This is a genomic window from Geomesophilobacter sediminis (assembly GCF_016458275.1).
In the GTDB taxonomy this organism is placed as follows: Bacteria; Desulfobacterota; Desulfuromonadia; order Geobacterales; family Geobacteraceae; genus Geomesophilobacter; species Geomesophilobacter sediminis.
The window spans coordinates 346,030-441,823 of the sequence record NZ_JAEMHM010000001.1; the positions used below are offsets into that span (position 1 = coordinate 346,030).

The 95,794-nt window shown below is 63.2% G+C and carries 72 protein-coding genes, 1 pseudogene and 1 riboswitch (1 of these 74 cut by a window edge); of the genes and pseudogenes, 51 read left to right on the top strand and 22 right to left on the bottom strand.

Annotation, left to right across the window (positions count from 1 at the left end; all coding sequences use genetic code 11):
• Window positions 1-349, bottom strand: the beginning of a protein-coding gene (locus JFN93_RS01440) for an NAD(P)-dependent alcohol dehydrogenase (RefSeq protein WP_199382192.1). The gene continues 701 nt to the left of window position 1, outside the view; only the first 349 of its 1,050 coding nucleotides appear in the window; it begins with the start codon at window positions 347-349; its stop codon lies beyond the left edge, outside the window.
• Window positions 350-625: 276 nt separating this feature from the next.
• Here JFN93_RS01440 and JFN93_RS01445 point away from each other — a divergent pair, with 276 nt between their 5' ends.
• From JFN93_RS01445 to JFN93_RS01465, 5 genes are all read left to right on the top strand, one after another.
• On the top strand, window positions 626-2,461 hold the full coding sequence (locus JFN93_RS01445; RefSeq protein ID WP_199382193.1) for a sensor histidine kinase: 1,836 nt from the start codon (window positions 626-628) through the stop codon (window positions 2,459-2,461).
• A gap of 473 nt (window positions 2,462-2,934) precedes the next feature.
• Window positions 2,935-5,547, top strand: a complete 2,613-nt coding sequence (locus JFN93_RS01450) for a PAS domain-containing protein (protein ID WP_199382194.1) — start codon at window positions 2,935-2,937, stop codon at window positions 5,545-5,547.
• A gap of 244 nt (window positions 5,548-5,791) precedes the next feature.
• Entirely contained in the window at window positions 5,792-5,968 is a 177-nt protein-coding gene (locus JFN93_RS01455; protein ID WP_199382195.1) for a hypothetical protein, read from the top strand.
• A gap of 277 nt (window positions 5,969-6,245) precedes the next feature.
• Window positions 6,246-8,123, top strand: a complete 1,878-nt coding sequence (locus tag JFN93_RS01460; protein WP_199382196.1) for an aldehyde ferredoxin oxidoreductase N-terminal domain-containing protein — start codon at window positions 6,246-6,248, stop codon at window positions 8,121-8,123.
• Between the two features lie 448 nt (window positions 8,124-8,571).
• Entirely contained in the window at window positions 8,572-9,006 is a 435-nt protein-coding gene (locus tag JFN93_RS01465) for an FKBP-type peptidyl-prolyl cis-trans isomerase (protein WP_199382197.1), read from the top strand.
• Here JFN93_RS01465 and JFN93_RS01470 read toward each other — a convergent pair whose 3' ends face one another.
• Both JFN93_RS01470 and JFN93_RS01475 read right to left on the bottom strand, forming a co-directional pair.
• Window positions 9,007-9,540, bottom strand: a complete 534-nt coding sequence (locus JFN93_RS01470; RefSeq protein WP_236021475.1) for a MerR family transcriptional regulator — start codon at window positions 9,538-9,540, stop codon at window positions 9,007-9,009.
• A 149-nt stretch (window positions 9,541-9,689) separates the two neighbouring features.
• Entirely contained in the window at window positions 9,690-9,872 is a 183-nt protein-coding gene (locus JFN93_RS01475) for a MerR family transcriptional regulator (RefSeq protein ID WP_199382198.1), read from the bottom strand.
• Window positions 9,873-10,095: 223 nt separating this feature from the next.
• Between JFN93_RS01475 and JFN93_RS01480 the strand changes: the two genes are divergently transcribed.
• A complete protein-coding gene (locus JFN93_RS01480; RefSeq protein WP_199382199.1) occupies window positions 10,096-10,566 on the top strand; it encodes an SRPBCC family protein in 471 nt (156 codons plus the stop codon).
• Window positions 10,567-10,579: 13 nt separating this feature from the next.
• Here JFN93_RS01480 and JFN93_RS01485 read toward each other — a convergent pair whose 3' ends face one another.
• From JFN93_RS01485 to JFN93_RS01510, 6 genes are all read right to left on the bottom strand, one after another.
• Window positions 10,580-11,008, bottom strand: coding sequence for a response regulator (locus JFN93_RS01485; RefSeq protein ID WP_199382200.1), 429 nt, complete (start codon window positions 11,006-11,008; stop codon window positions 10,580-10,582).
• A 20-nt stretch (window positions 11,009-11,028) separates the two neighbouring features.
• Window positions 11,029-13,431: a sensor histidine kinase gene (locus JFN93_RS25885; protein ID WP_199382201.1), complete on the bottom strand. Its 2,403-nt coding sequence runs from the start codon at window positions 13,429-13,431 to the stop codon at window positions 11,029-11,031.
• Between the two features lie 492 nt (window positions 13,432-13,923).
• A complete protein-coding gene (cydB, locus tag JFN93_RS01495) occupies window positions 13,924-15,051 on the bottom strand; it encodes a cytochrome d ubiquinol oxidase subunit II (protein WP_199382202.1) in 1,128 nt (375 codons plus the stop codon).
• Between the two features lie 4 nt (window positions 15,052-15,055).
• Complete coding sequence (locus JFN93_RS01500; RefSeq protein WP_328753327.1) at window positions 15,056-16,585, bottom strand: cytochrome ubiquinol oxidase subunit I; 1,530 nt, start codon at window positions 16,583-16,585, stop codon at window positions 15,056-15,058.
• Between the two features lie 94 nt (window positions 16,586-16,679).
• Complete coding sequence (locus tag JFN93_RS01505) at window positions 16,680-16,895, bottom strand: DUF4492 domain-containing protein (protein WP_199382203.1); 216 nt, start codon at window positions 16,893-16,895, stop codon at window positions 16,680-16,682.
• Window positions 16,896-17,356: 461 nt separating this feature from the next.
• The gene (locus JFN93_RS01510; protein WP_199382204.1) at window positions 17,357-18,526 is read right to left on the bottom strand and encodes a diguanylate cyclase domain-containing protein; all 1,170 of its coding nucleotides are present in this window, start codon (window positions 18,524-18,526) and stop codon (window positions 17,357-17,359) included.
• A gap of 334 nt (window positions 18,527-18,860) precedes the next feature.
• On the opposite strand from JFN93_RS01510, the gene JFN93_RS01515 reads away from it, so the two are divergent.
• Window positions 18,861-19,154 (top strand): NIPSNAP family protein, encoded by a 294-nt coding sequence (locus JFN93_RS01515; protein WP_199382205.1) that lies wholly within the window; start codon window positions 18,861-18,863, stop codon window positions 19,152-19,154.
• A gap of 218 nt (window positions 19,155-19,372) precedes the next feature.
• Here the strand turns inward: JFN93_RS01515 and JFN93_RS01520 are convergent, their stop codons facing one another.
• A complete protein-coding gene (locus tag JFN93_RS01520; RefSeq protein ID WP_199382206.1) occupies window positions 19,373-20,383 on the bottom strand; it encodes a glycosyltransferase family 2 protein in 1,011 nt (336 codons plus the stop codon).
• 310 nt (window positions 20,384-20,693) lie between these two features.
• Between JFN93_RS01520 and JFN93_RS01525 the strand changes: the two genes are divergently transcribed.
• The 4 genes from JFN93_RS01525 to JFN93_RS01540 all read left to right on the top strand — a co-directional run bounded on the left by JFN93_RS01525 (window position 20,694) and on the right by JFN93_RS01540 (window position 23,479).
• The gene (locus JFN93_RS01525; RefSeq protein ID WP_236021476.1) at window positions 20,694-21,161 is read left to right on the top strand and encodes a hypothetical protein; all 468 of its coding nucleotides are present in this window, start codon (window positions 20,694-20,696) and stop codon (window positions 21,159-21,161) included.
• Window positions 21,162-21,320: 159 nt separating this feature from the next.
• The gene (locus tag JFN93_RS01530) at window positions 21,321-21,491 is read left to right on the top strand and encodes a hypothetical protein (RefSeq protein ID WP_199382208.1); all 171 of its coding nucleotides are present in this window, start codon (window positions 21,321-21,323) and stop codon (window positions 21,489-21,491) included.
• A 4-nt stretch (window positions 21,492-21,495) separates the two neighbouring features.
• Window positions 21,496-23,193: a response regulator gene (locus tag JFN93_RS01535; protein WP_199382209.1), complete on the top strand. Its 1,698-nt coding sequence runs from the start codon at window positions 21,496-21,498 to the stop codon at window positions 23,191-23,193.
• Window positions 23,183-23,479 (top strand): hypothetical protein, encoded by a 297-nt coding sequence (locus JFN93_RS01540; protein ID WP_199382210.1) that lies wholly within the window; start codon window positions 23,183-23,185, stop codon window positions 23,477-23,479. The genes JFN93_RS01535 and JFN93_RS01540 overlap by 11 nt, the downstream gene beginning before the upstream one ends.
• 234 nt (window positions 23,480-23,713) lie before the next feature.
• Here the strand turns inward: JFN93_RS01540 and JFN93_RS01545 are convergent, their stop codons facing one another.
• Window positions 23,714-25,081, bottom strand: coding sequence for an MATE family efflux transporter (locus JFN93_RS01545; RefSeq protein WP_199382211.1), 1,368 nt, complete (start codon window positions 25,079-25,081; stop codon window positions 23,714-23,716).
• 413 nt (window positions 25,082-25,494) lie between these two features.
• On the opposite strand from JFN93_RS01545, the gene JFN93_RS01550 reads away from it, so the two are divergent.
• Window positions 25,495-26,892 (top strand): TAXI family TRAP transporter solute-binding subunit, encoded by a 1,398-nt coding sequence (locus tag JFN93_RS01550; protein WP_236021477.1) that lies wholly within the window; start codon window positions 25,495-25,497, stop codon window positions 26,890-26,892.
• A gap of 137 nt (window positions 26,893-27,029) precedes the next feature.
• Window positions 27,030-28,094 carry an NADH:flavin oxidoreductase/NADH oxidase gene (locus tag JFN93_RS01555; RefSeq protein ID WP_199382212.1) on the top strand — a complete coding sequence of 355 codons (1,065 nt, stop codon included), beginning with the start codon at window positions 27,030-27,032 and terminating at the stop codon, window positions 28,092-28,094.
• A 218-nt stretch (window positions 28,095-28,312) separates the two neighbouring features.
• Here JFN93_RS01555 and JFN93_RS01560 read toward each other — a convergent pair whose 3' ends face one another.
• Together JFN93_RS01560 and JFN93_RS01565 are read right to left on the bottom strand one after the other, a co-directional pair.
• The gene (locus tag JFN93_RS01560) at window positions 28,313-31,384 is read right to left on the bottom strand and encodes a PAS domain S-box protein (protein ID WP_199382213.1); all 3,072 of its coding nucleotides are present in this window, start codon (window positions 31,382-31,384) and stop codon (window positions 28,313-28,315) included.
• Window positions 31,385-31,927: 543 nt separating this feature from the next.
• A complete protein-coding gene (locus JFN93_RS01565; protein WP_199382214.1) occupies window positions 31,928-32,833 on the bottom strand; it encodes an NmrA family NAD(P)-binding protein in 906 nt (301 codons plus the stop codon).
• Window positions 32,834-33,128: 295 nt separating this feature from the next.
• On the opposite strand from JFN93_RS01565, the gene JFN93_RS01570 reads away from it, so the two are divergent.
• The 7 genes from JFN93_RS01570 (at window position 33,129) to JFN93_RS01600 (ending at window position 44,733) form a co-directional block, all read left to right on the top strand.
• The gene (locus JFN93_RS01570; protein ID WP_199382215.1) at window positions 33,129-34,691 is read left to right on the top strand and encodes a sensor histidine kinase; all 1,563 of its coding nucleotides are present in this window, start codon (window positions 33,129-33,131) and stop codon (window positions 34,689-34,691) included.
• Between the two features lie 372 nt (window positions 34,692-35,063).
• Window positions 35,064-36,458 (top strand): serine hydrolase domain-containing protein, encoded by a 1,395-nt coding sequence (locus JFN93_RS01575; protein WP_328753337.1) that lies wholly within the window; start codon window positions 35,064-35,066, stop codon window positions 36,456-36,458.
• A gap of 97 nt (window positions 36,459-36,555) precedes the next feature.
• Window positions 36,556-38,730, top strand: a complete 2,175-nt coding sequence (locus JFN93_RS01580) for an EAL domain-containing response regulator (protein WP_199382216.1) — start codon at window positions 36,556-36,558, stop codon at window positions 38,728-38,730.
• Window positions 38,731-38,974: 244 nt separating this feature from the next.
• A complete protein-coding gene (locus JFN93_RS01585; protein WP_199382217.1) occupies window positions 38,975-39,469 on the top strand; it encodes a MucR family transcriptional regulator in 495 nt (164 codons plus the stop codon).
• Window positions 39,470-39,609: 140 nt separating this feature from the next.
• Window positions 39,610-40,470, top strand: coding sequence for a sensor histidine kinase (locus JFN93_RS01590; protein WP_199382218.1), 861 nt, complete (start codon window positions 39,610-39,612; stop codon window positions 40,468-40,470).
• A 37-nt stretch (window positions 40,471-40,507) separates the two neighbouring features.
• A complete protein-coding gene (locus tag JFN93_RS01595) occupies window positions 40,508-42,550 on the top strand; it encodes a PilZ domain-containing protein (protein ID WP_199382219.1) in 2,043 nt (680 codons plus the stop codon).
• Window positions 42,532-44,733 carry an ATP-binding protein gene (locus JFN93_RS01600; RefSeq protein ID WP_199382220.1) on the top strand — a complete coding sequence of 734 codons (2,202 nt, stop codon included), beginning with the start codon at window positions 42,532-42,534 and terminating at the stop codon, window positions 44,731-44,733. The genes JFN93_RS01595 and JFN93_RS01600 overlap by 19 nt, the downstream gene beginning before the upstream one ends.
• A gap of 3 nt (window positions 44,734-44,736) precedes the next feature.
• Here JFN93_RS01600 and JFN93_RS01605 read toward each other — a convergent pair whose 3' ends face one another.
• On the bottom strand, window positions 44,737-45,540 hold the full coding sequence (locus JFN93_RS01605; protein ID WP_328753343.1) for a class I SAM-dependent methyltransferase: 804 nt from the start codon (window positions 45,538-45,540) through the stop codon (window positions 44,737-44,739).
• 269 nt (window positions 45,541-45,809) lie between these two features.
• Between JFN93_RS01605 and JFN93_RS01610 the strand changes: the two genes are divergently transcribed.
• The 11 genes from JFN93_RS01610 to JFN93_RS01660 all read left to right on the top strand — a co-directional run bounded on the left by JFN93_RS01610 (window position 45,810) and on the right by JFN93_RS01660 (window position 60,543).
• Window positions 45,810-47,027, top strand: coding sequence for an OmpP1/FadL family transporter (locus JFN93_RS01610; protein ID WP_199382221.1), 1,218 nt, complete (start codon window positions 45,810-45,812; stop codon window positions 47,025-47,027).
• Window positions 47,028-47,071: 44 nt separating this feature from the next.
• Complete coding sequence (locus tag JFN93_RS01615) at window positions 47,072-47,473, top strand: response regulator (protein ID WP_199382222.1); 402 nt, start codon at window positions 47,072-47,074, stop codon at window positions 47,471-47,473.
• A 5-nt stretch (window positions 47,474-47,478) separates the two neighbouring features.
• On the top strand, window positions 47,479-49,050 hold the full coding sequence (locus tag JFN93_RS01620) for a sensor histidine kinase (protein WP_199382223.1): 1,572 nt from the start codon (window positions 47,479-47,481) through the stop codon (window positions 49,048-49,050).
• 57 nt (window positions 49,051-49,107) lie between these two features.
• Window positions 49,108-51,771 (top strand): sensor histidine kinase, encoded by a 2,664-nt coding sequence (locus JFN93_RS01625; RefSeq protein ID WP_199382224.1) that lies wholly within the window; start codon window positions 49,108-49,110, stop codon window positions 51,769-51,771.
• 313 nt (window positions 51,772-52,084) lie between these two features.
• Window positions 52,085-53,386, top strand: coding sequence for an L-lactate MFS transporter (locus JFN93_RS01630; RefSeq protein ID WP_199382225.1), 1,302 nt, complete (start codon window positions 52,085-52,087; stop codon window positions 53,384-53,386).
• A 123-nt stretch (window positions 53,387-53,509) separates the two neighbouring features.
• Window positions 53,510-54,661 (top strand): pilus assembly protein TadG-related protein, encoded by a 1,152-nt coding sequence (locus tag JFN93_RS01635; RefSeq protein ID WP_236021478.1) that lies wholly within the window; start codon window positions 53,510-53,512, stop codon window positions 54,659-54,661.
• A 168-nt stretch (window positions 54,662-54,829) separates the two neighbouring features.
• Window positions 54,830-55,375 (top strand): helix-turn-helix domain-containing protein, encoded by a 546-nt coding sequence (locus tag JFN93_RS01640; protein WP_199382226.1) that lies wholly within the window; start codon window positions 54,830-54,832, stop codon window positions 55,373-55,375.
• Window positions 55,376-55,594: 219 nt separating this feature from the next.
• Entirely contained in the window at window positions 55,595-56,797 is a 1,203-nt protein-coding gene (locus tag JFN93_RS01645) for a saccharopine dehydrogenase family protein (RefSeq protein ID WP_199382227.1), read from the top strand.
• 20 nt (window positions 56,798-56,817) lie between these two features.
• The gene (gene nspC / locus JFN93_RS01650; protein WP_215907655.1) at window positions 56,818-57,948 is read left to right on the top strand and encodes a carboxynorspermidine decarboxylase; all 1,131 of its coding nucleotides are present in this window, start codon (window positions 56,818-56,820) and stop codon (window positions 57,946-57,948) included.
• Window positions 57,949-58,123: 175 nt separating this feature from the next.
• Complete coding sequence (speA, locus tag JFN93_RS01655) at window positions 58,124-60,031, top strand: biosynthetic arginine decarboxylase (RefSeq protein WP_199382229.1); 1,908 nt, start codon at window positions 58,124-58,126, stop codon at window positions 60,029-60,031.
• A gap of 311 nt (window positions 60,032-60,342) precedes the next feature.
• A complete protein-coding gene (locus tag JFN93_RS01660) occupies window positions 60,343-60,543 on the top strand; it encodes a GSU3473 family protein (protein ID WP_199382230.1) in 201 nt (66 codons plus the stop codon).
• Window positions 60,544-60,724: 181 nt separating this feature from the next.
• On the opposite strand, the gene JFN93_RS01665 is transcribed toward JFN93_RS01660, so the two are convergent.
• Window positions 60,725-61,642, bottom strand: coding sequence for an MBL fold metallo-hydrolase (locus JFN93_RS01665; protein ID WP_199382231.1), 918 nt, complete (start codon window positions 61,640-61,642; stop codon window positions 60,725-60,727).
• A 244-nt stretch (window positions 61,643-61,886) separates the two neighbouring features.
• Here JFN93_RS01665 and JFN93_RS01670 point away from each other — a divergent pair, with 244 nt between their 5' ends.
• From JFN93_RS01670 to JFN93_RS01685, 4 genes are all read left to right on the top strand, one after another.
• Window positions 61,887-62,042, top strand: a complete 156-nt coding sequence (locus JFN93_RS01670; protein WP_199382232.1) for a hypothetical protein — start codon at window positions 61,887-61,889, stop codon at window positions 62,040-62,042.
• A 28-nt stretch (window positions 62,043-62,070) separates the two neighbouring features.
• On the top strand, window positions 62,071-62,667 hold the full coding sequence (locus tag JFN93_RS01675) for a YceI family protein (RefSeq protein ID WP_199382233.1): 597 nt from the start codon (window positions 62,071-62,073) through the stop codon (window positions 62,665-62,667).
• A gap of 306 nt (window positions 62,668-62,973) precedes the next feature.
• Window positions 62,974-63,411 carry an EamA family transporter gene (locus tag JFN93_RS01680; RefSeq protein ID WP_199382234.1) on the top strand — a complete coding sequence of 146 codons (438 nt, stop codon included), beginning with the start codon at window positions 62,974-62,976 and terminating at the stop codon, window positions 63,409-63,411.
• Window positions 63,412-63,448: 37 nt separating this feature from the next.
• Window positions 63,449-64,072: a LysE family translocator gene (locus JFN93_RS01685; RefSeq protein ID WP_236021479.1), complete on the top strand. Its 624-nt coding sequence runs from the start codon at window positions 63,449-63,451 to the stop codon at window positions 64,070-64,072.
• A gap of 303 nt (window positions 64,073-64,375) precedes the next feature.
• On the opposite strand, the gene ldhH is transcribed toward JFN93_RS01685, so the two are convergent.
• Together ldhH and JFN93_RS01695 are read right to left on the bottom strand one after the other, a co-directional pair.
• On the bottom strand, window positions 64,376-66,511 hold the full coding sequence (gene ldhH / locus JFN93_RS01690) for an L-lactate dehydrogenase (quinone) large subunit LdhH (protein ID WP_199382235.1): 2,136 nt from the start codon (window positions 66,509-66,511) through the stop codon (window positions 64,376-64,378).
• Window positions 66,508-67,053 (bottom strand): LutC/YkgG family protein, encoded by a 546-nt coding sequence (locus JFN93_RS01695; protein WP_199382236.1) that lies wholly within the window; start codon window positions 67,051-67,053, stop codon window positions 66,508-66,510. The genes ldhH and JFN93_RS01695 overlap by 4 nt, the downstream gene beginning before the upstream one ends.
• A 454-nt stretch (window positions 67,054-67,507) precedes the next feature.
• Here JFN93_RS01695 and JFN93_RS01700 point away from each other — a divergent pair, with 454 nt between their 5' ends.
• The 15 genes from JFN93_RS01700 (at window position 67,508) to lhgO (ending at window position 87,249) form a co-directional block, all read left to right on the top strand.
• Entirely contained in the window at window positions 67,508-69,547 is a 2,040-nt protein-coding gene (locus tag JFN93_RS01700; protein ID WP_199382237.1) for an L-lactate permease, read from the top strand.
• 66 nt (window positions 69,548-69,613) lie between these two features.
• Window positions 69,614-70,987 carry an FAD-linked oxidase C-terminal domain-containing protein gene (locus JFN93_RS01705; protein WP_199382238.1) on the top strand — a complete coding sequence of 458 codons (1,374 nt, stop codon included), beginning with the start codon at window positions 69,614-69,616 and terminating at the stop codon, window positions 70,985-70,987.
• Between the two features lie 284 nt (window positions 70,988-71,271).
• The gene (locus JFN93_RS01710) at window positions 71,272-72,519 is read left to right on the top strand and encodes a (Fe-S)-binding protein (RefSeq protein ID WP_199382239.1); all 1,248 of its coding nucleotides are present in this window, start codon (window positions 71,272-71,274) and stop codon (window positions 72,517-72,519) included.
• Window positions 72,520-72,574: 55 nt separating this feature from the next.
• Window positions 72,575-73,315 (top strand): FadR/GntR family transcriptional regulator, encoded by a 741-nt coding sequence (locus tag JFN93_RS01715; RefSeq protein ID WP_199382240.1) that lies wholly within the window; start codon window positions 72,575-72,577, stop codon window positions 73,313-73,315.
• Window positions 73,316-73,765: 450 nt separating this feature from the next.
• Entirely contained in the window at window positions 73,766-75,547 is a 1,782-nt protein-coding gene (gene aspS, locus JFN93_RS01720; RefSeq protein WP_199382241.1) for an aspartate--tRNA ligase, read from the top strand.
• 9 nt (window positions 75,548-75,556) lie between these two features.
• Window positions 75,557-76,249, top strand: a complete 693-nt coding sequence (locus tag JFN93_RS01725) for a LysM peptidoglycan-binding domain-containing protein (protein ID WP_199382242.1) — start codon at window positions 75,557-75,559, stop codon at window positions 76,247-76,249.
• A 753-nt stretch (window positions 76,250-77,002) separates the two neighbouring features.
• Complete coding sequence (locus JFN93_RS01730) at window positions 77,003-79,228, top strand: NADP-dependent isocitrate dehydrogenase (RefSeq protein ID WP_199382243.1); 2,226 nt, start codon at window positions 77,003-77,005, stop codon at window positions 79,226-79,228.
• Window positions 79,229-79,278: 50 nt separating this feature from the next.
• Window positions 79,279-80,232: a malate dehydrogenase gene (gene mdh / locus JFN93_RS01735; protein WP_199382244.1), complete on the top strand. Its 954-nt coding sequence runs from the start codon at window positions 79,279-79,281 to the stop codon at window positions 80,230-80,232.
• 180 nt (window positions 80,233-80,412) lie between these two features.
• Window positions 80,413-80,607 (top strand): 4Fe-4S binding protein, encoded by a 195-nt coding sequence (locus tag JFN93_RS01740; protein ID WP_012531327.1) that lies wholly within the window; start codon window positions 80,413-80,415, stop codon window positions 80,605-80,607.
• A 21-nt stretch (window positions 80,608-80,628) separates the two neighbouring features.
• A complete protein-coding gene (locus JFN93_RS01745; RefSeq protein WP_199382245.1) occupies window positions 80,629-81,762 on the top strand; it encodes a 2-oxoacid:acceptor oxidoreductase subunit alpha in 1,134 nt (377 codons plus the stop codon).
• 1 nt (window position 81,763) lies between these two features.
• Window positions 81,764-82,576: a 2-oxoacid:ferredoxin oxidoreductase subunit beta gene (locus JFN93_RS01750; RefSeq protein ID WP_199382246.1), complete on the top strand. Its 813-nt coding sequence runs from the start codon at window positions 81,764-81,766 to the stop codon at window positions 82,574-82,576.
• 20 nt (window positions 82,577-82,596) lie between these two features.
• Window positions 82,597-83,145 (top strand): 2-oxoacid:acceptor oxidoreductase family protein, encoded by a 549-nt coding sequence (locus tag JFN93_RS01755; RefSeq protein WP_199382247.1) that lies wholly within the window; start codon window positions 82,597-82,599, stop codon window positions 83,143-83,145.
• A gap of 853 nt (window positions 83,146-83,998) precedes the next feature.
• The gene (locus JFN93_RS01760; protein ID WP_199382248.1) at window positions 83,999-85,243 is read left to right on the top strand and encodes an HD-GYP domain-containing protein; all 1,245 of its coding nucleotides are present in this window, start codon (window positions 83,999-84,001) and stop codon (window positions 85,241-85,243) included.
• Window positions 85,244-85,380: 137 nt separating this feature from the next.
• Complete coding sequence (locus JFN93_RS01765; RefSeq protein WP_199382249.1) at window positions 85,381-85,770, top strand: DUF309 domain-containing protein; 390 nt, start codon at window positions 85,381-85,383, stop codon at window positions 85,768-85,770.
• Between the two features lie 279 nt (window positions 85,771-86,049).
• Window positions 86,050-87,249, top strand: a complete 1,200-nt coding sequence (gene lhgO / locus JFN93_RS01770) for an L-2-hydroxyglutarate oxidase (RefSeq protein ID WP_199382250.1) — start codon at window positions 86,050-86,052, stop codon at window positions 87,247-87,249.
• A 311-nt stretch (window positions 87,250-87,560) separates the two neighbouring features.
• Here lhgO and JFN93_RS01775 read toward each other — a convergent pair whose 3' ends face one another.
• From JFN93_RS01775 to JFN93_RS01785, 3 genes are read right to left on the bottom strand one after another with little or no spacing between them, the layout of a single operon-like run.
• Window positions 87,561-88,655, bottom strand: coding sequence for an ABC transporter ATP-binding protein (locus JFN93_RS01775; RefSeq protein ID WP_199382251.1), 1,095 nt, complete (start codon window positions 88,653-88,655; stop codon window positions 87,561-87,563).
• The gene (locus tag JFN93_RS01780; RefSeq protein WP_199382252.1) at window positions 88,652-89,350 is read right to left on the bottom strand and encodes an ABC transporter permease; all 699 of its coding nucleotides are present in this window, start codon (window positions 89,348-89,350) and stop codon (window positions 88,652-88,654) included. Before JFN93_RS01780 ends, JFN93_RS01775 begins: the two co-directional genes overlap by 4 nt.
• A complete protein-coding gene (locus JFN93_RS01785; RefSeq protein WP_199382253.1) occupies window positions 89,350-90,204 on the bottom strand; it encodes a substrate-binding domain-containing protein in 855 nt (284 codons plus the stop codon). The genes JFN93_RS01780 and JFN93_RS01785 overlap by 1 nt, the downstream gene beginning before the upstream one ends.
• Before the next feature lie 99 nt (window positions 90,205-90,303).
• A riboswitch (molybdenum cofactor riboswitch) is annotated at window positions 90,304-90,424 on the bottom strand.
• A gap of 207 nt (window positions 90,425-90,631) precedes the next feature.
• Between JFN93_RS01785 and JFN93_RS01790 the strand changes: the two genes are divergently transcribed.
• Window positions 90,632-92,257, top strand: coding sequence for a methyl-accepting chemotaxis protein (locus JFN93_RS01790; protein ID WP_199382254.1), 1,626 nt, complete (start codon window positions 90,632-90,634; stop codon window positions 92,255-92,257).
• A gap of 429 nt (window positions 92,258-92,686) precedes the next feature.
• Here the strand turns inward: JFN93_RS01790 and JFN93_RS01795 are convergent.
• A pseudogene (locus JFN93_RS01795) lies at window positions 92,687-93,724 on the bottom strand (HD domain-containing protein); the annotation flags it as partial.
• Window positions 93,725-95,794 (bottom strand): 23S rRNA (uracil(1939)-C(5))-methyltransferase RlmD (rlmD, locus tag JFN93_RS01800; RefSeq protein ID WP_236021480.1); only part of this gene is annotated, 2,070 nt, incomplete at its 5' end.

The following is a 95,794-nucleotide window of genomic DNA, read 5'->3' on the forward strand; positions in this document are numbered from 1 at the left end:
TGTAGGTGGCGTTCATGCCGCGCTCGCAGAACTGCTCCTCCCCTTCGCGGCAGGCGGCGCATTCCCGGCAGGAGTCGATGAAACAGCCGATCCCGACCGTATCGCCGACTTTCCAGCGGGAGACCCCGGCGCCGGCCCGGGCCACCGTGCCGACGATCTCGTGACCCGGGACCATCGGGAAGAGCGAGCCGCCCCATTCGTCGCGGACCTGGTGGATGTCGGAATGGCAGATTCCGCAGTAGAGAATATCGATGAGCACGTCGTGCGGTCCCGGTTCCCTCCGTTCGATCCGGTACGGGGCAAGGGGAGCGTTGGGCGACGCAGCGGCATAGGCAGCGGTTTTCAACATGGGTGTCTCCTCCTTTGGCAAAACGTTTCGGAGCCCGCTCCTCCAGGCTCCTTTGCTTCATCTTAGACTGGATGCGGCCGATTCCGGAACATTTTTTGTGAGAGATTGTCGTAGACAGGCGCGTAACTGTCAAAGGAACAGGCACGTCATGGGTACGGAAATAAATACGCCTTTATTCGTGCTGCTTAACTGTGATATAAGTCGCTGACTTTACGTTCCCGCACATGACAATGGAGCGGCTGTTACTGTCATTCCCGTCGGAGTAGCCCCACGAAAATGTTTACGCGAGGACTCCCTTCCATTCGTTCCCAGTTGATCTGGCTGGTGGCCGCCTGCGTGCTGCCGGTCTGGCTGGTCTCGCTCTATCTGGTCCACTTCGCCTATGTCGAGAAACGGGAGCGGGTGGAGGATGACATCCTCGCCGACGCCCGTGCCACTTCCGTGATCATCGATCGCGAGCTTTCCAGCGTGCAGGGAGCCCTGGCCGCCCTGGCCACCTCGCCCGCACTGGATCAGGGTGATTTCAAGGCCTTCCATCGGCAAAGCCGGGCCCTCCTGAAGGTATTCCCCGAAGCGGACATCGTTTTGGCCGATGCCTCCGGGCAGCAGCTGGTCAACTCCTTCCGCCCCTGGGGAACGCCTCTGCCCAAGCGCAACAATCTGGAGGCGGTCGGTGCCGTCTTTGCCGGGGCAAAGCCGGTCATCGGGGATCTTTTTTTCGGAGCGCTCACCGGCCGCCCGCTCGTCTCCGTGGACGTCCCGGTCATCCGGGGCGGGGTGGTCCGCTACGACCTTTCCATGACGCTTACCGCACACCGCTTCCTGACCCTGCTCCCCAGCCGCAACGTCCCTCGCGGCGGCTACGTTTCCGTCCTGGACAGCCGCGACATCACCGTCGCCCGTACCCTCGACCCCGAGCGCAGCGTCGGGAAATCGGCACTTCCTCCCCTCAAACGCGCCATTGCCAGCAAGTCTTCCGGCATCACCGAGCGGACCAATTACGAGGGAAAGGTGGTCCTCTCCACGTTCTGCCGCTCCTCGCTTTGCGGCTGGACGGTGATTGTGGGGGTCCCGAAGTCCGAGGTGATGTCGGTTGTCTACCGGTGGATGGCGGTGGCTTTTTTGGGGGCAACCACCCTCTCCCTGTTGGGCCTTGCCCTGGCGCTGGATATCGGGCGCCGGATCGTCCAGTCGATCCAGTCGCTGGTGGAACCGGCGGTGACCATCGGGCGCGGGGAAACCGTCCTTGCCATCACGTCCCAGACGGTGCGCGAGACCGCGGAGGTTTCGGAGGCGCTGCTCGAGGCCTCCAAGCTGATCCAGAACCACATCGCTACCGAGCGGGAACAGCAGCGGAGCCTGCAGCAGGCCAACGAGCTTTTGGAGCGAAGGGTGCTGGAGCGGACCGCCGACCTGGAGGCGGCACTTTTGGAGCACGAGGCCTTCAGCTACTCGGTCTCGCACGACCTCAGGGCGCCGCTGCGCCACATGAACGGTTACTGCGCGCTGCTTTTGGAAGAATTTGCCGACCTCCTCCCCGAGGAGGGGCACCACTACCTGAACCGGATCGCCGCGGCTTCGAACCGGCTCGGGCTTCTCATCGACAACCTGCTGGAACTCTCCCGCATCAACCGCACCGAATTGCTGCCGATCCGGGTCGACTTGAGCGCGGAGGCTGCCGCGATCGTCGATATGTTCCGGGAAACCGAACCGGACCGGGTCGTGGAGGTGGAGATTGCACCGGGACTGGCCGCCTGGGGCGACGCCTCGCTTTTGAAGCAGCTTTTGCAGAACCTGCTCGGCAATGCCTGGAAATACACCGCACGGCGTGACGTCGCCCGCATCGAGTTCGGGAGCCGGTTCGAAGCGGGCAGCACGGTCTACTTCATCAAGGACAACGGCACCGGCTTCGAGATGGCGTATGCCGATCGGCTCTTCAAGGCGTTCGAACGGCTGCACGGTACCGATTTCGAAGGAGTGGGGATCGGCCTGGCGACCGCGCAGCGGGTGGTGCAGCGCCACGGCGGAAAGATCTGGGCCTACGGGAAGGAAGGGGAGGGGGCGACCTTTTATTTCACCCTTCCCTTCACCCTGCCCGACGCGCCCCTCTGACGTCCCGGCGAAAAAACCGCCCCGCTTCCTCGGCAACCGCTGGCCGGTGCCGAGACCACGACGCGATGCAGCACGGGTGGGCCGGCCGATGCCACCTGCCCCGCCCCCTGTCTATCCCCTGCCCACCGTCCGCTTTTACTCATTCTGAAGAACATAACATCTGAATAAGATGAATCCTTTCCTCTTTTTAACCCTTCTTCGATGCCCGTTCCACTCATAGTCAACCTATCTTGGGTAACAAAACCAGTATCTGTTGCAAATTGTAGGAAACGGACTACAACTTGGCAATGAAATAGTAATATTATTGTGAGAACTATTGCACGCTGTTATTCTGTTTGATAGTATCCGAAAAAGATTAGAGTACGTTTTTGAATTTTGCTACACTTTTGTGTCGTCGCAGTTGGAGCGTGCTCGATCTGGAATCGAAACATAAAGCATCGACCTCCTCCTTATGCCAGTAGATGGGTGAGCCTATGGCCGAAAAAGAACGTATCTTCTGCGAGGAGTGTCATTTCCGGAAAGTGGCCTGTCCGGCCGGCGAGGGACCGCAGGGCGAGCCCCTGACGTCGCGTCGGCACGTTGCGCGGGAGGCGGCGCTTCGGGGGCGGGTGGATTATCGCCGGCTGGAACGTGACATCCTTTTGGTCATGGCGACCGGCGATGACCAGAAGGAAGCCAACCGCGAGGTGGTCGGGCTGATCAAGTCGGCGACCGGGGTGGATGCGGTGGGGCTGCGCCTGCAGGACGGCGACGACTTCCCGTACTTCTGCCAGGAGGGGTTCTCCCATGACTTTTTGGAGAAAGAGAATTCGCTCCTGATCAAGACCGCCGACGGCGGTATCTGCCGGAACGATGACGGCAGCATCTGCCTTGAGTGCACCTGCGGGCTGGTGATCACCGGCAAGACCGACCCCGAAGACCCCAACAGCACCCGGGGGGGGAGCCTTTGGACCAACGACTCCTGCCCGTTCCTCGATATCCCTCCCGAAGAGGATGCCCGGATCCACCCCCGCAACCAGTGCATCCACGAAGGTTACGCCTCGGTGGCGCTGATCCCGGTCCGCGCCAAGGAGCGCATCATCGGCCTGCTCCAGCTCAATCACCGCGCGCCGGGGGCGTTCACCCTGGACGACGTCGAGTCGCTCGAACTGGTGGCCGACAGCATCGGCGAGATGATGCTGCGCAAGGTCGAACACGAGAAACTGCTGGCCAGCGAACGTTTTTTGCGGATGGTCACCGAAAACCTGCCGGTGATGATCGGCTACTGGACCGACGAGTTCCGCTGCAGCTTCGCCAACCGCGGCTACCTCGAGTGGTACGGGAAGAGTTCGGAGCAGATGGTCGGGATCTCGCTGCCGGATCTCCTCGGTGGGGAAGGGTTCCGCCGCGTGCAGAAGCAGGCGTGTGCGGCGTTGCGGGGCGAGCCGCAACAGTTCGAGGGACGGTTGCTGAAAGCCACCGGGGAGACGGCGTATACCTGGACCCATTACATTCCGGACCGGGTGGACGGCAAGGTGCGTGGCTTTTTCGCCCTCATCACCGACCTGTCGGAACTCAAGCGGGCGGAGGCAGGGCTCCAGGCGTCCCAGGCGCTCAACCGCCGGATCATCGAGTGCGTCCAGGAAGGGATCGTGGTGCATGACCGGGAACTCCGCTACCTGGCCTGGAACCCATTTCTCGAGCAGCTTACCGGCATCACCGAGGACCACGTGCTGGGGCGCCGCCCCCAGGACCTCTTTCCCACCTTGAAGGCCGGGTCGCTGGAGCAGGTCGAGAAGGCCCTGCGCGGCGAGGTGGCGCCGGGCGAGGAATTCTTTTACAACATCGAGGAGACCGGGCATTCCGGATGGACCTACAACACCGCGGCGCCTCTGCGCAGCGACGATGGGAGCATCATCGGGGTGATCCGGACCATCAGCGACGTCACCGCCCGCAAGAAGCTGGAGGAACAGCTGCGCCACGCGCAGCGGATGGAGGCCCTAGGCCAACTCGCCGGCGGGGTGGCCCACGATTTCAACAACGTGCTCCAGGTCATCATGGGGTACGCCGCGCTCGCGGAGATCAAGGCCGGAGCGGAACTAAAAGAGCCGTTGCGGGAGATCGTCGCGGCTGCCGAGCGGGCCTCCGAACTGACCAGCGGGCTTCTCTCCTACAGCAGAAAGCAGGTCTTCAAGCTCGAGCCGGTGGACCTGAACAAGCTGGTCGCCATGGTGGAAAAGTTCCTGATCCGGGTTTTGGGCGATGATGTGCTCTTCGAGCTCAAGCGCTCGGCGGACCCCCTGGTGGTCACCGTGGACAAGGCCCACCTGCAGCAGGTTTTCGTAAACCTCGCCGCCAACGCCCGCGACGCCATGCCCAACGGGGGGGAGCTCAGCGTGCAGTTGGAGGGGCTCCACCTCGACCAGGGCTTCGTCGCGACCCATGGTTTCGGCACCCCCGGCCCCCATGCCCTGATCACCGTCTCCGACACCGGCGAGGGGATCCCGAAGGAGCACCTGCAGAGAATATTCGAACCCTTTTTCACCACCAAAGGGGAGGGGAAAGGGACCGGGCTGGGGCTGTCCATCGTCTACGGCATCGTCACCCAGCTCCATGGTCACATTACCTGCTACAGCGAGTCCGGGATCGGCACGACCTTCCGCATCTATCTGCCGCTGACGGGCGGGGCGGAAGAGTTTGCGGAACCGGAGCCGGTAGCGCCGCAGGTGATCGAAGAGGAGGTGACCATTCTCCTTGTCGAGGATGACCCGGGGGTCCGCCGGGTAACCCGGGAACTCCTGGAAGCGTTCGGCTACCAGGTGGTCGAGGCTGCTGACGGGGCGGAGGCGGTGGCGCTCTTCGCCAAGGAGCACGCAAGGATCCGGCTCGCGGTGGTGGATGCACTGATGCCGGGGATGAACGGGGTGGAGACGCTGGTGGCGCTGCGTGAGATCGTGCCCGAGGTGAAGGCGCTGATCTTGAGCGGCTACGCGCAGCACATCATCAGCGGGAAGATGGGTATTCCCGAAGGGGTGGTGTTCGTCGACAAGCCGGTCGTGCCGGCCCGGCTTTTGGAGGGGGTGACGCGGGCGCTCGTCGGGAATTAGATCGGGGGATAGAAGCGCACCGCGGAGGGCGCGGAGGGGCGCCGAGGAAACTACTGCCGGAAGAAAGGATTACCTCCCACAGGGTTGGCGGCAGCCTTGCTGATTCAAGCAACATTGCTTATTGAAACGGACTCGATCGCGCCAGGAATGTCGCTCCTACATCCAAATCGAGGGAGAAAAGGGGTACCGTTGTCGGTCCCCTTTCTATATAATGGCGCCTCCATTTAATGCCTCGGAGGTGGAAGTGAAAGTACTTGAGTTCCTGGTCGCTTTTGTGTTTCTCGGCATCGTCCCCCCGGTCCTGCTTCTGAAGCTCGCCACACCCTGGCCGTTGGGGTCCATCCTCATGTACTGGACCCCGGTCGCGGCGGCCGCCGTCCCGCTCGGCGTGCTGGTCCTCAAGAAAAAACGGGTGCTCTGAAAGCCTTGCGATCGCGTTTGGCCCTTCAACGCTGCCTACCAACCTTCGGCCCCCTTTCTCACCGGCGCCCGGCGCAGTCATGACTGCCCGGGCGTTTTCCTTTCCTGTGCCCGCACAAAAAGTCGCGTTTCGTTCCTCAACGCGTCCTACACTATCTGGCGTTTCTATGGCAAAATAGTGGCTTCTTCTTTCCTGGAGTTAAGCGCCTCAGTCTCTCTCGCGATACTCTTTGTCTCTGATTTCGGAAAAACACATACATTCAGGGAGATCCTCATCCATGGCCACCCATCAGAAGGTTCTGCTCGTCGATCCGTCCACCGGGTTTTACAAAACGGTGAAGTACGGCTTTGACCGCTACTTCGGCCCCGTCGACCTGGGCATTCACCTGGCCGACAAGAAAAACAGCCTCAACTTCGGCGTCGGCATCTTTGCCGGTTCCATCTTCCCGGGTTCCAACCGCCTCGTGGTCACCGGCCATTCCCCCTGCTGGCAGGGGCTTTACGTGAGCTCGATGGGTGGGGCGGGGCTCGTCTTCAACAACCTCGGCATCAACATGTTGAGCCTGGTCGGCAAGGCCCCGGCACCTTCCGTGCTCTACCTGAACCGCAACCACGGTGAGGTGATCGAAGTGGAGGTGGTCCCGATTCCGGTCGAGGAGATCTGGGCCGGCGGCCGCACCGGGGTCTACGCTCTCACCGACTACGTCCACGAACGGTTCGGCTCCCGGTTCGAGAAGGACCCGCGCATCCTGGTCTGCGGTCCCGCGGCGTTGAGGACCGACATGGGGGCGATCATGTCGGTCCCGATCGCACGCGGGAAGGTGGGGCTCGTCGATACCTGGGCGGGGCGGGGGGGCTTCGGCAGCGCCATGCTCCAGCAGCACGGCATCGCCGCCATCATCTACGGAGGCACGGTGGTGGAGGATGACTTCCGGGACCGCACCGTTGCCGACCAGTGGTTTCAGGACAAGTACAACCTGAAGCTGGCGCAGAAGGATCTGGAGGCGACCAGCAAGTACCGCTTCGACGAGAAGCTCGGCACCGGCGGGACGCTCGGGGTGAACTTCACCACCATGGGGGGCAAGATCATGGCCTTCAACTACCGGACCATCTTCGACTCGGAAGACCAGCGGCTCCAGATGCACCGGCGGTTCATCGTAGACCACTACCTGAAGCAGTTCAACGAGGAGACCATCGCCGGCAGACAGCAGGCGAACTGCGGCGAGCCGTGCGTGGCGGCCTGCAAGAAGATGAACGGGCCCTACAAGAAGGATTACGAGCCGTACCAGACCATGGGGCCTCTGTGCGGCATTTTCGATCAGCGCGCCGCCGAGCTTTTGAACCACCACTGCGACGCAATGGGATTCGACGCCATCTCCTGCGGAGGCGTGTTGGCGTGGCTCATGGACCTCCTGGATACCGGGAAGCTGACCCGGGAAGAGGTCGGGGTGACCCGGATGCCGCGCTGGAACGTGGACGGCTTCGAACGGGTCACCGATTCGCTGCACAATGCCGAACTGGGGGTGGAGCTCATCGACGCGATCCTGGCGCGGCGCGGCCTGCTCGATTTTCGCGAAGGGATCCGCAAGTGGAGCCGGATCCACTCCACCGGGCGCGGCGTCGCCCTGCACGACTCTTTCGTCTACACCGCCTTCGGGCGGCGCGGCTGGATGGTTCCCAACCAGTACTGGGTGGCGGGAGCCCTCGCCCCGATGACCATCATGGGGAAGTACTACATGGTGTACTCCGGCGAGTTCATCGCCCCGCGTGAGCTGGGGCGAAAATGCGCCGAGCGGCTGAAGTCGGAGCTGATCCTGGATAACCTCGGGATCTGCCGCTTCCACCGCGCCTGGGCGGAGGAACTGCTGCCGGAGGTGATCGGCTCGCTGTACGGCTGCCGGGACGAGTTCCTGCGGGCGATCTCGGTGCTGGCCAGCCGCCTCAACAGCCACAACTGCCCGGTTTTCTGGGAGTCCCAGCGCGACATCGACTACGTGCACACCTTCCTTTTGCGCAAGCGGGAGGTGGAAGGGGACCAAAGCCCGGAACTTTTGTGGTGGCTGGAGAAATTCGCCGCCGACCGCAGCGAGGCGGCCAAGGAGTTCTGGTACGAGATGCTCAAGGGGATCAACGAGTCGCTGGTGGATATTTTTTAGAGGCGGGGTCGGGGGGCGAGGGGCGAGGGGCGAGGGGCGAGGGGGCTGGGGCCTGGAGACTTCGGGGGCTGGAAGGACGGGGTTAGGGGCTAGGGGACTAGGGGAAGACTCCAGCGGAGGATTTGCGGGAGCTGCCTTTGGCGGGTAGCACCAACTCTGTGGGAGCGCCTTTCCAGGCGCGAATACCCGCAACCGAAGTCACCGCCTCCGGCGGATCGCGCCAGAAATGGCGCTCCCACAGTGAAACAACGCTCCCTGTCAACTCCTACAGTTGACGGCTGATCCGGAAATTCCCTCGGATGACCTGCCGATAGGCATCCTGCCTAAGGGAGCGGCAGTCCCTTTCGTTTTGGTGGGCGCTTTCGTTGGTATTCCGCAATGTTAGGCGGATGGCCGGTTTGTTGCAACATCCAGAGGGAGCCCAATTTCTTCTCGGAGGTTGCCATTGATGAGCATTCTGAAAGCAGGCAGCAGGGTTACGGTCCATTACATAGGAACGCTGGATAACGGCAAGATCTTCGACAGCACTCCCGATGACGAACCGCTGGTCTTCACGATCGGCGCCAACGAGGTCTTTCCCGCGCTGGAAGCCGCGGTTGCCGGAATGGCCCCGGGCGAGGTGCGCAACATCGTCGTGGCCGCCGCGGAGGCCTACGGGCCGCGGCGCAAGGAGAACGTGATCCGGGTCGACCGGAACGCCTTTCCCGCCGGTCGCGAGCTTCGCCTGGGACAGAAACTGGCGATGGAGTTCAACGGCGGAGCCAGCCGGGTCATGATGATCACCGAAATCGGCGCAGATGAGGTGACCCTCGACGGGAACCATCCGCTTGCCGGCCAGGACCTCACTTTTGCCCTTCGGCTGGTTTCGGTGGAGGAGGGGTGACTACCGCTTCTCCGCCGCCTCGGCCGAACGTCTCCTGATCTCGCGCACCTCGTCCGCGCCGATCCCCAACCCGACCAGGAACTGCTGGTGGGCCTCCGGCGCACGTCGCTCGAACTCGGCATGCCAGCGGAACATGGCCGCCTCGTCCATGCCGGCTGCGCGCAGCATCTCGATCCACGCCTCCTTGTCGACCGGCGTCTCCTGCGTCGCCTGTACTTTCAGCATCTGCGCGATCATCCGCTGTTGGGAGCGCAACACGCCGATCTCCTCTCCCAACTCCCGCATCCGCTTTTGCAGGACGCTAACCTCGCTGTTTTCCTCCCGCTCCAGCACCCGTTGAATGTCGCCAATGGCCAGGCCGGCGCTACGAAACCCGCAGATGGCCTGGAGCCGTTCCCGGTCGGCGGCGGAGTACATCCGGTACCCGGCTTCGCTGCGACCGGTCGGCTTTAACAGCCCGATCCGGTCGTAGTAAAGCAACGTGCTCCGGGAAAGCCCGAATTGACGGGCGAGCTCGGTGATGCGGAACATCATTTCCTCCGTGGTAGGGGCGAAACACCCATCCTCCGTACCCCATCTTCACCCCCTCCTTCGCCAAGGCTTCGGCGGGCACGGCTGTCCCTCCCCTTGACGGGGAGGGAACGTTTGGGCAAGTTACTCAAACAATGCGGGACGGCTGCGGGTCAGGCGTATTTCTTCCTGATCTCGGCCACTTTGTCGGCGGGGAGTCCCAGCCATTCCAGGAAGCTCTGGTGGCCGGCCGGGTTTTCCCGTTCGAAAAGCCGGTGCCACTTCTCCATGGCTGCGTCGTCAAGACCTATGGCGCGAAACCTTGCTACCCACTCTTCTACCGTTACCTGTTTCATTACCAACTCCTTTTGTGCCTGTAGTATGTTGTCATGGCCGTGACAAAAACAAGCCTAAAGGGTGAACCAATAGACGGGTCAATGGGAAAATTCATCCAGGAAAAATTTTTGTGACAGGGAAGGTCGGAGCTGAGAGAATGAGAGAAGTCTGCACTCCGTACCACGCTCAGTAATGCCTGCGGCGAGGCGGTCGGCACAGCAAACGAGCCTGACGAGGTAGAACATGAAGGTTTTCCGCCTGGAACAAAGACAGTTGCTGCGGATTCCCATCGAGGAAGCGTGGGAGTTTTTCGGCAACCCGGCCAACCTGCCGCTGATCACCCCGCTCGATCTCGGGTTCCGGATCACCTCGCCGCCGTCGGAGCGGATGTATCCCGGCATGATGATCACCTACACGGTTACCCCGTTTGCCGGTTTCCCGATCCAGTGGGTTACCGAAATCACCCACGCCCACGCTCCCACCTTTTTCGTGGACGAACAGCGCTTCGGGCCTTACCGGCTTTGGCATCACGAGCATCATTTCCAAACCGTCCCCGGCGGGACCGAGATGACGGACCTGGTCCACTATGGGCTTCCGTTCGGACTGCTCGGGCGGATCGTTGTCCCGCTGGTGCGGCGGCGCCTTTCCGCCATTTTCGAGTTTCGCCGACAGGTGCTGGAAGATAGATTCGGCAGGCCGGCTCAGGCCCCTTGAGCCACCCCTGGCCTCAGGCCGCGGCGGCCTCGCCGGAAGGCTCCCGGATCAGGCGCGCCTTCTTGATGATGGGGAGCAGCTCTTCCCTGAGCAGCGGCTTCGATAAACACGCCAGGACGCCGAACCCGCGGCAGAGGGCATGGGCCTGCGGGTCCTCACTTGAGCTCAGCACCACCACGTTCAACCCTGCGGTGGCCGGGCAGCTCCGTAATCTCCAAAGCACCTCGATGCCGTCCATTTTGGGGAGCTTCAGGTCGAGAAGCACCAGGTCCGGAAGCGAAGCATGCGGTTCCGGACCCGGGGTCACCCCCAGTTCGGATAACGCCGCGAACCCGTCGCGCGCCACCGTAATCCGCTCGGCCCCCATCTTCCTCAGCGTGCGCAGGGCCAGCCATTCGTCGTCCGGGTTGTCCTCGACCAGCAGTATCGAAAGCTCTTTCATCCTCTTCCCCCCTGCATCAGTTATCGAACTTTCCCTGACTCCTCGATCGTGAAATAAAAGGTCGCCCCCTGGCCGGGAGCCCCCTCGGCCCAGATCCTGCCTCCATGCCGCTCCACGATCCGCTGCACCGTCGTCAGACCGGTGCCGCTTCCCTCGAACTCGTAATCGTTGTGCAGCCGGGAAAACGGCTCGAAGAGCTTGTCCGAAAAGCTCATGTCGAACCCGGCGCCGTTGTCCCGGATGTAATAGGCCGGCTCGGGGTGCTCCTGACGGGCAAATTCGATGCGGGGCGCCTCGGTTTTGCCGGTGTACTTGAAGGCATTGTGGAACAGGTTGCGCAGGCAGATGCCGAGCATGCCCCGGTCCCCATGCACCGTGAGCCCCGGCTCGATCTTCACCGCGACCTCCCGTCTCGGCACCTCCTCGCGCAGATCGTTCACGGTCCGCTGTGCCAGCTCGGAAAGGTCGATCTGCTCCCGTTCCACCTTGGCACGGGACAGCCGGTTCATCAGGAGCAGCGTGTCGATCACGGTGCGCAGCTTGACGCTGGCCGCCTCGATCCGCTCGCTCAAATGCGGCAGTTCCTCCGGCCGTTCCTCTTCCAGCGCCTCCCGGATCAGAGCGCTGAAGGCGCTGAGCCGGGCAATGGGGGCGCGCAGCTCGTGGGAAATGGAAAAGCAGAAGCTCTCCAGTTCGCGGTTCAAACGCTGCAGTTCTTCGGAGCGTTCCTCGACCCGTTGCTCCAGCTCCAAGGTCAGCTGGTGCAGCTCATCCTCGATCCGCTTGCGGTCGGTGATGTCGGTGCACATGGCGAAGGAGCCGCAATAGCGCCCATCCCCATCGGACAGCGGGGAGCCGGAGATCTGAATCCACGCGGTGCTGCCGTCCGGCTGGGGAACCCGCAGCATGTATTTGGAACAGATCCCTTTCTCCCGCAGCTCCAATTGCCTCCGGAGCAACGGCAGGTCTTCCGCACAGACCAGCTCGTCGATCACCCGGCCCAGGATCTCCCCCTTCGGCTTGCCGAGGATCTGCGCCAGTCGATCGTTGACGTAGGTGGCGGTCCGGTCCGCATCGATGATCCACGCCCCCTCGTTGGCCGTGGCGATAACGGTCTGGAACAGTCCCTCGCTCTGCTGCAGTTTCACCTTCGCAGCGCGCAACCGTTGCGCCCCAGCCGCCCGTTCGGAGGCAAACCGCGCTTCGGCTTCCGCTTCGACGGCACGACGCTGGAGTTGATGCAGCACCATGCCCAGGCCGGAGGCGATGATGCCGCTGGCGGTGAAGCAGGCGATGCGAACCCCGGACCAGGTATCGAAGGAGATATCGCCGCCGAGCGTGGTCCGGACCCATCCCGCCATGAAAACCGAGAATACCGTGGCGATGAGACCGGGGCCCAGTCCCCCGTAGCCGGCCGCGAGGATGACGGCGGGGTAGAAGGTGACGAACGGAAATTCGGCCCCCAGCGACATCGGGAAGAGCAGGCGTATTGCGGCGGCCAGGAAAACCAGGCTGGCGGCCAGGGTGAACGTGAAGCGATGCTTCTGGGCCATCTCGTTCACCGCTTCGCCCAGCGATACCCCTTCAGTAACCGGATCGTCCCGGTGCAGCATTGCCGCCGCCAAAAGGTAGATACTGGCCAGGTACTGGGTGCCGCGCCCGGTCCACGCGAGCCATCCTCCCGGGGCGTGTTGCATCATGACGGCGAGCACCCCCACCGCCATGAGCAGCAGTGCGCAGGCGTACCAACGGATGCAGGCCGAGACCGGACCGCTTTCGCACAGGAGCAAAGTGGCGGTCAGGGTGAACATGGCAACCGCGGAACCCAGCACGAACTGGCGGACCAGGGTCCCCCCCCGTCCCGGCACGAAGAAAACCGGCAGCGTCTCATAGAGCGTCGCAACCAGGAGGACCAGCCCTGCCCCCAGGGCGAGGAGGTAAACCGTGAATAGCACCAGCTTGGGATGCTTAAGCTCTACCCGCCATTTCCGGGATACGGCCACCCCTGCGAGGTGGCAAAACGATGCGGCCCACACACAACAGTTGTGATAGGTGACGATTGTATTGAAGTTGCAGGGGAAGCGGTCGTTGCTGACGGTGCCGAAGGTCATGACCAAGCCGGCGCAGCCCCAGATCAGCGCGCCGCATCCCAGCATCAGATGGCTTGGTCTGCCCTGCTGCACGAAGGTCTGGCCGATGATGCCGGAGATTCCCAGTGCGACGACCGCGTAGGATAAGAAGTTCAGGACGGCGAGGAGTGGGACGGATTCGAAGGTTCCCTGCGGCTTGGTCGCCCACAGGAAAAGGATCGCGCAAAGAAGGAGGGGGACCGGGAGCCAGACGCGACGGTCCAGCCGGACGGCACCCTGCAGGACTGCTTCGGAGAAATTCCATTGCTGTGGCGAACGTGCGGTATCAATCACGTCGAACCTTCGCTATCCCGGTGTTAGGGTACGGGAGCCGGCGCCGGGGAAAGGGCACTGGATCGATCAGGAAATGACAATGGGACAAACTTTTTACATTGTGCGATCGTTTTAGTCAATGCTTTTAATTTAAAAAACCACATTTGGGTGTGTAAAGAAATGTAGGGACATTCTTCTGATGAAAAAGGACGCGCACGCTACCGATGAAAGAGTCAACGAACTTTGAGACAGTGTGAATAACACCGCAGAAACAGAGAAGTTGCTGCTGAGGATGTGTTCATGCCGATGTCAAAGAAAAAAGCGCAGAGGATTTCCCCTGCGCTTTTTTTTCGAGTCGGCGGCGGCGTCAAAGCCGCCGCCGGTGCCGGCAATTTCCGGTTACAGCATTTCGGTCTTGTCCAAGACCATTACCGCACCGCGGTAGGAAAGGGTCAGAACCAGCAGCCAGCATACCAGCAGAAAAGTAATCATCGGTATTCTCCTTTGGGTTGGTTAGTAGTTTTCTTCCTTGGCCAGTTCGGCCAGGGTCAGTTGTCTTGCGTCCATCAGTCTCCAGACGTAGGCGATGTAGGCAAGAACGAAGGGGACCCCGATCGCCACGTAGCTCATGACGGTGAGGGTGTATTTGCTGCTCGAAGCGTTGTAGATGGTGAGGCTCGACTGCAGGCTGGTCACCGACGGGTAGAAGGCGGTGTTGTTGTAACCGGCCAGGCAGAAGACGGCGAGTCCAACCAGTACGGTGCCGAGGCCGCCGAACCAGATCCCGCGGTTGCTCTTCAAAAACGCAGTGGCGACGACGCCGTAGATAACGGAGACCAGGCCGAGCAGGAGCAGGACCGGGACCGCCGGCATCGCCAGCAGGTTGTGGAGGTACTTGGCCTTTTCCATGAAGACCTTCCCGGTGTTCGGGTCGATGGCGAAGCCGTCCATGGTCAAGAGGCCACCGAGCACGGTCAGCAGGAAGGGGAGGGCGAACACGAGGTTGATCAGGGTCGCCTTGCGGGCACGGGCCACGAGCTGGTCGTGGTGGATGTGGTTCACGATGTACATCGCGCCGAGCACCCGGGCCAAGAAGACCAGGAAGAGGCCGAAGGCGACGTTGAAGACGTTGAGGGCTGCCTCAAGGCCGCGGAACGGGGTGTCCCAGATCACCGAGTTGAACTTGGTGAGGGTGAAGCTGGAGCCGGTGAAGAAGGTGCCCACCGCGGCCCCGATGAGGAGGATCCCCACGGTGCCGTTGATCAGCATGAAGATCTCGTAGATCTTGGCGCCCAGGACGTTGTCCGGCTTCTTGCGGTACTCGAAGCTCACCGCCTGCCCGATGAAGGTGAAGAGGATCAGCATCCAGACCCAGTACGCACCGCCGAAGCTGGTGGCGTAGAAGAGCGGGAAAGCCGCGAAGAGAGCCCCGCCGAAGAGGACCAGGGTGGTGAAGGTGAGTTCCCACTTGCGCCCGATCGAGTTGATGATCAGGGAGCGCTCTTCCTCGCTTTTCGCGGTGGTGAAGATCAGGGTCTGGCCCCCCTGCACGAAGGTGAGCATGAGGAAAAGGGAGCCGACGACGGAGGCGATGAGCCACCAGAGCTGCTGCAACAGGGTGTGTTCGAGATTTCCTATCATGGTCTTAAGCCTCCGGTCCGATCTTGATCTGCTTCATCATGATGCGAATTTCCGCCACAAGAAGCACGGTGAATATGGTCAGGAACATGAAGAAGGTGATCTGGACGTTGGTCGCGCTCAGGTTGCTGCCGGCGACGTTCACCGGGAGCAGCCCCTGGATGGCCCACGGCTGACGGCCGACTTCCGCGACCACCCAGCCGGCCTGGGAGGCGACGTAGCCCAAGAAGAGGGAGATGAAGGCAAGCTTGTTGAGCCAGCCCTTCTCTTCCAGGTTCCCTTTCCAAGCGAAGTACAGGACCAGGATGAAGATGATCGGGAACAGGGTCCCCAGGGCGATCATGATGTGGAACGCGTAGAAGGTCGGTGCCACCGGCGGAGCCGCGTCGGCGGCGGTCTTGAGGTAGCCGTAGCCGAGGTCGTCGCGGTGCTGGTTGAAGGTGGTGAGGGCGGTGGCCGCGGCCGCGGCGTCGCCGCGCTCCTTGGCAGCCTTGTAGTTGGCAAGCTCGGTGACGGCGATCTGGCCGGAGGCGATGCGCTGCTTGGCCCCGACGATCTGCTTTTCGGGGTTGCCGTAGACCAGGTCGTTCACGCCCGGTACGAAGGTCCCGGCTTCGCGGTTGGCCAGCAGGGAGAGGAGCCCCGGGATCTCGACCTTGCCCACGAAGGAGGGCTCCTTGTCGCCCGGCTTCTTGGAGGCGTTGATGATGCCCATGGCCACGACCGGGGCGTTGTTCTGCCCGTCGTAGAGCCCTTCCATCGCGGCAAGCTTCATCGGCTGGCGCTGGGCGATGTGGTAGGCGGACTCGTCGCCGTTGAAGGCAACGAAGGCGGTGGCAATCAGGCCGAAGATGGAGGCTACGACCATGGAACGCTTGGCCATGAGCTGGTGGCGCTTCTGGAGCAGGAAGAGCCCGGAGACGCCGAGGACGAACAGCGACGAAAGCAGGAAGGAGGAGCTGGTGGTGTGGGTGAATTTCTGCACCGCCGCCGGGGAGAGCGCCACGTCAACGAAGCTCTGCATCTCGAAACGGGCCTTGTCCGGGTTGAACTGCATCGCGGTCGGGTACTGCATCCACCCGTTGGCAACCAGGATCCAGACCGCGGAGAGGTTAGAGCCGATCGCTACCATCCAGGTCGACAGGAGATGGAACCCCTTGGAAACGCGCGACCAGCCGAAGAACATGACCGCGAAGAACGTCGCCTCGATGAAGAAGGCGAAGATCCCCTCCACCGCCAGCGGCGCGCCGAAGATGTCACCGACCATCCAGGAGTAGTTGGACCAGTTCGTGCCGAACTGGAACTCCATGATGATCCCGGTGGCAACACCGATGGCGAAGTTGACCCCGAAAAGGGTCATCCAGAATTTGGTCAGCTTCTTCCAATCCTCGTTACCCGTCTTTACGTAGATGGTCTCGAAAAACGCGATCAAGAACGACAGTCCCAGGGTCAGCGGTACGAAGATCCAGTGGTACATGGCCGTAAGTGCAAACTGTGCTCTCGACCAGTCCACCGTTGCCAGAGTCTGCTCTCCCACTTTTTTTCCTCCTTCTTTGTTGTAGTGCCGGCGGACGCAAGTCCGCCTTCCTTTGTATGTATTTCCGCACGATGCGGATGTATCGGCGTAGAGGTTAGCGCGCGGCCGGCAGTCGGGTCAGGTTGCCCAGGACGTAGTTGGCGCGTTCGGTATCGGTATGAAATGCGGTGTGCAGGTTGGTGGAAAAGAAAAAGACCTTCAGTACGGCGAAGATCAGGAAAAGCTTGATGAGGATGACCTTCCAGAGGGTACGGCCGACCACCATGGAGCGGAAACCGTCACGGTAGAAGGTGAAAACTTTGTTAGGCATCGAGTGCATGCCGCCCTCCTGAACAGGATCAATCGGATCATTATTGTCTTGTTGTGACGAAAAATATTCCTTTCCGTAACGTAAGTCAACAAAAAATTTTCAGGGGAAAGGATTTTTTTTCGTTGTGGGGAGGGTCTTTCCGTAAATTCCCGACAGATTTGTGCGGGTAAGGCGTAAGGTCCGGTAGTTGCGGGTACTTTTATCCGAGGCAGCTGGCCGCTACCATGTGGGAAGGCAGAGCGTTCCACGGAATCGCCCCCCCGTCAAGGAGGGTCGGCCCTGATCCCCCCTTTGGCAGCGGGGGGATGGGGGATTGCCTTTCTTTTTCTCGCCCCGAGGTGGAGCAAAGGATCGAGACGGGATGCCAGGAAAGGGATGCCAACCCGGTGGGAGCGCCTTTCCAGGCGCGAATGAGCGAGGTGCCCGAACAATGCTGCCGCCCGGTCGGATGGCTACCTTGGCTACCCCGGCTTCCCCGACGGATAGTCCACCAAAAACGCCTCCGGGCTGCTCTTCAGAATCTGCGATTTACCCGGCGGCTCCGATTCCTGACGCTGAAGCTGGCCAGGCCCGGGACCGCTGACGATGCCCAGCACCGGGAGGGAAACCTCATATTCATATTCGTCAGAAACGTCCTCCTTGGCCAGGCACCTTTTCCGGGTGAACTTTTCCTGGTACATCCGTTCGTCGCTCAGTTTCAGGGCGCGGGTGAGTTCGTCCCCGCTGTGGGCGGTGGCGGCGCCGATGGAGATGCTCAATCCCCTGGTGTCGCCGCTTGCATTCAGCTCTCGCAGAACGGTCCGGATCCGCTGGCTCGCCTCGGCTACCACGAGTTCATCGGCTCCCGGGAGCAAGACGGCAAACTCGTCGCCGCCGATCCGCGCCACCACGTCTCCGGCCCGGAATGCGCCGGACAGGATGCCCGCCGCCAACCGCAGCTGGCGGTCCCCTGCGGCATGCCCGAGCCGGTCGTTTACCGGCTTCAGATCGTCCACGTCGGCGACCAGAACGCTCACCGGGAACTGGCGCCCCAACTGCAGCCGCTGCAGCTCCTCCTCGAAAAAGGCCCGGTTGAAAAGGCCAGTGAGGGTGTCGTGGGTGCTGAGTTGGCGCAGGTCGTCACGCACCTTGGTCAGGTCGCGATTTCTTTCGATGGCGGTTTCGTAGGAATGGTACAGGAAGGTGAGCATGCGCACCGGGTCGGAGCGGATGATCCGTTTCTTTCCTTCCAGGATCACCTCGACGTTGAATTCGGAACCGGCGTGGTCCCGGTTGCGCCGGTTGGCGAAGATGTCGGCAATGCGGGAGAGGAGACGGTTTTCCTCGCACGGCTTGGTGAGGAAATTGTCCGCTCCGCATTCCAGCCCGCGCAGGACGTCGAGCGGGTCGGAAAGGGAGGTAAGCAGGATCACCGGGACGTCCTTGGTGCGCGGATCGTCCTTGATGCTCCGGCACAGTTCGAAGCCGTCCATTTCCGGCATCAGCACGTCACTGATCACCAGCGAGGGAAGATGGGCGGCCAGTATGTTGAGGCCGGCACGGGCATTCTCCGCAACCGATACGATATAGCCGTGCTGCTCCAGCAGGTACTGTAAGTAATGAGCCTGGGTCGGACTATCTTCGATGATCAATATGCTATGTACTTCCGGTGCGCGTTCTGGTTCCATAGTCACAGTGAGACCCTCTGCTGTGGTTGGATTGATAGAAATGAGCCGCTATGAGAGATTGGAGAAAGATTCTACCTTGTAATGAAAAAATGTCATGTAAACGTGACCGAAATTTATGAGGGAAGCGTAATTGCTGTGACAGTGACGGGCAGGAGAAAAGGATTTCGGGGACTTGCGTAAACCTGTTGACAGAGCGCATTGGACAGTGTTTAACATCAGGGCCGCGGGGTGGCCCGGCGCGCCAGATCGTTCAGGATTTGGCGGACTTGAGTAAAGGCAAGGTCATGAAGGAGGGGTAATGAGGGAGCAGCTTCGGATCTATACCATCAACAAAGGACAACTGCAGCAGTTCGTCGCGGAATGGAACGAGAAACTCCGGCCGCTGCGCGAAAAACTCGGTTTTCGGGTCGTGGCGGCCTGGACGGTGCCGGAGACCAACCAGTTCGTTTGGGTGCAGCGTTACGAAGGGGACAAGAGCTGGGAGGAGCAGGACAAGGCGTATTTCGCCTCCGAAGAACGGCGCGTCATGCAGCCCGACCCGGGGCGGCTGATCGCGAGGATGGAGACCTACGACGCCGAGCCCGCGCTGTAGGTGCTTTCCGCAGATGCCCCCTTCCCTGGTGGGAGGGAGGGGTGGGTACCACGAACCGGTCTCTCGGATGTCACGGCGAGTGGCGCCTCTACTGTAGGAGCGACATTCCTGTCGCGATCCGCCGAAGGCGGTGCTGACGTTTGTCATTCGCGCCAGGAATGGCGTTCCCACAGGGTACGCAGCTCCTGTACCGATGGCGGCTTCTTGCAAACAGCCCCCTACGCCACGCAGACGAAATCCGCCCCCTCGGTCCAGCCGCGCCGTGCGGCGGTCTGGCGGAACTGGTCCCGGGCGCCGCGCAGCCCGATGGCGACGAGCATCTTGCGCTGCTCCAGCTCGAAGCTCTCCGAATGCAGCACCGGAGCGCCGTGCAGCAGGCGGCCGATCTTGCGCGGGTCGACGTCGAGCCAGTGCGAGACCCGGATCCCTGCCGCGGCGAGCAGGCGCTGCCAGGCGCGCGCCTCCTGGCCGGCTCCGGCCAACACCAGTTCGGAAACCTCCTCTAGGAACGCCTGCTGCAGGTGGTGCAGCTTGCAGCGGCGCATGGCATCCTGGGCGTATTCGCTCATGGTGCGGGTGGCTCGCTCGGGGTGGTCCCGCCAGCAGAACACCGGCCCCGGGAGCCGGGCGAACCGGGTCCCGGCTGCCGCCATCCTGAGCCACAGATCGTAGTCTTCGGGCCAGCCTAGGTCTCGGTAGCCCCCCAGGCCGGCGACGATCTCGCGGCGCGTCATGACCCCGGGGTGGACGAAGGGGGACTCGACGAAGAGGTCGCGGACGATGAGTTCATGGGCCGTGAGCGAGTTCTGCCATCGCTCGTAGTCGAGCATGCCGCGCCTGAGCCCCTGTCGCGGGAAGTGCCGAAACGACGAAGCGACGAGCCCCACGTGCGGGTTTTCGCTGAGACAGTCGGCCTGGGTGGCCAAGCGCCGGGGGTGGCTGACGTCGTCGCCGTCCATGCGGGCCAGAAGCGGTGCCCGGCAGAGTTCCAGTCCGGCGTTCAGCGCGGCGACGAGCCCGCCTCCTTCGCGCCGGAGCACCCGGACCCGCGGATCGCCCTTCGCGGCGGCTGCCAGGATGGCCGGGGTCGCGTCGCTGGAACCGTCGTCGACGGCGACCAGTTCCCAGTCGGCAAGGGTCTGGCGAAACAGGGAATCAAGCGCCGCCGGCAGGAAACGCTCTTCGTTGCGGACCGGCATGAGTACTGAGATCAGGGGCTTACACGACATGGGCACCTCATGAAAATGGAGCGCCCAATGTAGCATGAAAACGGCAGGAGAGGGGAGCGTTGAGCTGCCGGTGCCTCTCTTTTAAAAGCTCCCGATCCGCTAAAGACATTGCAAAGCTGGAGCTTTGAAAAAGGCCTGCGTTCCCAAGGTGGACCTTGGGAACGAGAGGCCTCCTCGGTGGAAAGCAACCGCGTATCGCAGCAAGAGTGACGCTTTAAAAGAAAACGGGCGTCCACGTCCCCTCTCCTTCAAGGGTCGCGCGCGAGAGCGCAAGCTTGCGACGGACAGGGTGAGGATGGGTTTTGATCCTATGAAAACACTTCTGGCCGTCGACCTCGGCCTGAAAACCGGCTTTGCCCTCTACGGTGCCGACGGAAAACTCATCTGGTACCGCTCCCAACACTTCGGCTCCACCGACCGGCTTCGGCGCGGGGCGCACGGCATCATCCGCGGCATCCCCGAGCTTTCCGCCATGGTGATCGAGGGGGGAGGCAATCTCGCCCTGGTCTGGGAGAAGGAGGCTGAGCAGCACGGGATCGCCGTCCGGCGGGTGGGGGCGGAAGTCTGGCGGGAGGTCTTCCTGCTCCCGCGTGAGCAGCGCAGCGGCGCCGACGCGAAAAAGCACGCCGGGGAGCTCGCCCGGCGGATCATCGACTGGTCCGCTGCCCCACGCCCCACCTCGCTGCGCCACGATGCGGCCGAAGCCATCGTCATCGGGCTCTGGGGCGTCCTTCACTTCGGCTGGCTTGACGCCATTCCCCGCGAGATCCAACGCTGAACCCGCATAACTCCCCACATGGCAGGAAAATAATCTGAGCCGCCTTAAAGGTGCTGCCTAATTAACCGATAACTCTCCCATATGTTGAATCATTCCCGGGATGCGCGGTCCCTCACCGATGCCTGCCGGGTACCGCTTGCTATCCCAGGGGAGGGTTGTGTGGAACACGTTCATTGCCACCCGGACGAATCAGCTCATCGGCCTGGTAACGAGATCATCACCCAGTCGGAGCAAAACCGCTCCGTCGCCGACCAAGTGGAGAGGGTCTCCACCGAGCTGGCCCGCAAGTCGGAAAGTCTGCTCGGGACGCTGGCCCGGTTCCGGACCTGATGGCATGCCAATGACTACGCCGGCACCAGCATCGGAATTCACCCTCCTCTTCGTGGAGGACGACCAGTTCAGCCGGGAGATGGTCCTGCCGCGGCTGGAACAGCTCTTTGCGCGAGTCGAGGTCGCCGTCGACGGCATCCAGGGGCTGGAGCGCTTCCAGCAGGGGGGGATTGACCTCGTCCTGACCGACCAGCATCTTCCGGGGATGTCGGGGCTGGAGATGACCCGGGAAATCCGGGTCTCGGACCAGGAGACTCCGGTGGTGCTGATGACGAGCAGCATCGACAACGACATCCTCCTTGAGGCGATCAACGTCGGGGTGTCGCGGTTCATCCCCAAGCCCTACGATTACCAGGTTCTCTCCCGGCGGCTGAAGATCATCGCGCGGGAGATCGCCGACAAGCGGCTGGTCGAGCGGTTGCAGCAGCAGGAAGTCGAGGAGCTCCGCTCCAAGGACAGCTACCATCTGTTGCAGCAGGAGGCGGCGCGCCGGAAGGAGCACCACGTCGTGCGCAATCAGATGCTGCACCAGGCGCTCCCGGACGGCGACGGCAACCTCTGGGGGGTGGAGGTGCGCTACGCCCCGCGCGACATCATGTGCGGCGATGCCTACACGGTTCGGCGCCTTCCTGACGGACGACTTTTGGTCTTCATGGCCGATGCCATGGGATCGGGGCTTTCCGCATCGATCACCGCGATCCTCGCCACCTCCTTCAGCAACTTTTTCGTCGCGCACTTTCAGACCGGCTGCATCTGCGGCTTCAGTCTACCGATCCTGGTCGGGCGTTTCCGGGAGTACCTTTCTGAAATCCTGCTCGACGACGAGGTGCTATCCTGCGGCTTCTTCCTGGTCGATCTGGCCCGGCTGGAGTTGGATGCGGCGCTCTTTGCGTTACCCCCCTTGCTGGTGCGCGTGAACGACGGCACGGTGCAGCAGCTGCGCAGCGGCAACGCACCGTTTTGCAGCTACACCGGGGCGATTTCTTTTACCAAGCTCGACCTTGCCGGTATCGCCGAACTTCTCGCCACCACCGACGGGGTGACCGATGCCGAACTGGCTGAGGGAGGCGCCTACCGGGAGGTTCTGGAGGAGGATTTTCGCCAGTCGCCGACGCTTAATGCGTTACAGGGCCGGTTCCGGCAACGCGTCGCTGCCGGGGAGCAGGACGATATGACGCTCTTCCAACTGCGGCGGCTGGGAAGCGCGGATGCCGTGACCTTTCGCATCGATCCACCGCCCACCTACGAAGGGGTGGCCGAGGCGGTCGAGGAAACCATGGTACGGCTGCGCGGGGAACGTATTCTCGATGGGGATCTTCTCGACGAGATCGAGTTCGTGCTGAGCGAAGCGGCGGCCAATGCCTACGAGCACGGCTGTCTGGGGCTGGGGGGCGCTCGAAAGAGGGAGCTGCTCCTGGATGGTAGTTATGATGCGGTACTGACCGGGTCGGTTGCCCCGGAGGGCGCCCATCTCGGCGTGGCGGTGAGGATACAGCGGGAGGAGGGGCTTTTGACCTTCGAAGTGTCCAGCAGCGGGCCGGGACTAACTCCCGCCCACTTTGGGGTGACGGTAGAGTCCACCGCGGTGAACGGCCGCGGCCTGCAGATGATCAAATCTTTTTGCGACAGTATTTTCCTGGCTGACGAAGGACGACGTCTGATCATGATGAAATCGTTTGAAGGGGGGAACTATGCAGCTTGAACGTACCGGCAGTGAGATCACCATTTTGGGGAACATCAAGTCGATCCAGGATAGCGCCTCGATCAAGAATGCGGTCGGCGCCGCGATCATGGAGGGACACAAGAAGGTAGCGCTGCGGATCAAGGATTCGTTCTCGATGCCGTCGGCGGTGATCGGTTACTTGATGAAGGTGGTCCACCATGACCAGGTCCAGCTCGTGGTCGAGGTCGGAGACGAGCGCCTGCTGACCCTTCTGGAGTCACTCAACCTGGAGACCATTTTCGGCGCCCGGCTCCACCAAGCGTAGCCGGCTTCGCTGTTGATAACCTGCCTGGCCGATCCTTGGGTGACCGGGGTGCTAACCCTTAGGGATGAAAAGGGGACAGGCACCTTCGGAGCCAGTCCCCATCAACTCCAACCTGGCTTACCCTGTGGGAGCGCCATTCCTGGCGCGAACCGCCGGAGGCGGTGACGTGACGCACCTACAAGTTAACGCCCACTCTTCCCCAGCACCGATCTCATTGGCACAGGTGAGGCCATCTCACTGGTCCGGGGACCGGCTCAGCTCCTTGTCCAAAAGCCTCCGCACCGTCCGGCGGATGAAGAGCAAAGACAGCAGCGCCGCCGACCAGTTCACCAGGAGAATCCCCCACCACACCCCCACCGTTTCCCATTTCAACACGATCGCGAATACCCAGAAAATCGGCACCGGAGCCAGGAGCTGCCGGTACAGCCCGATCCACAGGGAGAATTTCGGCAGCTGCAGTCCCTGCAGGGCGAAGGTGTTGATGTAGAGGATGACATAGGCGGCGAGGACGAAGGCCGCCACGTGCAGGTAGCTTGCCCCGACGGCGATGACCCGCGGATCCTTTGAGAAAAGACCCATCATCGGGGCGGCCAGGAACAGCAATGCTATGGTGCCGATGGTCATCAGCCCGATCCCGCCGGTCAGTGCTCCCCGGATCGCCTCCTTCACCCGGTCCAGGCGTCGCGCCCCGTAGTTCTGAGCCACCAGGGCGAGGGTCGCCACGTTGAGCCCCATCACCGGCAAAAGGACGATCTGTTCGATCCGCGTGGCGATCCCGTAGCCGGCAACGGCCTGGGGGCCGAACCTCCCGACGAACCAGGTGATGACGAAGACCCCGATGGAAACGGTGAGCATGGCCAGGCTGGCGGGGAACCCTTGGCGGGCCAGTTCCCAAAAGATCCTGCGGCGCGGGACGAACCCCCGCCAGCCGAGGTTGCCGACCAGGCCGGTCTTGCGGGCGCGGTGATGCAAAAAGCCGGTTCCGATCCCCTGTATGGCGACGGTGGCCCAGGCGATCCCCGGAAGCCCAAGTGGGGGCAGGCCGAGCCCGCCGTGGATGAACCACGGGTCGTAGATCATGTTGAGAATGAAGGCGGTGACGAGGAAATTACGGTAACTCTTGGTGTCGCCGGTGGCGTTGAGGATGCCGTTTTGGGCTTGGTTGGTCACGAAGAAGACGGCGCCGGCGAAAAGGGCGCCCATGTAGGAAACTGCCTGGTCCAGGTAGGCTCCCTGGGCGCCCATGAGCCGGAATGCGGCCGGGGCGAGCAGGTTTCCGGCGGCCGAGAGCAGGATGCCGTGCAGCACGCTGAAGGAGATCACTTGGGCGGCGTAGAGCTCGGCCTGGTCGCTGCGCCCCGCCCCGAGGGCGTGCCCCATGAGGGCGGTCGCGCCGGTGGAGATTCCGCCCCCCATGGCGATGATGAGGAAAAAGAGCGGGAACGACAGCGACACCGCGGCGACGGCCTGGGTGGAGATCTGTCCCGCGTACCAGGTGTCCACCACGTTGAACATGGTGTTGAAGAAGAAACCGATCCCCACCGGCACCGCAAGACGACGCAGCAAGCTCCCGATGGGGGCGGTAATGAGGTCACCATTCATGGAACGATTTTCCTTGCGCTCTCCTTGGCAACGGGGCGCCGGCTTTTATAGTTGACGATTCGTCTTCACCTGAGCTGCGGCCGGTTTCCCTTGTAGGAGCGACATTCCTGTCTCGATTAGCCACCGGTCAATCGCGACAACAATGTCGCTCCTACAAGGAACAGGACCCGGATTTCGAAACCTGATGGCCCTTCTCATCTTAATACCGCCACTGCGAGTCCGTATGAGTTTTTACACAAAACAGCCTTAACGGATGCACATCGGGCGAATTTACCGCATAATAGGGGCTCGCGCCAGGGCCGAATCCTCACAAAGCCATCCGCTCACCGGCACAGAGCCGGCCTGAGTGAATCGACCAAGCTCCCTCTGAGCATGCCGTCGGCGCAGATACTACCACGACAGAGGTGTATTGCATGGAACATCACAACCCCGGATACCCGAACAATGGCATGGTGCGCCGCCTCGACGCCGTCCGCCGCCTGGCCCGCCTGCAGAAGGTCTCCTGGAACGACCTCGCGCTTACTGTCGGTCCGATACTCCTGATCACCCTTCTCGCCATCTGTGCCGCCTATTGGTTCGTGCGCCCCGCCCCTCCCGATACCATCACCATCATCAGCGGGCCGGACGGCAGCACCTTCCGGGCCACTGCCGAAAAGTACCGGAAGATCCTGGCGCGCAACGGCGTGAAGCTGAAAATCCTCCCCTCCGACGGATCGCTGGACAACCTCCGCAAGCTTTCCAACCCCTCTTTGCACCACATCGATGTGGGGTTCGTGCAGGGGGGGCTGGTCCAGGACGCCAGCCAGGAGAAGCTGTTCTCCCTGGGGAGCGTTTTCCACGAGCCGGTCGCCATATTCTACCGGTCGGACAAGCCGGTCACCCTGCTGTCGGAATTCGCCGGCAGGACCCTTGCCATCGGTCCGGAGGGGAGCGGGACCCGGGTCCTGTCGCTTACCCTCCTCAAGGCAAACGGGATCGAGCCGGGAGGGAAGACGAACCTGCTCCCGTTAGGGGGCGGCGATGCTGCCCAGGCGCTCTTGGACCACAAGGTGGATGCGGCGTTTCTCATGGGCGACTCCGCGACTCCTCCGGTGATGCGGCGGCTGCTCTGGACCCCCGGCATCCGGCTCTACAGCTTTTCCCAGGCCGACGGCTATACCCGTCGCTACGGCTACCTCAACAAGCTGCAGGTCCCGATGGGGGCCTTCGATTTCGGGAAGAACGTGCCGCCGCAGGACATGTATCTCGTCGCGCCGACCGTGGAGCTTTTGGCGCGAAAGAACCTGCACCCGGCGCTATCGGATCTCCTCATCGAGGCGGCCCGCGAGGTGCACGGCAAGGCGACCCTCATGCAAAAAGCCGGGGAGTTTCCGTCGCCGCAGGAACGGGAGTACCCGATCAGCCCGGATGCGCGACGGTACTACACTTCCGGCAAAAGTTTCCTCTATCGGAACCTTCCCTTCTGGCTGGCAAGTCTCGTCGACCGGACTTTGGTGGTTTTCGTCCCGATCGTCGTACTGCTGATTCCGGGGCTGAAGATGGTGCCGGCCCTGTACAACTGGCGGGTCACCTCCCGGATCTACCGGTGGTACGGGCTTTTGATCGCCTTGGAGCGCAGCGCCATGGAGCAGCCGGATATCGAGGAGCGGAAGAACCTGATGAAGCGGTTGGATGACATCGAAGGGAGCGTGGACCGGATGAAGATCCCGGTTTCATTTGCCAACCAGTTCTACGTGCTCCGCGAGCACATCGGCTTCGTCCGCGAGCGCCTCAAGGCCAACGCGGAAGAGGGGAAATCTGCACCGGGGTAAGAGTTTTGTTGATGCATAAGCCCTTGCGTCCCCTCTCCTTCAAGGGTCGCGCGCGAGAGCGCAAGCTTGCGACGGACAGGGTGAGAGGGGGGTGTCATCGTCCAGCCTGCAACGGTTACCTGATTAAGGAGGTCCGCATGTCCAAACTCTTTACCCCGTTGACCCTCGCCGGGGTCACCTTCAAAAACCGCATCTTCGTCTCCCCCATGTGCCAGTATTCCAGTAACGACGGCCTTCCCACCGACTGGCACCTGGTCCACCTGGGGAGCCGCGCCGTCGGCGGGGCGGCGCTCGTCATGGTAGAGGCCACCTCGGTCTCACCGGAAGGGATGATCAGCCCCGACGACAGCGGCATCTGGTCCGACCGCCACACCGAAGCCTTCCGGCCCATTGCCCGCTTCATCCGTGAAAACGGCTCGGTCCCCGGCATCCAGATCGCCCACGCCGGCCGGAAAGCCTCCACCGATGCCCCCTGGCGCGGCGGCGAACCGCTCCCCCCCACGGCGCGCGGCTGGGAGCCGGTCGCCCCGAGCCCGTTTCCCTTTGCCAACGGCTATTCGGTACCGCGGGAGCTTATCGCGGCCGACCTCGACGCGGTCGAGGCGCAATTTGCCGATGCTGCCCGGCGGGCCCATGCCGCCGGGTTCCAGGTGCTGGAAATCCACATGGCGCACGGCTACCTCCTGCACGAGTTCCTCTCCCCGCTCTCCAACCGTCGCAACGACGCGTACGGCGGCTCCCTGGAGAACCGCCTCCGCTTCCCCTTGCGGGTGGCCCGTGCGGTGCGGGCGGTCTGGCCCACCGAGCACCCGCTCTTCGTGCGGATCTCCGCCACCGACTGGGTAGAGGGGGGCTGGGACCTTTGCCAGTCGGTCGCCCTGAGCGCGCGCTTGAAGGAGATCGGGGTGGATCTCATCGACTGCTCCTCCGGGTTCGTCACCCCCGACGCCGCCATCCCGTTCGGTCCCGGTTTCCAGACCCCGTTCGCCACCGCGATCCGTAAGGAGACCGGCCTTGCGACCGGTACCGTCGGATACATAACCGACGCGGTCCAGGCCGAGCAGATCATCGCCACCGGCCTGGCCGATGCCGTTTTTCTGGCGCGGCAGTTTTTGCGTGACCCCTACTGGCCGCTCCATGCCGCCCGGGTGCTCGGCGTCGATACCTCCTGGCCGGTGCAGTACGAGCGGGCGAAAAAGTAATTGGGGCCCTGCTGAACGAAGGCTGAAAAAAGAAAAAGCCTGCAGCAACGGCAGGCCTGGTGGTGGGGCGGACCGGGGGGCGTCGAATGGGCAGGGTGTTTGCCCACCCTGCGGTCCAGGTGGATTAACCGCAACAGGTATCGCCGCCTTCGGCGGATCGCGCCTGGGAAGGCGCTCCCACCGTTTCAGACGGCGAGACAGGCTCCCACTCCCTCATCTCATGCGGCGGCGTCCAGGATCTCGCGCACCTTCTGCAATAGGTGCAGCGGGTTGAGCGGCTTGGGGACGAACTCAAGGCCTGCGTCCAGGATGCCGCGCTCATGGATGATCTCGTCGGTGTAGCCGCTGATGAAGATCGCCTTGCTGCCGGGACGGATCCGCTCGATCTCCTCGAGCGCCTCCTTTCCGTTCATCTTGGGCATGATTACGTCCAGGATCACCATCCCGATTTCGCCGCAGTTGTCCCGGAACTTCCCCACCGCATCCTCCCCGTCGCGCGCCGCGATCACCTGGTAGCCGAACTGCAACAGCACCTGCTGGACCATGTCGCGCACCTGGGCATCGTCGTCGGCGATCAGGATCAATTCGGTCCCCCGCTGTGGTGTGTGGCGGGGCTCCTTGCGCGCCGGCCCCTCGGTCCGGTTTTCGGTGAGCGGGAGGTAGACCGAGAAGGTGGTCCCTTTCCCCGCGTCGCTGCGGACGGTGATGTATCCATTGTGCTGCTTGACGATGCCGTAGACGATGGCGAGCCCGAGGCCGGTTCCCTTGCCGACCCGCTTGGTGGTGAAAAAGGGCTCGAAGATCCGCTTGCAGGTCCCCTCCTCAATGCCGCAGCCGGTGTCGCTGATGGCAATGCAGGCGTAGCTGCCGCATTCACCGAAACCGTTGGCGGTGATGAACTCCTGGGTCAGTACCGCAGTCGTGGTCGTAATGGTGAGCTTCCCGCCGGTCTCCATCGCGTCCCGGGCGTTGGTCGCGAGGTTCATCAGCATCTGCTCGATCTGCCCCTGGTCGACGTTCACGGCGAGCTCCTCCGGATGGAGCCGGGTGCTCAACTCGACGTCTTCCCCGATCACCCGGTGCAGGAACCGTTCGGTCCCTTGGACGATGCCGTTGAGGTCGTGGGGGCGCGGGTTGATGACCTGCTTCCGGCTGAAGGCGAGGAGGCTGCGGGTAAGCTCCGCGGCGCGCTCGGCAGCCGAGAGGATCTGGACGATGTTGATGTACTGGGGATGATCCAGTTCCATTCCGAACGCCAGCATGTTCCCGTAGCCGATGATCGCGGTGAGGATGTTGTTGAAGTCGTGGGCCACCCCGCCCGCGAGCTGCCCCACCGCTTCCATCTTCTGGGCCTGGAAGAGCTGGGCCTCCAAAGCCTTCTTCTCGGTCACGTCTTCTTTCACCCCGATGAAGTGGGTGATCTCTCCGGCGTGGTTCTTGATCGGCGCGACGGTCATGTGCTCGGTGAAGAGCGTCCCGTCCTTTTTGCGGTTTCTCAGTTCCCCCTGCCAGACCTCGCCGGAGACGATGGTGTGCCACAAATCGCGGTAGGTTTCCGGCGGGGTCTTCCCGGACTGGAACTTGCGCGGGGTGGTCCCGATGACCTCTTCGGCGGCATAGCCGGAGACCTGGCTGAACTTGGGGTTGACGAACTCTATGTAGCCGCTTCGGTCGGTAATGACGATGGAGACCGGGCTCTGCTCGATGGCGGTGGAGAGCTTTTTCAGCGTCTCGTCGGCATGTTTGCGCTGCGAGATGTCCCGCACCAGGGCCAGGCCGTATTCCACCCCCTGGTACACGACGTAGTTGGCATTGATTTCGACCGCTATCTCGGCGCCGGCGCGGTTTCGGTGCGCACTTTCGTACGTGACGCTCAGCTCCCGCTGGAGCCGTTCCCAAAGGTCTCCCCATCCGGCTCCGGCAAGTGCGGGGTTGAGGTCGGAGGTGCTGCGGGCCAGGAGTTCCTCCCGGGAATACGCGAGCATGCGGCAGGATTCCTCGTTGACGTGGATGATCCTGCCGCCGCTGTCGGCGAGGTAGGCGGCCTCGTGCACGTTGTCCAGGGCGAAGTTCATCAGGGCCAGGTTTCGCTCCGTTTTGAGCCGCTCCCCACGCTCCCGCAGCAGCATCACCCCGAAGGCGAGGTCGCCGGCGAGCTCTTCCAAAAGCCGGACCTCGTCCGGGGTGAAGGCTTCCGGTTCGGCCGCGAAGATGTTCAAGACCCCGAAAGGGGCTCCGGACGCGTCCAGCAGCGGCAGGGCGATGCCGGAACGGTAGTCGCGCGCCAGCGCCTCTTCCCGCCAGCGGGGATAACGCGCCACCTCATCGAGTTTCTGGAGGCACAGCGTCTTCCCGGTGCGGACCGCCGCCACCGCCGGCCACCCCTCCTTGCCTTCGCCCACCGCCACCAGGCGGTCCAAAAATCCCCGAGTCGCCCCGAACCACGCTTCAGGAACGACGTGCAGCGGCTCCCCCGGTTGCCGGTACCCGACCCAGGCCGTCAGATATCCAGCCTGCTCGCAGACGATGCGGCAGATCTCTTGCAGAAGGGCCGTCTCGTCGACCGCCCGGGCCAGGGTCTGCCTGCAGGCGCTGACCGCCCGCAGCTCCCGGTTCAGGCGCCGTTGCGCCTCCTCGGCCCGGCGCCGCGCCTCCATTTCCCTGAGGAGTCCTTCCTCTTCCTCCAGGAGCAGGGCGACGATCAGCCCCATCCCGATGCCGGTGGCCAGGATGACATACGTGGTGAAACCGTAGGGGGCCCACCAGGTGTTGCGGGTGAAAGGATAGGAAATGGTGCTGATCCCCTGGAGCCAGAGCATGACACTGAGGGCGGAAAAGCCACGGTTGCCGGAAGCTTTCCCGGTCTGCCAGAGGGCGAGGCCGGATGCATAGAGCGCCAGGGCGCCCGTGCTGTGCTGGGGGAGGGAAAGCCAGGGGAAGGGAATGTGGCTGCTGCGCGCAAAGACGATCCAGGCGGCCAGCGCGGGGATGACCAGGCAGGATGGATCGCGGCTCTCGCGCCGGGTCAGGGCGTCGACCCCCTTCCAGATTCCCCAGATCCACCCGAGGTAGAGAAGGTCGCTGGTTGCACTGAGCAGGGGATGATCGGCCGCGCGGAGCTGGCAGACGGCGCGCAAACCATAGCAGGCGTTGGCGAGGGCCAGGCAGATGCAGAACGTCCCGGAGTTCCCGGTGCGCCGGCTGCGGAAGACCAGCAGATAGAACAGGGAGATGAGGGCGGAAACCACACCGCAGACGGCAAATACCGTCGCGAGAGACATTTCGGCCATGCTGGCTCCTTGCCCGGCGACCTCGGTCGCAGCGAGCTCACGTGCCGGGAAGAGCTGCGGCACGGCGGTAGCTGATCCGGAAAAGACGGGCCCGGTGGTCCCGAAACTGGTGCCTTGCTGCGCTTGGCGCGGCAGAAATTGCCGCAGGCGTGCCTTGTCTGTCTGAAGCGCCCGCTCCGGGCCTGAGCTCTGTCATAGGGGGGCGTCCCCTGTTTCAGTGACTGGATTTTAAGTCCCGATGCTGAACCTGGACCCGTTGGACAAGGCAGAAACGGGATGAAAACTGAGGCATAACAAATTAATATCCGTCCTTGACAGCGGACGCGCAGGCGGCACCTGGCCCAATATATGGGTAATGACGCTCTTGATGCCTGCTGATGCTTTTCGGGAGTCTGGAGAAAAACTTTATGAGAAAATGATCAAAGTAGCGTTGTTGCGTCTGTTTTCCGATGACCAAAAAAAGAAGGGGCGCTCGCGCCCCTTCTTCAATCGACACGCAGTCCGTTGCGGACTGCTGCCGGACGGCTCTCCTCGGTGGAATCTTCAGATCCCTTCCCCCATGGTCGATGCGGCGAACGCTTTGGCAAACGTCTCGGCGAACATCTCGATCGAGGTCGGCGTAGTGGTTCCCGGCACTCTGGGGCGGCGGACCGCGAACATCCCGTCGTTGAGCGCCTTGCTCATCTCGATGTACCGGCGGCTCAGGTCCCTGCTGAGCCCCATTTCCACCATGCCCCGTTCCGCATCCTGGTAGGGGAACTGCACGTACTTGAGGTCCGGCTTGCCGATCTTGTTCCCCAGGACGGCGAACGCCTCGTTGAGGGAAAGATCGCGTTCCCCGAGCAGATCCTGGACCCGGATCCCTTCGAAGTTGCGCTGCAGCAGCCGCTGCGCCAGGTGGGCCGCGATGTCGGCGGTGGCAATCATGGCGAATTGCTGGTCGCCCCGCACCGCGGAGCCGGCAAAGCCGAACCGGTTGATCACCGGAATCTGCATCAGCAGGTTTTCCATGAAATAGGTCGGGCGGAGGTGGAGGATGTTGATCCCTTCCAGCGCATTGAGCCGCTGCTCCTGGTCCCGCAGGCCGATGATCGGGCCGGTCCCCTGCGCCAGGTCGGCCCCCTGGCTGCTCAGGTTCACCACGAAACGCACCTTGGCCTTGCGGATGGCGTTGGCGATGGCGGCCCCCACGAAATTCTGGAAGGACCGGAAATCGTCCGTGTGGAGATGGGGGGGAATCATGACGTAGACCGCAGTTGCCCCGGCAAACGCCTCGGTCAGAAAATCACTGTCCTTCAGATCACCCACCGCGACCTCCGCTCCCCGCGCCCGAAACGGCTCGAGGCGTCCCGCATCCCGTCCGATTACCCGGACCGGTTCCCCCTGTTCCAAAAGGATGTTGGCGGTTTTGCTCCCTATGTTACCCGTTGCTCCGGTAATTACGTACATGGTGTGCCTCCTTGCTGCTGTTACCTGGCACTTTGGTTGAAAGTTGCCTGTCCCATTATAGAGCAACCGCCCCTGCGAATGGGACGAAACCCGCCGGTGCGGGCACAACTTCTTTGTCATGGGCGGGGCAAAAATTATATAATCGCTGCAAGGGGTTGGGCCACTGACACCCCCTGGGGACAAAACGACGGCAGCCGGGGCGCCGGAGGGAGCTTTGCTGCGGTCGGCGGGCCCTCCCGCAAGCGGTCCGGGATGGTCGGGAGGATCGTGGCGACGGCCGAGGCGAGGCAAGGCGATGTTACGGACAAGTGACGGGAAAGGAAGGTCCGGCCAAGGTGCCGCGGACCGGGAAATGGACCGGAAACAGCTGACCGGTGAAGCGGAGTCCGGGACCGCGACCGGGGAGGCGGAGGCCGGGATGGCGGTCTTTTTTCTGGACGCCGCCGGCACGATTCTCTCCTTAAGCGCCGCCCGGAGGTTTCTGGGCTACCCCGCCGCCGAGCTGGTGGGGCGCCCCCTGGCTCTTCTGCTGCCCGAGTTTCGTCGGGAACAGGGGCTGCCGCAGAACCTGCTTGCTGCGGCCTTTTCCGAAGGGACCGCGCAGTGGCGAGGGGCGCTGCAGGCGCGGGACCAAAGCCGGGTCGACGGCGAAGTGACCGTGCACCTCATGGAAGCGGGTGGGGACGCGCCCCGCTTCAGCGCCGTCGTCTCCCGCCGCGGTGGCGCCGAACGGCTCGATAACCAGGCGGTGATGCTGGAGCGGCTCTTCGAGCATTCACCGGACGCGGTCTTGCTGGTCGATCGCGAGGCGACCATTCGCAGGATCAACCGCCAGGTCGAGTCGCTGTTCGGGTTTCCGCGGGAGGAGCTGACCGGTGCCCCGCTGGACCGGCTGATCCCGGAACGGTTCCACCGGCCGCATCGTCATCACGTCAAGGATTACTTCCGCGACCCGCGGACCCGGATGATGGGGAGCGGTCTGCAGCTTTTCGCCCGCCGCCGCGACGGCGGTGAGTTTCCCGTCGACATCATGCTGAGCCCGATCGAGGTCGATGGCGGGCTTTGGGCCCTGGCGGTGGTGCGCGACATCACCGAGCGCAAGCGCACCGAGGCGCGGATCAACGAGCTGAACCGGGAGCTGCAGACCCAGGTGGAGCAGCTCGGTGCCGTGAACCGCGAGCTGGAGGCGTTCAGCTACTCCGTATCCCACGACCTGCGCGCCCCGGTGCGCCACATCGGGGGATACCTGCAGCTTCTGGCCAAGCGCGACCTCTCCTGCCTCGATCCCCAAAGCCAGCGCTATCTGGACGTGATCATGAAGGCGACCCAAGACATGGGGACGCTCATCGACGACCTCCTCTCCTTTTCCCGGATGGGGCGCGTCGACCTGATGAAGAGCCGGGTGCGCCTTGGCGAGATGGTGCGCGAGGTGGTCGCGGCGCTGGCGCCGGAGAGTGCCGGACGGATAGTGAACTGGGAGATCGGCCCGCTTCCCGAGGTGGAAGGGGACCCGGCGATGCTGCGCCTGGTGCTGGTGAACCTGCTCGCCAACGCCCTGAAGTTCACCCGGGGGCGCCCCCGGGCGGTGATCGAAATCGGTGCGGTGCCTCGGGAAGGGGAGGTCGCCATTTTCGTGCGCGACAACGGCGTCGGCTTCGAGATGCAATACGCCGACAAGGTCTTCGGCCTCTTTCAGCGGCTGCACCGCCAGGACGAGTTCGAAGGTACCGGGGTCGGGCTGGCCAACGTGCAGCGCATCATCGCCCGCCACGGCGGAAGGACTTGGGCCGAAGGTGCCCTGGACCGGGGAGCCACCTTCTGGTTTACCCTCCCCGCCCCGGGGAGCGTCACAGGATGACCCGATCCCGGGTCGTCGGTGGGCTTTGTCGGGGGCGTCTGGTTCCTGTTGCAGAAAAAATCTCCTTAAGCTAACGTGTAGACGCAATTTAACCGCTCGAGAATCCGGAATTTCTTGCCCAAGCTCTGTGTCGGGATAAAATAATATTAACGAAACGGGGGCGGTTCTGGATGAAGATCGTGGTTGCTCCGACGTCCGGTTTTCTCCATCCAGCGCCTGCCGTGCCTGGTTCCACAAAAGGCTAATGTTTTTTCCTTTCCAGCCGATACGACTATCAGCTCAGGAGTGGGAGGGATGTTTGGGCCGATTCCTCTACTAGTTTGTGGTCACTTCCGGTGATCTACTTTTACCTGCAGTACCCCAAGGAAGACCGTGCGCATCATAGGTAGCCTCATCATCGTGTATCTGCTGTCCGCAACGCTCCTCTTCGCTTCGACCGAGCCGACCGCCGGCCTCGCTGCCCAATCTCCGGTCAATATCGGCCGCAGCGCCCCCATCGACCTGATCCTGGAACGGGCGATCTCACGCAACCTCATCGCCGGTGGCATCGTCGTGGTGGGCAATCACGACGGTATCATCTCCACCACCGCCCGGGGGCGTCTCAATCCCTTCGGGAGCTCACCCTATATCGACGAGCGGACCATCTTCGACCTCGCCTCGCTCACCAAGGTCATCGCCACCACCCCCGCGGTGATGAAGCTTTTGGACGAGGGGAAAATCTCCCTCTCCGACCCGCTCTCCCGGTGGTTTCCCGAGTTTCGGGGCTCGGTGTGGGAACGGGTGACGATTCTCAATCTCCTTACCCACACCTCCGGGCTGGACGACATCTCCTTCGCCAACGAAAGCCTGGAAGGGGCGATCCGGAAACTCGCGGCGATGAAGCATCGTTCCGGCAGCCGCTTCCACTACGCCGACATCAATTTCATCCTGCTGGGAGAACTGGTGCACCGGGTCTCCGGGGAGACCCTCGACTCCTTCTGCCGGCAGTGGATCTTTGAGCCGCTCGGGGCCCGACGGACCATGTTCCTTCCCCCCAAAAGCCTTGCCGAATCTATCGCGCCGACCACCGGCTACGTGAGCGGGGTGGTGCAGGACCCTAACGCCCGTCGGCTGGGGGGGGTTGCCGGACATGCCGGGCTGTTCAGCTCCGCCTCCGACCTCGCCCTCTTCGGCCGGCTCATCCTCGGCAAGGGGGTGGTTGACGGGCACCGGATCCTCTCGGAGGAGGTCGTGGCGCGGATGACCTCGCCCTACCTCGCCGATGGCGGGGCGGTGGTGCGCGGCCTGGGGTGGGACATGGAGTCTCCTTTTTCCGCCCCGAAAGGGCGCTTCTTTTCGGCAGCCTCCTTCGGGCATACCGGTTACAGCGGTTCCTCCATCTGGATCGACCCGCAGCAGGATCTCTTCGTGGTCCTTTTGACCAACCGGCTGAACTACCGGCAGACCCGGGTCTTCAACCAACTGCGACGCGACGTTTCCACCCTGGCTTCGGCCGGCTTCCGCCGGGATGACGGACGGACCGAGCTGCCGGAGCCGTGGGAGATGGCGCAGCTGACGTCGGAGCTTTTGCAGGCAGCTCCTCCGGTGGTACGTGCGGCGGCAGCTCACACCCCGGCGCAGGCGGCTCGGCACAAGATGCACCGCAGCGCCCACCGGGGCGCCAAACACAGCTTGGTCGCCCTGAAAAAGGGAGGCGCGCACCGGATCGCCCGGACCGCACGCTCGGAAGGGGTCCGCAAGAAGAGGATCGTAAACCGGCGCGTATAGGCGCTTCGGTTGGCACACGGCGCAGCGTTACCCCGCTTTGGAGGAAACGGTGTGCCGTGCTTTGTTTTGCAATGGTCATTTGATCAAAGGATGGGGAATGGTGCTCTCGCCATTGGTACACGTGCCCGAGGAGGGATACGCGGATCCGGAACGGATCCTGATCGTCGACGACGAGCCGCGCCTGCGTTTCGGGCTGCGCCGCCTCCTGGAGGGGGAAGGGAGGGAGCTCATCGACTGCGGGACCGGCGCGGAGGCGATCGCGCTTTTGAAGCGGGGCGAGATCACCCTGCTTTTACTCGACGTGAACCTTCCCGACCTCTCCGGGCTCGAGGTGCTCGAGTGGATCACCACCCACCGGCTCCCCACCGCGGTGATCATGGTCAGCGCCGCCGACAGTATCGACTACGCCATCCAGGCCCTGCGCAGCGGCGCCGTCGACTTCGTCCGCAAGGGGCCCGAGCTCGACGACATCCGCCTGAAGGTCGAGAACGTCCTGCACCGCCGCCGTCTCGAGCAAAGCCACGCCCTGATGACCGCCCGCCTGGAGCAGTCGGAACGACTGCACCGCTTTCTCGTGGAATCCTCCCCCGATCTCATCTACACCCTCGACGGCTCCGGCCGCTTCGTCTTCATCAACCGCCGGGTGGAATCCCTTTTAGGGTACCGGCGCGACGAACTGATCGGCCGCAGCTACGCCTGCATCGTCCATGAGCTGGACGTGGAGCGGGCCCAGTACGCCTTCACCGAGCGGCGCTCCGACGAACGCGCCACCAACAACGCCGAGGTCCGCCTCAAGTGCAAGCGGGAAGGGTACCAGCCCTTCGAACAGCGCCACATCGTGGCGATGCTGAGCGCGGTCGGGATCTACGAGGAGAGCCGGGACAGCGAGCGGCGCTTCATGGGGACCTACGGCGTGGCCCGCGACATCACCGAGCGCAAGGTCGCCGAGGAGACCATCAGTTTTCAGGCGCTGCACGACCAGCTCACCCATCTCCCCAACCGGCGCCTGTTCAAGGACCGTCTGGAACTCGCCATCACCCAGGCGCGTCGCGACGGATGGGTCGTCGGGGTGATGTTCATCGATCTGGACCGGTTCAAGCTGGTCAACGACACCCACGGCCATGCCGAGGGGGACGAACTCCTCAAGAGCACCGCGCACCGGCTCCGGGGGTGCATCCGGGCCGGCGACACCGTCGCCCGGCAGGGTGGGGACGAGTTCACCGTGCTTTTGCCGCATCTGGCCCATGTGGAGGACGCCGCGCTCATCGCCCAGAAGATCCTCGACGAGCTCAAGCTCCCCTTCTACGTCGCCGGCCAGGAGTTCCGCGCCACCGCCAGCATCGGCATCGCCGTCTTTCCGCGCGACGGCGACAGCGCCGAGATGCTGATGAAAAACGCCGACATCGCCATGTACAAGGTGAAAGGGGACGGCAAAAACGGTTTCCAGTTTTTCACCCCGGCGATGAACGCCTGCTACCAGGAGCGGATCACCCTGGAAAACGAGCTGCGGCAGGCGATCGAAAACCAGGAGTTCGAGCTCTACTATCAGCCCAAGATCAGCCTGAGCGCCGGACGGATCGTCGGCATGGAGGCGCTGATCCGCTGGCGCCATCCGGTGCACGGCCTCTTGAATCCGGACGGGTTCATCGATCTGGCGCAGGAGTCCGGCCTCATCGGCTCCATCACCGACTGGGTACTCGGCGAGGCCTGCGGTCAGCTGTCGCGCTGGCACAGCATGGGCTTTGGTGACCTGTGCGTCTCGGTCAACGTCTCGCCGCAGGAGTTCGACGCCCCGAGCCTGGTGGAGCGGGTGGCCTCCCACATGAACCGGCACGGCATCTCCCCGGACACCCTCGAGATCGAGATCACGGAGAACCTCCTTCTCCCCGACGTCTCCGGGGTCATCGAAAAGATGCGCCTTTTGCGCGCCCATGGGGTCCGGATCTCCATCGACGACTTCGGCACCCGCTACTCCTCCTTGAACTACCTGCGCCGCTTCCCGATCAACGTGATCAAAATCGACCAGTCGTTCGTCCACGACCTCGCCCCGGGGCAGCCGGTCTCCCCCATCATCCACGCGGTTATCGGCATCGCCCGAGGGTTTGGGCTGCACCTCGTCGTCGAGGGGGTGGAGACGCTCCACCAGATGGAGGTCCTGGCGGAACTTGGTTGCGACGAGATGCAGGGCTTTCTCTTCGGGCGCCCCCTCCCCGCGTTCGAGGCCGAGGAACGCCTCCTCGCGCCGGTCTGCTACCCCTCTCCCTCTCACTGAGCAGGTCATCGTCACTTGTTTTCCCGCCGCCATCTCACTATTTCCCGCTGCGATGCTTTGAAGGGGGATCACCTCTGGTTCAGAGCGCTGCCCACTCTGGCACAGCCGGCGACCAATCCGACCTCATGTCTGTTTGTTTTATGCTCTGTTTGCTTCTTGATTGAGAATCAGACGAACTTTTAATTGACAATTTTCTTTCCTCTGTTATTAATCACACAAAAGTAAACGCACAAGGAGGATCCTGATGGCTACCCTGGTCGAAATCGCCGCACAACTTGTGGCATCGCACGCATCGAGCACCCCGATGACCTCGGACGAACTTCTGGCAGAGATCAGCAAGGTTCATTCAGCCCTGAAAAATTTAGAAGCCGGGCAGGCCGTTGAAGGAGTGGAAGAAGCAAAACCGCAGCTCTCTGTCAAAGAGGCCTTCAAGAAGAACGAAGTCGTCTGCCTCATCTGCGGCAAAGGGGGGTTCAAGACCCTGGCCCGCCACCTGAGCACCGCCCACGACATGAAGCCGGGGGCTTATAAGAAGCAGTTCGGCATCGCCAGCGGCCAGGCCCTTTCGGCCCGGAGCTACTCCGAGTCCCGGCGCAAGATGGCCCAGGATCGCGGGCTGGCGGACAACCTCGCCAAGGCGCGCCAGGTGCGCATGGCGAACATCGAAGCGAAGAAGGGGACCGCTGCTGCCAAGGGGGGAAAAGGACCCAAGGCGAAGGCCCCCCGCGTCAAGAAATAATCCCCGCCTTTCGGCACCGAAAAGCACCCGTTCCGGGTGCTTTTTTTTTGCCCTTTCGCCAATCCACTGCTGCAATCAGGTTGGACGGTGCTAATATTGGCCGGTCGTTTTCCCTGGGGGGAAGCCGACCGGGAGAGCACATGTCCAGCACCTTGAAACAGCACGGTATCCGGCCCGGGGGGATGGTTCCCCCTCCCGGACCGGCGGAAAAAACCCGCGCCGGGGACGAATGCCGGCGGCTCGCCGACGCCCTCGCCGCCGAGCGGACCGAGCGGCAGCGGGCACAGCGCGAGCTCCGGGAGAAGGAGCTCCTCCTGCTGCAGCAAAGCCGGCTCGCCTCGATGGGGGAGATGGTCGCCAACATCGCGCACCAGTGGCGCCAGCCGCTCAACATCCTCGGGCTGCTCGCCCAGGATCTGCAGATGACCTACAGCCGCGGGGAGCTCGACGAAGGCTACGTCAAGGAGTACGTCCGCCGGACCATGGAAACCATCGCCCACATGTCACGCACCGTCGACGATTTCCGGGCCTTCTTCGTGCCGGAAAGGGACGAGGTCGAGTTCCCGGTCCGGGAGGTGGTGGAGCGGACCCTCTCGCTTTTGGAGGGAAGCTTGCGGGCGCGCCAGGTCCGGGTCGAGGTGGTGGCGCAGGCCGAGCCGGTTTTGCGCGGTCACCCCAACGAGTTCGGGCAGGTGCTGGTGAACCTGCTCAACAACGCCCGCGACGCCTTCCCTCCGACCCGCGGCGACAGCGCGGCGGTCATCCGGATCGAGATCGGCATGAGCGGCGGCCGGGTGACCGTCGCGGTGACCGACAATGCCGGCGGTATCCCCGAGGAGATCCTGGGGAGGATTTTCGACCCCTACTTCACCACCAAGTCCCCCGAGGAAGGTACCGGTGTAGGGCTCTACATCTGCAAGATGATCGTGGAGGGGAAGATGAACGGAAAACTCACCGCACAGAACGTGGCGGGGGGGGCGTGCTTCAACATCGAGCTGTGAGCTCGGGGCCGGACCCCGCCCCGGGGGGAGGCAGGACATGGAGTCGAGCCACCGGTCAAAACCGTTGCTGCTGCTCTACGCTCCGGAACGGGCGCTTGGCGGGGGGAAGGGGGTGGGGCGGCGCTACCTGGTGGGCCGGCTGAACTTTCTCAACTTCAGCGGCGGTCGAGTCCTGGTGGCCGCGCGCGCGGCGAGCGGGACCGTGCTCCTGCCGGCCCTGCCGCGCCCCTGCGCGGGCGAGTTTTTGGAGCTTACCTGGGCCCCGCGCGCCGGCCTTCCCGAGCTTTTGGACACCCATCACCTCGACGAGCTTCTGGTTCCGGACGGCGGCTCCCTGCTCCTGGTGCGGGCCGAGCCGGTGGCCTGCGACGCCCGGGGGGCGACGCTCCGTCTGCCGGAAAACTGCCGATCCTGCCGCGGCAGGGACAGCCGGCGCGAACGGGGGGAACGGATCACCGCCTGCTGCAGCCAGGAGGGGGCCCGATTTTGCGGCCGTCTCGCCGATTTCAGCGCCGAGGGGGTCCGGGTGGAGGGGGACGCGGGAGCCACCTCCTTCAACCCGGAGTTCCCGGTCCACCTCATGCTCGATCAGGGCGGCGAACTCGTTTTCTCCGCCGACTGCCGGCTGCTCCGCGCCACGCCCGGCATTTTGGTGCTGCGGCTCGAGCGCAAGCGGGTGATCCCCTTTGCCCCGGCCCGGCACCGGGAACCGCGCTTCAGCCTCTCCCCGCCGCCGACGGTCACCTTCAGTCACCCCCTCACCGGCGGACCGGTGACCTGGGTGGTCGAGGAGCTCTCGGCGACCGGATTCACGGTCCGGGCCGGGGCCGACGACCCCCTCCTGGTGCCGGGGCTCCGCTGCGCCGAAGTCGGCATCGGCTTCGGCGCCTTTCCCGCGATCACCTGCCGCGCCCAGATCGTCTCCCGCGGCAAAAGCCCGGACGGCCGCGGGATCCGCTGCGCCTTCGCCATTCTCGATCTCCCCCCCCGGGAACAGGAGCGGCTCCTCGCGCTCCTTCCCCAGGAAGGGGCCGCCACCTTCACCGAGCACGAGCTCGATGCCGGAGCGCTTTGGGAGCTGCTCTTCGACACCGGTTTCTTATACCCGGAGAAGTACCTCCTCCTCGCCAAGGACCGACGGGCGGTGCAGGAGACCTTCCGCCGCCTCTACGCCGGCCACCCGGAGATCCTCCGCTGCTTCACCTGCCGCGATGCCACCGGGCTCGTGGGGCACCTTGCGATGCTCCGTCTGTTCCGCGAGACCTGGCTGATCCACCACCATGCCGCGCGGCGCAGCCTCGCCCTGGGCGCCGGACTCGCCGTTTTGAACCGGGCCGCCCACCACATCAACGCCCTGTACCGCCTCCCCTCGGCCCACCTGCAGTACGTCTGCTGCTACTTCCGCCCCGACAACAAGCTGCCCAACCGCGTCTTCGGCGGCGCCGCCCGACACCTGAGGGACCCCAGCCGCTGCTCCCTGGACCGCTTCGCCTATGGGATCTACCAGCGGACGGCGGCGGGGGGAGCGTTGCCGGCGGGATGGGACCTGCAGCGGGCCGGGGAGGGGGACCTGGAACGGCTCGTGGAGTTTTACCGCGAGCAGTCCGGGGGGCTTTTCCCCGTGGCCTTCGATCTTTTCGGCCGGCAGGGGGAGGCGGAACTGGCCCGGAGCTACCGCCGTGCCGGGCTCAAGAGAAAACGCCGCTTCTTCGCGCTGCGCCGGGACGGGCGCACCGTGGCCTTCGCCCTGGCCCTGCAGGGCGATCGCGGCCTCAACCTTTCGGAGCTTACCGACTGCGTCACCCTTTTTGTCCTGGAGCCCCTTCCGGAGCCGGTGGGAGACACCGTATTGGCCCTCCTTTCCGGGACCTACCGGGAGCACCGGATGCCGGTACTGGTCTACCCGCACCGGTACGGAGCGAAACTGCCGCTGGGACAGCTCAAGGAATACCTCCTCTGGATCCTCGACCTCACCCACGCCGACCTCTACCTCGACTTCTTCAGCCAACTGGTGCGAGACCCCCGCAAGGGGCGCGTCCCCCCGGAGCAAGCGGAGCCACCATGGGAGACGACCGGCTGAGGGAGACCCCCCTCTACAACAGCCGCATCATCGACGCCTACCTGAAGCTGGTGCGTCAGAAATACCCCCAACTCGACCTGGCGGCGCTGCTCGAACACGCCGGCATGAAGGGGTACGAGGTCGCCGACCAGGCGCACTGGTTCGGGCAGGAGCAGGTGGAGAGGTTCTACGAGAAGCTGGTCCAGATGACCGGCAATCCCAACATCGCCCGGGAGGCCGGGCGCTACGCCGCCTCCCCCGACGCTTTGGGGGCGATGCGCCAGTACATACTTGCCCTGGTGGGAGCCGCTCACACCTTCGAATTGATCAGCCGGATCACCGCGAACTTCACCCGCTCGTCGGTCTACCGTTCCCGCCGCCTGGCCCGCAACAAGGTGGAAATCGTGGTGACCCCGCTGCAGCCCGGGCTTGAGAAGCCGTTTCAGTGCGAAAACCGGATCGGTTTTTTCGAGGCGGTGGTCCTCGCCTTCAGCAACGCCCCACCCCGCATCGAGCACCCCGAATGCATGTTCTCCGGCGGAGCCACCTGCCGCTACCTGATCAGCTGGGAGCCGAAACCCAGCGAGTCGCTGCGCCGCACCCTCAGGACGGCGGTGCCCCTTCTCTTCCTGGCGGACCTCGCTGCCGGCGTCTGGGGCGGGATCTCCACGCTTGCCATTACCCTCCCCGGCACCCTGATCGTCATCCTGGTTCTGGAGCTCGTGGCCCGGGGCATCGGCGAAAAAGAGCTCCTTGCCACCCTCAACAACACCAGGGAATCCAACGAGAGCCTCATCGAACAGATCAACGTCAACTACAACAACGCGCTTTTGGCCCACGAAATCGGCCGGGCCCTCGGCTCCTACCGCACCCGCGAGCAGATGCTCGAGGACGTGGCCGGGGTGCTGCGCCGTCGGCTGGACTACGACCGGGGGGTGGTTTTGCTGGCCGACCCGCTGCGGTGCCACCTGGAGCTCGCTACGAGCTATGGTTTCGCCGACTGCGAGCTGGAGTGCCTGAAAAGTGCCCCCTTTTCGCTTGATGAGCCTCTCGATGATCCCTACCTCCGCTGCTTCCAGGAGCAGCGTCCTCTGCTGGTCGATGCCTCCGTCGGCCTCGAGGCGACCTTGGCCTCGCGCAGCTTCGCCTGTTCCACCGAGCCCGGAACCCGTTCCTTCATCTGCTGCCCCCTGGTCAGCGAGGGGGAATCGCTGGGGGTGATCGCCGTGGAGCAGCTGCACCGCCACCGTCCCCTGGTGGAAAGCGACCTGAGCCTGATCATGGGAACCGCCTCGATGATTGCGATCAGCCTGCGCAACCTGGAACTCTTCGAGGACCTGCAGCGTGCCAAGGAGGAGCTGGAACTGCGGGTCGCCAAACGGACCGAGGATTTGGAGAAGAGCCGGAGGAGCCTGGAGGACAAAAATGCGGAGCTGGAGCGGGCCAACCGGGAGATCGAGGAGGAGAGTGCGGGCCGGGTGCGGGCCCTGGAGGAACTGAGGGAAAAGGAGCGGATGCTGATCCAGCAGAGCCGGCTGGCAGCTTTAGGCGAGATGATCAACAACATCGCCCACCAGTGGCGGCAGCCGCTCAACGAACTTGCCTTGATCGTCCAGGAGCTGCCGATGATGTTCGACCAGAACCGCTTCTCCAGGGAGTACCTCAAGGAGAGCGTGGCAAAGTTCATGCGCGTGGTGGGGCACCTTTCCAAGACCATCGACGACTTCCGCAACTTCTTCCGGCCGGACCAGGCCCGGGTACCGTTTCGGCTGCGCGACGTGGTGGAGCGGACCCTCTCCCTGGTGGTGGAGAACTTCCGGCAGCAGGGGGTCGCGATCGAGGTGGCGCTGACCGGCGACCCGGTGCTGGAGGGGTATCCCAACGAGTTTTCCCAGGCGCTGCTCAACATCCTGCTCAACGCGCGGGACGCCTTCGTGGATCGCGAAATCGCCGCCCCGCGTCGCATCCAGATCGCCGGGGTGGAGGAAGGGGGGCACTGCGTGGTCACCATTTCCGACAACGCCGGGGGGATCGATCCCGCCATTTTGGACCGGATCTTCGACCCTTACTTCACCACGCGCGGCCCGGAGCAGGGAACCGGCATCGGCCTTTATCTGGCGAAGATGATCATCGAGAAGAACCTGCGGGGCCGGCTGAGCGCCGCCAACGTCGCCGAGGGGGCGCAGTTTCGCATCGAGGTGTGAACATCAGCGGGGTGCCCGTCCGGAACAGCAGATGAGCGGGGTGTAGGTAAAGCGGCGCGGGTCGGCAAAGAAGCTGGCGAACTCCTCCCGGAACTCGGGGAACCCGCCCGGGTAATCGGGAAAATCATAGCCGGAGGTGCGGGCGGCGACCTCCACCTTTTGGCTCCAGTTGTAGTCGTCCACGGCGCCGAGCGCTCCGTAGATGAGGTGATGGTGGGTGAGATCGACCTGGATGTCGGAACAGCCGGTGTCGTAGAGATACGAGTAGAGCTTGCGACCGGCGTAGGGGTCGAAATCATGCTCGGCGGTCAGGTGCTGCATTACCCCGTCCAGCGCCCGCTCGAGCCGTGGCGGCATCCCGAAGTGGCTCAGGCAGTTGTGGTCCAGGTCGATCAGGCAGAGGATCCCTCCCGGCTTGAGGAGGCGGAGCAGGTTGGCGACGATGTCGCGGCTGTGAGCGCGGTGGTACTCGAGGACGAAGCGGACCCAGATGAAGTCGAAGCTCCCGAGATCGTCCAGCGGAGCGTAGAAGTCGCGGCAGGTGAAGGTGAGCCCGGGGGCGGAATGCTCGGCGCGGGCGTGGGCGATCCGCTCCGCGGAGGCGTCGATTCCGACCACCTCTCCCCCATCGACCAGGCGGTGCAGGAAACGGCTGGTCTTTCCGGAACCGCACCCCACGTCGGCGACCCGCATCCCCGGCGCAATCCCAGCCCACCGTGCCTGGCGCTCCAGCGGTGGTGCGGTGGTCTTCAGGTCAAGGCGGCGTGCCTCGTCGGGGTTATCCATCAGGTAAGCATGATTAGTCACTTCTGACCTCGTTGATAATGATTGTTGCTATCGCTAGGTTTTCATTTATATCGCGACGTCACGAAGTTAAGCAATAGATTAATGAAGAATGAAACTTCATGTAATTCAGATGGTTAGCTGTTGCTGTGGCGGGGCGGGTTGAGGCAAGATGAGAGCATTCCCATTGACACGATGTGGGTGGCGGATACACTAAAGGCTCTTAATTTTCATTTTAATTATCACGTCAGCGTCGCTTCCCCCGGGTAAGTGGGGGGGCGCGCGGAGGTTACATGGTGGGCCTCCTGCTGCGTCATCTGTTCGCCGCGGCAATCCTGCTGATCGGGAGTCGGAGCTATGGTTCCGGGTTCGGGATTTTCACCCAAGGTGGGGCGGCCCTGGGGGAGGCGGACGCGGTGGTGGCCCACGGGGCGCGCCCCTCGGCCATCTTCTTCAACCCGGCGCTGATCGCGGGGTTGCCGGGGACCCAGGCCGAGCTCGGCACCACCTTTATCGTTCCCAATCGGAGCTTCATCGGCGACGACGGGAGCCGGGCCGCGACCCGCGATCCCCTCTTCACCCCGTCGACGGTCTACCTCACCCGCGCCCTCGGGGGCGGATTTACCCTCGGGCTCGGGGCGTTCAACCCGTTCGGGCTCGGCACCGACTGGGGCGGGACGTGGAGCGGACGCTACCTCGTCAGCGCTGCGACGCTCAACAGCTATGCGGTCAACCCGGTCCTCGCTTTCCGGCCGCTTCCAGCGGTGGCGGTCGCCGCCGGGATCGATGTGGTCGTCGCCGACGCGACCCTGGAGGGAAGGATTCCCGCCGGGGCTCCCGGGGGGAGCGACCTGGTGAAGCGGTTCAGCGGCTCGGGGACCGGGGTCGGCTACAACGTGGGAATTTTGCTGGAGCTGGGGAAAGCGGTCACCTTGGGCGCGTCGTACCGAGCCGAGGTGCCGGTGACCCTGGAGGGGGAACTCGTCATCGGCGGGCGGACCATTGGGGAAGGGAAAAGCAGCATCACCTTGCCGCGCCAGCTTTTTGCCGGCATCGCCTGGCAACCGACCGAGTGCCTGGTTCTGGAGAGCGGGCTTCGCTACGAGGGATGGTCATCGCTGTCGGCGATCCGGATCGAGCTTTCCGGTGCTCCTTCGGTGGGGCCGGAAACGGGGGGGACCGAGGACCCGCGGCAGTGGCACGGCAGCTGGGCGGCCAACCTCGGGGGGCGCTACCAGCTGAACCAGTGGTTTTCCCTGGCAGCCGGCTACCTCTATGGAACCAACCCGGTTCCGGACCGAACCTTTGAGCCGGCCGTTCCCGATGCCGACACCCACCTCTTCTGCCTGGGGGCCGGAGTGCGCCGGCAGCGGCTGCAGCTCGATCTGGGGTACGGCTACCAGTTGCAGAAAAGCCGCGTGAAGAACACCAACCAGTACGGAGCGCAGGCCAACGGCCGCTACGAGGCCGACTTGCATCTCGTCGGCGTAAGCGTCGGTTACCGCTTCTGAAGACCGGCGGCGGAACCGCTGTGGGTCCGCCGGGAGGTAGAGCCATGAAACCGAGGTACCTGGTGCTGGTCGAAGACAACCCGGACGATGCCTATCTGGCCCTGCGAGTCATCGAGAAGGTCTTCCCGGAGAAGGTGATCCGGGCCCGCGACGGCGAGGAGGCGCTCGTGCTGCTCACCCGCCTGGCTGCGGAGGGGATCGAGCTGGTGGAACTGGTGCTCCTCGACCTCAAGCTCCCCAAGGTCGACGGCATCGAAGTTTTGCGCAGCATCCGAAGCAGCATGGAACTTAAGGGGCTCAAGGTGGCGGTCCTCACCTCTTCCGAGGACGAAGGGGACCAGGAGCGCTGCCGCGAACTGGGTATCGCCGACTACCTGTTCAAGCCTTTGACCGTCGCCGCCCTGATCAAGGTCCTGGGCACGGCGCCGGGGTCGGATCGGAGGTAGCGGCAATGGAGCGCCCGGAACGCCAGGCGGAAAACATCGTCCTTGTCTACGTGGAGGACGAGGCGGACGCACGGGAGATGGTCTGCCGGATGCTGGGGATGAACTATCCCGGAGTAACCATCATCCCTGCAGAAAACGGGGCGGCGGGGCTCGCCGTTTTCCGGGAGCACGCACCGCAGGTGGTCATGACCGACATCAACATGCCGGTGATGGACGGCATCCGGATGTCGCGCGAGATCAAGGCGCTCAACCCCGAGACGGTGATCGTCGCGGTCACCGCCCACAGCGACACCTCCTATCTCATGAGCGCCATCGAGATCGGGATCGATCGCTACGTGCTCAAGCCGATCAACTACGACGAGCTGTTCGCGGTTTTGGACGCGATCTTCGAGGATCTTGCCCTGAAACGCCTGGTCCGGGAGCAGACCCGGCGCCTGGAGGCGAGCGAACGCCAGCTTTCCGAGGCGCAGAAGATCGCCCACCTGGGGAGCTGGCAGTGGGAGCTTGGCGACGGCACCATGAGTTGGTCCGACGAGCTGTACCGCATCCTCGGGCTGGTACCGGGGAGCGTCGCGCCGTCCATGGAGGGGGCCCTGGAGCTGGTGCATCCGGAGGACCGCGGGGCGGTGCAGGCGCGGACTGAAGAAATCCGGCGCGGGCTGATTCCGGACCGGCCGCTCTTTTTCCGCATCCTGCGCCCGGACGGAGTCCAGCGCATCATCCGGGGGCAGGCGGAACTGATCCGTGACGGCGCGGGGAACGGCGTCTCCATCATCGGTAGCGCCCACGACGTCACCGAGATCAAAGAGGCGGAGGAAAAGATCCGCTCCCTGACCTGCGAACTCGAGCAGCGGGTGATTCAGCGCACCTCGCAGCTGGAGGCCACGGTGCGGGAGCTGGAGAGTTTCAGCCACGTCGTCTCTCACGACCTCCGGGCCCCGCTGGCTCGCCTGGAGGGGTTTTGCCGCGCCCTCGTCGAGGACTGCAGCGGTTGTCCCAACCGCAACTGCAGTGAGTACGCGGAACGGGCGGAGCGGGTGGTGCGCCAGGTGAAGCGGATCATCGACGCCTTCAACAGCCTGAGCCATTACGCGCGCTGCCACTTGTCCGTCGCAGACGTCGATCTGGCGGCCATCGCTCGGGAGGTGGCGCAGCGGCTTGGGGAGAACGAGCCGGGGCGCCGGGTGGAATTCGTCTTGCCGCAGCGGCTTATGGTGCGCGGGGACGGGCGCCTTTTGCAGACGCTGCTGGAGATCCTGCTCGGCAACGCCTGGAAGTTCTCCGCGAAAAAGGACGCGGCGCGCATTGAGTTCGGCGTCATCCCCCGGGAGGGGGAGCTGGTTTACTTCGTCCGCGACAACGGCGCCGGGTTCGACATGAAATATGTCGGGAAGCTCTTCAAGCCGTTCCAGACGGTGCACAGTCCCGGCGAGTACGCCTGGGACGGCACCTCGATCGGTCTGGCGACCGTGCACAGCGTGGTGCTGCGCCACGGCGGGAAGGTCTGGGCCGAGGGGGTGGTGGGGGAGGGGGCGACCTTCTACTTCACCCTGGTGGAAAACCCGGAGCCGCAATGACCGGACGTTCCCGGGCCTTATCTGCCGTCAGGGCCCCGGGGCAAAGGACCTAGCCACATGTTCACCGACGATACCTCCCTCAGCGACCGGCTCGACGACGCCCAGAGGCGGCTTGCCTCCTGCGAGGCGCGCTGTCGCAACATCCTCCGGGGGTGTGTCTTCGGCGTCGTCTTCCTCGGCCGGGAGGGGGGGCTTCGGTACGCGAACCCGGCGGCGGAGGCGATCCTCGGCCCCGCCCCCGCTCCCGGGGAGCTTGAGGCACTTCTCGCTGCCCTGCCCAAGGGGGAGCTCCCCCTTTCCCGAGGGGAGGAGACGGTGTGGCTGGAGGTGACCGGGAGCCGTTCGGAGTGGGAGGGGGGGGAGGCGTGGTTCGTCACCCTCGCCGACATCACCGCGCGCCGGCGCGCCGCTGCCGAACTCGCCACGAGCCAGGAACGGCTGGAACACGCGCTCGACGCCGCCGGGATGGGGTCGTGCGACATGGACGCCGCCAGCGGGGAGGGGGTCTGGACCCGTCAGCATTTCCTGATTTTGGGCTACCCCGATCCGCAGCAGCGCAGTGCCCCCGCCTCGATGGCCCAGTGGCAGCAACTGATCGTCGGGGAGGATCGGGGACGGGTGGGGTGGGAACTGGAGCAGGCGCGCCGCGATGGCGCGCCGTTTCACTCGGAACATCGGATCCGTCGCCTCCAAAACGGCGAGCCCCTGTGGGTGAGCGTGAACGGCCGCTTTGTGCAAAGCGGCGCCGGGGCGCGGTTCATCGGGGTCATCTTCGACATCTCGCAGCGGCGCCGGGCCGAAGAGGAGCTGCGCCGCTCCGAGCTCCACTACCGCCTCCTCTTCGAGACGGTCCCGCAGGGAATCGTGTTCCAGGACGCGCAGGGGCGCATCACCTCGATGAATCCGGCCGCCGAGGCGATCGTCGGACGCAGTGCTTCGGAACTGGTCGGGAAGCGGGCCGAAGAGCTTGAGATCGTGGTGTTGCATCCGGACGGCTCCCCCCTGCCGGTGGCGGAACACCCCTCACTGCGCGCCCTGCGCGGCGCTCTTTCGGTCCCCGGGGTGGAAATGTGGGTGCACAACCGCCGGGAAAACGCCTACCGCTACCTCGTGGTAACCGCCGTCCCCCAGTTCCGTCCGGGCGAAGCGGCCCCCTTCCAGGTCTATACCATGCTGCAGGACGTCACCGAGCAAAAGCGTGCGAAGGAGCGGCTCGTGGAAAGCGAGTCCCGGTTTCGCTGGCTCTTCGAGTCCGACCTGATCGCGATCTACTTCTGGGACACCGAGGGGCGCATCACCGAGGCAAACCAGGCCTTTTGCAGCATGCTCGGCTACAGCAGGGACGAGTGCCGCGCCGGCAGGATGACCTGGCACGAGGTGACCGATCCTGAATCGCACCCCGCCGACGAGCGGGCTCTCCACGAGATGGAGCGCCACCGCTTTTGCCCCCCCTACGAAAAGGTCTTTCTGAGCCCCAAGGACGGCCGCCGGGTCCCCGCCCTGGTCGCCGCGGCGTTGATGGCCGGGTCCCAGACCGAAGGGATCGCCTACGCCGTCGATCTCACCGAGCTTAAACGGGTGGAGGAGGCGCTGCGCCGCAGCGAGACCACCCTCAAGCTTGCCATCGAGGCGACGGGGCTGGGGACCTACGATTACAATCCGGAAACCGGGACGCTGCACTGGTCCGAGATCGCCCGGCGCCACTACCAGGTCCCCGCCGGCGCCGAGACCGACTTCGACTTTTTCATCGGCCGGGTGCACCCCGACGACCGGCCGCGGATCGCGGAACTGGTCCGGCGGGCCCTGCTCCCCGAGCAGGGGGGCGCCTTCGATGCCATCTACCGTATCGTCGTGGACGGGAAGGAGCGGATCCTCTCGGCGCGCGGCAAGACGACCTTTGACGAGCAGGGGCGTGCGGTACGGATGGTGGGGACCTGCCTCGACGTAACCGAGATCCTCCAGACCGAAAAATCCCTCAAGGAGGAGACCGCGCGCCGCTTGCTCGCGGTCGAGGAGTTGCAGCGCCAGGAACGTCTGCTGCTCGACCAAAGCCGGCTCGCCGCGATGGGGGAGATGCTGGGCAACATCGCGCACCAGTGGCGTCAGCCCTTGAACACCCTCGCGCTGATCATCCAGGAGGTCCCCCGTTTCTACCAGGGCGGACTCTTCAGCAAACGCTACCTCGACCAAAGCGTCGCCCGCGCCATGCAGGTGATCAGCAGCCTCTCCCAGATGATCGACGGTTTCCGCAGCTTCATCCAACCGGACGTGGAGCGGGTCCCCTTCGCGGCGGCGGTCGAGGTCGCCCGGGCGGTCGCGCTCGCCGAGGCCGCCTTTGACCTCCTGCGCAACCGCATCCTGGTGGACGTCGATCCGCAGGCGGTGATCGTCGGCTATCCCAACGAATACTCCCAGGTCATCCTCAACATACTGGCCAACGCCAAAGACGCCTTCGTGGAACGGCAGGTGTCCCAGCCCGTGGTCCGGATCCGCCTCTTTCGGGAAGGGGGGCGGGTGGTCCTGACCATCGCCGACAACGCCGGGGGAATCCCCAACGAGATCATCGGACGGATCTTCGACCCCTATTTCACCACCAAGGGCCCCACCCAGGGGACCGGCATCGGACTGTTCATGTCCAAGACCATCGTGGAGCGCCACATGGACGGGACCCTGCGCGCCCGCAACCTCGCCGATGGCGCCGAGTTCCGCATCGAGGTCTGAACCCCTTTTCAAATTTGCAAAAACCGCCTTACCCGGTTTTGCAAAACTGCAAAGTATCCCCGCCCCCGGCAATCGCTTGCCAACCGATCAGAATTGCACCCGTTTTTCCCCATTGCCTTTCCGCCGATTCCGGAACCCATTTTTGCATCGTTGCAAAACCGGCGGGTGCTCCGGTTTTAAGGTATTTCGGCACCGATTTGCTACAGGGCTGGAATCACAGGGAAAAAGGCGATCAAGAAAAAATTATAACGTTGGTATGCTCGTTGCTATTACCTGGGCAGATAGCTGAACTCAAACCAGGAGGTTTAACATCATGGCGACGACAACGAAAAACAAGGGGTGGCAGGTAGTCTCTGCCGGTACCGGGATCAACCTGGCGCTCGGCGTCCTGTATGCGTGGAGTATCTTCAAAGGTGCCATCCAGGCATCGATCAAGGCCGGCGGTCCCGGCGCGTTCAACTGGAGCCTTTCCTCCGTCAACGACCCGTATGCCCTGTGCTGCCTCTTCTTCGCGTTCTCGATGATCATCGCCGGCAAGTGCCAGGACAAGATCGGTCCGGCGCGCACCGCCCTGATCGGCGGCCTTTTGGTCGGGGCCGGCTTCACCCTGATGTCGTTTTCCAACAGCTACGCCGCCTGGGTCACCGGCTTCGGCTTCCTGGCCGGCTCCGGCTTCGGTTTCGGCTACTCGGCGGCCACTCCGCCGGCACTTAAGTGGTTCTCCGCCAAGAAGACCGGCCTCATCGCCGGGATCGTCGTTGCCGGCTTCGGCCTGGCCCCGGTGTACATCGCACCGCTTTCGAGCTACCTCCTCGGGGCCTATGGCATCCCGAAATCCATGCTGATCCTCGCCATCGGCTTTGCCATCGTGGTTTGCGCCCTCTCCTTCGTACTGGAAAATCCGCCGGCCGGGTACGTTCCGGCTGAGCCGGCCCAGAAAGAAGGCGCCGCCCCGGCTCCCAAGAAATCGGTTCATGACGCCACCGTCGGCGAGATGCTCCGTTCCGGCAAGTTCTACGTCCTTTGGACCACCTTCTTCATCGGCGCCGGCGCCGGGCTCATGGTGATCGGTTCGGTCGCGGGGCTCGCCAAGCACAGCATGGGCAAGATGGCCTTCGTCGCCGTCGCCATCATGGCGGTGGGCAACGCCTCCGGCCGCGTCGTCGCCGGGGTCCTCTCCGACAAGATCGGCCGCCGCGCCACCCTGACCATCATGCTTTCCTTCCAGGCGATCCTGATGTTCGCCGCAATTCCCGTGGTCGGCTCCGACAGCGCCGTTTTGCTGGTGCTCCTTGCCTCCTTCATCGGCTTCAACTACGGCTCCAACCTGACGCTGTTCCCCTCGTTTGCCAAGGACTACTGGGGGTTCAAGAACTACGGCCTCAACTACGGTACCCTCTTCACCGCCTGGGGGGTCGGCGGTCTGGTGATGGGGCGCGTCTCGGAGATGCTCAACGCGCAGCCGGGCGGCCTGAACAAGTCCTTTATCCTCGCCGGCAGTTGCCTCGCTTTCGGCACCGTACTCACCTTCTTCCTGCGTGAGAAAAAGGCGGTCACCGCCGAGGCCACCGTGATGGTCGGGGAGCAGGCGACGGTCGCGGTCGAAAAGGCCTGATCCCAAGCTCGGGAACGCAGATACAACGGAGGGGCCATGCCGAAAAGCATGGCCCCTTTTTTAACGAAAGGTGATAGTATGGCGCACCCGGAGGGGAATCGCGCAACGTTCGAGGGAGATGGGATGGACGGTTCGGATGGGATGGACACCACCTACGTAACCATCATGCTGGTGGTGTTTCTGGTGATCACGGGACTGGCCGTGGACGTCGGCTATCTCTACGTGAGCGAGGAGGACCTTTTGAGCGCTGCGGAGAGCTCGGCGCTTGCCGGGGCGCAGGCGATGCAGCACCGGATGCTGACCCAGGTGCAGCAGGATCCGTCGCAACTTCCCGCCGCATCCCGGGACCTCGTGCAGCAGGCCGGCCGCCAGGCGGCGCTGGAATTCGTCTCGGGTAAAACCGCCGCCGCGGCGCTCGTCGAGCTGAAAAACAACAACGGCAACGCCCTCACCGACGAAAATGACGTCACCGTCGGCTTTTGGAACCTGAGCAGTCACACCTATACCCCCAACGCCACCCCCGTGAACGCGATCCAGGTCCGCACCCGGCGCACCGCCGAGAGCAGCTCGGTCGGGATGGGGACTTTGGGAACCTTCCTCGCCAAGATCTCCGGCACCGAAAGCTTCGCTACTACCCCGGTCGCCGTCGCCTCCCTGGTCACCGCGACCCGCGGCAACGTCGCCCTGTGCGGCCCGGTCACGACCCGCTCCTGCAGCTACCCCGACATCTGCAACCTCCCCGAGACCCGGTTGAGCGCCTCCGGCGGCACCCCCGGTGCCGGCCGCTTCCTCTTTACCTCGCTGCTCAGCCCGGTGAACGCGCTGGAGAGCATGAGCCAGCTCGTCTGCACCGAACTGCCGCCGCAGGATGTCTGCGGCAAGCCGATCTACCTCACCGGGGGCAATCCCTCCCTGATGGCCGACGTCGCCGCCATGATGTACGACCGCTCGGTCGATCTTGCCAACAAGGAGTTCGACCGGCAGGGGCGGGTCACCGGGTGGTGGGTCATCCTTCCGGTGGCCGACTGCACCGCCTCCGGTCCGGGGACCGGTTTCCAGACCCGCCCCGTCTCGCGCTACGCCCTGGTCCGCCTCTCCCGGATCTGTGCCGCTGCCGGCGCCGTCGGCTGCCGCGACGCCGGCCGGACCGTTCCCCCCGCACCCGCCTGCAACGGCGCCACCGAAGGGATCTACCTGGACCGGATCGCGACCGTCTCCTGCGATCGCAAGGATCTCGTGCGCCTGCCCGGCCTGAAACCGGTCCTGGTCAAGTAGCGCCTTTTTGCCTCAACTCCCCGATATTGCACGTCCCAAATGATGAACCCCCTCTAATTTCTAAACAGGAAGTATACCATTACTAAACTTTTCGTTGACAAAACGAAGGGAAATGCTACAGTGCGGCTGAAACAAAATGTTTACCATCACTAAACCCGGAGGCCGGTCGTGAAAATCGGTGAGAGGTTGAAGCGGCTCAGGATGGTCAACTCCCTGACTCAGGAGGAGTTGGCGAGTCGCGCCGATCTTACCAAAGGATTCATCTCGCAGCTGGAAAACGACGCCACATCCCCGTCGATCGCGACGCTCAAAGACATCGTCGACGTCTTCGGGATCAGCATGCAGGAGTTTTTCAGCGAGGAGCCCGACCAGGAAATCATCTTCGGCAAGGATGCGCGGGTCCAGGCGACCCATGACGACGACGGCTTCAAGGTGGAGCTGCTGGTTCCCGGCGCCCAGAACCGGGACATGGACCCGGTGCTGGTGACCATCGAACCGGGGTCCGAGATGGAGGAGCAGCCCATTCACGAGGGGGAGGAATTCGCCTACGTGCTCTCCGGCAAGCTCCAGCTCAAACTGGATGACAAGGTCTACACCGTCGGCAAGGACGAGTGCTTCTACTTCGCTTCGGACAAGCGGCACTCGGTGAAAAACGTCGGCAAGAGCGTGGCGAAACTTCTTTGGGTGGTGACGCCGCCGACCTTCTACTACTGAAAAGCGGCCGCGTTCGCCGCGGCACGAAAGAGGTAAAGCGGCAGATCGGTTGGAATTGCGTCAAAGACGGTTCCACCGTTTTTTTGTGCGCGCTTTCCGGCGAGATTTGGGGCCTCAGGACGCACCCCATCCTCACCCCGACCCTCTCCTTGCAGGAGAGGGAGGTAACTACGCCAGATTTTTCCAAAAGAGAACCTTGATACAGAGGAGAACCCAGACATGAGCAAAGTACTGATCATCGGTGCCGGCGGGGTCGGCGGGGTCGTCACCCACAAATGCGCCCAGGCTCGCGACGTCTTCAGCGCCATCACCCTTGCCTCGCGGACCGAGTCGAAATGCCGCGCCATCGCCGCCCAGATTCCGGACTTCCCGGTCCAGACCGCCCAGGTCGACGCGGACAACGTCCCGGAGCTGGTCGCGCTGATCAAGGCGGAAAAGCCGCAGCTGGTGATCAACGTGGCGCTCCCCTACCAGGACCTCACCATCATGGACGCCTGCCTGGAAACCGGGGTCGACTACCTCGACACCGCCAACTACGAGCCGCTCGACACCGCCAAGTTCGAGTACAGCTGGCAGTGGGCCTACCAGGACCGCTTCAAGGAGAAGGGGCTGATGGCCCTTTTGGGGAGCGGCTTCGACCCGGGGGTCACCAACGTCTACACCGCTCTCGCCGCCAAGAACTACCTGGACGAGGTGCAGGAGATCGACATCATCGACGCCAACGCCGGCAACCACGGCCAGCCCTTCGCGACCAACTTCAACCCGGAGATCAACATCCGCGAGGTGACTGCCCCCTGCCGCCACTGGGAAAACGGTCAGTGGGTCGAGAGCGGCCCGCTCGGCACCAAGCGGAGCTTCGACTTCCCGGAAGGGATCGGGCCGATGAACATCTACCGGATGTACCACGAGGAGATGGAGTCCCTGGTCAAGCACATCCCGACCATCAAAAAGGCGCAGTTCTGGATGACCTTCTCGGACAACTACCTCAAGCACCTGGAAGTGCTGCAGAACGTCGGGATGACCCGCATCGACGAGGTCGAATTCAACGGCCAGAAGATCGTCCCGCTGCAGTTTCTCAAGGCGGTTCTCCCCGACCCGGGGAGCCTCGGGCCGCTCACCAAGGGGCGGACCTGCATCGGCGTGGTGGCCAAGGGGATCAAGGACGGCAAGAAGAAGCAGGTCTACATCTACAACATCTGCGACCACGAGGCGTGCTACCGCGAGGTGAAGTCCCAGGCGATCAGCTACACCACCGGCGTGCCGGCGGTGGTCGGCGCCATCATGATGCTCACCGGCAAATGGCACCAGGCCGGGGTCTATAACATGGAGCAGTTCGATCCCGAGCCGTTCCTCGACGTCCTCTCCAAGATGGGGCTCCCCCACGTGGTCGTCGAAGAAACCGACTGGCTGGAGCTTACGTGACCCATTGGCATGTCGATGAAATGACGCGGCTCGCCCCTTCCCCCGCTTACGTGGTGGACCTGGGACGGCTGCGTCATAACCTCGCCATCCTGGACGAGGTGCAAAGGCGGAGCGGGGCGAAGATCCTGCTGGCGCTCAAGGCGTTTGCCATGTGGAGCACCTTCCCGATCATCGCCGAGACCCTGCACGGCGTCTGCGCCAGTTCCCCGTGGGAGGCGCGGCTGGGGCGCGAGGAATTCGGCCGGGAGGTCCATTCCTTCTCCGCCGCCTTCAAGGAGAGCGACGTCGTCGAGCTCCTCGAGACCTCCAACCACCTGGTCTTCAACTCCTTCAACCAGCTGGAGCGGTTCCGGCCGGAGTGGGAAAAGGCGGCCGGGCGGGTTTCGGTGGGGCTTCGGGTGAACCCGGAGTGGTCCGAGGGGCACACCCCGATCTACGACCCGTGCGCTCCGAAGTCGCGCCTGGGGATTCCCCGCGCCGAGTTCGAGGGGAGATCGCTTCAGGGGGTGGAGGGGCTGCACTTCCATACCTTGTGCGAGCAGCTCTTCGAGCCGCTGGAACGGACGGCACGCGCCTTCGAAGAGAAGTTCGGGGCGTTTCTCCCCGGCATGAAATGGCTGAACCTCGGCGGCGGGCACCACATCACCCGCGAGGGGTACGACATCGACGCCCTGGTGGAGCTGGTGCTCCACTTCCGGAACAAGTACGGCGTGGAGGTGTACCTGGAGCCGGGCGAGGCGATCGCCATCGGCACCGGGATCCTGGTGAGCGAGGTGCTCGACGTGGTCCACAACGTGGTCGATATCGCCATCCTCGATGTCTCGGCGACCTGCCACATGCCGGACATCCTGGAGATGCCGTACCGTCCCGAGATCGCTTCCGGCTTCGATGCCGGCGCGAAGCCGTATGACTACCGGCTGGGGGGACCCTCCTGCCTTGCCGGGGACGTGATCGGGGACTGGTCCTTCGAGAAGCCGCTTGAGCCCGGCGACCGGCTGGCCTTTCTCGACATGTCGCACTATACGATGGTGAAGACGACTACCTTCAACGGGATCCAGCACCCGCACCTTTGCACCTTCGAGCCGGAAACGTGGGAACTCAAGGTGGTAAGGAGCTTCGGGTATCCGGATTTCAGGAGCCGGTTGTCGTAAGCATTATGCAGAAACCCCATCCTCACCCGGTCCCTTGAAGGGGAGGGGACGCTGGGCACGGCTGCTGCCTGACCGTTTCGTCACCCTCTTGTTGCTTCCGAGATTGACGTGGACATAGAAACAACTTCGAACCTGGAACTTTGAACTTCGAACCGTAGTTAAGGGTGCACTGAACATGGCAAAATGGTCCATCAACGATTCCGCCAAGATCTACAACATTGACAACTGGGGCGCCGAACTCTTCTCGATCAACAAGAAGGGTAACGTCTGCGTGCACCCGTCCCCCAACTCGAAGTATTCGATCGACCTGAAGGTGCTGGTCGACGACCTCATCAAGCGCAAGATCAAGCCGCCGATCCTGCTGCGTTTCATGAACGTCCTGGAGGGGCGCATCGCCTCGATCGCCCGCGCCTTCCGCAACGCGATCCAGGACAACAACTACCCGGCGAAATACCAGACCTTCTATCCGATCAAGGTCAACCAGCAGCGCCAGGTGGTCGAAGCGATTGCGAATTTCGGCAAAAAGTACAACATCGGCCTCGAGGTCGGTTCCAAGCCCGAGCTGGTCGCGGCGATCTCCATGTCGTCCGGGAGCAAGCTCCCGATCCTTTGCAACGGCTACAAGGACACCGAGTTCATCGAGACCGTCCTCTACGCGACCCGGGTCGGCTACGACATCACCATCGTGGTGGAGAAGCTTTTCGAGCTGGAGAAGATCATCGAGCTCGCCAAGAAGACCGGCATCAACCCGAAGCTCGGCATCCGGGTGAAGCTCTCCTCGCGCGGCATCGGGAAGTGGTCCACCTCCGGCGGCGACGACGCCAAGTTCGGCCTGCGCATCTCCGAGATCATCGCCGCGATCGACATGCTCCAGAAAAATGACCTGCTCGACTGCGTGAAGCTGCTCCACTTCCACGTCGGAAGCCAGATCACCAAGATCGACAAGATCAAGAACGCCCTCATCGAGGGGACCCGCATCTACGTCGAGATGAAGCGCCTCGGGGTGAACCTCGATTTCCTCGACATCGGCGGCGGGTTGGGCGTCGACTACGACGGTTCCAAGTCGAGCTACTTCTCCAGCGTCAACTATTCCATGGATGAGTACGCCAACGACGTCATCTACCAGGTGAAGAACATCTGCGACGAGGCCGGGGTCCCCTGCCCGAACATCATCTCCGAGTCGGGGCGCGCCACCGTCGCGCACTACTCGCTCCTGGTGACCAACGTCCTGAACCACAACACCCAGGTAAGCAGCACCGATTTCGAGGCCATCCTCTCCGAGCCGGAAAAGCTTTCGCCGACGGTGAAGAAACTCGTCGACATCTACAAGAGCATCGACCGGCATTCCCTGCGCGAGGACTACCACGACACGATCCAGCTGATCCAGGAATCGGTGAGCCTCTTCAACCTCGGCTACCTGAACATGAACGAGCGCGCCAACGCCGAGTGGATCTGCTCCAAGATCATCCGCAAGATCAACTCCATCGTGGAGAAGCTCAAGCCGATCCCGGACGAGCTGCAGAACTTCCAGCTGAGCCTGCGCCAGACCTACTTCGCCAACTTCTCGCTCTTCCAGTCGGTGCCGGACTCCTGGGCCATCGACCAGCTCTTCCCGATCGTGCCGATCCAGCGCCTCGACGAGAAGCCGGACGTCCTCGCCTCCATCGCGGACATCACCTGCGACTCCGACGGCGAGATCACGAGCTTCGTCGGCGAAAACGGCCGGACCAAGGCGCTGCCGCTGCACAAGATCGACACCGGCGAGGAGTACTTCATCGGCTTCTTCCTGATCGGTGCCTACCAGGAAATCCTGGGGGACATGCACAACCTGTTCGGCGACACCAACGCGGTGCACATCAGCTTCAACAAGAAGACCAACTACCGCATCGATTCGGTCATCACCGGCGATGCGACCTGGGAAAGCCTCAAGTACGTCCAGTACGACAGCCACGAGATCCTGAAGCGGGTCCGCAACAACCTGGAACAGGACGTGGCGCTGCAGAAGGTCTCGATCGAGGAGAGCAGCCATTTCCTGGAACTCCTCGATAAGACGCTGCAGTCTTACACCTACCTGGGGGAGTGATCTTCCTCGTAGAGGGACATTGTTGAAGGGATACATTGCTGAGGGGGACAGGCACCTTGCGGAGCCTGTCCCCGATCGAAGGTACATTGTTGAGGGCAGGCACCTTGCGGAGCCTGTCCCCAGAGCGAAGGGAAGGGCCAAAAAGCTCTTCCCTTTTTTCGTGGAAAGAGCGAATCTGGTTGCATTCCTGTCGCGGCTTGCGGCAGATAGAGAACCCGCTACAATTCGTTGCTATTGTGCCCTGGTTCTCCTGCCCTCACGCCGCACCTAAGTTCGTTAATCCGTTCGCTTTGGCCCGATGGAGGTGACAGATGCTGATACAGGTGCTTTACCCCGACGAAAGATACGATTACGTGAAGGAGTTCATGCTCGACGAGCTGATCGAGAGCCAGAAGATAACGCGCTTCAAACGTCGCAGCGGCTGGGTGACCCTGGGGGTGGACCCGATCCGCAAGCCGCGCCGGAAGGACCCCTCCTTCGCGGGACCGGAGCGGCGGGGCACGGTGCGCTGATTTCCGAAACAGAGCCGAATAAACGAGAAGGCGGCCAAGATCATCTGCGATCCTGGCCGCCTTCGTTTTTTCCCGGGGGCACTACGTGTGGCAGGGGCGGGCGCACCGGAATCGATGATCCGCCTCACCCTGTGGGAGCGCCATTTCGGGCGCGGACTCTAACGCTATCCTTCCTCAGCGGTCAGGGCTGTCCCTCTCCCGGGTACTTCTTGGCATACCGGGCAGTGACATTGTATTTCACCATCCACTCCCCCATGCTCCGCTTCGGGAGTTCCTTGAGGAGCACCGCGGTGATTGAATCGGCCGTCTCGCCCTTTGCCGCGAGCCGGCTCGCCGTAGCATCGAACTGCGCCAGGTAGGCCTTCATCTCCCGCAGGTCCTTCTTGGTGGAAAGCGGGCCATGCCCCGGGACGATCTTTTCGATATCCATGGCCAGGAGGTTATCGAGCGTCCTGTTCCACCCGGGGAAGTCGCCGTCGGCCAGGAAGGGGTGGAAGTCGGTGAAGAGGATGTCCCCGCTGAAAAGAAGCTTCTCCTTGGGGAGATAGACCACGAGGCTTCCCGCGGTATGGGAGGGGGCGGTGCGTACGAGGCGGACTTCCTCCCCGCCCAGGTCGATCAGCATCTGGTCCGAGAAGGCTAGAGACGGCACGACCACCTTGGTTCCGGCCATGTCCTCGGCGCTGAGGCCGTAGTTTCCGGCATGCTGCAGTATCCTTTCACCCTGTGTCGCAAGCGCAGCACGGTCGCTTTCATGGGAGATGATCGTCGCCCCGACCTTGGCAAAGACGCAGTTGCCCAATGCATGGTCCAGATGGGTGTGGGTGTTGACGACGTACTTGATCGGCTTGGCCGTGACCTTGCGGATGTCGGCAAGGAAACGCTCCCCCTCCTTGGCGGAGATCAGGGTGTCCACAACCAGGACCCCGTCGCGGCCGATGACGATGCCGGCATTGGCGGCAAAACTGTGCTTCGGGGAAGCGTCCTTGCTCCCGACATAGGCATAGACGTCGTCGGCCAGTTTGGTCAGTTCCGCGTACGCGTTTTGGACCAGAAAAAGGGTCAGCAGCAGGGTGATCGACAAAACCGTTCTTCTCATTCAACTCCTCCTCATGGCATAGCGATGTTCAACGCAGGCCGATTATTCTATGCCTTATCGTCTATATTTCAACTTTTATCTCTCAATCCAATGTCGGTGAGAAAGCACCGGAAGTCAATGGACAGGGGTGAGCCTGAAAATGCGCGACGTCCAGCAGGGAAAATTTTTTTGATCTGGGTTGGAGAAATAGGACCGTAATGGTATTATTGGATGCCAGTACAATTCATTAACGACAAGGTTACCCATGTCCCACGATATATTGCTGCTCATCGCCGGCGCTGCCACTTTGGCGGCGCTTTCCGTCATCTGTGAATGTTGCGGGCTGCAGCGCTCCTTGCTGCTGGTCCGTTACGGCAAAAAGGCCGCCGCTTCGGAAAGGGGCGTACACGAACAAGCCTAAACTGCGATTTTGGTAGAAGGAGGCAGACATGAAACGCTATCTATCACTGGTTGTGGCCTTGGTCCTGGCCCTCCCGACCCTGGCCTTCGCCGCCAGCTACAACATCGACCCTGATCACAGCAACATCGGCTTCAAGGTCCGGCACCTCATGGTTTCCAATGTCAAAGGGGTGTTCGGAAAGGTGCAAGGGGCGGTTTTCATCGACGAAAAAGACCTAACCAGGTCCAACGTCAACGTGACGATCGATGCATCTTCCGTGGATACGGGGGTGGTCAAGAGGGATACCCACCTGCGCAGTCCCGACTTTCTGGACGTGGCGAAGTACCCGACCATCACCTTTGCCTCCAGGAAGGTCGTGCGGGTAGGGAAGGAGCGGCTGAACGTGTTGGGGGACCTGACCATCCACGGGGTGACGAAGCCGGTAGTCCTCGATGTGGAAGGGGTATCCGGGGAGTCGAAGGATCCCTGGGGCAACCTGCGCCGGGGGGCTACCGCAAGCACCAAGATCAGCCGGAAGGATTTTGGTTTGGTATGGAACAAGTCACTTGAAACCGGCGGTGTGGTCGTCGGTGACGAAGTCTTCATCACCCTCGAGGTCGAGATGATCAAGCAAGTACCGAAGTAGCCTGTCGCGGAGGGGGCGACGGTCCCCGCGTTTGCCAGGACGCGGATCCTCGCCCCCTTACGCATTCCCCGCCCATCTTCCTGCCTTCTTTACCCGCGCGTCATCTTGCCGTTGTAATTCTCTAAGAAAAACCGTAATATGCGCCCCGGCTTTCCTCGGAACATCCGGGAAAGCGGTCAACCCGGAGGCGTCGGCGCCATCTCTGTGGGAGCGCCCTTCCACCGGGTTTGGCGTGGGCATTTTTCCCCCAACCCGGTCCCTCCGAAGGAGCGGGTGCTTTCAAGGTTAAAGGAGTTTTCCCGAACAATGGCTCCCTGGTTTTGGTATGCCTTCGCGGCGGCGGTATTCTACGGATTGCACCAGGTTTTCACGAAGTTCGCCGCCGAACGGATCGGAAGCGGCATCGGAGGGTTCGTGGTGGAGGCGACCGCTGCGGCCTGCATTGCCGGCTATCTCCTGTTCCAGCGCACTACCGGACGGGAACTCGGCGCGGTCACTTCGGCCGGGCTCGTCTACTCGGGGATCACCGGCCTGTGCGTCGGAATCGGGACGGTCCTTTTCTTCCTGCTGTTTCAAAAGGGAGGCCCGCTCCAGGCGGTGCCGGTGGTCCTGGCTGCCGGCGCGGCGCTGATGGCCGTGGCAGGCATCGTGGTGTTCAAGGAGCCGGTCCAGTGGCAGCGGCTCCTCGGCGTGGTGCTCTCCCTGGTTTCCCTTTACCTTTTGCATTGGGGTGCCAACGAATGAGCGCGCCGTTGGCGGCTAAGACAAAGGGCCAGTTCGCATGATGGCCTATCTTGGCGCGGGGGTGCTGCTCGGGATATCGGCAGGCTTCTCCCCCGGTCCGCTCTTCGCGTTGGTCCTTTCCCAGACACTGCGCCACGGCATCCGCGAGGGATGCAAGGTGGCGTTCGCCCCCCTGATCACCGACCTTCCGATCATCCTGCTTACCACGCTGCTTCTTACCCGGATCGCACAGTTCAAACCGCTGCTTGGCTTCATCTCGCTGGGGGGAGGGGTGTTCCTGCTGACCATGGCGTACGGCACCTTCCGTTCCGGCGGCGAGTGCGACATCGACACCCAGAGCGCTCCCAAATCCCTGAGCCGGGGGATCCTCACCAACCTGCTGAGCCCGCATCCCTATCTCTTCTGGATTGCCGTCGGTGCGCCCACGATTCTAAAAGGGTGGAGCCTTGCGCCGATGGCAGCGGTTTCCTTCGTGGCGGCATTTTCCGGGTGCCTGATCGGGTCGAAGCTGCTATTGGCGCTGCTGGTGGGGAAGTCGAGGAGATTTTTGGCGGGGACCACCTACCGGTGGGTGATGCGGAGCCTGGGGGCGATGCTGCTGGTCTTCGCGGGGCTGCTGTTTCGGGATGGGATCACTCTGCTGAAAGGACTGGGGGGCTAGTCCGGACAGCGGCAGGTGCTTACATGGAGCGACATTCCTGCCGGGATCATCTCTCGCTATGCAAGGTAGGCCGGCACCCCTGTGGGAGCGCCTTTCCAGGCACGACTAACCGCAATCGAAGTCACCGCCTCCGGCGGTTCGCGCCAAAAATGGCGCTCCTACAGGGTAACCTCTCTCAGCGTCCCTTCTCCTTCCAGGGGGGCGCGCGAGAGCTCGGTTTGCGCCGGACTGGGTGAGGATGGGAGGGGCGCCAATCACGGGCGCAGCATGCTGCGCCCCTACCTTCTGGATCCGCCGAATTTCTTACTCGACCTGCTCCGCCAAAAGCTCGGCGGTGTGCCTTACCTCCACCTTCGACCCTTCGCGGTCAAACCCGCCCCGGATCTGCAGCACACACCCCGGGCAATCCATCGCCACCAGCGGCGCCCCGGTCTCCTTGATGTTGTGCAGCTTGCGCTGGAGGATCGGCGCCGAGATCTCCGGAAGCTTCATCGAATAGGACCCGCCCATCCCGCAGCAGGTATCGCACTCGAACATCTCCGCCACCTGATACCCCGCCTTTTGCAAAAGCTCCCTCGGTTCCTCGGAAACCCGCAGCGTCCGCTTCAGGTGGCAGGAATCATGGTAGGTGATCTTGCCGAGCTCATTTCCTTCCTTGAGGGTGAGCCTCCCCGCGTCGACCAGCCGCTTCACCAGGGTCGAGAAATCGACCGTCTTCTCGGCCAGCACCTTGGCCTTCTCCAGCCATTCGGTCCGTCCCGCCGTTTCCAATGTCTTTCCGAACTCGTGATTGAGCGCCACCGTGCAGGTGGGGCAGGCTGACACCACGTAGGTCGCCTCGTCGGCACGCAGTGCGTCGATGTTGTCGGCAGCATTTTGCGCGGCGACGTCCCAGGCCCCGTTGTAGAGGGCGGGGGCGCCGCAGCAGGTCTGCTCCTGCGGGAAAACCACCTCGATCCCCGCCTTGTTGAGGATCTTGACCAGCGACGCCCCCATCTCCGGGTAGGCGAAATCGATCAGGCACCCTGCATAGAAGACCGCCTTTTCCGGGCAACCCTTGGGCTGCTCGATCCTGGCGAAACGGTCCCGGAACGGCTCGGCCGCGATCGCCGGAAGGCTCCGGGTCTCGGTGAGGTCCGAGAGGAAGAGGGGGAGGTGACGGATGAAGCTCCCCGAAGTGAAGGCCTTCCCGGCGATGGAGGCGGCGCGCAGCATGCCATGGAAGAGCTTGCGGTTGTTCACCACGCCGAAGATCGCTTTTTGCGCGAGCGAGGTCCCCTGTTCCGCCACCAGGCGGCGCCGGATCTCCATGATCATCTCGGGGATGTCGAGCTTGCCCGGGCAGACCTCCTTGCAGTTGCCGCACTGGATGCAGAGCCCCTGGATGTCGTCGGACTTCTTGAGCTCCTCGAACCAGGCGGTGAGGATGGTCCCGATCCCGCCGGTGTAGACGCTGCCGAAGACGTGGCCGCCGACCAGGCGGAAGATCGGGCAGACGTTGAGGCAGGAACCGCAGCGGATGCACTGCAGCGCCTGCTTGAATTTCGGGTCCCGCGCCATCTCGCTGCGCCGGTTGTCCATCAGGATGATGTGGAGCTCCTTCCTGCTCCCGTCGTCGTTTTCGGTAGGGCCGGTGATGATGGAGACGTAGCTGGTGAGCAGCTGGGCGGTGGCGCTGCGGGGGAGGGCGGTCAGCACCGGCACCACGTCCTCGAACTTCTCCACGAACTTCTCGATCCCCACCAGGGCGATGTGGACCTTGGGGAGTGTGGTGACCAGGCGGGCGTTCCCCTCGTTGGTCATAAGCACGATGCTCCCGGTGTCGGCGACCGCGATGTTCCCGCCGGAAATCCCCATCTCGGCTTTGAGGAACTTGGAGCGGAGTTCCTGTCGGGCGACCTCGACCAGGCGCGGGATGTCCGAGGAGAGCCGCTCGTCCACTTCCTTGCTGAAAAGCTCGGCCACCTCCTCCTTGGTCATGTGGATCGCCGGCATCACCATGTGCGAGGGTTTCTGCCCGGCGAGCTGGATGATCCATTCCCCCAGGTCGGTCTCGCCGACCTCGATCCCGTTTGCCTCCAAAAAGGCGTTCAGGTGGATCTCCTCGGTCGCCATCGATTTCGATTTCACCACGCTTTTGACCCCGTTTTCCCGGGCCACCTTGAGGATGTACTCCTTCACCGCGGCCGGATCGCTGGTCCGGAAGACCTTGGCGCCGGCCGCCTCGGCGTTGGCGGTGAAACGCTCCGCCATCTCGTCCAGGTGCGAGGCGGCGTACGCCTTGCGGTCCGCGATGGTCCCGCGCAGCGCCTCGAAGTCCATCCCTTCGTACGCCTTGGCGCGGTTTACCTTGTAGGCCTCCGAGAACTTGCCGAGCGCGCCGGTCAGGTTCGCGTTGTTGACCGCCCTGGTGATCGATTCCTTGAATTCGCGCTTCATGCCGCCACCCCCGTTTCATCGATGCAGAGAATCAGCACCCGTTTGGGGCCGTGCACGCCGATGGTCAGCACCCGCTCGATGTCCGCGGTGCGGCTGGGGCCGGTGATGAAGGCGATGTATCTGCTTTTACGCGGGTCGATCTTCGATAAAAGCGCCAGCTTGTCGGAGAGGATGGTCCCGCTGCGCAGGATGGCGACGTGCAATTCGGTGAGGGAGGAGACGAGCCGCTGTTCCGGCGCGCTCTGGTCCTGGACCAGGGTGCCGGTGTCGGCCAGGGCCCAGTCGACCTCGCTGATACCGATCCGAGCCCCGGCGGCGGCCTCACGGGTGACCGCTCCCGTTATCCCCGGGAGGGAAAGAAGGACCTTTCCCGCTCCGTCGCGCAACGCTCCCGGAGCCCAGACCGCTACCGGCCCGCCGGCTTGGGCCGTCCCCTCGGTCTTCAACAGGGCACGGAGAAATTCCAGCGCCTCCGTCTCCCGGGCAAAACGATGCACCTCGGCGCCCACTCCTTCAGCCTTGGCCTTGAATTGCTCGTACATCTCTCTCTCCTTACTCACGTGTAGTGCGGTGTTGCGTTTGGTTGCTGCAGGTAGCGGGGAAGGCGGTCGGGAGGTTAGCCCGCTGCAGCGTATCTCTGCAAGAGGAAAAAACGTTTTAGTTCTCGATGTGGTGCGGGGGTGCCGTGACAAGGGGCTCGGTAGCGCAGGGGTGGTATTAATTAAGCAAATGATAATACCATCAGACAGCTGTCACATTAGCCAATAAAACGCTGCTCGTAAAGGGTTTTTTGTTGGTGTGACAAAAAAGATTGACACGTTTATGGAAAATTTGGTAATTGGTCTTACCAAAAGTTAAAACGTCGGTTTGACGCCGACGGCCGCGGCAACCGCTGTGCCTCCCAAGACCCGGCACCGGGAAAACGGTGCCCAAAAATACTCCCGACGGGTGGTCCCCGTCTCTCAATATCAAGGTCAAACAAAGAGGAGAAGTGTCATGCCGTGGATTCAAACCTATACCCCCGTTGGGGGGAGCCTGGGCATTTCGGCGCTGGTCGCCGCAATCCCCCTGGTCGTCATTTTTGTCTCCCTCGCCGTGTTGAAGATGAAGGCCCACAAGGCCGGCCCGCTGGCGGTAGCCGTTGCCGTAGCGATTGCCATCCTGATCTGGCAGATGCCGGTCAAGCTCGCCGCCCTCGCCACCTTCCACGGTGCCGCATTCGGCATCTTCCCCGTCTTCTATATCGTCGTAACCACCCTTCTTCTCTACAACATCACCGTGAAGGGAGGACAGTTCGAGATCATCCGTGCCTCCCTCGCCGGCCTTACCGGCGACCGCCGACTCCAGGCCCTGCTGATCGCCTTCTGCTTCGGTGCCTTCATCGAAGGGGCCGCCGGGTTCGGCACCCCGGTCGCCATCGCCGGCGCCACGCTGGTCGGCCTCGGTTTCCGTCCCTTCTATGCCGCGAGCGTCTGCCTCATCGCCAACACCGCGCCGGTCGCCTTCGGCGCCATCGGGATCCCGGTCGTCGCCCTCGCCGGGGTCATGGGGTACAACGACGCCGGTCTCATGAAGCTCTCCACCATGGTCGGCCGCCAGCTTCCCTTCGTCTCCGCCTTCATTCCCTTCTACGTCATCATGATCATGTGCGGCTGGAAGAAGACCATCGAGGTCCTTCCGGCCATCGTCGTCTGCGGCGGTACCTTCGCCCTGTCACAGTGGGCGTGCGCGAGCTTTCTCGGCCCTTACCTGCCGGACATCGTCGCTTCCCTGACGACCCTCGCCGCCCTGGTGATCCTGCTCAAGGTATGGCAACCCAAAACGATCTGGACCTTCGACCACGAGCCCGACATCACCGAGGCCGAAAGCCACGCCTACACCGGCGCTGAAGTCTTCCGCGCCTGGGCTCCCTACCTGGTGCTCACCATCATGGTTCTGGTCTGGGGGATTCCGTCGCTCAAGGATTCTCTGGACAAGAGCAAGATCGTGATTCCGATCGCCGGGCTCGACAATGCCATCGCCAAGAAGGTGCTGAAGCCGGAGGAAGGGATCAAGAAAGCGACTGCCGTCAAAGGCGAGATCGACAAACAGCTGGCACTGCTCCAAAACGCTGCCGATCAGGCGGCGGTGGTCCCCGCCGCTGCGGAAAACGCTGCCACCGGTGGCGCAGTAGCCCACGCCGCCGAACCTGCCAAAGCCCCCGCAGCGACCAAGGACGGAGTGGTGGTCGCCCTCACCGCGCTCAAAGGGTTGGAAGACAAGCTGATCGCCGTCGACCAGGCCCTGACCGACAAGGCCCCGGTCCTCACCTCCGAGCGGCTCGCCGCCTTCGACGCCATCGAGAAAAAGCAGAAGGACGTGCAGAAGCTCGCCAAGGAACTGACCAGCGCGAAGGTGCTCACCAAGGACCAGTTCAAGGCGCTGGATAAGGCGGTTTCGGACCAGCTGCCGGCGAAGGTAGCCGCCAAGTTCACCTTCAACTACCTGTCTGCCGCCGGAACTGCGATCCTGATCGCGGCGATCATCTCCGCACTGATCTGCGGGGTGGGCGTGGGGGAATTTTTCCAGGTCCTGGGCAAAACCCTGTACGATATGCGCTACCCGGCGGTCACCGTCGCCTCGGTGGTCGGTCTCGCCTTCGTCATGAACGCAAGCGGCATGACCACCAGCCTCGGGCTCGCCTTCACCAAGGCGGGAGTTTTCTTCCCGTTCCTCTCTCCCTTCCTCGGGATGCTCGGCGTCTTCCTGACCGGTTCGGACACCTCCAGTAACGTCCTCTTCGGCGGGTTGCAGAAGGTGACCGCGGAGCAGCTCGGGCTGAATCCGCTTTTGACCGGCGCCGCCAATACCAGCGGCGGGGTCATGGGCAAGATGATCTCCCCGCAGTCGATCGCCGTCGCCTGTGCCGCTACCGGGCTGGTCGGCGAGGAGGGGAACCTCTTCCGCTTCACGGTAAAGCACGCCCTGTTCCTCACCACGGTGATGGGGGTGATCATCGCCCTGCAGGCGTATGTATTCCCGGGGATCGTGCCCTAGTGTCTGCTTAGGATCCGACTGATCGGTCCGATCCGACCGATCAGTCGGATCCAATTCGAGGAAATCATGGACAAACAGTTGATCAAATCCCTGGCGCAGGTCGTCGGGGAGCAATACACCCTGGCGGACAGGGAATCGCTCGCCTGCTACGGCTACGACTCCACCCCGGAACTGGAAAGCCGGCCGGGGGTGGTGGTCCTCCCCGGAAACCAGGAGGAAATCGGCAAGGTGCTGGCGCTTTGCCACGGCGCCGGAGTCCGCGTCACCCCCCGCGGCTCGGGGACCAACCTCTCCGGCGGCTCGATCTCCTTTGACGGCGGCGTCATCCTCCAGACCAGCCGGCTGAACCGCATCATCGAGATCGACGAGGAAAATTTGACCGCCACGGTGGAGCCGGGGGTGGTGACCAGCGCCCTGCACCGGGAGGTCGAAGCCAAGGGGCTCTTCTATCCCCCCGACCCGGGGAGCATGAACATCTCCACCATGGGAGGGAACGTCGCCGAGAATTCCGGGGGGCTGCGCGGACTGAAGTACGGCGTCACCGCCGACTACGTGATGGGGCTCAAGACCTTTCTTGCCGACGGGGAGCTTCTGAAGACCGGCGGGAAGGTGGTGAAGGACGTCGCGGGGTACAACCTGAACCAGCTCCTGGTCTCCTCCGAGGGGACCCTGGGGGTGTTCAGCGAAATTACCGTCAAGCTGATCCCCAAGCCGCAATGCAAGAAGACCATGCTGGTGCATTTTCCCCAGCTGGAGCAGGCGGCGCTGACCGTCTCCCAAATCATCGCGGCGCGGATCATCCCGGCTACCCTGGAGTTTTTGGACCGGGTCACCATCAAGTGCGTCGAGGATTACGCCCACGTCGGTCTGCCGCTCGACGTCGATGCGGTGCTTTTGATCGAGGTGGACGGACATCCGGCCGTGGTCGAGGAGGAGGCCGCCGGCATCCGGGCCATCTGCGAGCGCCAGGGGTGTTCCTTCTTCCAGACCGCGGCAACGGCCGATGAGGCGCTCAAACTCGCCACGGCACGGCGCGTCGCCCTCTCCGCCCTGGCCCGGCTGCGGCCGACCACGATCCTGGAGGACGCCACCGTGCCGAGAAGTGCCATCGCGCCCATGGTGAAGCTCATCCAGGAAACCGCCAGGAAATACGATCTCACCATCGGCACGTTCGGCCATGCCGGCGACGGCAACCTGCATCCCACCTGCCTCACCGACGAACGGAACCGCGACGAGATCGAGCGGGCCCATCGCGCCTTCGCGGAGATCTTCGAGGCAACCATCGCCATGGGAGGGACCATCACCGGCGAGCACGGGGTAGGGGTGGCCAAGAAGAAGTACCTCCCCCTTCTGGTCGGCAACGCAGGGCTTCGCGTAATGCGCGGCATCAAAGGGGCGCTCGACCCCAACGGCATCCTTAACCCGGGGAAGATCTTTTAGCGGAGACCTTGGTTTCCTGCCCCTTCTAATTTGCTGTCCCTGGGGATTCACCAGTGCTGATCGCGCCGGGAATGGCGCTCCCACAGGGGGGGTGCTTCCACAATCATAGTCGCTGGCGTGGGGTTCCCTCCCCTTCAAGGTCGCGCGCGACAGCGCGAGCTTGCGACGGACCGGGTGAGGATGGGGTTCAAGACCGAAATCGCGACAGGAATGTCGCTCCTACAGCGGAGGGCAGGGATATCCGGATTCATCTGCCGGTGTCTCAGCTGCCTTCGGAGGCAAGCGTGGAGTTCGTAAAACTGATCAATTGCATGCGCTGCGGGATGTGCCTGCCGCAGTGCCCCACCTATAAAGAGACCTTTCTGGAGACCGCGTCGCCGCGGGGCCGGGTGGCCCTGGTGCGCAAGTTCGAGGAGGGAGAGCTCGAGGTGAGTGAGAAGCTCCTGGAATATCTTTCGCTCTGCCTCGACTGCCAGGCCTGCGCCTCGGCCTGCCCCTGCGGGGTGAACGCCGGCGAGCTGGTGGCGGAGTTCCGCTGCGAGCGGAAATCGGAGCAGGGGCTGGGGACCATGGAGTCGCTGGTTTTGCGCAAGCTCCTGCCGCACCCGGACCGGCTGGAGGCCGCGACCGCGCCGCTGCGCCTCTACCAGGCGAGCGGGCTGCAAAAGACGGTGCGCGCCTTGGGACTGCTCAAGATGTTCCCGTCCTCGCTGCAGCGGATGGAAGGGCTCCTTCCGGCGCTTCCGAAAGCCCCGCTGCGCCAGACCATCGAGGAGGTGACGCCGGCCCGGGGCACGGAAAAAGGGACGGTCGGCTTTTTCCTCGGCTGCGTCATGAGCCTCATCTTCAGCGAGGCGAGCCTCGCCACCGTTGCGCTTTTATCCGCGGTCGGCTACCGGGTGATCACCCCGAAAACCCAGAAGTGCTGCGGCGCCCCGAACATGCTCGGCCACGACATGGACGGGCTCAAGGACGCGGCCCGCTTCAACACCGATCTCTTCAACTCCTTCGAGGTCGACACCGTGGTCACCGACTGCGGCGGGTGCGGCGCGGAACTCAAGAAATACGGACACCATCTGGCCGGCGATCCGGAGGCGGAGCGGTTCAGCTCCAAGATCCGCGACATCTCCCAGATCCTCGCTGCCGAAAGTGAAACGCTGCAGACGATGCTCAAACCGCTCCCGGTCGCCGTCACCTACCATGACGCGTGCCACATCGCCCACTGCCAGGGGATCCGGAGCGAACCCCGGCAGCTGCTCGGCCTCATCCCGCAGCTCGACTACCGCGAGCTTCCGGAGGCCGACGCCTGCTGCGGCTCCGCCGGGACCTACAACATCGAGAAGCCGGAGATGTCGGACCGGGTCCTTTCCCGCAAGGTGGAGAACATCCGCAAGACCGGCGCCCAGTACCTGGTCACCGGCAACCCCGGATGTCTTTTGCAGCTCAAGAAAGCGCTTTCGGAACAGCTCCCCGAGGTGAAGGTGATTCATCTCACCGAACTGCTGCAGATGAGCGTTGACGGCAGGTACTGAAACTATTGAGAAATCTTGTTGCTCTGTGGGCGCGTTATGTAGTATGTCAACGCCTATGAAATTCAAACCGATCAAGCCGAAGAAGGTCTCGACCCAGATCGCCGATCAGGTCCGATCCTCCATCCTGGCAGGTGAATTCAATCCCGGAGAAAAACTCCCCCCCGAACGCGAACTGGCCGAGATGTTCGGCGTTTCCCGTCCCTCGGTGCGCGAGGCGCTCAACATGCTCGCCGCCTCCGGGCTGGTGGAGACCCACCAGGGGGGCGGAACGGTGGTCCTTTCCCTGGTGGAAAACGTCGCCGGCACCGCGCTTTCCGAGCTGATCCGGATCGACGGCGATCGCGCCCTCGACGTGGTCGAAGTGCGCAAGGGGATGGAGTCGTGGACCGCGTGGTACGCGGCGACGCGGGCCCTCCCCGAGGACGTGCGCAAGATCGAAGCGGTCGTGCAGGGGATGGAGGCGAACCTCAACGGGCTGAAGGGCTCCGAGGATCTCGATGCCCACTTCCACATCCTGATCGCCCGGTCCACCCATAACGTGGTCTGGTTCCACATGATGCAGAGCATCTTCGACGCCATGCAGGAGTTCCAGCGCGACGTATGGCGCGCGGTCTACCTGACCGCCGAGGACCAGCAGCTCCTTTTCGAGCACCACCGCCGCATCTTCGAAAAGATCCGCGACAAGGACCCGGAGGGGGCGCGCGACGCCATGCTGGAACACCTCACCTTCGCCCAGAAGCGCTGCAGCGCGTATGTCTCCATGATGGGGGGAAGCTTGGGGCCGGCGGCAAGTTAGCTTCTCATATACCCGTATGCGGGAGCGCCATTCCTGGCGCGAATCACCGACAAATCCCCCCTTTGCGCTGCGAAGGGGGGATTTCTTTTTCCGAGGTGCGAAACGGATGCCGCGTGCCGCGCCTCTACGGGGAGATGGCGGCACCCTTATGGGCGCGACATTCCTGCCGCGATGGCCACGGAGCGAACCTGTGGGAGCGCCGTTCCCGGCGCGATTAACGCGGAACAGGTCAGCCCTTCCCGGCGCGACCCTGTCGGGGAGGGGGCGGCCGGTTTTTCGGTTGATCCCCCTGAACTTTTTCGGTATAACGAATCGTTTCGATATTGGCATGTTTTCAGACTTGCCTGCCCTGCCGGAGATCAAGACCGGCGGCCGAAGTCACGCCATGTCGGGCCTAACGTTGCACCTTGAACGTTGAACTTTGAACGATTTTGATACAGGAGGCAGTAAATGATCGATTTTCTGGGCGATTGGAAACGTAGTGACTACTGCGGCGAGCTGAGGAAGGAACACATCGGGCAGGAGGTCGTGCTGATGGGATGGGTCGCGAAGCGTCGCGACCACGGCGGCCTGATCTTCGTCGACCTCAGGGACCGCGACGGTGTCGCCCAGGTCGTCTTCGACCCGGAGCGCTCCGCCGAAGCCCACGCCAAGGCGGAAACGGCCCGCAACGAATACGTCCTTGCCATCAAGGGGGTCGTTGCCCCCCGTCCGGAAGGAACGGTCAACCCGAAGATGAAGACCGGCGAGGTCGAGGTCAACGTCACCGAGTGCAAGCTCCTCAACCCCTCGAAGGCGCTCCCGTTCACCCTGGACGGCTTCGTCGACGTCAACGAGAACATCCGTCTCAAGTACCGCTACCTCGACCTGCGCACCGGCACGCTGCAGAACAACATCATGCTCCGTTCCCGCGTCGCCCAGGTCACCCGTTCCTACCTGACCGACAACGGTTTCCTGGAGATCGAGACCCCGTTTCTTACCAAGTCGACCCCGGAAGGGGCCCGCGACTTCCTGGTCCCCTCCCGTATCAACAAGGGTGAGTTCTACGCGCTGCCGCAGTCCCCGCAGCTCTTCAAGCAGATCCTGATGGTCTCCGGCTTCGATAAGTACTTCCAGGTGGTGCGCTGCTTCCGCGACGAGGACCTGCGCGCCGACCGCCAGCCGGAATTCACCCAGATCGACTGCGAGATGTCCTTCATCGACCGCGACGACATCATCCGCGTCATGGAAGGGCTCATCGCCCGCATCTTCCAGGAGGCCAAAGGGGTGGAAGTCCAGCTCCCGATCGAGCGGATGACCTACGCCGAGGCGATCCGTCGCTTCGGGGTCGACAACCCGGATCTCCGCTTCGGGCTCGAGCTCGTGGAACTGGGCGACATCGTGAAGGACTCCGGCTTCAAGGTCTTCACCGACGTCCTCAACGCGGGGGGCATCATCAAGGGGATGAACGTCAAAGGGGGCGGCTCCATGTCCCGCAAGGAGATCGACGACCTCACCGAGTTCACCAAGATCTACGGCGCCAAGGGCCTTGCTTATGTGAAGATCACCCCGGACGGCTGGCAGTCCCCGATCGCCAAGTTCTTCACCCCGGAGGAGATCGACGCGATGAACCAGGCTTTCGGTTCCGCCGAGGGCGATCTCCTGCTCTTCGTCGCCGACAAGCCGAAGGTGGTCAACGACTCCCTGGGGCGCCTGAGGAACCACCTCGCCGCCAAGCTCGGCCTCACCAACAAGGACGACTACCGCTTCGTCTGGGTCACCGACTTCCCGCTGCTCGAATGGGACGAGGAAGAAAAGCGCTGGTGCGCCGTGCACCACCCGTTCACCGCGCCGATGGACGAGGACCTCGCCTACGTCGAGAGCGATCCGGGGCGTTGCCGCGCCAAGGCCTACGACCTCGTTTTGAACGGCAACGAGATCGGGGGCGGCTCGATCAGGATCCATCAGGAAGAGGTGCAGTCGCTCATGTTCAAGATGCTCGGCCTCTCCCAGGAGAGCGCTCGGAGCAAGTTCGGCTTCCTGCTCGACGCGCTGGAGTTCGGCACTCCCCCCCACGGCGGGATCGCCTTCGGGATGGACCGGCTCATGATGCTGATCACCGGCAGCGACTCGATCCGCGACGTCATCGCCTTCCCGAAAACCCAGAAGGGGGCCTGCCTGATGTCCGAGGCTCCGTCCCCGGTCGACAACCTGCAGCTGCGCGAGCTCGGCGTCCGCCTGGCCGCAAAGTAAGGTTGTCGCTTGCGGCGCCCGCACCGCGTCATAGCCCTTTTGGTCCTCGCGGGCCTGGTCGGCTGCGCCTCGCAGCCGCCGCGCTACCGAAACCAGGCGATCCTTTCGCTGGAACGGGCCCGCAAGGGGGGCGCGGACACCTTCTTTCCGGCGGAGTTCGCCAGCGCCGCCCAGTCCTACCGGATCGGCGAGGAGCTCTTCAAGGCCAGGGAAGGGGAAGACGCCGAAAGATACTATGACTTGGCCCTGATCAAGGCCGAGTTGCTGGAGAAGAAGGTGGCCGCGGAGCGGGCGCGGCGCAAGGAGGAGGCCCGCCGGGCCGAAGCGGCGCGCCAGGCCGAGGCCGCCCGCCAAGCCGACGAGAAGGCGCGGCGCGAGGCGGCTGCCGAGGAGATGCGCCTCAAGAAAGAAGAAGAGGCCCAGGCGGCCGCAGCCCGAAAGTCCAAGCCGCAGGCGCAGCGCGAACACACCCTGGTTTTCTCCTACACGGTGCGCCGGGGGGAGTCGCTCCCCCTGATCGCCTCCCGGCCCGAAGTATACGGCGACCGAAACCTCTGGCCGCTTTTGTATCGGGCGAACCGGGATCAGATCCGCGACCCGCGGCACATCTGGCCCGGGCAGGTGCTGCGCATCCCGCGCAACCTGGGGAGCGGCGAGATCGCCGAGGCCCGGCGCTACGCGCTGGAGCGGCCGCTTCGATAGATATATTTAAATACAGCAGCTGGACCCCAAGGCCCGTGAACTCCCAAAGAGTAAGCGGGCCTTTTCTTTTGCCGCGATCCAGGGACCGTAGGGAGGGAAAGGGCTCTGGCCCATCTCGCTTGGTATGACCGGTCCCTGGGGGCCCAAGGGGGGGAGCGCCTTTTCCGGCGCGATCCGCCGCAGGCGGTAAAGGGCCGCAGGTAATCGCGCCTGGAAAGGTACTCCACAGGCTCTGCGAAGTACCCTCCCGCAGGGCGCTCCGAGAAAGTACGCGACGGTCGGCACGGAAACGTCGCGCTCTGCGTTGACCGACCGGTCGCATCCCTTCCGCCTCCCTGCCAGCCCCTTCCGATCCTCATCGTCAAACACTGTCATAAAATAGCTGTGTGATTGTAACATGTTGAATAAATTCGCCTTTTGGTACTACTTTTCTCCGGTGGACGATTTGGATTCTGGATAAGCGTACGCCAAGATTTCCCTTGACAGTGAAAAACGTTTTGTATACTGTATACAAAATTCTTGACCCCTGACATAGTACGAATCCAACCCCTTGTAATTCTTGAGTAAAAGGGGGTTTGTGCCATGCCGGGGTCTCGGCGCTTGCGGTCTCGATGAGAGGGCGGCGCCGCATGATGCCTGCTGATGTGCGCGCCGCCGCCTGGATGACTGTCTTAGGTGCCGGCCAGCAACAGACGCAGGCGCGTCTTTCTTCTGGCATCTGGCGATTCTGGCATAAAAACCCAAGGAGGGATCATGGCAACACAAACGAAGATTGTCTGGACCAAGATCGACGAAGCACCGGCACTGGCTACCTATTCGCTGCTCCCGATCGTCAACGCCTTCACCAAGGCGGCTGGCGTCGAAGTGGAGACCCGCGACATTTCTCTGGCCGGCAGGATCATCGCCAACTTCCCGGAGAACCTCAAGCCGGAGCAGAAAATCAACGACGAGCTGGCGTACCTGGGCGAACTGACCCAGAAGCTCGAAGCCAACATCATCAAGCTCCCGAACGTCTCCGCCTCCATCCCGCAGCTCAAGGCCGCCATCGCGGAACTGCAGAGCCAGGGGTACGACATCCCCGACTACCCGGAAGACCCCAAGACCGACGCTGAGAAGGCGCTGCACGCCCGTTTCGCCAAGGTCCTCGGTTCCGCCGTAAACCCGGTGCTGCGTGAAGGTAACTCCGACCGCCGCTCCGCCAAGGCGGTCAAGGAATACGCCAAGAAGCACCCGCACAAGATGGGCGCCTGGAGCTCCGACTCCAAGAGCCACGTCTCCCACATGAACGCGGGCGACTTCTACCACAGCGAAAAGTCCTACACCGTGCCCGAGGCCGGCAAGTACCGGATCGAGTTCGTTGACAAGGCCGGCAAGGTCACCGTCATGAAGGAACTGCCGCTGCAGACCGGCGAGGTCGTGGACGGCTCCTTCATCAGCGCCAAGGCCCTGCGCAAGTTCATCGCCGAGCAGATCGAGGATGCCAAGGCCAAGGACGTCCTCTTCTCGGTGCACCTCAAAGCGACCATGATGAAGATCTCCGACCCGATCATCTTCGGGCACTTCGTCTCCGTCTTCTTCGAGGACGTCTTCAAGAAGCACGCCGACACCTTCAAGGAAATCGGGGTCATCGCCGACCTCGGCCTGGGCGACCTCTACAAGAAGATCGCCACCCTCCCGGCTGCCAAGAAGGCCGAGATCGAGGCCGACATCCAGGCTACCTACGCGAAGCGTCCGCGCCTGGCGATGGTCGACTCCGACAAAGGGATCACCAACCTCCACGCCTCCAACGACATCATCATCGACGCCTCCATGCCGGTCGTGGTCCGCGACTCCGGCAAGATGTGGGGCCCGGACGGCAAGCTCGCCGACGTCAAATGCGTGATCCCCGATACCTGCTACTCCGAGTGGTACCAGGTCTGCATCGACTTCTGCAAGCAAAACGGCCAGTTCGACCCGACCACCATGGGCTCCACCTCCAACGTGGGCCTCATGGCGCAGAAGGCCGAGGAGTACGGCTCCCACGACAAGACCTTCAAGGCTGCCGCCGACGGCACCTTCCGCCTGGTCGATCCTTCCGGCAAGTCGGTTATCGAGCACCAGGTAGAAGATGGTGACATCTGGCGCGGCTGCCAGGCCAAGGATCTGCCGATCCAGGACTGGGTCAAGCTCGCCGTCAACCGTGCCCGCGCCACCGGCGCCCCGGCCATCTTCTGGCTGGACAAAAACCGCGCCCACGACGCGCAGATGATCCTGAAGGTCGAGAAGTACCTCAAGAACCACGACACCAACGGGCTGGACATCCAGATCATGGCTCCCCCCGAGGCGATGCTGTACACCTGCAAGCGCGCCAAGGCGGGCCTGGACACCATCACCGTCACCGGCAACGCCCTCAGGGATTACCTGACCGACCTCTTCCCGATCATGGAGCTCGGCACCTCGGCGAAGATGCTCTCCATCGTCCCGCTGCTTGCGGGCGGCGGCCTCTTCGAGACCGGTGCGGGCGGCTCCGCTCCGAAGCACGTGCAGCAGTTCCAGCAGGAAGGCTACCTCCGTTGGGACTCCCTGGGCGAGTTCCTGGCCCTGGCGGTCTCCCTGGAGCACCTGGCCAGCACCTTCAAAAACGAGAAGGCGGCGCTTCTGGCCGAGACCCTCGACGTCGCCAACACCAAGTTCCTCGATCAGAACAAGAACCCGGCGCGTAAGGTCGGCCAGATCGACAACCGCGGTTCCCACTTCTACCTCGCCATGTACTGGGCCGAGGCGCTTGCCGCCCAGACCAAGGACAAGGAGCTTGCGGCCCGCTTCGGCAAGGTCGCCGAGCAGCTCCAGGCTGCCGAGGAGAAGATCAACGCCGAGCTGATCGGCGCCCAGGGCAAGCCGGTCGACATGGGGGGCTACTACCACCCGAACGATGCCAAGACCGAAGCGGCGATGCGCCCGAGCGCAACCCTGAACGCAATTATCAACGCGATCGCTTAACAACCTGTTGGACCTGGTAGATAACCCAATCTCAATGGAGGAGGAAAAACATGGCACGTAAGAAAATCGCACTTATCGGTGGTGGACAGATCGGCGGCGTCCTGGCTCAGCTTGCAGCACTGCGCGAACTGGGTGACGTGGTCCTTTTCGACATCGTGGAAGGCCTTCCGCAGGGCAAATGCCTTGACATCGCCGAGGCTTCCCCGGTCGACGGCTTCGACGTCTGCCTCAAAGGGACCAACACCTACGAAGACATCGCCGGCTCCGACGTCGTCATCGTCACCGCTGGTCTTCCCCGTAAACCGGGCATGAGCCGCGACGACCTGATCGACGTCAACTCCAAGATCATGACCTCCGTCGCCGAAGGGATCAAGGCCCACGCGCCGAACTCCTTCGTCATCGTCATCTCCAACCCGCTCGACGCGATGGTCACCCTCTGCCAGAAGGTCACCGGCTTCCCGCACAACCGCGTCATCGGCCAGGCCGGCGTCCTCGACTCCGCCCGCTTCAAGGCGTTCATCGCCTGGGAACTCGGCGTTTCCGTGAAAGACGTCAACGCCATGACCCTGGGCGGCCACGGCGACGACATGGTGCCGCTGGTCCGTTACGCCTCCGTCAACGGCATCCCGGTCCTCGAGCTTCTCGAGCGCAAGTACAACGACAAGGCCAAAGCCAAGGAAGTCATGGACGCCATGGTCAAGCGCACCCGCGGTGCGGGCGGTGAAGTCGTCGCCCTGCTCAAAACCGGTTCCGCTTTCTACTCCCCGGCTTCCTCCGCGATCGCCATGGCCGAGTCCATCCTGCGCGACCAGAAGCGCGTGCTCCCGACCTGCGCGTACCTGAACGGCGAGTTCGGCGTGAAGGGCTTCTACGTCGGCGTTCCCTGCGTCCTGGGCGCCGGCGGGGTCGAGCAGATCCTCCAGTTCGAACTCGACGCCGAAGAGCAGGCCATGATGGACAAATCGGTTGCCGCCGTTAAGGAACTGGTTGCCATTCTCAAGTAGTCTCATTTTCTTTGCGCAGTAACTGGGGGCAAGTAGGGGGTCTCCCCTGCTTGCCCCTTTTTTCTGCGGTCAATGCAAGTGACGGGTTTCTCGTTCTTTGTCTTGCATTTTGTATACAGCATGTGCTAAAAGAGTGCATTTGCCAGCCTGAAAGGGCATTTTCTTAAAGGAGCTACGTGGATGGAGAAAAAACTGCCTACAATCGAGATTATCGAGAAGTACTGCAAAGGGTGCCACATCTGTGTGGAGTTCTGCCCGACCAAGGTCCTGGAAATGAAGGGATTCGTGGCGAGCGTGAAGAACCTCGAAGCCTGCATCAAATGCATGCAGTGTGAGCTGAGATGCCCTGATTTCGCTATCAAAGTGACGGCTTAATACAATTAGGAGGTATTGAAAGTGGCTAAGAAAGTTGCATTCCTTCAGGGGAACGAAGCTGCCGCGCAGGGTGCACTCTACGCCGGTTGCAAATTCTTCGGCGGTTATCCGATTACCCCGTCCACCGAGGTGGCTGAGGTGATGTCCGTAGAGCTGCCGAAGGTCGGCGGCAAGTTCATCCAGATGGAGGACGAGATCGGCGCGATGGCTTCGGTCATCGGCGCTTCCCTTACCGGCGCCAAGTCGCTCACCGCGACCTCCGGCCCGGGCCTCTCCCTGAAGCAGGAGCTGATCGGTTACGCCTGCATCGCCGAGACCCCGGTCGTCATCGTCAACGTCATGAGGGGCGGCCCCTCCACCGGCATGCCGACCGGCCCGTCCCAGTCCGACGTCATGTGCGCCAAGTGGGGCACCCACGGCGACCACGCCGCCATCTGCCTCACCCCGGCCTCCGTGCAGGAGCTCTTCGAAGAGACCGTGCGCGCCTTCAATCTCGCCGAGAAATACCGCATGCCGGTCATGGTCATGCCGGACGAGATCGTGGCCCACATGCGTGAGCGGATCGTGTTCCCCGAACCGGGCGAACTGGAAGTCATCGACCGCACCGCACCGAGCGTCCCGCCGGCCGAGTACAAGCCGTACGACACCCGCTTCGGCGACGTGCCGCCGCTGGCCGGTTTCGGCTCCGAGTACCGCTTCCACGTCACCGGCCTGAACAAGGCCGAAGACGGCTTCCCGACCACCAAGGCAACCCTGGTGCAGGCCGAGGAGGAGCGTCAGATCCGCAAGGTCGACGCGAACGTGGACGACATCGTCCAGTTCGAAGAGTACCTCTGCGACGACGCCGAAGTCGCCGTCGTTGCCTTCGGCTCCACCTCCCGTTCCGCCCGCTTCGCCGTCAATGAGGCGCGCAAGCAGGGGATCAAGGCCGGCCTCTTCAGGATCAAGACCTTCTGGCCCTTCCCGGAAAAGCAGATCAAGGCGCTGGGCGCCAAGGTCAAGGGGATCATCACTCCGGAGATGAACCTCGGCATGTGCACCGGCGAAGTCAAGCGGGTCGTTGAAGGCCAGGCTCCGGTCACCGGCATCTTCCGCGTCGACGGGGAGCCGATCAACCCGGGTCAGATCCTCGAAAAGATCAAGGAGGTTAAGTAACATGTCTTTCGATTACGATAAGTACATCCGTCCCGGCAAGCTCCCGCACATCTGGTGCCCGGGCTGCGGTCACGGGATTGTCATGAAAGGCCTGATCCGTGCGATCGACACCCTCGGCCTTGAGAAGAACAACACCGCGATCGTGTCCGGCATCGGCTGCGCTTCGCGCCTTCCGGGCTACCTCGATTTCTGCACCCTGCACACCGCCCACGGCCGCGCTGCTGCGTTTGCCACCGGTGTCAAGATGGCCAAGCCGGAGATGAACGTCATCCTGGTCGGCGGCGACGGCGACGGGACCGCGATCGGCGGCAACCACTTCATCCACGCCTGCCGCAGAAACATCAACATGACCTACATCATCATGAACAACAACATCTACGGGATGACCGGCGGCCAGTTCTCTCCCTGCACCCCGACCGGTGCCAAGGCTTCCACCACCCCGTACGGCAACCCCGATCCGGCCTTTGACGTGGCCAAGCTCGCCATCGGCGCCGGCGCAACCTTCGTCGCCCGCGGCACCGCCTACCACGCCACCCAGATCGACAAGCTGATCGCCGAGGCGATCCAGCACAAAGGGTTCTCCGTCGTCGAGATCCTGGACGACTGCCCGACCACCTACGGTCGCCGCAACAAGTACAAGTCCGTCATCGAGATGATGAACCGCCTCAAGGACGTCGCCGTTCCGGTGAAGGCTGCCGAGAAGATGACCCCGGAGCAGCTCGAGGGCAAGATCATCACCGGCGTCCTCTACAAAGAGGAGAAGCCGGAGTACACCACCGAGTACGCGAAGGTCATCGAGCGCGCCCAAAAGTAACGATAAAGGAGAAGATCAGTATGTCTCAGAGATATGAAATCAGATTTTCCGGGGCAGGCGGGCAGGGTCTGATCCTTGCGGGCGTCATCATGGCGGAAGCCGCCTCGATCTACGACGGCAAGCAGGCCGTCCAGTCCCAGAGCTACGGCCCGGAGGCTCGCGGCGGCGCTTCGAAGTCCGAGGTGGTCATCTCCGACGCCATGATCGACTACCCGAAAGCGACCGTGGTCGACGCGCTCCTTGCGCTGACCCAGGAAGCGGCCGACAAGTACTCCCACGACCTCAAAGAAGGCGGGGTGCTCCTCATCGACTCCGACCTGGTCAAAAAGGTACCGGCTGGCAACTTCAAGACCGTTGCCTTCCCGATCATCAACACCGCCAAGAACGAAGTCGGTCGTGAGATCGTCGCCAACATCGTCGCCCTGGGCGCGATGGTGGCACTGACCAACGTTGTGACCAAGGAAAGCGCCGAAAAAGCCGTTCTGGCCCGCGTTCCGGAGGCCTTCATCGAGCTGAACAAGAAGGCGTTCCAGATGGGCTTTGACAAGGCGGTCGCCGCCAAGGCCTAGAAGGTCAACCAACTGCAGCACGGAAAAAGCCCGGCGCCCACGCGCCGGGCTTTTTTTATGTCGTGCGCTCCTTTCGCCTCGATGATTCCGTGGATTCCCTACCGCGCCAGGAAAGTTCCCACCGCCGAGGGGCAATCTCGGCCGGCGCCGGGATTGTTTCGGCCGCCCCGAGGATAGTTTCGGCCGATGCCGCCGAAGTTTCGGCCGATGGAGCCGAAGTTTCGGCCGATGCAGCCGAAGTTTCGGCCGGTGCGGGCGAAGTTTCGGCCGGTGCGGGGGACGTTTCGGCCGGTGCGGGGACGGTTGGGAATGAGGTGGGAAAGTCTGCGAAAAAGCCTGGAAAACGAGGGAAAAGGTGCTCGGCCTATCGGTTGGGTGCTCGCGAAGAAACGGCTGTCCCTACCCCATTAGCCTCGCGAGGGTACCCTTTCCCGGCGGCGTTGTCCCGGCAGTATTTCGGAGGCCGCTCACCGACCGAGCCGAAGTCGTGGATTGCCGCTGGGTGACCGCAACGATTCCGGTAGGTTTCCCGTTCGATATTTGCACCGGCAGTGCTGTCCCTTCATCTGCCGTAACTATCTTTTTCGCTTTCCAAGTTACGCATACCGGTACGAAACCTGCCACGCTCCCTTTCTGCCCCGCGGTTTCCCTTCGATTTCTTCCCGGTTGCGCCCGCCGTACCGGCCTACCCAGTTCAATAACGGAAGCCGACGCCTAAAGTCTCCCCCTATTCCATCATTGACCCTCCACGGCAGGCCGACAAAGGCGGAGGGTATTCGTTGACCTTCCCTCCCGATACGCTATAACTTAGGGCCTGAGCTTTTAATGTGAACGATCGGCAGGAGCCCTTTATATGTTCGACGATCTTTGTCAGATGGCGCTGCGGCAGACCCTGGAACTGGTCTCGCTTACCGACGAGAAGCTGCGCGGTCTGACCCGGCGCAAGCTTTCCCGGGAGGAAACCTACCGCGAGGTCTTGGGCAAGGTACTCGGGGGGAAAGGGCGGCGGGGCCCCTCAGGGATCTTCATCGCCACCGAGGGGCCTGAGTGTACCTGCTGCAACGGCAGGGTCTTCCACTTGAGGGAGCACGAACTGATCGAGAGCAGCGACGAGATCAGCATCGATCCCGGTTCCAGCTACGCCTTGGGACTTTTGAGCGTGGAGGGCTCCGGCGACGCGGTCGCGGTGAACTGGATGGATATCTGCAACTCCGTCGACGACTTCCAGGTCCTCTTCCATCCCCAGGTGACCGACGCGATGGAGGAACCGATCCTCAACTTCGTAAGCAGCCGGATCAGCGGTGAGACCACCGGCGTGCTGGTCGCCTTCAACTATCCCGGCCGGGTGACCGAGTATGACGCCGACGTCCTGAAAAGCGCGGCCACCGTGATGGGCTCGCTTCTGACCGTCTCCCAGGAGATGCAGGAGACCGAGCAGGCCTTCCACTATACCGTCTCGGCGCTGGCGCGGGCCTGCGAGGCGGCGGAGGAGGATACCGGCAAGCACATCGTCCGGGTGAACCGCTACGCTGGGGCGCTCGCCGCCAACATGGGGTTCAACACATCCTTCGTGGAAGACATGGCCTTTTTCGCCCAGATGCATGACGTGGGCAAAATCCGGGTCCCGGTGGAAATCCTGCTCAAGGAGGGGCCGCTGGATGACCGCGAACTGCAGATCATGCGGCAGCATCCCGCCTACGGCGAGGAGATCATCGGCAAGGCGCCGCGGCTCATGATTGCCCGGGAAATCGCCATCGCTCACCACGAGAACTGGGACGGCAGCGGCTACCCCAAACGGCTCAAGGGGGAGCGGATCCCCATCCCGGGACGGATCGTGAAAGTGGCCGACGTCTACGACGCTTTGCGGTCGCGGCGCAGCTACAAAGTGCCGCTCAGCCACCAGGAGGCGCTGCAGGTTTTTCGGGAGGGGGACGAGCGGATCAACCCGGCGGCCCACTTCGATCCCGCCGTCCTGGCGACCTTCTTCAAGATCGAAAAGATGTTCGAGTCGATCTACGAAAGCTCGATCCTGAAGCTCGGCCTGAACCGGAGAATGGAAAACCGGAAGCCGCCGGGAAGGGAGCGCCGGAAAGGATGAGAGGGGCTCTTTTTTCGGCAGGCCTTGGGGGACCTGACCGGTGCAGCTGGATTCACCCGTGGGAGCGCCATTCCTGGCGCGAATTGGGGCACCGATCGCGTCGGGACCGCGGTGTGGCGGCGGCAATGAGGTAACGGATGCAGGGATGTGACGAGACGATGCCTGGTGAACTGCTCCGGGCGGTTGAGCAATTCAACCGGCGGGAGTGGTTCGAGTGTCACGAAACCCTCGAAGAGCTCTGGGTCGGAGCGCGGGGGGAGTTGCGCGACTTCTACCAGGGGTTTCTCCAGGTGGCGGTGGCGCTGCACCACTGGCGGGAAGGGAACTACAAGGGGGCCGTGCTGCTCCTGGAGAAGGGGCCGGAACTCCTGCGTCGAGCGCCCCCGATCTGCCAGGGTGTCGACGTGGCCGCCCTCATCGCCGCGGCGGAGCGCTTGCGGGCAACCCTCGTCAAACTCGGTCCCGGGCGGATGGAAGAGGTCGACGACGCGCTGCTCCCGGTTGTAGCGCTGCCGGCCCGAGGGTGACCACGGTGGTCCGGCTGATGTTGCCTGCTTCGCTGCGGATCTTGCTATTGAGATGCAGGGGAGAAGCCTGCTGCGCGTAAGGCCGATAATCGCGAGCCGCAACCGTACGCTCCCTTGTCTACCTGAGGGAGGAGCCCTTTTACTGTGGGAGCGCCTTTCCAGGCGCGATCCGCCGCAGGCGGTGCCCACGCGTCCATCGCGCCTCGACAGGGGAGGCCGCTACCTCGCTGGAAGCTATCTAGTCCGCTCACCTCGGTGAGGCCTTTGGAGCACTTCGCTATGACCGCAACCCATGCAGATATCCTCATCGTCGGTGCCGGCATCCTCGGGCTGACCATCGCGCGGGAACTGGTCCGCACCGGCCACGGCGACATCGTGATCATCGAGAAGGAGCCGGAGCTGGGACGCCACGCCTCGGGGCGCAACAGCGGCGTTTTGCATGCGGGGATCTACTACTCCCCCGACAGCCTCAAGGCCAAATCCTGCCTGAACGGCAACTTCCTGATGCGGGAGTATTGCAAGGAGCGTGGGTTGCCGCTGTTGGAGAACGGGAAGGTGATTGTGACCCGGACCGCAGAGGAGCTGCCGGTCTTGGACGAGCTCTACCGGCGGGCGACGGCAAACGGCGCCAAGGTGGAGATGATCGACGAGCGCCAGCTCGCCGCGATCGAGCCGAACGCCCGGACCGTGGAGCGGGCGCTTTTTTCCCACTACACCGCCGTGGTCGATCCGAAGGCGGTACTCAAGAGCCTGAAAAAGGATCTGGAGGAGACCGGCCGGGTCCGTTTCGAACTCGGCTGTCGTTTTACCGGTCTTTCCGGCAGTGCTGCCGCCGCGACCAGCCGGGGCGAGATTCGCTTCCGGAGGTTCGTCAACGCGGCCGGGGCGCACTGCGACAAGGTGGCCCGCCATTTCGGCGTCGGCACCAACTACCGCCTGATCCCCTTCAAGGGGGTCTACCGCCTGCTGGGCAAGGACGCACCCTTCACCGTCAACTCCAGCATCTATCCCGTCCCCGACATCCGCAATCCCTTCCTCGGGGTCCATTTCACCCGGTCGGTCCACGGCGACGTCTATCTCGGTCCGACCGCCATTCCCGCCTTTGGTCGGGAGAATTACGGCATCGTGGCCGGTATCGATGCCGAGGGCTTCGCCATCGCCTGGGAAGACCTCGTCCTGTTCCTGGCCAACCCGCAGTTTCGCGGCGTCGCCCTGACCGAGCCGCTCAAATACATCCCTTCCTGCTTCTTCAAGGATGCGGCCCGGCTGGTGAAAGAGCTCTCCCCGAAAGACGTGGTTCCGGCGACCAAGGTGGGCATCCGCCCGCAGCTCGTGGACTGGGAGACCAAGCAGATGGTGATGGACTTCCTGGTCGTGGCCGACGGCGCTTCGCTCCACGTCCTCAACCCCATATCCCCCGCTTTCACCTCCTCCATGGACCTCGCCCACTCCATCGTGGCTGCCCATTTCTCTCGATAAAAAAGCTTCCCACCGATGCCCAAACAAAACGGAATTATCCATCGAGCAAGGCAACTCTGGCTCCACCAGAAGCCCGACGAAGCCCCCTTTGCGAAGGGGGATTTTGAGGGATTTGCCTTTAGAGCTCTGACGTTACCGTCCGTCTCGAAAACCTCCGAACCAAATCCCCCCGGCCCCTTTTGCCAAAGGGGGGATCAAAGGGCGGATCTTCTTTTGAGGGATTGCCGAAACAATAAGACGGATCAACCTCATCCTGCGGTTTGCTGGTGGGGTTCGATCCGTCTTTTTTCCTGAAAATCCTGGTGAGGGTGTCAGTCCCGCCTAAGCAGATGCACCGCGGTCGCCTTGAACGAGGCGTACACCGTCTTGCCGGGGTCGAGATGCAGATGGTCGATGGATTGGGAGGTGAGGTAGGCGACCAGCGGGAAGCCGCAGTCGATTTCGATCTTGTTGTAGATCCCCATCGGGATGACCTTGCGCACCACCGCCCGGATGACGTTGCGGGCGCTGGTCACCCCGGCCGGGTCGGTGGTGGAGATGGCGATGTTTTCCGGCCGCAGGCAAAAGATCACCGATTCGCCCGGCTCCGCCTGGCCGACCAGCTCGATGGCATGGCCCCCCAGCGAAACCGTGGCAACGCTCTGGGAACAGGCGAGTACCGTGCCGGTGAGGACGTTCTCCATCCCGACGAAGGAGGCGACGAACTCGTTGGCCGGCCGGTTCATCACCTCGGCAGGGGTGCCCCCCTGGACGATCGCCCCGCGGTTGATCACCGCCATCCGGGTGGAAAGCCTGAGCGCCTCCAACTGGTCGTGGGTGGCCACGATCGCCGCGGTCCCGGTCTCGGTGAGGATCCGTTCCAGGTCGGTGGTCAGCGCCAGGCGGGTAGGGGCGTCCAGCGCCGCAAACGGCTCGTCCAGAAGGATCATCTCCGGCCGGATGGCGAAGGCCCGGGCGAGGCTCGTGCGCTGCGACTCCCCGCCGGAGAGCTTGCTCGCGGAGCGCTCGGCGAAGCCGGCCATGCTGAAGAGCTCCAGCGTCTCCATGACCCGGCTGCGGATCTCCCCCCGCGTCATGCGCCGGATCTTCAGCCCCGCGGCGACGTTTTCGAAGACGGTGGTGTCGAAAAGAAGCGGCTCCTGGAAGACCATCGCCAGCCGGCGCCGGTAGGCGAAGCGGGCCCGGTCGGAATCGATCGCTTCCCCCCGGCAGCGGATCCGGCCGCCGGTCGGCGGCAAAAGGGTCGCCAGGGTGAGCATGAGGGTCGATTTGCCGGAGCCGTTGGGGCCGATCAGCGACAGCACCTCCCCCTCGGCAAGGGAAAGCCGGGGAATGTCGATGACCGGCACCCCGCCGCGCGCCACGGTGAGCTGCTCCACCTCGAGAAAGTTCGGGGCATCGTTCATCGGGGGCGCTCCCGCTGCTGGATCCGGGTCAGCAGGTAGTTGATGGCGAAGCAGAGGAGCAGCAGGATCAGGCTCAGCGCGATGGCGACGTCGAAGTTGCCCTTGCTGGTTTCCATGACCGTCGCCGTGGTCAGCACGCGGGTATACCCCTTGATGTTGCCGCCGACCATGATGGAGGCCCCCACCTCGGAGATGACCCCGCCGAAGCCGGCCATCACCCCCGCCAGGAGGGGGAGCCGGGCCTCGCGGATCAAGAGCCAGACCATCTGGGGGCGGGTCGCCCCCAAGGCCAGGATCTGCAGCCGCAGGTTGGGAGGAAGGTTCTGGATCGAGGCGACGGTGATGCCGCAGACGATCGGGGTCGCGATCACCGCCTGCGCGATGATCATCGCGGTGGGGGTGTAGAGGATGTCCAAAGAGCCGAAGGGGCCGTTGCGCCAGAGGAAGATGGTGACGAAAAGGCCGACCACGACCGGGGGGAGCCCCATCCCGGTGTTCACCGCGCTCACCACCAGGCGCTTGCCGGGAAAATTGGCGAGCGCGAGCGCGGTGCCGGAAGTGATGCCGAAAACAAGGCTCAAAAGCGTGGCGGTGCCCGATACCTTGAGCGAAAGCCAGGTGATGTCCAGGACCTCGCGGTCCAAGGCGGCCAAAAGCGCCACCGCCTTGGCGAAGCCCTCGTAAATCAGGTCCATTACAGCCCCAGCGACTCAGGTTTCTTGCCGGCGTCCGGGAAGAAAAGCGGAGCGCCGAACTTCTCCACACCGAACTTGCCGATCATCCCCTGTCCCTTCCGGGAGACCATGAAATCGGCAAAGGCCTTGCCGCCGGCGGCGTTGACCTTGGGCCACTTGGCCGGGTTGATCTCGATGACGTGATAGATGTTGAGGAGCTTGGCGTCCCCCTCCAGGAGGATCTGCAGCCCCAGCGTCTTTTTGAGCGCCAGGTAGGTGGCGCGGTCGGTGAGGGTGTAGCCGTGCTTCTCCGCGGCCACGCTCAGGGTCTGTCCCATGCCGAGACCGGTCTCCTGGTACCACTTCTGCCCCGCCTGGTTAATCCCCGCCCCCTTCCACAGCCCCTTCTCCTTGGCATGGGTCCCCGAGTTGTCCCCCCGCGAGACGAAGAGGGCGCCGCTGTGGGCGATCTTCTTGAGCGCCTCGACCGTGGTGTGGGAGCCCTTGACGCGGGCCGGGTCCTTGGCGGGGCCGACCAGCACGAAGTCGTTGTGCATGACCAGCCGGCGCTCCATGCCGGAGCCGGTCTTCATGAACTTCGCTTCCGCCTCGGGGGAGTGGACCAAAAGGACATCGGCCTCGCCTTTTTCCCCCATGGCGATCGCCTGGCCGGAACCGACGGCGATGGTCTTCACGAAGTAGCCGGTTTCCTTCTCGAACACCGGGATCAAATAGTCCAAAAGACCCGAATCCTGCGTGCTGGTCGTGGTCGCCAGGATGATCGACTTCCCGGCAGCGAAGGCCGGCAGGGTGCCCGCGGTGACCAGCGCCGCAACGGTGGCAAGGGTGATGACGAGGCTGCTGAACAATTTCATTTTCCGGCTCCTTGGAATGGGGTCTGGAGATGCCGACGCGCCGGGCACCAATTGAAAAAGGCTCTTTCGTAGGAGAAAGAGCCTGGGGATGGACGCAGGTCCGCCGCGACAGGATCTCCTTTTCAAAAGGAAGGCAGTGCCGTTTCCAGCGCTACCCGCAGGCCGCGGTACCATAAGGCGCATCCCTGGTAGGTGCCGTGGCTCGGAGATGTGGGATTCGATTCATTTTTAGACGGGGCCACCGTCGATCCGGTGCCGGCAGCCAAAATACGGCATGATCCAACGTATGTCAACCATCACCCTTATGTAACAAAAGGTAATAATAATGAAAAAAAGTTCTGACTAAAACGGTCTAAAGAAGGCAGTGTGATTGCCGATGAGGAGAAGAAGGCTTGGTGAATGACAGATTGCTGGAGTGGAGACGACAATGGGATTCCGTGAATTGAAGATGGGCGTGAAGATGGGTATTGGTTTCGGCATGATGATCGGAATGGTCCTGATAATCCTGGGCATGACCCTGACCACCTACCGTACCATCGGCAAGGATGCCAGCCGTATCAAGGACGAGGCCCTTCCGTACGCCCTGCTTGCCGACCAGATGGTCTTGAACATCACCCAGGTCCAGGAAGAGTTCACCGATGCGGCGGCCACCGGCCACGATGACGGGCTGAAAGGGGCCAAGGAAGCGGCCGACAGTTTCGCCAAGGCACTTGCGACCTTCAAGGAAACCGCCAAGCGCAACAATGACGACGCATCGTTGCAAAAGATCGCCGATCTGGAGAAATCCTTCGAGGCGTATTACGGCACCGGCAAGCAGATGGCCGAAGCGTATGTCGGTGGCAACAAGCCGGAAGGGGACCGGCTCATGGAAGACTTCGACAAGACAACGACCCTTATGACCGACAAGGCCGGCGCCTTCCAGAAAGGACACGTCAAGGTGGCCAACGAGCTGTCCCGCGAAATGTACCTGGCCATGGGGAGCTCGCGCAACATCGTCATTCTCGTCGGTCTGGTGGCCCTGCTGCTCGGCGTCGGGATCGCGATTTCGGCCACCCGCAGCGTTACCGGGCCGATCCACGAGACGATCAAGATCATCCAGAAGCTCGCCAACGGCGAGTTCGTCCAGAAGACCGATGCCAACATGAACAACGAGATCGGCGAACTGGGGCGCGCCATCAACCAGATGGTGGACAACATGCGGACCCTCATCTCCGGCATCATCGGCAACTCGCGCTCCTTGAACGCCGCCGCCGACGAGATGCGGCAGACCGCCGAGCAGATGGCGACCGGGGCCGAGCAGGTGGCGACCCAGGCCGGCCTCGTGGCCACCGCCGGCGAGGAGATGGCCGCCACCTCCGCCGACATCGCCCGCAACTGCTCCCTCGCCGCCGGCTCGTCCCGGGAGGCGATCGAGGCGGCCACCAGCGGGTCGCAGGTCGTCGATCGGACCGTCGATAACATGGGAAGAATCGCCCAGCGGGTGCAGGAGACCGCCGCGACGGTGGCGGAGCTTGGCAGCCGTTCCGACCAGATCGGGACCATCATCGGGACCATCGAGGACATCGCCGACCAGACCAACCTTTTGGCGCTCAATGCGGCGATCGAGGCGGCCCGCGCCGGGGACCAGGGGCGTGGCTTTGCCGTCGTGGCCGACGAAGTCCGGGCCCTGGCCGAGCGGACCGCACGGGCGACCCGTGAGATCGGTGCCATGATCAAGTCGATCCAGACCGAGACCGGTGGGGCGGTGAGTTCCATGGAGGAAGGCGTGAGCGAAGTGGAGCGGGGGACCGGCGAGGCCGCTCGCTCCGGAGCGGCGCTGAAGGAGATCCTGGATCAGGTGCGTACCGTGACGAGCCAGGTGGACCAGATCGCGACGGCGGCCGAGGAACAGACGGCGACGACCGGGGAGATTTCCCGCAACATGATGCAGATCAACGACGTGGTCCAGGAGACGGCGAAGGGGGCCGGCGAGGCGGCGTCAGCGGCGCACGAAGTCTCGCGCCTGGCGAGCGAACTGCAGCAGATGGTATCGAGGTTCAAGATCGCGGGTTGATCGACTCCGATCTTGTGTAGGAGCGACATTCCTGTCGCGATAGACGGCGCTGATCGCGCCGGGAATGCCGCTCTTCTTCAGCTGACGGCGGGAACCTCTACGGTGGGAGCGCCTTTCCAGGCGCGATCCGCCGCAGGCGGTGACCATCAGCCATCACCCTTTAAGCAGCTCCACCTTTCGCTGCAAGAGCATCGCATACCGCTGCTGCGGCGGGATTCCCTCCCGGTCGAAATGCCCCTGCGGGAACCCCAACTCCTCCCCGTTGAGCTTCGCCACCCGCATCACCTCGTCCCACCCCGGCATTTCCCGTCCGCAGTCCGATTGCACGATCAGCGGCAAAAACCGGGCGATCCCGCTCTTCAACGCCTGCTCCGCCACCTTCACCTTGGTCGAGGTTCTCAGCTCGTCCCAGCGGTTCGCGTTCTGGTGCAGGCGACAGGTGGCCTGGAGCCCCTTGATGAGCGGCAGCGGCAGACGCAGCCTGCGGCACATCGGCTCGGCCAGGACCCTCCCCGCCTCCTCGTGCCCGTGGTGCTTCGGGTAGAGCTCCGGCGCGGTGGCGAGCTTTCCCAGGTCGTGGAACAGGCCGCAAAAGCGGGGGGTGGCATCGTCGGTCGCGGCGGCGACCTTCTCCAGCACCTGGATCGAGTGGGTGAAGAGGTCCCCCTCCGGGTGGTGTTCCGGAGGGCCGGCGGGTACCTCCGGCATCCGGAAGAGCTCGGGAAGGATGGTGGTTCCCACGCGAAGTTCGAGCATCCGGGTGAAGAAGCGGGACGGCTCGGGCTTCCCCAGTGCCTTGAGCATCTCGTTGGAGAAGCGCTCCACCGGAAGCCGCCCCAGCGCATCGGTCCAATCCGTGCCGGCGATGGTCTTCTCGGCCTCTTCGGTTAACCGGAAACCGGCGCATTCGAAACGAAGCGCGCGAAAGATGCGGGCGGGGTCGTCGGAGAGGCTCGTCGCGCTGCAGGGGCGCAGCCGCTTGCCCGGCAGGTCCTCCCTCCCCCCCAGAGGATCGGAGAGGGTACCGTCCAGGGTCATGGTCATGGCGTTGACGGTAAAGTCCCGCCGGATCAGGTCCTCGGCAAGCGCCTCGGGGGAGGGGAGGGCGGTAACCTCGACCTTGCCCAGTCCGTTTACGTAGCGGAAGAAGATGTTCGGGGTGCTTTTGGGGGCAACCAGGTTGAAGCCGAGCGCAGCGAGCTTGTTGGGGGGAGCGAAGGCGATGAGATCGAAATCGTGGCAGTCGATACCGGAGAGGATGTCGCGGACCACCCCTCCCACCAGCAAAAGGCGGGGGTGCAGCTCCGCGGGGAAAAGAGCCTTCAGCTTTTGAATCTGTGCATTCATCGCTTCTCCCCTGGAGCGCTCTGCACTACCAAAACGAACAGGGATGCCAGGGATGCAGGGGGTAGCAGCAAACCCCGGAAGGTTTTCATCCCCTTTATCCCCTGCATCCCTGTTGGTCATTTAATCCCGGTGCTTTTCGCGGACCAGCAGCGCCACGTCCTCGACATGCACCGTCTGCGGGAACATGTCCACCGGCTGCACCTCTACCGTCCGGTAGCCGAGCCGGGACAGGATGTCGAGGTCGCGCGCCAGGGTCTCCGGCGAGCACGACACGTAGATCATCTTCTCCGGCTGCAGTGCCGCAGCACTCTCCAGTACCTTCGCGTCGCAACCCTTGCGCGGCGGGTTGAGCACGATTACCTGCGCTCCCCCCTCCTCGCCGATCTCTTCCAAAAGCCTCGCTGCATCGCCCGCTTCAAAACTGCAGTTGTGGACGTGGTTCAGCGCGGCATTTTCGGTAGCGTCGGTGACCGCCGAATCGACCACCTCGATCCCGACCACCTCGCCGGCCCGGTCCGCCAGGAAGAGGGAGATCCCGCCGATGCCGCAGTAGACGTCGATCACCCGCTCGCTCCCTTTTAAGGCGGCGAACTCCCGCACCTTTTCATAGATGATGCCGGCAGCGCCGCTGTTCACCTGGAAGAAGGAGCGCGGCGACAGCGAGAACGACTTCTCCCCGATGTACGCGCGCAGGGTGTGCGTCTTGGTGAGGAACCGGTCCCTTTGTCCGAAGATCACGTTGCCGGTGGAGTTGTTGATGTTCTGGGCGACCACGGCGACCTCCGGGACCGCATCCTGGATGAACTTCGCCAGGTGGTGGATCTCGTTGTAACCCTGCTCGCTGGTCACCAGCACCGCCATCACCGCGTTCCCCGACTCGGCCACCCGGACCACCAGGTAGCGCAGCAGCCCCATCTCGCTCTTCGCGTTGTAGATGGGGACCTTCCCCTTCTTGATCCCGGCCTTCACCGCCTTTACCACCTTGTTGATCAGCGGATGGTGCAGCGGGCAATCCGCAATCTCCAGCACGTCGTGCGAGTTGCGCCGGTAGATCCCGATCACCGGGTCGGAAAACTTCCCGGCGATGACGAGCTTGGCCGAATTGCGGTAGTGAAGCTCTTTGGGCGAGGCGATGGTGTCGTGGACCTTGACCTTGTCCAGGGAGCGGTGGCTGCCGATGTGGCGGGAGACCAGCTCCTTCTTCCAGGCAAGCTGCGCCGGGTAGCGCATCTGGATCAGCGGACAGCCGTCGCAGGCCTTCCCCATGTCGCAGGCCGGTGCCGGATTGCGGTCCGGGGACGACTTCAGGCACCGGAGCAGGTTGCCGAACGTCTCCCGACGCCCGACGTAGGTTACCCTTGCGACCACCTGTTCCCCGGGAAGGGCGCCGGCGACCAGGACCCGGGTTCCCTCGTGGTTGGCGACGCCGAAACCGTCCTCGTCGGTGCCGGTTATGGTGAGTTCGACGGTCTGGCCACTATGCAGAAGCGGCCGGCGCTGCTCGTCCCTGGCCCCCTTGTCGAAGCCGCGCGGGCCCGTCGCCCTGGCGGCGGGGGCGAAATCCTCGCGCCGCGGTTCCGGCTGGGACCCCTTGCGGTGCGGACGCTGCCCCACCTTGCCCCGCGGCGCAGGTGCCGCGGCAATGCCGCGCTCTTCGGGAATGGCGCTCGGAAGGACGCTTCCGCCCTGCTGCCGCGTCTCGCGGTGATGGCCAGGCTTTTCCTCGGCAAAGCGGGCCGGTCTTCCTTTGGCCGCAGTTGCCGATTTCCCCTTGGGATCACTGGCGGGTTTCCCCTTGGCGGGACCCTCGTGCTTACCCTGTGGGAGCGCCCTTCCGGGCGCGATTCGATCCTCGGAAGAAGGAGCACCCGAGTGGGCGCCGGAGCTGTTTCTCCCCGCGGACCGCTCCTGACGCGGATAAGCGGGTTTTTCCCCGGCAAAGCGGGCCGGCTTCCCCTTGGCGGCACCCTCGTGCTTACCCTGTGGGAGCGCCCTTCCGGGCGCGATTCGATCCTCCGAAGAAGGAGCACCAGAGTGGGCCCCGGAGCTGTTTCTCCCCACGGACCGCTCCTGACGCGGATAAGCGGGTTTTTCCCCGGCAAAGCGGGCCGGCTTCCCCTTGGCGGGACCCTCGTGCTTACCCTGTGGGAGCGCCCTTCCGGGCGCGATTCGATCCTCGGAAGAAGGAGC

Bases quoted from the DNA above. Each gene is read 5' to 3' on its own strand.
- JFN93_RS01445 (WP_199382193.1), top strand. From the start codon at position 626: ATGTTTACGCGAGGACTCCCTTCCATTCGTTCCCAGTTGATCTGGCTG.
- JFN93_RS01450 (WP_199382194.1), top strand. From the start codon at position 2,935: ATGGCCGAAAAAGAACGTATCTTCTGCGAGGAGTGTCATTTCCGGAAA.
- JFN93_RS01460 (WP_199382196.1), top strand. From the start codon at position 6,246: ATGGCCACCCATCAGAAGGTTCTGCTCGTCGATCCGTCCACCGGGTTT.
- JFN93_RS01465 (WP_199382197.1), top strand. From the start codon at position 8,572: ATGAGCATTCTGAAAGCAGGCAGCAGGGTTACGGTCCATTACATAGGA.
- JFN93_RS01470 (WP_236021475.1), bottom strand. From the start codon at position 9,540: ATGATGTTCCGCATCACCGAGCTCGCCCGTCAATTCGGGCTTTCCCGG.
- JFN93_RS01475 (WP_199382198.1), bottom strand. From the start codon at position 9,872: ATGAAACAGGTAACGGTAGAAGAGTGGGTAGCAAGGTTTCGCGCCATA.
- JFN93_RS01480 (WP_199382199.1), top strand. From the start codon at position 10,096: ATGAAGGTTTTCCGCCTGGAACAAAGACAGTTGCTGCGGATTCCCATC.
- JFN93_RS01485 (WP_199382200.1), bottom strand. From the start codon at position 11,008: ATGAAAGAGCTTTCGATACTGCTGGTCGAGGACAACCCGGACGACGAA.
- cydB (WP_199382202.1), bottom strand. From the start codon at position 15,051: ATGATAGGAAATCTCGAACACACCCTGTTGCAGCAGCTCTGGTGGCTC.
- JFN93_RS01505 (WP_199382203.1), bottom strand. From the start codon at position 16,895: ATGCCTAACAAAGTTTTCACCTTCTACCGTGACGGTTTCCGCTCCATG.
- JFN93_RS01515 (WP_199382205.1), top strand. From the start codon at position 18,861: ATGAGGGAGCAGCTTCGGATCTATACCATCAACAAAGGACAACTGCAG.
- JFN93_RS01520 (WP_199382206.1), bottom strand. From the start codon at position 20,383: ATGTCGTGTAAGCCCCTGATCTCAGTACTCATGCCGGTCCGCAACGAA.
- JFN93_RS01525 (WP_236021476.1), top strand. From the start codon at position 20,694: ATGAAAACACTTCTGGCCGTCGACCTCGGCCTGAAAACCGGCTTTGCC.
- JFN93_RS01535 (WP_199382209.1), top strand. From the start codon at position 21,496: ATGCCAATGACTACGCCGGCACCAGCATCGGAATTCACCCTCCTCTTC.
- JFN93_RS01540 (WP_199382210.1), top strand. From the start codon at position 23,183: ATGCAGCTTGAACGTACCGGCAGTGAGATCACCATTTTGGGGAACATC.
- JFN93_RS01545 (WP_199382211.1), bottom strand. From the start codon at position 25,081: ATGAATGGTGACCTCATTACCGCCCCCATCGGGAGCTTGCTGCGTCGT.
- JFN93_RS01550 (WP_236021477.1), top strand. From the start codon at position 25,495: ATGGAACATCACAACCCCGGATACCCGAACAATGGCATGGTGCGCCGC.
- JFN93_RS01555 (WP_199382212.1), top strand. From the start codon at position 27,030: ATGTCCAAACTCTTTACCCCGTTGACCCTCGCCGGGGTCACCTTCAAA.
- JFN93_RS01560 (WP_199382213.1), bottom strand. From the start codon at position 31,384: ATGGCCGAAATGTCTCTCGCGACGGTATTTGCCGTCTGCGGTGTGGTT.
- JFN93_RS01565 (WP_199382214.1), bottom strand. From the start codon at position 32,833: ATGTACGTAATTACCGGAGCAACGGGTAACATAGGGAGCAAAACCGCC.
- JFN93_RS01570 (WP_199382215.1), top strand. From the start codon at position 33,129: ATGTTACGGACAAGTGACGGGAAAGGAAGGTCCGGCCAAGGTGCCGCG.
- JFN93_RS01580 (WP_199382216.1), top strand. From the start codon at position 36,556: ATGGTGCTCTCGCCATTGGTACACGTGCCCGAGGAGGGATACGCGGAT.
- JFN93_RS01585 (WP_199382217.1), top strand. From the start codon at position 38,975: ATGGCTACCCTGGTCGAAATCGCCGCACAACTTGTGGCATCGCACGCA.
- JFN93_RS01590 (WP_199382218.1), top strand. From the start codon at position 39,610: ATGTCCAGCACCTTGAAACAGCACGGTATCCGGCCCGGGGGGATGGTT.
- JFN93_RS01595 (WP_199382219.1), top strand. From the start codon at position 40,508: ATGGAGTCGAGCCACCGGTCAAAACCGTTGCTGCTGCTCTACGCTCCG.
- JFN93_RS01600 (WP_199382220.1), top strand. From the start codon at position 42,532: ATGGGAGACGACCGGCTGAGGGAGACCCCCCTCTACAACAGCCGCATC.
- JFN93_RS01610 (WP_199382221.1), top strand. From the start codon at position 45,810: ATGGTGGGCCTCCTGCTGCGTCATCTGTTCGCCGCGGCAATCCTGCTG.
- JFN93_RS01615 (WP_199382222.1), top strand. From the start codon at position 47,072: ATGAAACCGAGGTACCTGGTGCTGGTCGAAGACAACCCGGACGATGCC.
- JFN93_RS01620 (WP_199382223.1), top strand. From the start codon at position 47,479: ATGGAGCGCCCGGAACGCCAGGCGGAAAACATCGTCCTTGTCTACGTG.
- JFN93_RS01625 (WP_199382224.1), top strand. From the start codon at position 49,108: ATGTTCACCGACGATACCTCCCTCAGCGACCGGCTCGACGACGCCCAG.
- JFN93_RS01630 (WP_199382225.1), top strand. From the start codon at position 52,085: ATGGCGACGACAACGAAAAACAAGGGGTGGCAGGTAGTCTCTGCCGGT.
- JFN93_RS01635 (WP_236021478.1), top strand. From the start codon at position 53,510: ATGGACGGTTCGGATGGGATGGACACCACCTACGTAACCATCATGCTG.
- JFN93_RS01645 (WP_199382227.1), top strand. From the start codon at position 55,595: ATGAGCAAAGTACTGATCATCGGTGCCGGCGGGGTCGGCGGGGTCGTC.
- nspC (WP_215907655.1), top strand. From the start codon at position 56,818: ATGACGCGGCTCGCCCCTTCCCCCGCTTACGTGGTGGACCTGGGACGG.
- speA (WP_199382229.1), top strand. From the start codon at position 58,124: ATGGCAAAATGGTCCATCAACGATTCCGCCAAGATCTACAACATTGAC.
- JFN93_RS01660 (WP_199382230.1), top strand. From the start codon at position 60,343: ATGCTGATACAGGTGCTTTACCCCGACGAAAGATACGATTACGTGAAG.
- JFN93_RS01665 (WP_199382231.1), bottom strand. From the start codon at position 61,642: ATGAGAAGAACGGTTTTGTCGATCACCCTGCTGCTGACCCTTTTTCTG.
- JFN93_RS01670 (WP_199382232.1), top strand. From the start codon at position 61,887: ATGTCCCACGATATATTGCTGCTCATCGCCGGCGCTGCCACTTTGGCG.
- JFN93_RS01675 (WP_199382233.1), top strand. From the start codon at position 62,071: ATGAAACGCTATCTATCACTGGTTGTGGCCTTGGTCCTGGCCCTCCCG.
- JFN93_RS01680 (WP_199382234.1), top strand. From the start codon at position 62,974: ATGGCTCCCTGGTTTTGGTATGCCTTCGCGGCGGCGGTATTCTACGGA.
- JFN93_RS01685 (WP_236021479.1), top strand. From the start codon at position 63,449: ATGATGGCCTATCTTGGCGCGGGGGTGCTGCTCGGGATATCGGCAGGC.
- ldhH (WP_199382235.1), bottom strand. From the start codon at position 66,511: ATGAAGCGCGAATTCAAGGAATCGATCACCAGGGCGGTCAACAACGCG.
- JFN93_RS01695 (WP_199382236.1), bottom strand. From the start codon at position 67,053: ATGTACGAGCAATTCAAGGCCAAGGCTGAAGGAGTGGGCGCCGAGGTG.
- JFN93_RS01700 (WP_199382237.1), top strand. From the start codon at position 67,508: ATGCCGTGGATTCAAACCTATACCCCCGTTGGGGGGAGCCTGGGCATT.
- JFN93_RS01705 (WP_199382238.1), top strand. From the start codon at position 69,614: ATGGACAAACAGTTGATCAAATCCCTGGCGCAGGTCGTCGGGGAGCAA.
- JFN93_RS01715 (WP_199382240.1), top strand. From the start codon at position 72,575: ATGAAATTCAAACCGATCAAGCCGAAGAAGGTCTCGACCCAGATCGCC.
- aspS (WP_199382241.1), top strand. From the start codon at position 73,766: ATGATCGATTTTCTGGGCGATTGGAAACGTAGTGACTACTGCGGCGAG.
- JFN93_RS01730 (WP_199382243.1), top strand. From the start codon at position 77,003: ATGGCAACACAAACGAAGATTGTCTGGACCAAGATCGACGAAGCACCG.
- mdh (WP_199382244.1), top strand. From the start codon at position 79,279: ATGGCACGTAAGAAAATCGCACTTATCGGTGGTGGACAGATCGGCGGC.
- JFN93_RS01740 (WP_012531327.1), top strand. From the start codon at position 80,413: ATGGAGAAAAAACTGCCTACAATCGAGATTATCGAGAAGTACTGCAAA.
- JFN93_RS01750 (WP_199382246.1), top strand. From the start codon at position 81,764: ATGTCTTTCGATTACGATAAGTACATCCGTCCCGGCAAGCTCCCGCAC.
- JFN93_RS01755 (WP_199382247.1), top strand. From the start codon at position 82,597: ATGTCTCAGAGATATGAAATCAGATTTTCCGGGGCAGGCGGGCAGGGT.
- JFN93_RS01760 (WP_199382248.1), top strand. From the start codon at position 83,999: ATGTTCGACGATCTTTGTCAGATGGCGCTGCGGCAGACCCTGGAACTG.
- JFN93_RS01765 (WP_199382249.1), top strand. From the start codon at position 85,381: ATGCAGGGATGTGACGAGACGATGCCTGGTGAACTGCTCCGGGCGGTT.
- lhgO (WP_199382250.1), top strand. From the start codon at position 86,050: ATGACCGCAACCCATGCAGATATCCTCATCGTCGGTGCCGGCATCCTC.
- JFN93_RS01775 (WP_199382251.1), bottom strand. From the start codon at position 88,655: ATGAACGATGCCCCGAACTTTCTCGAGGTGGAGCAGCTCACCGTGGCG.
- JFN93_RS01780 (WP_199382252.1), bottom strand. From the start codon at position 89,350: ATGGACCTGATTTACGAGGGCTTCGCCAAGGCGGTGGCGCTTTTGGCC.
- JFN93_RS01785 (WP_199382253.1), bottom strand. From the start codon at position 90,204: ATGAAATTGTTCAGCAGCCTCGTCATCACCCTTGCCACCGTTGCGGCG.
- JFN93_RS01790 (WP_199382254.1), top strand. From the start codon at position 90,632: ATGGGATTCCGTGAATTGAAGATGGGCGTGAAGATGGGTATTGGTTTC.